At 60.3% G+C, this 115,343-nt stretch carries 79 protein-coding genes, 1 tRNA gene and 3 rRNA genes (1 of these 83 only partly in view); 58 read left to right on the forward strand and 25 right to left on the reverse strand.

Features of this window, described 5'->3' with window-relative positions:
- Nucleotides 1-231 precede the first annotated feature (231 nt).
- The 3 genes from HUW52_RS01685 (at nucleotide 232) to rrf (HUW52_RS01695) (ending at nucleotide 3,612) form a co-directional block, all read left to right on the forward strand.
- Nucleotides 232-3,125, forward strand: a 23S ribosomal RNA gene (locus HUW52_RS01685).
- 150 nt (nucleotides 3,126-3,275) lie between these two features.
- Nucleotides 3,276-3,391: ribosomal RNA gene (gene rrf, locus HUW52_RS01690) — 5S ribosomal RNA — on the forward strand.
- Between the two features lie 105 nt (nucleotides 3,392-3,496).
- Nucleotides 3,497-3,612, forward strand: a 5S ribosomal RNA gene (gene rrf / locus HUW52_RS01695).
- Nucleotides 3,613-3,683: 71 nt separating this feature from the next.
- Here the strand turns inward: rrf (HUW52_RS01695) and HUW52_RS01700 are convergent.
- The 4 genes from HUW52_RS01700 to HUW52_RS01715 form a co-directional block, all read right to left on the reverse strand.
- A complete protein-coding gene (locus HUW52_RS01700) occupies nucleotides 3,684-4,862 on the reverse strand; it encodes a PepSY domain-containing protein (RefSeq protein WP_175552804.1) in 1,179 nt (392 codons plus the stop codon).
- Nucleotides 4,863-4,939: 77 nt separating this feature from the next.
- Nucleotides 4,940-7,444: a TonB-dependent siderophore receptor gene (locus HUW52_RS01705; protein WP_175552805.1), complete on the reverse strand. Its 2,505-nt coding sequence runs from the start codon at nucleotides 7,442-7,444 to the stop codon at nucleotides 4,940-4,942.
- 87 nt (nucleotides 7,445-7,531) lie between these two features.
- The gene (locus HUW52_RS01710; RefSeq protein WP_175552806.1) at nucleotides 7,532-8,533 is read right to left on the reverse strand and encodes a FecR domain-containing protein; all 1,002 of its coding nucleotides are present in this window, start codon (nucleotides 8,531-8,533) and stop codon (nucleotides 7,532-7,534) included.
- The gene (locus HUW52_RS01715) at nucleotides 8,533-9,033 is read right to left on the reverse strand and encodes a sigma-70 family RNA polymerase sigma factor (RefSeq protein ID WP_026000801.1); all 501 of its coding nucleotides are present in this window, start codon (nucleotides 9,031-9,033) and stop codon (nucleotides 8,533-8,535) included. Before HUW52_RS01715 ends, HUW52_RS01710 begins: the two co-directional genes overlap by 1 nt.
- 303 nt (nucleotides 9,034-9,336) lie before the next feature.
- Between HUW52_RS01715 and HUW52_RS01720 the strand changes: the two genes are divergently transcribed.
- Nucleotides 9,337-11,217, forward strand: coding sequence for a methyl-accepting chemotaxis protein (locus HUW52_RS01720; RefSeq protein WP_175552807.1), 1,881 nt, complete (start codon nucleotides 9,337-9,339; stop codon nucleotides 11,215-11,217).
- Between the two features lie 143 nt (nucleotides 11,218-11,360).
- Here the strand turns inward: HUW52_RS01720 and HUW52_RS01725 are convergent, their stop codons facing one another.
- The 5 genes from HUW52_RS01725 to HUW52_RS01745 form a co-directional block, all read right to left on the reverse strand.
- Complete coding sequence (locus HUW52_RS01725) at nucleotides 11,361-11,828, reverse strand: SRPBCC family protein (protein WP_175552808.1); 468 nt, start codon at nucleotides 11,826-11,828, stop codon at nucleotides 11,361-11,363.
- Nucleotides 11,829-11,851: 23 nt separating this feature from the next.
- Entirely contained in the window at nucleotides 11,852-15,244 is a 3,393-nt protein-coding gene (locus HUW52_RS01730; protein ID WP_175552809.1) for an amino acid adenylation domain-containing protein, read from the reverse strand.
- 13 nt (nucleotides 15,245-15,257) lie between these two features.
- On the reverse strand, nucleotides 15,258-16,187 hold the full coding sequence (locus HUW52_RS01735; protein ID WP_175552810.1) for a diiron oxygenase: 930 nt from the start codon (nucleotides 16,185-16,187) through the stop codon (nucleotides 15,258-15,260).
- Nucleotides 16,184-16,957 (reverse strand): DUF3050 domain-containing protein, encoded by a 774-nt coding sequence (locus HUW52_RS01740; RefSeq protein WP_371929233.1) that lies wholly within the window; start codon nucleotides 16,955-16,957, stop codon nucleotides 16,184-16,186. Before HUW52_RS01740 ends, HUW52_RS01735 begins: the two co-directional genes overlap by 4 nt.
- A 741-nt stretch (nucleotides 16,958-17,698) precedes the next feature.
- Complete coding sequence (locus HUW52_RS01745; RefSeq protein ID WP_175552812.1) at nucleotides 17,699-18,409, reverse strand: GntR family transcriptional regulator; 711 nt, start codon at nucleotides 18,407-18,409, stop codon at nucleotides 17,699-17,701.
- Between the two features lie 197 nt (nucleotides 18,410-18,606).
- Here HUW52_RS01745 and lapG point away from each other — a divergent pair, with 197 nt between their 5' ends.
- Nucleotides 18,607-19,299, forward strand: coding sequence for a cysteine protease LapG (gene lapG, locus HUW52_RS01750; RefSeq protein WP_016987655.1), 693 nt, complete (start codon nucleotides 18,607-18,609; stop codon nucleotides 19,297-19,299).
- A gap of 14 nt (nucleotides 19,300-19,313) precedes the next feature.
- Nucleotides 19,314-21,260 carry a cyclic di-GMP receptor LapD gene (gene lapD, locus HUW52_RS01755; protein ID WP_175552813.1) on the forward strand — a complete coding sequence of 649 codons (1,947 nt, stop codon included), beginning with the start codon at nucleotides 19,314-19,316 and terminating at the stop codon, nucleotides 21,258-21,260.
- 317 nt (nucleotides 21,261-21,577) lie between these two features.
- Here the strand turns inward: lapD and HUW52_RS01760 are convergent, their stop codons facing one another.
- Together HUW52_RS01760 and HUW52_RS01765 are read right to left on the reverse strand one after the other, a co-directional pair.
- Nucleotides 21,578-21,916, reverse strand: a complete 339-nt coding sequence (locus HUW52_RS01760; RefSeq protein WP_007918987.1) for a hypothetical protein — start codon at nucleotides 21,914-21,916, stop codon at nucleotides 21,578-21,580.
- Nucleotides 21,917-22,065: 149 nt separating this feature from the next.
- On the reverse strand, nucleotides 22,066-38,337 hold the full coding sequence (locus tag HUW52_RS01765; RefSeq protein ID WP_371929252.1) for a LapA family giant adhesin: 16,272 nt from the start codon (nucleotides 38,335-38,337) through the stop codon (nucleotides 22,066-22,068).
- Nucleotides 38,338-38,962: 625 nt separating this feature from the next.
- On the opposite strand from HUW52_RS01765, the gene HUW52_RS01770 reads away from it, so the two are divergent.
- The 10 genes from HUW52_RS01770 (at nucleotide 38,963) to HUW52_RS01815 (ending at nucleotide 52,365) form a co-directional block, all read left to right on the forward strand.
- Complete coding sequence (locus tag HUW52_RS01770) at nucleotides 38,963-40,312, forward strand: TolC family outer membrane protein (protein ID WP_016985554.1); 1,350 nt, start codon at nucleotides 38,963-38,965, stop codon at nucleotides 40,310-40,312.
- A 34-nt stretch (nucleotides 40,313-40,346) separates the two neighbouring features.
- Entirely contained in the window at nucleotides 40,347-42,503 is a 2,157-nt protein-coding gene (locus HUW52_RS01775) for a type I secretion system permease/ATPase (RefSeq protein ID WP_034151793.1), read from the forward strand.
- The gene (locus tag HUW52_RS01780; protein WP_007918311.1) at nucleotides 42,493-43,860 is read left to right on the forward strand and encodes an HlyD family type I secretion periplasmic adaptor subunit; all 1,368 of its coding nucleotides are present in this window, start codon (nucleotides 42,493-42,495) and stop codon (nucleotides 43,858-43,860) included. Before HUW52_RS01775 ends, HUW52_RS01780 begins: the two co-directional genes overlap by 11 nt.
- 369 nt (nucleotides 43,861-44,229) lie before the next feature.
- Complete coding sequence (locus HUW52_RS01785; RefSeq protein ID WP_175552815.1) at nucleotides 44,230-45,126, forward strand: TauD/TfdA family dioxygenase; 897 nt, start codon at nucleotides 44,230-44,232, stop codon at nucleotides 45,124-45,126.
- Nucleotides 45,127-45,148: 22 nt separating this feature from the next.
- Nucleotides 45,149-46,009: an ABC transporter ATP-binding protein gene (locus HUW52_RS01790; protein ID WP_175552816.1), complete on the forward strand. Its 861-nt coding sequence runs from the start codon at nucleotides 45,149-45,151 to the stop codon at nucleotides 46,007-46,009.
- A 20-nt stretch (nucleotides 46,010-46,029) separates the two neighbouring features.
- The gene (locus HUW52_RS01795) at nucleotides 46,030-46,896 is read left to right on the forward strand and encodes an ABC transporter permease (protein ID WP_175552817.1); all 867 of its coding nucleotides are present in this window, start codon (nucleotides 46,030-46,032) and stop codon (nucleotides 46,894-46,896) included.
- 172 nt (nucleotides 46,897-47,068) lie between these two features.
- A complete protein-coding gene (locus tag HUW52_RS01800) occupies nucleotides 47,069-47,986 on the forward strand; it encodes a LysR family transcriptional regulator (protein ID WP_175552818.1) in 918 nt (305 codons plus the stop codon).
- 189 nt (nucleotides 47,987-48,175) lie between these two features.
- Complete coding sequence (locus HUW52_RS01805; protein ID WP_175552819.1) at nucleotides 48,176-49,714, forward strand: MFS transporter; 1,539 nt, start codon at nucleotides 48,176-48,178, stop codon at nucleotides 49,712-49,714.
- 27 nt (nucleotides 49,715-49,741) lie between these two features.
- Nucleotides 49,742-50,812, forward strand: coding sequence for an HlyD family secretion protein (locus HUW52_RS01810; RefSeq protein ID WP_175552820.1), 1,071 nt, complete (start codon nucleotides 49,742-49,744; stop codon nucleotides 50,810-50,812).
- Nucleotides 50,809-52,365 carry an efflux transporter outer membrane subunit gene (locus tag HUW52_RS01815; RefSeq protein WP_175552821.1) on the forward strand — a complete coding sequence of 519 codons (1,557 nt, stop codon included), beginning with the start codon at nucleotides 50,809-50,811 and terminating at the stop codon, nucleotides 52,363-52,365. The genes HUW52_RS01810 and HUW52_RS01815 overlap by 4 nt, the downstream gene beginning before the upstream one ends.
- A 58-nt stretch (nucleotides 52,366-52,423) precedes the next feature.
- Here HUW52_RS01815 and HUW52_RS01820 read toward each other — a convergent pair whose 3' ends face one another.
- A complete protein-coding gene (locus HUW52_RS01820; protein WP_008080340.1) occupies nucleotides 52,424-52,729 on the reverse strand; it encodes an XRE family transcriptional regulator in 306 nt (101 codons plus the stop codon).
- Nucleotides 52,722-53,087 (reverse strand): type II toxin-antitoxin system RelE/ParE family toxin, encoded by a 366-nt coding sequence (locus HUW52_RS01825; protein WP_175552822.1) that lies wholly within the window; start codon nucleotides 53,085-53,087, stop codon nucleotides 52,722-52,724. The genes HUW52_RS01820 and HUW52_RS01825 overlap by 8 nt, the downstream gene beginning before the upstream one ends.
- A gap of 170 nt (nucleotides 53,088-53,257) precedes the next feature.
- Here HUW52_RS01825 and HUW52_RS01830 point away from each other — a divergent pair, with 170 nt between their 5' ends.
- Genes HUW52_RS01830 through HUW52_RS01845 form a run of 4 tightly spaced genes read left to right on the forward strand, consistent with a single transcriptional unit; the run spans nucleotide 53,258 to nucleotide 57,956 of the window.
- Nucleotides 53,258-54,037, forward strand: coding sequence for an efflux RND transporter periplasmic adaptor subunit (locus HUW52_RS01830; protein ID WP_175552823.1), 780 nt, complete (start codon nucleotides 53,258-53,260; stop codon nucleotides 54,035-54,037).
- The gene (locus HUW52_RS01835; protein ID WP_175552824.1) at nucleotides 54,034-55,353 is read left to right on the forward strand and encodes an efflux RND transporter periplasmic adaptor subunit; all 1,320 of its coding nucleotides are present in this window, start codon (nucleotides 54,034-54,036) and stop codon (nucleotides 55,351-55,353) included. The genes HUW52_RS01830 and HUW52_RS01835 overlap by 4 nt, the downstream gene beginning before the upstream one ends.
- Complete coding sequence (locus tag HUW52_RS01840; RefSeq protein ID WP_175552825.1) at nucleotides 55,354-57,450, forward strand: biotin/lipoyl-binding protein; 2,097 nt, start codon at nucleotides 55,354-55,356, stop codon at nucleotides 57,448-57,450.
- A gap of 11 nt (nucleotides 57,451-57,461) precedes the next feature.
- On the forward strand, nucleotides 57,462-57,956 hold the full coding sequence (locus HUW52_RS01845; protein WP_175552826.1) for an N-acetyltransferase: 495 nt from the start codon (nucleotides 57,462-57,464) through the stop codon (nucleotides 57,954-57,956).
- 47 nt (nucleotides 57,957-58,003) lie between these two features.
- On the opposite strand, the gene HUW52_RS01850 is transcribed toward HUW52_RS01845, so the two are convergent.
- Together HUW52_RS01850 and HUW52_RS01855 are read right to left on the reverse strand one after the other, a co-directional pair.
- Nucleotides 58,004-58,315 carry a hypothetical protein gene (locus tag HUW52_RS01850; RefSeq protein ID WP_016985568.1) on the reverse strand — a complete coding sequence of 104 codons (312 nt, stop codon included), beginning with the start codon at nucleotides 58,313-58,315 and terminating at the stop codon, nucleotides 58,004-58,006.
- Nucleotides 58,316-58,369: 54 nt separating this feature from the next.
- Entirely contained in the window at nucleotides 58,370-58,957 is a 588-nt protein-coding gene (locus HUW52_RS01855) for a phage tail protein (RefSeq protein ID WP_016985569.1), read from the reverse strand.
- A gap of 238 nt (nucleotides 58,958-59,195) precedes the next feature.
- Between HUW52_RS01855 and HUW52_RS01860 the strand changes: the two genes are divergently transcribed.
- The 6 genes from HUW52_RS01860 (at nucleotide 59,196) to HUW52_RS01885 (ending at nucleotide 71,560) form a co-directional block, all read left to right on the forward strand.
- A complete protein-coding gene (locus HUW52_RS01860) occupies nucleotides 59,196-60,776 on the forward strand; it encodes a glycosyltransferase family 39 protein (RefSeq protein ID WP_175552827.1) in 1,581 nt (526 codons plus the stop codon).
- Nucleotides 60,777-60,926: 150 nt separating this feature from the next.
- Nucleotides 60,927-61,772, forward strand: coding sequence for a sulfotransferase (locus tag HUW52_RS01865; RefSeq protein ID WP_175552828.1), 846 nt, complete (start codon nucleotides 60,927-60,929; stop codon nucleotides 61,770-61,772).
- A gap of 56 nt (nucleotides 61,773-61,828) precedes the next feature.
- Nucleotides 61,829-68,245: an Ig-like domain-containing protein gene (locus HUW52_RS01870; protein ID WP_175552829.1), complete on the forward strand. Its 6,417-nt coding sequence runs from the start codon at nucleotides 61,829-61,831 to the stop codon at nucleotides 68,243-68,245.
- Between the two features lie 46 nt (nucleotides 68,246-68,291).
- Nucleotides 68,292-69,809, forward strand: a complete 1,518-nt coding sequence (locus HUW52_RS01875; protein WP_175552830.1) for a TolC family protein — start codon at nucleotides 68,292-68,294, stop codon at nucleotides 69,807-69,809.
- 15 nt (nucleotides 69,810-69,824) lie between these two features.
- Complete coding sequence (locus tag HUW52_RS01880) at nucleotides 69,825-70,610, forward strand: aspartyl/asparaginyl beta-hydroxylase domain-containing protein (protein WP_175552831.1); 786 nt, start codon at nucleotides 69,825-69,827, stop codon at nucleotides 70,608-70,610.
- Nucleotides 70,598-71,560 carry a sulfotransferase family protein gene (locus tag HUW52_RS01885; protein WP_175552832.1) on the forward strand — a complete coding sequence of 321 codons (963 nt, stop codon included), beginning with the start codon at nucleotides 70,598-70,600 and terminating at the stop codon, nucleotides 71,558-71,560. The genes HUW52_RS01880 and HUW52_RS01885 overlap by 13 nt, the downstream gene beginning before the upstream one ends.
- Here the strand turns inward: HUW52_RS01885 and HUW52_RS01890 are convergent.
- Together HUW52_RS01890 and HUW52_RS01895 are read right to left on the reverse strand one after the other, a co-directional pair.
- Nucleotides 71,555-72,313: a slipin family protein gene (locus tag HUW52_RS01890; protein ID WP_007917711.1), complete on the reverse strand. Its 759-nt coding sequence runs from the start codon at nucleotides 72,311-72,313 to the stop codon at nucleotides 71,555-71,557. The genes HUW52_RS01885 and HUW52_RS01890 overlap by 6 nt on opposite strands.
- 2 nt (nucleotides 72,314-72,315) lie before the next feature.
- Nucleotides 72,316-72,846 (reverse strand): NfeD family protein, encoded by a 531-nt coding sequence (locus HUW52_RS01895; protein WP_175552833.1) that lies wholly within the window; start codon nucleotides 72,844-72,846, stop codon nucleotides 72,316-72,318.
- Between the two features lie 174 nt (nucleotides 72,847-73,020).
- Here HUW52_RS01895 and HUW52_RS01900 point away from each other — a divergent pair, with 174 nt between their 5' ends.
- From HUW52_RS01900 to pgaD, 14 genes are all read left to right on the forward strand, one after another.
- The gene (locus tag HUW52_RS01900) at nucleotides 73,021-73,482 is read left to right on the forward strand and encodes an aminoacyl-tRNA deacylase (protein WP_016983937.1); all 462 of its coding nucleotides are present in this window, start codon (nucleotides 73,021-73,023) and stop codon (nucleotides 73,480-73,482) included.
- Nucleotides 73,483-73,610: 128 nt separating this feature from the next.
- Nucleotides 73,611-73,856: a DUF2789 domain-containing protein gene (locus HUW52_RS01905; protein ID WP_175552834.1), complete on the forward strand. Its 246-nt coding sequence runs from the start codon at nucleotides 73,611-73,613 to the stop codon at nucleotides 73,854-73,856.
- Between the two features lie 86 nt (nucleotides 73,857-73,942).
- Nucleotides 73,943-75,433, forward strand: a complete 1,491-nt coding sequence (locus HUW52_RS01910) for a Fic family protein (RefSeq protein WP_016983938.1) — start codon at nucleotides 73,943-73,945, stop codon at nucleotides 75,431-75,433.
- Nucleotides 75,434-75,551: 118 nt separating this feature from the next.
- Entirely contained in the window at nucleotides 75,552-75,980 is a 429-nt protein-coding gene (locus HUW52_RS01915) for a MarR family winged helix-turn-helix transcriptional regulator (RefSeq protein ID WP_175552835.1), read from the forward strand.
- Entirely contained in the window at nucleotides 75,977-78,040 is a 2,064-nt protein-coding gene (locus HUW52_RS01920; RefSeq protein ID WP_175552836.1) for an FUSC family protein, read from the forward strand. The genes HUW52_RS01915 and HUW52_RS01920 overlap by 4 nt, the downstream gene beginning before the upstream one ends.
- Nucleotides 78,037-78,246: a DUF1656 domain-containing protein gene (locus HUW52_RS01925; protein ID WP_007917703.1), complete on the forward strand. Its 210-nt coding sequence runs from the start codon at nucleotides 78,037-78,039 to the stop codon at nucleotides 78,244-78,246. The genes HUW52_RS01920 and HUW52_RS01925 overlap by 4 nt, the downstream gene beginning before the upstream one ends.
- Nucleotides 78,243-79,145 carry an HlyD family secretion protein gene (locus tag HUW52_RS01930; protein WP_175552837.1) on the forward strand — a complete coding sequence of 301 codons (903 nt, stop codon included), beginning with the start codon at nucleotides 78,243-78,245 and terminating at the stop codon, nucleotides 79,143-79,145. Before HUW52_RS01925 ends, HUW52_RS01930 begins: the two co-directional genes overlap by 4 nt.
- Nucleotides 79,142-80,584, forward strand: coding sequence for an efflux transporter outer membrane subunit (locus tag HUW52_RS01935; RefSeq protein ID WP_175552838.1), 1,443 nt, complete (start codon nucleotides 79,142-79,144; stop codon nucleotides 80,582-80,584). The genes HUW52_RS01930 and HUW52_RS01935 overlap by 4 nt, the downstream gene beginning before the upstream one ends.
- Before the next feature lie 93 nt (nucleotides 80,585-80,677).
- Nucleotides 80,678-81,313 (forward strand): hypothetical protein, encoded by a 636-nt coding sequence (locus HUW52_RS01940; RefSeq protein ID WP_016987623.1) that lies wholly within the window; start codon nucleotides 80,678-80,680, stop codon nucleotides 81,311-81,313.
- 292 nt (nucleotides 81,314-81,605) lie between these two features.
- Nucleotides 81,606-83,111, forward strand: coding sequence for a YdgA family protein (locus tag HUW52_RS01945; protein WP_175552839.1), 1,506 nt, complete (start codon nucleotides 81,606-81,608; stop codon nucleotides 83,109-83,111).
- Between the two features lie 258 nt (nucleotides 83,112-83,369).
- Nucleotides 83,370-85,850, forward strand: coding sequence for a poly-beta-1,6 N-acetyl-D-glucosamine export porin PgaA (gene pgaA / locus HUW52_RS01950; RefSeq protein WP_175552840.1), 2,481 nt, complete (start codon nucleotides 83,370-83,372; stop codon nucleotides 85,848-85,850).
- A gap of 12 nt (nucleotides 85,851-85,862) precedes the next feature.
- Nucleotides 85,863-87,860, forward strand: coding sequence for a poly-beta-1,6-N-acetyl-D-glucosamine N-deacetylase PgaB (gene pgaB, locus HUW52_RS01955; protein WP_175552841.1), 1,998 nt, complete (start codon nucleotides 85,863-85,865; stop codon nucleotides 87,858-87,860).
- Between the two features lies 1 nt (nucleotide 87,861).
- Nucleotides 87,862-89,217: a poly-beta-1,6-N-acetyl-D-glucosamine synthase gene (gene pgaC / locus HUW52_RS01960; RefSeq protein WP_016987619.1), complete on the forward strand. Its 1,356-nt coding sequence runs from the start codon at nucleotides 87,862-87,864 to the stop codon at nucleotides 89,215-89,217.
- Complete coding sequence (gene pgaD / locus HUW52_RS01965) at nucleotides 89,214-89,747, forward strand: poly-beta-1,6-N-acetyl-D-glucosamine biosynthesis protein PgaD (protein ID WP_175552842.1); 534 nt, start codon at nucleotides 89,214-89,216, stop codon at nucleotides 89,745-89,747. Before pgaC ends, pgaD begins: the two co-directional genes overlap by 4 nt.
- A gap of 94 nt (nucleotides 89,748-89,841) precedes the next feature.
- Here pgaD and HUW52_RS01970 read toward each other — a convergent pair whose 3' ends face one another.
- The gene (locus HUW52_RS01970) at nucleotides 89,842-91,365 is read right to left on the reverse strand and encodes an apoptosis inducing factor family protein (protein WP_016987617.1); all 1,524 of its coding nucleotides are present in this window, start codon (nucleotides 91,363-91,365) and stop codon (nucleotides 89,842-89,844) included.
- A 140-nt stretch (nucleotides 91,366-91,505) separates the two neighbouring features.
- Here HUW52_RS01970 and HUW52_RS01975 point away from each other — a divergent pair, with 140 nt between their 5' ends.
- From HUW52_RS01975 to HUW52_RS01995, 5 genes are all read left to right on the forward strand, one after another.
- Nucleotides 91,506-92,066, forward strand: a complete 561-nt coding sequence (locus HUW52_RS01975) for a YbhB/YbcL family Raf kinase inhibitor-like protein (RefSeq protein WP_095047045.1) — start codon at nucleotides 91,506-91,508, stop codon at nucleotides 92,064-92,066.
- Nucleotides 92,067-92,153: 87 nt separating this feature from the next.
- Nucleotides 92,154-93,833 carry a VWA domain-containing protein gene (locus HUW52_RS01980; RefSeq protein ID WP_175552843.1) on the forward strand — a complete coding sequence of 560 codons (1,680 nt, stop codon included), beginning with the start codon at nucleotides 92,154-92,156 and terminating at the stop codon, nucleotides 93,831-93,833.
- Nucleotides 93,834-93,863: 30 nt separating this feature from the next.
- Nucleotides 93,864-94,445: an RNA polymerase sigma factor gene (locus tag HUW52_RS01985; protein ID WP_026000794.1), complete on the forward strand. Its 582-nt coding sequence runs from the start codon at nucleotides 93,864-93,866 to the stop codon at nucleotides 94,443-94,445.
- The gene (locus HUW52_RS01990) at nucleotides 94,442-95,038 is read left to right on the forward strand and encodes a hypothetical protein (RefSeq protein WP_175552844.1); all 597 of its coding nucleotides are present in this window, start codon (nucleotides 94,442-94,444) and stop codon (nucleotides 95,036-95,038) included. The genes HUW52_RS01985 and HUW52_RS01990 overlap by 4 nt, the downstream gene beginning before the upstream one ends.
- A gap of 20 nt (nucleotides 95,039-95,058) precedes the next feature.
- Nucleotides 95,059-95,328: a hypothetical protein gene (locus tag HUW52_RS01995; RefSeq protein WP_256667896.1), complete on the forward strand. Its 270-nt coding sequence runs from the start codon at nucleotides 95,059-95,061 to the stop codon at nucleotides 95,326-95,328.
- A 77-nt stretch (nucleotides 95,329-95,405) separates the two neighbouring features.
- Here the strand turns inward: HUW52_RS01995 and HUW52_RS02000 are convergent.
- Nucleotides 95,406-95,482 (reverse strand) — tRNA-Arg (locus tag HUW52_RS02000).
- Between the two features lie 442 nt (nucleotides 95,483-95,924).
- On the opposite strand from HUW52_RS02000, the gene gabD reads away from it, so the two are divergent.
- From gabD to HUW52_RS02015, 3 genes are all read left to right on the forward strand, one after another.
- Complete coding sequence (gabD, locus tag HUW52_RS02005; RefSeq protein ID WP_016987609.1) at nucleotides 95,925-97,367, forward strand: NADP-dependent succinate-semialdehyde dehydrogenase; 1,443 nt, start codon at nucleotides 95,925-95,927, stop codon at nucleotides 97,365-97,367.
- 185 nt (nucleotides 97,368-97,552) lie between these two features.
- Complete coding sequence (gabT, locus tag HUW52_RS02010; RefSeq protein ID WP_016987608.1) at nucleotides 97,553-98,830, forward strand: 4-aminobutyrate--2-oxoglutarate transaminase; 1,278 nt, start codon at nucleotides 97,553-97,555, stop codon at nucleotides 98,828-98,830.
- A gap of 137 nt (nucleotides 98,831-98,967) precedes the next feature.
- Nucleotides 98,968-100,179, forward strand: a complete 1,212-nt coding sequence (locus HUW52_RS02015; RefSeq protein WP_175552845.1) for a response regulator — start codon at nucleotides 98,968-98,970, stop codon at nucleotides 100,177-100,179.
- A 138-nt stretch (nucleotides 100,180-100,317) separates the two neighbouring features.
- Here the strand turns inward: HUW52_RS02015 and HUW52_RS02020 are convergent, their stop codons facing one another.
- Both HUW52_RS02020 and desA read right to left on the reverse strand, forming a co-directional pair.
- Entirely contained in the window at nucleotides 100,318-101,307 is a 990-nt protein-coding gene (locus HUW52_RS02020) for a sensor domain-containing diguanylate cyclase (protein ID WP_016987606.1), read from the reverse strand.
- Between the two features lie 218 nt (nucleotides 101,308-101,525).
- On the reverse strand, nucleotides 101,526-102,710 hold the full coding sequence (desA, locus tag HUW52_RS02025) for a delta-9 fatty acid desaturase DesA (RefSeq protein ID WP_016987605.1): 1,185 nt from the start codon (nucleotides 102,708-102,710) through the stop codon (nucleotides 101,526-101,528).
- Between the two features lie 146 nt (nucleotides 102,711-102,856).
- Here desA and dibA point away from each other — a divergent pair, with 146 nt between their 5' ends.
- The 6 genes from dibA (at nucleotide 102,857) to HUW52_RS02055 (ending at nucleotide 109,215) form a co-directional block, all read left to right on the forward strand.
- Nucleotides 102,857-104,776, forward strand: a complete 1,920-nt coding sequence (gene dibA, locus HUW52_RS02030) for a phosphodiesterase DibA (protein ID WP_016987604.1) — start codon at nucleotides 102,857-102,859, stop codon at nucleotides 104,774-104,776.
- A gap of 238 nt (nucleotides 104,777-105,014) precedes the next feature.
- Nucleotides 105,015-105,197, forward strand: a complete 183-nt coding sequence (oscA, locus tag HUW52_RS02035) for a sulfur starvation response protein OscA (protein WP_007917682.1) — start codon at nucleotides 105,015-105,017, stop codon at nucleotides 105,195-105,197.
- A 133-nt stretch (nucleotides 105,198-105,330) separates the two neighbouring features.
- A complete protein-coding gene (locus HUW52_RS02040) occupies nucleotides 105,331-106,344 on the forward strand; it encodes a sulfate ABC transporter substrate-binding protein (protein WP_175552846.1) in 1,014 nt (337 codons plus the stop codon).
- 173 nt (nucleotides 106,345-106,517) lie between these two features.
- A complete protein-coding gene (gene cysT, locus HUW52_RS02045) occupies nucleotides 106,518-107,336 on the forward strand; it encodes a sulfate ABC transporter permease subunit CysT (RefSeq protein ID WP_008080019.1) in 819 nt (272 codons plus the stop codon).
- Between the two features lie 13 nt (nucleotides 107,337-107,349).
- Nucleotides 107,350-108,222, forward strand: a complete 873-nt coding sequence (gene cysW / locus HUW52_RS02050; RefSeq protein WP_108224225.1) for a sulfate ABC transporter permease subunit CysW — start codon at nucleotides 107,350-107,352, stop codon at nucleotides 108,220-108,222.
- A gap of 3 nt (nucleotides 108,223-108,225) precedes the next feature.
- Nucleotides 108,226-109,215 carry a sulfate/molybdate ABC transporter ATP-binding protein gene (locus HUW52_RS02055; RefSeq protein WP_016987602.1) on the forward strand — a complete coding sequence of 330 codons (990 nt, stop codon included), beginning with the start codon at nucleotides 108,226-108,228 and terminating at the stop codon, nucleotides 109,213-109,215.
- Nucleotides 109,216-109,323: 108 nt separating this feature from the next.
- Here HUW52_RS02055 and HUW52_RS02060 read toward each other — a convergent pair whose 3' ends face one another.
- On the reverse strand, nucleotides 109,324-109,848 hold the full coding sequence (locus tag HUW52_RS02060; protein ID WP_175552847.1) for a DUF962 domain-containing protein: 525 nt from the start codon (nucleotides 109,846-109,848) through the stop codon (nucleotides 109,324-109,326).
- 84 nt (nucleotides 109,849-109,932) lie between these two features.
- Between HUW52_RS02060 and HUW52_RS02065 the strand changes: the two genes are divergently transcribed.
- Nucleotides 109,933-110,610: a Crp/Fnr family transcriptional regulator gene (locus tag HUW52_RS02065; RefSeq protein ID WP_175552848.1), complete on the forward strand. Its 678-nt coding sequence runs from the start codon at nucleotides 109,933-109,935 to the stop codon at nucleotides 110,608-110,610.
- A 122-nt stretch (nucleotides 110,611-110,732) separates the two neighbouring features.
- On the opposite strand, the gene uraH is transcribed toward HUW52_RS02065, so the two are convergent.
- Both uraH and HUW52_RS02075 read right to left on the reverse strand, forming a co-directional pair.
- Nucleotides 110,733-111,143 carry a hydroxyisourate hydrolase gene (gene uraH, locus HUW52_RS02070; protein ID WP_016987599.1) on the reverse strand — a complete coding sequence of 137 codons (411 nt, stop codon included), beginning with the start codon at nucleotides 111,141-111,143 and terminating at the stop codon, nucleotides 110,733-110,735.
- A gap of 12 nt (nucleotides 111,144-111,155) precedes the next feature.
- Nucleotides 111,156-111,641, reverse strand: a complete 486-nt coding sequence (locus HUW52_RS02075) for a heme-binding protein (protein ID WP_016987598.1) — start codon at nucleotides 111,639-111,641, stop codon at nucleotides 111,156-111,158.
- Nucleotides 111,642-111,776: 135 nt separating this feature from the next.
- Here HUW52_RS02075 and HUW52_RS02080 point away from each other — a divergent pair, with 135 nt between their 5' ends.
- On the forward strand, nucleotides 111,777-112,457 hold the full coding sequence (locus tag HUW52_RS02080; RefSeq protein WP_016987597.1) for a heavy metal response regulator transcription factor: 681 nt from the start codon (nucleotides 111,777-111,779) through the stop codon (nucleotides 112,455-112,457).
- The gene (locus HUW52_RS02085; RefSeq protein WP_175552849.1) at nucleotides 112,447-113,832 is read left to right on the forward strand and encodes a heavy metal sensor histidine kinase; all 1,386 of its coding nucleotides are present in this window, start codon (nucleotides 112,447-112,449) and stop codon (nucleotides 113,830-113,832) included. The genes HUW52_RS02080 and HUW52_RS02085 overlap by 11 nt, the downstream gene beginning before the upstream one ends.
- Before the next feature lie 103 nt (nucleotides 113,833-113,935).
- Here HUW52_RS02085 and HUW52_RS02090 read toward each other — a convergent pair whose 3' ends face one another.
- Nucleotides 113,936-114,940 (reverse strand): AraC family transcriptional regulator, encoded by a 1,005-nt coding sequence (locus HUW52_RS02090; protein ID WP_016987596.1) that lies wholly within the window; start codon nucleotides 114,938-114,940, stop codon nucleotides 113,936-113,938.
- A 100-nt stretch (nucleotides 114,941-115,040) separates the two neighbouring features.
- Here HUW52_RS02090 and HUW52_RS02095 point away from each other — a divergent pair, with 100 nt between their 5' ends.
- Nucleotides 115,041-115,343, forward strand: the 5' end (the start) of a protein-coding gene (locus HUW52_RS02095) for a fatty acid desaturase (protein WP_175552850.1). It continues 768 nt past the right edge of the window; only the first 303 of its 1,071 coding nucleotides appear in the window; the start codon lies at nucleotides 115,041-115,043; the stop codon falls past the right edge of the window.

The following is a 115,343-nucleotide window of genomic DNA, read 5'->3' on the forward strand; positions in this document are numbered from 1 at the left end:
TCATGCGTTTGTAAAAGTGCAGAGCTAAATATTCGAATCGAATAGTTAGCTCTGATCTTTTTCAGAACCGTTCTTTAAAAATTTGGGTATGTGATAGAAAGATAGACTGAACGTTACTTTCACTGGTAACGGATCAGGCTAAGGTAAAATTTGTGAGTTCTCTTAGTTGAGAAATTCGAATTTTCGGCGAATGTCGTCTTCACAGTATAACCAGATTGCTTGGGGTTATATGGTCAAGTGAAGAAGCGCATACGGTGGATGCCTTGGCAGTCAGAGGCGATGAAAGACGTGGTAGCCTGCGAAAAGCTTCGGGGAGTCGGCAAACAGACTTTGATCCGGAGATGTCTGAATGGGGGAACCCAGCCATCATAAGATGGTTATCTTGTACTGAATACATAGGTGCAAGAGGCGAACCAGGGGAACTGAAACATCTAAGTACCCTGAGGAAAAGAAATCAACCGAGATTCCCTTAGTAGTGGCGAGCGAACGGGGACTAGCCCTTAAGTGGCTTTGAGATTAGCGGAACGCTCTGGAAAGTGCGGCCATAGTGGGTGATAGCCCTGTACGCGAAAATCTCTTGGTCATGAAATCGAGTAGGACGGAGCACGAGAAACTTTGTCTGAATATGGGGGGACCATCCTCCAAGGCTAAATACTACTGACTGACCGATAGTGAACTAGTACCGTGAGGGAAAGGCGAAAAGAACCCCGGAGAGGGGAGTGAAATAGATCCTGAAACCGTATGCGTACAAGCAGTGGGAGCAGACTTTGTTCTGTGACTGCGTACCTTTTGTATAATGGGTCAGCGACTTATTTTCAGTGGCGAGCTTAACCGAATAGGGGAGGCGTAGCGAAAGCGAGTCTTAATAGGGCGTCTAGTCGCTGGGAATAGACCCGAAACCGGGCGATCTATCCATGGGCAGGTTGAAGGTTGGGTAACACTAACTGGAGGACCGAACCGACTACCGTTGAAAAGTTAGCGGATGACCTGTGGATCGGAGTGAAAGGCTAATCAAGCTCGGAGATAGCTGGTTCTCCTCGAAAGCTATTTAGGTAGCGCCTCATGTATCACTGTAGGGGGTAGAGCACTGTTTCGGCTAGGGGGTCATCCCGACTTACCAAACCGATGCAAACTCCGAATACCTACAAGTGCCGAGCATGGGAGACACACGGCGGGTGCTAACGTCCGTCGTGAAAAGGGAAACAACCCAGACCGTCAGCTAAGGTCCCAAAGTTATGGTTAAGTGGGAAACGATGTGGGAAGGCTTAGACAGCTAGGAGGTTGGCTTAGAAGCAGCCACCCTTTAAAGAAAGCGTAATAGCTCACTAGTCGAGTCGGCCTGCGCGGAAGATGTAACGGGGCTCAAACCATACACCGAAGCTACGGGTATCATCTTCGGATGATGCGGTAGAGGAGCGTTCTGTAAGCCTGTGAAGGTGAGTTGAGAAGCTTGCTGGAGGTATCAGAAGTGCGAATGCTGACATGAGTAACGACAATGGGTGTGAAAAACACCCACGCCGAAAGACCAAGGTTTCCTGCGCAACGTTAATCGACGCAGGGTTAGTCGGTCCCTAAGGCGAGGCTGAAAAGCGTAGTCGATGGAAAACAGGTTAATATTCCTGTACTTCTGGTTATTGCGATGGAGGGACGGAGAAGGCTAGGCCAGCTTGGCGTTGGTTGTCCAAGTTTAAGGTGGTAGGCTGAGATCTTAGGTAAATCCGGGATCTTAAGGCCGAGAGCTGATGACGAGTTACCCTTTGGGTGACGAAGTGGTTGATGCCATGCTTCCAAGAAAAGCTTCTAAGCTTCAGGTAACCAGGAACCGTACCCCAAACCGACACAGGTGGTTGGGTAGAGAATACCAAGGCGCTTGAGAGAACTCGGGTGAAGGAACTAGGCAAAATGGCACCGTAACTTCGGGAGAAGGTGCGCCGGTGAGGGTGAAGGACTTGCTCCGTAAGCTCATGCCGGTCGAAGATACCAGGCCGCTGCGACTGTTTATTAAAAACACAGCACTCTGCAAACACGAAAGTGGACGTATAGGGTGTGACGCCTGCCCGGTGCCGGAAGGTTAATTGATGGGGTTAGCTAACGCGAAGCTCTTGATCGAAGCCCCGGTAAACGGCGGCCGTAACTATAACGGTCCTAAGGTAGCGAAATTCCTTGTCGGGTAAGTTCCGACCTGCACGAATGGCGTAACGATGGCGGCGCTGTCTCCACCCGAGACTCAGTGAAATTGAAATCGCTGTGAAGATGCAGTGTATCCGCGGCTAGACGGAAAGACCCCGTGAACCTTTACTATAGCTTTGCACTGGACTTTGAATTTGCTTGTGTAGGATAGGTGGGAGGCTTTGAAGCGTGGACGCCAGTTCGCGTGGAGCCATCCTTGAAATACCACCCTGGCAACTTTGAGGTTCTAACTCAGGTCCGTTATCCGGATCGAGGACAGTGTATGGTGGGTAGTTTGACTGGGGCGGTCTCCTCCTAAAGAGTAACGGAGGAGTACGAAGGTGCGCTCAGACCGGTCGGAAATCGGTCGTAGAGTATAAAGGCAAAAGCGCGCTTGACTGCGAGACAGACACGTCGAGCAGGTACGAAAGTAGGTCTTAGTGATCCGGTGGTTCTGTATGGAAGGGCCATCGCTCAACGGATAAAAGGTACTCCGGGGATAACAGGCTGATACCGCCCAAGAGTTCATATCGACGGCGGTGTTTGGCACCTCGATGTCGGCTCATCACATCCTGGGGCTGAAGCCGGTCCCAAGGGTATGGCTGTTCGCCATTTAAAGTGGTACGCGAGCTGGGTTTAGAACGTCGTGAGACAGTTCGGTCCCTATCTGCCGTGGACGTTTGAGATTTGAGAGGGGCTGCTCCTAGTACGAGAGGACCGGAGTGGACGAACCTCTGGTGTTCCGGTTGTCACGCCAGTGGCATTGCCGGGTAGCTATGTTCGGGAAAGATAACCGCTGAAAGCATCTAAGCGGGAAACTTGCCTCAAGATGAGATCTCACTGGAACCTTGAGTTCCCTGAAGGGCCGTCGAAGACTACGACGTTGATAGGTTGGGTGTGTAAGCGCTGTGAGGCGTTGAGCTAACCAATACTAATTGCCCGTGAGGCTTGACCATATAACACCCAAGCAATTTGCGCTTAAAAGCCAGATTGCGGTGTGTGAAGACGAAACGAACCGAAAGTTCGATGTTCACAAACACCGAAAGCTGTCACATACCCAATTTGCTGAAGCGAGGCCAACTGGCCACGATTCGGTACCCGAATTTCTTGACGACCATAGAGCGTTGGAACCACCTGATCCCATCCCGAACTCAGCAGTGAAACGATGCATCGCCGATGGTAGTGTGGGGTTTCCCCATGTGAGAGTAGGTCATCGTCAAGATTAAATTCCGAAACCCCAATTGCGAAAGCAGTTGGGGTTTTGTTTTAGTAGAAGTATCCGTTTTTGCTGGCTTGTTACCGTGTTGACAAGCCAGATACAGAATTTCTTGACGACCATAGAGCGTTGGAACCACCTGATCCCATCCCGAACTCAGCAGTGAAACGATGCATCGCCGATGGTAGTGTGGGGTTTCCCCATGTGAGAGTAGGTCATCGTCAAGATTGAATTCCGAAACCCCTGTCTGCTAACGCAGACAGGGGTTTTGTTATTTCAGGGCATGTAAAACCAATCATCAAACTGCTTTGCGTGCCTTGCTGATACGTCGAGCCTGCCATTTGCGCCACCAGATATAGACGCCAGTACCTGACAACCCCGCAATCAAAACACCTAACACCGCGATCATTACTTGCCCTGTAACCCCAATGATCCGTCCTCCGTGTATCGGTAACTGCAACCGGTAAAACTGTTCTCCTAACGTCCCCTGTCCTGCGATCTCCTGCCCTAACAAGCGCCCATCCGTACCATGAACGAACAACCAGGACTTGCCATGTGCTTCAGTGTCGTGCTGCCCGAATCCTGCGCCGTAGAAGTTGTACTCAAAGCTGTAATACAGCTCCCCGATCGCTGCAGTCAGTCCTAACCTTTTTCCCTCCTGTAGTGCCCTTTCGTACGCTTGCTGGTAACTCAACTGCGTCACCCCAAGATCACCAACAGGCATTCGCCCTCGAGCCTCATAGACGCTCGGCTCAATCGGCGAAAACAGCGACACCGCAGGCTTGAACAGCTGACTCGGTAAGTTCATCGCTACGCTGCTGATGGCGATCGGCAGCAACAACAGCCACAACCACAATCCCCCCGCACGATGCAGATCGAAGTTCAGCCGGTAGGCATGCCCACCCTTGACCTTCCAGGCCGTCGACCACTTCTTCCAGAATGGTTTTCCTCGCGGCAATGTCAGCCACAGCGCAACGAAGCAATCGATCACCCAGGCAACGGCCACCAACCCCATCAGCCACAATCCCCATTTCCCCGGCAATGTCAGGTTGTAGTGAAACTCCAGGATGAACGGGACAAAGTTCTTCCGTTCAAAACAACATTCTCCCCAATAACGCTGACCCATCTGCTCAGCGCTCACCGGATCCAGATAGAACACCTGACTACGCTCGGTAAATGGTTTGCCGGTCGCTGGATCATTACGTGGAACAGCCGCCAGTAGAGCGGTATGCCCCGCCTCATGCGGATACTCCATGTACCAGACCTGCAGCTTTGGATGCGCAGATTGCACTGCATCAACCAACTCGCCCGGTGGCAGGCGAGAACCCTGTGCAGACGCCGCATAAAACTGCGGATTCAACCATTCATCCAATTCATGATTGAACGCGAGAATGCTCCCGGTAACGCCGGCGAGTAGCAAAAACACTGCGGTGGCCAAGCCGATATAACGGTGCAACAACACCAGAAACGCACGCATGAGAATTTCCCCATAGAAACGACAAAGCCAGCTCCTGGAACATCAGGGGCTGGCTTTTTTATGCACAGGACAAAGGCTTAGAACTGGTAGCTGACCGTCGCCGCGACGTTGCGCTCTTCGCCCATGTAGCAGAAGTTCAGACTGGCGCAGGAGGCGACATAGGACTCATTGGTCAGATTGTTCGCGTTCAGACGCACATCGACGCCCTTCAAGCCGACCTTGCCCAAGTCATAGCCAAACGAGGCATCAAATAGCGTGTAGGAAGGCACCTTCAGGGTGTTTTCCGCATCAGCCCAGCTGTAACCGACATATCGCACACCGCCACCCAGGCGCAGGCCATCGAGCGCGGCGCTGTCGAATTTGTAGTCAGCCCACAATGACGCCATATGACGCGGCGCCTGCGTCGGCGAGTTGCCTTTGTTCTCGATCACATCGGTCGGCGTGCTCAACGTGCTGACCATCGACTTGGAGTATTCGATATCGGTGAAGGTATAGCTGCCGAGGACTTTGAGGTTGTCGGTCAGTTGCATGTGCGCTTCCAGCTCCAGACCTTGAGAGCGGACAGCGCCTACTGCGCGATAAAAGTTTTCCTGCGGCAGTTTGGTCGCCAGATTTTCCTGATCGATGCGGAACAGCGACGCAGTAAACAAGTTGTCAGTGCCCGGCGGCTGATACTTCAAACCGACTTCCCACTGCGTACCGTCGGTAGGTGCCAAAGGATTACCGGCGCTGTCGGCATAGGAGTTCGGGTTAAACGATTCGGAGTAGCTGATGTACGGCGCCAAACCGTTATCGTACAAGTACAACGCGCCAGCACGGCCGGTGAGTTTGGTGCGGCGATCATTGATCTCTGTGCCAAGCGGGCGCCCTGCTTCAGCGATACGATTTTCGTCCGAAGTCTCGACCCAGTCTTGACGCAGGCCCAGCGAGAAACGCCACTTGTCCATCTCGATCAGGTCTTGCAGGTAAACCCCGGTCTGCTCCAGACGGCGCAGGTAGCTGGTCTTGCCGTACATATCGATTGCCGAGTTGCCGTACAGCGGGTTGAACGCATTGATTGGTGCAAGACCGCCGCTGGTCCAGTCAACCACGGTTTTGCGCCGCTGGTAGTCGGCACCCATCAGCACAGTGTGTTTGGTCGCACCGGTGAAAAATTCAGCCTGAAGCATGTTATCGACGATAAACGCATGCAGGCGCTCATCACCGCCGGTGTAGTAGCGGTTCAGCTCGTTGCTGGTTGGCGAGGTCCAGCCATACGCGTAGACCTGATCCATGTTCACTTTGGAATCGAGATAACGAAAGTTCTGTCGCGCGGTGAAGACGTCGTTGAAGCGATGTTCAAATTGATAACCGAATGATTGCTGATCGCGCGAATAACCATCGATGCCTGGCTCACCTTCGAAAAAGTGTGGCGAGATGCGGTTGCCATTGCGCTGATGAATTGTGCCGTCGGCCGGTACGCCGCCGTGGTAGCCACCGTCCGGATCATGTTGCAGATAAGCCTGCAAGGTCAGCGAAGTGTCTTCACTGAAATCAATGCTGAGGGTCGGTGCGAGGGCGAAGCGCTTTTCCTTGTTGTGGTCGAACTGAGTGTCGGACTGATCCGTTAAGCCGGTCAGACGATAGGCAATACGCTTGTCGTCATCGACCGGGCCGCTGAAGTCAAAACCGACCCCGCGCTGACCCTGCGTGCCGACCGTGGCTTGCACTTGATGGTAAGCCTCGTACAACGGTTTCTTGCTGGTCAGTGCCACCAGACCGCCCGGCGAACTGCGGCCGTACAGCACCGATGACGGCCCCTTGAGAATATCCACGCGCTCAAGGAAATACGGATCGACCTGCATGGTGCTGTAAGTGCCGCTGTCGCCCATCGACTTGAGGCCGTCGAGGTAGATGTTGTCCACCGAGCCGTCGTTGAAGCCGCGCATTGCCACGTAGTCATAGCGATGCGTTGCGCCGTACGGATTGGTCAGCACGCCCGGGGAGTAGCGCATCGCTTGCGAGACAGTCTGCGACCCCTGATCGTCCATTTGCTCGCGAGTGACCACCGACACGCTTTGCGAAGTTTCCAGCAACGCGGTACTGGTCTTGGTGGCGATCTGGCTGTGAGTGGCGTTGTAACCATCCGTGCTGCCCAATGCGTTGCCGAGGGCAAAGCCTTTGATGTCCGTCGTCGGCAAGGCCAGCGCGGCGGATTCGGCGAGCGGACGCAGGATATAGCTGCTGCCATCCTGACTGACCGCGTCCAGACCCGAACCGCCGAGCAAATGGCTCAGCGCCTGATCGGTCGAGTACTCACCCTGTACACCCGGCGATTGCAGTCCCTGAGTTTGCTGCGGCGTCATCGACAACGTGATGCCAGCCTGACGGGCAAATTGATTCAGTGCGTCACCGAGAGGGCCAGCAGCAACGCTGTAGCGGTGGCTGACTGCACTGGCTGCGGGATTTGCCGCCATGCTCAAGGAAGGCATCACACCAACGCCCAGTGCCGTCGAAAACAGCGCAGCCCTGATGGCGTGGCGCAACAGTACCGATTCGGCAGTGAAATTCGGAGAGTTCTTACAGGTGGCGCGGACAGTCATTGTAGGTTTCCGTAGGAAGTCGCAAACGCTTGAGTTGAAGTGCTTACTGACTAAGCCGGACTGGCTGCAAAAACCCGCCAAAAAATTTTAAACCGCGCGTTCCAGGGTCACCCACCAACGCGTGCGATAGCGCAATTGCACCGGCAACGTCTGCGGCAGAATCGCCAGCAGTTTGTCGGTGTCTTCCAGACGGAATACGCCGGACAGGCGCAGTTCCGCCACTTGCGAAGCACAGTTCAGAAAGCCCTGACGATAACGCGCGACTTCGGCGAGAAAGTCACCCAAACGCATGTTGCGCGTGACGATCAAGCCATCGACCCACGCGCCAGCGTCCATATCCAGCGTCGGGGCCGGGCGTACCTGGTGGTGGTCGATCAGATAACTCTGCCCGGCGAGTGCGTCTACCGAAGTGCCGCCGGAGTGGATGGCCACCTGGCCATGGGTGACGCTGAGCCGCGTGCAATCATTGTCCTGGCGCAGGATGAATCGGGCGTGGACGGGCTCATAAGTGCCGTGACGGTTTTGTACACGCAGCGGCCGATCAGTCGGCGCGCCCTCGTCGGAGCCACCACACGTGACAATGATTTCCCCGCGAGTCAGTTTGATCAGGCGCTGTTGCGCCGTGTAATCCAGATCCACCGCGCTGGCAGTGTTCAACTCGATCCGCGTGCCATCCGGCAACTGGAAGCCGCGCCGCTCGCCAGTTGCCGTAGCGTAATCGGCACTCCATTGCTGCCACACGGCAGTGTCCTTGGCCAGCCAGGCGGCGGAGCCCATCAGCAATACGCCGGACAATAGCTTCAACGCCTGTCGCCGGCCCAGACCCTGGGCACTGTTTTCCAGTGTATTGAATGCCACATGCGCGCCGGGCACCGCGCGCAGGTTGTTGTTCAGTTCGGCTTGCAGCGACTGCACCCGCTGCCAGGCCAATTCATGTTCATGGTGTTCGGCGCGCCACTGTTCGCACTGGCGGTTCAACCGCGAATTGCCATGGTTATTGCGCAGGCGCAGCAGCCAATGAATGGCTTGTTTGACCACTTGTTGCTGAGGCTCGGCACGGCGACCGAGTGCGGCGCTATCCACAGGCATCAGCTTTCGTACCGCAGCACATAACAGTGATACAGCGCATCGGCGACATAACGTTCCACCGAACGCAACGACAGTCCCATCTGCTCGGCGATCTGCTTGTGTGTCAACCCTTCGCACTGCGCCAGCAGAAAGGCCTGACGCACTTTCGGCTTCAGTCCTTCAAGCATCCGCGCGATGCTCTCCAGCAATTCGATCACCAGCGCCCGGGCTTCGGCACTCGGTGTTTCTGCTTCAGGCAAATGGGCGATCGTTTCAAGATAGGCGCGTTCGATTTCCTCGCGACGCCAATGATCGATCACCAGCCCACGCGCAATCGTGCGCAGAAAGGCGCGAGGTGCTTTGAGTTCGAGGCGTTCGGTGCGTTGCAACAGGCGTACGAAAGTATCCTGGGCCAGATCTGCCGCATCTGCCGCGTTGCCCAGCCGCGCGCGCAGCCAAGCGTTGAGCCAGCCGTGATGACTACTGTAAAGCGCCTGTACTGCAAACTCAGGTGAGGACATGAACGCGAACGTCACAAATGATAATTACTCGCATTGTCATCAAGGGTTGCAGAATTTGCAACTGCCACTGATACAACGCTCATAAAAAACCGGCTGCCAGCCGCTCTAGTACGCCGTTCGGCGGGAATTCGCCAGAAATGCCATCCATTTCCCGCACAGCCCTAAGATTTCTCCGACACGTGCCGACAGACTGGTGAGACATGCGTGCACCAAAGTAGAGCGGCCAGAAGAACGCTGCCTGCGCTGTACATGGATGTTGCATCCGGAACGCATCCCCACTTTTGTCATAAGAAGTCCCATGAAATGAATCTCAAGTTCAGCCATAAAATCCTGTTGGCCGCCTCGGGCGTCGTGGTCCTGGCGTTCGCGCTGTTCACCCTCTACAACGATTATCTGCAGCGAAACACCATTCGCCAGAACCTCCAGTCCTCTGTGCAGCAGGCCGGTGATCTGACCGCCAGCAGCGTGCAGAACTGGATGAGCGGGCGGATTCTGGTGCTGGAAAACCTCGCGCAGAACGTTGCCCATCAGGGCAAGAACGCGGACTTCCCGGGGCTGGTCGATCAACCGGCCTTCACCTCGAACTTCCAGTTCACCTACGTCGGCCAGGCCAACGGTGTGTTCACCCAGCGCCCTGACGCGAAGATGCCGGACGGCTATGACCCGCGTCAGCGCCCTTGGTACAAGCAAGCCGTGGTGGCTGACAAAACCATGCTGACGCCGCCGTACATGGCTGCCGTTGGCGGGCTGGTGGTGACCATCGCCATGCCGGTGAAAAAGAACGGCGAGCTGCTCGGTGTGGTCGGTGGTGACCTGAGCCTGGAAACCTTGGTGAAGATCATCAACTCGGTGGACTTCGGTGGCCTCGGCCATGCGTTCCTGGTCAGCGCCGACGGTCAGGTGATCGTCAGCCCAGACAAAGATCAGGTCATGAAAAACCTGAAAGACATCTACCCGAACGCCAGCGTGCGCATCGAGAAGGGCAACCAGAACGTCGTGCTCAATGGCCAGGAACGCATTCTGTCGTTCACCCCGGTCAGTGACCTGCCGAATGCGCAGTGGTACATCGGTCTGTCGATTGATCGCGATAAAGCCTACGCCGCACTCAGCCAATTCCGCACATCGGCACTGATCGCGATGTTTGTCGCGGTGGCAGCGATTGCGCTGCTGCTGAGCCTGTTGATCAACGTCCTGATGCGTCCGCTGACCACCATGGGCCGCGCGATGCAGGACATTGCTCAGGGTGAAGGCGACCTGACTCGCCGTCTGGTAGTAGAAAGCAAAGACGAGTTCGGTGAATTGGGCAGCGCGTTCAACCAGTTCGTTGAACGGATTCACGCGTCGATTTCCGAGGTGTCCTCGGCGACCCGTCATGTGCATGACCTTTCGCAACGGGTGATGGCGTCGTCCAACGCTTCGATAATCGGTTCCGATGAGCAAAGCGCACGCACCAACAGCGTCGCTGCGGCGATCAACGAACTGGGCGCTGCTACTCAGGAAATCGCCCGCAACGCTGCCGATGCTTCGCAACACGCCAGCGGCGCCAGCGAGCAGGCCGATGACGGGCGTCAGGTGGTCGAGCAAACCATTCTGGCGATGACTGAGCTGTCGCAGAAGATCAGCCTGTCGTGCACGCAGATCGAAACCCTGAACGCCAGCACCGACAACATCGGCCACATCCTCGATGTGATCAAAGGCATTTCGCAACAGACCAACCTGCTGGCGCTCAACGCCGCGATCGAGGCGGCGCGTGCCGGTGAAGCCGGGCGTGGTTTTGCCGTGGTGGCGGACGAGGTGCGAAACCTCGCGCACCGCACCCAGGAATCGGCCGAAGAGATCCACAAAATGATCACCTCGCTGCAGATCGGTTCGCGTGAAGCGGTGACTACGATGAACGCCAGTCAGGCGTCCAGTGAACAGAGCGTGGAAGTGGCCAACCAGGCCGGTTTGCGTCTGGTCAGCGTGACCCAGCGTATCGGCGAAATCGACGGGATGAACCAGTCGGTGGCAGCGGCGACCGAAGAGCAGACCGCCGTGGTGGAAACCCTCAACGTCGACGTTAACCAGATCAACCTGCTGAACCAGCAGAGCGTGGCCAACCTCAATGAAACATTGAAGGATTGTGATGCGTTGTCGCAGCAGGCCAACCGCCTGAAGCAATTGGTCGACAGCTTCAAGATCTGACCTCAAGTCAGACCGCGTTATCGTTCATCGCGAGCAGGCTCACTCCTACAAATTAAACCGGGTTCCATCTGAAGGAACCCGATCAACTGTAGGAGTGAGCCTGCTCGCGATAGCGGTCTACAACTCACCGCCGAACTCAAGCTTTAAACAAACAGCTTCAGCACATTCCCCATCGCATCATCCGCAAACCCCTGCACAAAATCCTTGAACCCCGGCAACGCCTCTTCACCCCCCGAAGCCGGCTCGGCAATGATCGTCCACGTCGCCCGGGACTTGCCTGCGCCCAGCGCTTCCACATTCATCGCCGCCCACAGATTCGCCACCCCCAAGGTGTTGTAAATCGTCGTCCAGGTCATGCTCCGCGCCTGCTCATCGCGGGAGTTGAGTTGCTCGACCACCACGTTGCCATCCTTGAAGAACTTCTTGCGCAGTGAGGACACGCCCTCACCGGTCATTTCGATGTGCGACAGCGCCGGGATGAAACGGTCGAAAGCGCTGAAGTCGCCGACCACCGCCCAGACTTGCGCCGCGTCTGCGGGCACTTCCACCGACGATACAACGTGGCAGCCGTGCGGGTTTTTGATCAGGGTGTCGGGTTGCAGATTGCTCATGGTGTTGCTCCTTTCTTATGGCTTCAGATGAAGTTGATTTGCTTCAGGTAGTCGCAGCCGCGACGCAGCAGCGCCGGAGATTTCTGCGGGTAGTGCGCGCCCATTTGCTGCACGCCGGCTTCAGCGTTGGCGTGGCCGATCAGAGAGATGTCGCCGATGTCTTCTTCAAAGCCGTTGAGGTAGAAACCGAGTACGCCGAACAGCGCGTTATCGGCGTCGACCCGGTTCAGTTGCTGCTGCCAGTCGGCAACGCTGACCAGCGCGAACTCGCTGCCGGTTTCGCGGAACGAAGCGACGTAGGCGTCCCAGCTCAGCGGCTCGGGGTTGTGCAGGTTGAACACCGCCCGCTCGGGTGAATAACGGCTGGCGTGGAAGGCGATGAAACGGGCGAGAAAGTCCACCGGCATCAGGTCGAAATTCAGCGCGAAGGCTGGCACCTGACCGAGCTGGATCGAGCCCTTGAGCATCAACATCAAACGGTTTTTGTGCGGTTGGCATACGCCGCTCAAGCTGTTGAAGCTGATGTTGCCGGGGCGATAAAGATTGACCCGAACGCCGCGTTCGCGCGCCCGTTCAAGGATGCGTTCAGCGACCCATTTCGACAGGTTGTAGCCGTTGCGGATGTAGATCGGTGGCGTCAGCGCGGCAGGCAATTCCAGCACTCGCCCCGCATCATCGACCGTGCTTGAAGCCGACAGCGTCGAGACGAAGTTGAAGACCTTTTTGCTCCGCCCTTCGCACAAGCGCAGCAGGGCGAAAATTGGTTCGACGTTGTCCGCCGCCAGCGACTCGTAATCGAGGACGTGATTGACGTTGGCGGCGTTGTGCACCAGTGCGCCGAACTCGCAATCGAGGCGCTGATAGTCTTCATCATTCAGGCCCAACTGCGGACGCGTAATATCCGCCGCGTAAACCCGCACCCGGCTCAGATCCAGATGCTCCAGACGGTTTTCCCGCAGTGCCTCGGCAAAGCGTTGCACCGCCGTTTTGCCGCCGCCGTCGCGCACCAGACACGCCACTTCGCTGGCGCCCCAACCAAGCAGCGCCTCGACGATGTGCACACCGACAAAGCTGTTGGCACCAGTAACGATGACTTTATGCACATCGCCCATGCGGCTGATGGGGAGCGGTTCGATGTCCAGCGCACGTTCGGCGTCGGCCATGGCCTGAGCGCTGAGCACCGCGTTGTCATCGGTGCCGCGCACCAGCGTTGCGAGTTTGATGATGGTCGGCAGTTCGATGAAGCGATTGATCGAAATGCTGCGACCGAATTCCTCACGCAAACGCAGCAACATCCGCGACAGCAGAATCGAGTGGCCACCGAGATTGAAGAAGCTTTCGTCGGTGGAAATGTCGTTGGTCGGTAACTCCAGCAATTCCGTCCAGACCTCCAGCAGCAGTGCTTCATCAGCATTCGCCGGCAGGCATTTCGGCCCGCTGTCCTGCACATTTACCGGCAGTTGCAGCAGTGCTTTACGGTCGACCTTGCCGTTGCTGGCGAACGGCATGCTCGGCAGCTCAGTCCACGCCACGGGTTGCATGTAGTCGGGCAAAAACTGCCGGGCGTGAGCCTTCAATGCTTCGCGCGCGGTGTCTGATTGTGGCTGGGCGAGGAAAGCCAGAATGCGCCGCTGACTGTCGATCACCACCGCCACTTGCCGGTACAACTGGCTCTCGCGCAGGCAGCGTTCGATCTCTTCCGGCTCGACCCGGAAGCCGCGGATTTTTACCTGATTGTCGCGCCGCCCGCACAGCTCGATACCGTGCTCGCCCCACCTGGCCATGTCGCCGCTGCGGTAGGCGCGCAACGTCTGCCCGTCCGGCAGATTCAAGATCAGATAACGCTCGGCGGTCTGCTGTGGATTGTTCAGATAACCGAGGCAGACGCCGGGGCCGACGATGAACAATTCGCCGACGGTGTTCTGCGGCAGCGGTTGCAAATCGTCATCGAGAATCAGCACCTGGCTGTTGGCGATCGGCGCGCCGAGGCTGCGATTGCTGTCACCGGGTATCAGCTGACGCGCAGTGATCAGCACCGTGGCTTCGGTCGGTCCGTAAAGGTTGTGCAGCGTGCCCTGACGGGTCAGTTGCTCGATGACGAACGGCTCGCAGACATCGCCGCCGGTCATCACTTGCACACCCTCCAACTGCTCCAGCGGCAGGATGCTCAACAGCGCTGGCGGCAGGAAGGCGTGGGTCAGTTGCCGGCGGCGGATCAGCGCGACCAGTTGCAGCGGATCGCGCCGTTGGGTGTCGTCGGGCACCACCAGTTCGGCGCCTTCGAGCAGGGTCGGGAAGATGTCGATCAGTGATGAGTCGAAGCTCAGCGATGAGAACTGCAAGACTCGACTCTCGGCCTGCAACTGCACGTAATCGGCGTACCACGCGGTGAAGTGCGCGAGGTTGGTCTGGCTGAGCAATACGCCCTTTGGATGCCCGGTGGTGCCCGAGGTATAGAGCGCCATGCACGGGGCATCAAGGTCTGGGCGGCTGCGCATCAACGGCTGGCTGAGATCGGCCGCTGAGCTCTCGATGCGGGTGACATCCAGCCCAGCCATGGTGGCGCTGAGCGGATGCTCGCCATCATGCAACAACAGCGACGCGCCGGCGTTTTGCAGAATGTATTGCTGGCGCTGCAACGGATGGCTCGGCTCCAGCGGCAGGTACACCGCGCCGCTGCCGAGGATCGCCAGAATCGAAGCGAACAACGCCGGACTCTTCGGCAGGCAGATACCGACCACCCACGGCTGCGGATGTTGCTCGAGCAAGGGCAGCAAGCGCTGTTGGATCGCGCGACTGTGGGCGTGCAATTGCCGATAGCTGATCGACTGTTCGGCGAGGTGCAGTGCAGGTCGTTCGGCGTGATGGATCAGGCTCTGTTGCAGGCGTTCGATTGCCGGGATCTGCGCCTGTTCCAGCAGCGTCGGATTCGCCGTGTCGTTGAGGCGATGGATGTACGCCAGGCTGTCGAGGAACAGCAGGTCTTCCATCCGCTCGAAATCCGCCACCGGCACCGACGCAGCCTGCTGAAAATAGTCAGCATCACGAGAGAAGCGACTGACCAGCAACGTCACTTCGTCGACCACCTGCGTCAGTGCTCGCTGGCGCAGTGACTGACCATTGCCGGACGGCTCATCGGCAATCGGCACGCGGCTGATCAGTGACGAGCCGAGGAAGCACAGCAGATCGAGTGAAGGTAAACCGGCTTTGCTGTGCGCATTGATACCCAAGCGCAGATGCAGGTGCGGGATTGCGCAGCCATCGCCAGCGCCGATAAAGCCATCGTCGATGATCAAGTCCACCGTCGCTGCCGGAACGCCGCTGCGCTGCAATGTGTGGCCGTGTTGTTCAAGCTCCAGCGCCAGGTCGGTCATGGCCTGGCTGGCGCCAATCAGTAAAATGTCGAGACGTTTCATGTCGGCCTCCTTGTCAAACCAGGTAGTCACGCAGGGCGTGCTGCACGCAGGGCGTGTCGAGCAGCGAGCTGTTGTGGAAGAACTTGACGATGTTGCCCACCAGCGGATGGTGGCGATTGATCGGGAACGCCAGCCCGGTCATTTCATCCCGGAGCGAGCGGCGCGTGGCCTCGCTGACCGGCAGCGCATCGATCAAGCGCAGGTCGAAGGCTTTCTGGATGTCGTTGGTCAGGTAATGGCCGATGAACACCGGCAGGATTTGCGCGATGGTTTCGCGATCCGCCGCGCTGGCGGTGTGCCAATAGATGCGCACCATCCGCGCCCAGAAGCTCGAATGACGACCTTCATCGAGCAGGTGATCGGCCATCAGGCCTTTGATCGACGGCTTGACCGTGTCGTCGCGAGCGAACGCGGCGACATCACCGGTCACGGTGTTTTCGGCGATGGCCACGCAAACCAGTTCCACCGCGCTACGCAGGTGCTCGGGTGCCAGCGCAACAGCGGCGGGAATCGCCCGGCTCAGCTCGATTTCATCGGGCAACTGAATCGGTTCGATACCGGTCATCGCCACCGTTTGCTGCATGAAATCCATCGCCACCAGCGCGTGATAATCCTCGTCGACCACCACGGTCATCGCGTCGTAACGACAGGCAAACGGGAAGGCCACGGCGAAGCGATTCTTGGCGATGCTGCGCGCGGTTTTATCGACGATCTCGGTTTCGAAAATCACCACATCGTTGATGAATTTGTACAACGTCTGCACCAAGGCGAAATCACGTTGTTGCGGGCACTCGCGCAGGAAGGTTTCGCTGAGCACCAGCGGCTGGCGGCTGAGCGGATAGATCAGGCGCTCGTCGTCTTCGAGCACGCGCCGCGGGCGAGTGCGGATGGTCGCGCGGTTCTCCCAGGCGTCGGCAAAGGATTGATAGTCGGCGGCGTTCATTGGGCCACCTCCGCCAATGGTTCGCGCATGCTCAGGCGCAGGCCGTCCCACAAGGCGATTCGGCTTTCCACGGCGGCAATGGCGCTGGCGTAGACTTCGGCCTGGCGCTGCGGATCGCCGTCGACCAGGCGCGCGAGAAGGTGCTCCGCCGCCGGGCCGTGATCTTCGGAGTCGACTTCGATGTGGCGCTCCAGGTAATAGCGGAAGGTCGGCGCTTGCTCGATTCCGATGCCCCAATCGTCAAGAATGCGCTGGAACATGCTCGGGATCACGCTCTCGCGACCATGCAGAAACGCCGCCGCCACACTGTGTCCCGGTGCATGCAGGGCGGTACGCAAGGTGTCGCGGACAAACTGCGCGGCGGCCGGATCAACTTCGACGCTTTGCAGCGCGACGTCATAGCTCACACCTTCCTGTTGCAGCGCGACAAAGCGCTCCACGGCGGTGGTATTCGCGCCGATTTCGCGCATGGCATCCAGGTACAACTCGAAATGGCTGTAATGACCTTCCGTCAGACGATCATCCGACTCCTCGCCGAGAACGATCTCGTTGATCAACCGGGCGGCGTGAGGATCGCGCGGCGGTAACCACGGCAACCGCGTGCAGGTCAGCTCCTGCTGCAGGCGTTTGGTCAGCGACATGAAATCCCACACGGCAAATACGTGGGTTTCCATGAAACGTTGCAACACCGATAACGATGTGATCTCGGAAAAGATCGGGTGAATGCTAAGTTCGGCTTTCTTCAGGGCGAGTTGGTTCTTATTGGGCATCATGATGTCCTTTATCGTTGATGTTGAATGGAACTGTTCTGGCAACTGCGCAAACAATGAAACGACGACTTGCTTGTTTTCTTTCGGCGAACGACAACCTTCTTTCTGCAAGGTAAGTACGGAGCTGATATAGCGCTGACATGCCAGCCCCTAATGCGCTGCTGCTGTGCCGCAGGCATTGGGCCGCTGCCGAAGTGAACGGTGAAGTTCACACTTGGCGAAGAAAAACTAATACACCGACAAAGTGTTTAACAAGTACATTTTTAATTATTTTAAGTTGGCTGTTTTTTGAAGTTGAGTAATACCGATAAAACTTCTGGCGGAAGTTTTATTTAGGCGTAGAAGCTCCTTTCGGCGAATAACGGCCAAAATTGATCGACAAGAGTGAATGCCTCACTCGAAGCAACTTTTCAGTAATAAGAGTTGAATGATTTAAAAGGGCGGAAGTTGGCCGTGACCCCGCGCCATGACTTCCTTTTTCCCGTGGCAAGGCTCCTTCCGTAGGTTCCTGGTGCGGGGACTGCGCCGTCAGGGCGGCGCGTCGCCCGTTCTTTATGGGGTTGGCCGTCCAAGAGTGCGGGTAAATGAGCGCCACGGCTATTACCGATTCGTCACCGGCAAGGTGCAAATTTCGGACTCAGCGGCGCGGGGAGGTTAGAGCGGGCACGCGGATCCGCCCACCCGAGGGCTGGCAGATCGCTTGGGGATTTGTAAGAGGGTGATTCGCGGGCAGGTACGCGTTCAGCGCGCGGCTTGGCGGCTTTGTGCGGCGGGGGTGGCGAGATAGCGGGTAATAACCTCGACGCCCCGATTGAGGTGTTGCTCAAGGAGTTTGATCGACCGGTCAGTGTCGCGATCCTGCACCGCTTGCAGCATCGCCCGGTGATCGTCCTGGGACAATTTGCCCAGGCCCATGGCCTCAAGATTGAAACGCAGGAAGCGTTCCTCTTCGTTGAGTCCGTCTTCGACCAGGCGTAGCAAGCGTTGGTTGGGCGCCTTGCTGTACAGGGCCATGTGGAACAAACGGTTGAGCCGGCCGATTTCCGTGTAGTCGTGTTGCGCTTCCAGCTCTTCGATGTAAGCGGACGCGCGTGCATGATCCGCTGCCGTCAACAGCGGAATCGACTGCCGCATGGCTTCGGATTCGAGCAGGATGCGCAATTCGTAGGTTTCAGTGGCATCGCCCTGAATCAACGGTGCAACCACCGCACCTTTATGCGCGGTAACGCTGAGCAGTTCCTGGGCCTCGAGCTGGCGCAAAGCTTCGCGCACTGGCATGCGGCTGACGCCGAACAGGTCGGCCAGATCCTGCTGACGCAGCGCCGTGCCGCAGGGCAGACGCCCATCGAGGATCGCCGAGCGCAGGGTTTCTTCGATCACTGAACGGGCCAGATGCGCAGGAATCGGTCCGTCGACTTTAATGCTGTGCAGCGGTTTGGGCTTCTGTGTCACGACTACGCACCCTGTATGTCGGCCTGATTTGGATCCAAATGACACTAGTGATTGCTCTACAGGTTGTCAAACCTTGTAGAACATCGTGGTGCCCAGTGAAGTTTAGCGCGCCGAGGATGATCTCATGGTGCCATTGTTTTTTGCCGGGCTAAGCTTCACCATCAAACGCTTTCCTTCCTGCCCTCTGGAAACCTGCTGTGGCGGTACGTTTCGCGATCCCCCGGACGCTGCGCTGGCTAGGCTGCGCATTGTTGCTGGCCGGCATGATGCTGGGCGGTCTGCATGCCGATTGGGATTTTTCCACGATCAGCCGCAAAGCCACGGCACTCTACGGGCCGCTGGGTGCCGGCCAACAGCGTATCGATGCCTGGCAGAATCTCTTGGCCACGCAGAAACAGGTCAGCGAAATGGAAAAACTCAAAGTGGTGAACCTGTTCTTTAACAAACAGGTGCGCTACGTCGAAGACATCGACCTGTGGCACGAGGTCGATTATTGGGAAACCCCCATCGAAGCGCTGTGGAAGGGCGCCGGCGACTGCGAAGACTACGCGATCGCCAAGTATTTCAGCCTGCGCCACCTCGGGGTTTCCAGTGACAAACTGCGCATCACCTACGTCAAGGCGTTGCGTCAGAACCGCGCGCACATGGTCCTGACTTACTATGCCACCCCCGATGCCATGCCGCTGGTGCTCGACAGCCTGATCGACCCGATCCAGCCGGCGTCGCAGCGAACCGATTTGCTGCCGGTCTACTCTTTCAATGCTGAAGGGTTGTACCTGCCGGGGGCCAAGGGCAACAAGAAGGTCGGTGATACCAAACGCCTGTCACGCTGGCAGGATGTGTTGAAGAAAATGCAGGCCGAAGGTTTCCCGGTCGAGACGACTAACTAGGAGCACGCGCTCAGATGTCTTTGTTCAAACAGCTGTTGATCGCTATCTGTCTGTTCCTGGTGGTCGCCTTCACCGGCAGCTTCATGGTCAGTCTGGAAAGCTCGCGCACCCAGTACGTCAACCAGTTGCGCTCGCATGCCCAGGACGCCGCGACGGCGCTGGCCTTGTCGCTGACGCCGAATATCGACGACCCGGCGATGGTCGAGCTGCTGGTCAGCTCGATTTTCGACAGCGGTTATTACGCGAGCATCCGCGTGGTCGATCTGAAGACTGACCAGACGATTGTCGAGCGCAGTGGCATTCCGGCCGTCAGCAATGTGCCGGACTGGTTCGTCAAACTGATTGGTCTGGAGCCGGCCGGTGGCGATGCGCTGGTCAGCCGTGGCTGGGAGCAGGCGGCGCGGGTCGAGGTGGTCAGCCATCCGATGTTCGCTGTGGCCAAACTGTGGCAGAGCGCGTTGGGCAGCCTTGGCTGGCTGCTGATCTGCGGCGCAGTGAGTGCGGTGCTCGGCGCGCTGCTGCTGCGCCGGCAATTGAAGCCACTGGATTACATGGTCAAGCAATCCCACGCCATCGCCCGTCGCGAATTCCTCAGCCTGCCGGATCTGCCGCGCACGCCTGAGTTGCGTCGCGTGGTGCAGGCGATGAACCAGATGGTCGAAAAGCTCAAGGCGCTATTCCAGGAGCAGGCCGAGCGCAGTGAAAAGCTGCGCGCCGAGTCCTATCAGGACAACCTCACTGGGCTGGCCAACCGGCGTTATTTCGAGATGCAGTTGAACAACCGGGTGAGCAACCCGGAGCAGGCCAGTTCGGGTTACTTGCTGCTGTTGCGGGTCAAGGATCTGGCCGGGCTCAACCAGCGTCTCGGTGGCCAGCGCACCGATGAACTGCTGAAAGCAGTTGGCGAACAATTGTCGCGCGAATGCGCCAAGTACCCGGAAACGCAGAACCTCGTCACCCGTATTCGTGGCGGTGAATTCGCCGTACTGGCGCCGGGACTGGTCCGCGAGGAAGCGCTGCAACTGGCGCAGAATCTCGACAATGCCTTGAGCAGTTTGCACGCCACTGGCGCGACCGACGTTGCGGCCGTGGCGTCGATCGGTCTGGCGCCATTCACTCACGGCGATTCGCCGCAACAGGTGCTGACGCTCGGCGATCAGGCGCTGGCGCAAGCCGAAGGGCAGGGTGAGCAGAACTGGGCCTGTATCGATCAGAGCCTGACGGCGGATGTCGGCGACGATCACCACGCTTGGCATCGCTTGCTTGATCAGGCCTTGAGTCAGCAGCGTTTCGAGCTGTATTTCCAACCGGTGGTGGCGGCCGCCGACACGCAACTGGTGCTGCATTACAAAGTGCTGTCGCGCTTGCTCGATGATCAGGGCCAGACCATTCCAGCCGGACGTTTCCTGCCGTGGCTGGAACGTTTTGGCTGGACCGCACGCCTGGATCGCCTGATGCTCGAGCGGGTGCTGGAACAGATGAAAGAACATGAAGATTCGCTGGCGCTGAACCTGTCTTCGGCGACCCTGGCGGATCCGCAGGCGTTGAACAAAGTCTTCGAGATTCTGCGTGCGCATTCCAACCTCGGTGCGCGCTTGACCCTGGAAATCGGTGAGGAGCAATTGCCCGAGCAAGCGGTGCTGGAGCAGTTGACCCGGCGCCTGCGCGAACTCGGTTTCTCTCTGAGTCTGCAGCGGTTTGGGGGGCGCTTCAGCATGATCGGCAACCTGGCGCGGCTGGGGCTGGCGTACTTGAAGATCGATGGCAGTTACATTCGTGCGATTGATCAGGAGAGTGACAAGCGTCTGTTCATCGAGGCGATCCAGCGTGCGGCGCACAGCATTGATCTGCCGCTGATTGCCGAGCGCGTCGAGACGGAAGGGGAGTTGGCGGTGATTCGCGAGATGGGCTTGTATGGGGTGCAGGGGCAGTTGTTGGGTGAGCCGAAGCCTTGGCGGTGAATCATCGCAAAAGCAACCCTCACCCTAGCCCTCTCCCAGAGGGAGAGGGGACTGACCGTGGGATATTGACGTAATACGCCGACGTGAAAGAACTCAGCTGAATTCATAATCAACCCGATCTCTCAGGTCGATGTATAGCGCCACACACCTCGGTCGGCCGCCCTCCCTCGGGGGAGATACGCCTAAGTGAAAGAGCTCCGCTGAATCCATAATCGACTCGTTTTCTCAGGTCGATGTATAACGCCAGACAGCTCGGTCGGCCCCCTCTCCCGGAGGGAGAGGGCTGGGGTGAGGGCAGGCTTTTGATTCTGGGCGGATCAGATCAACCCGCCCTCATCCTCATCGATCAACTGACTCAACCCGCCCAACGCTTCACGCGCCTGGGTCCGGTCCATCAGTTTGGCCTGAGCCGCCGGTGGCAGGTCGGTGACGCGGATCACGCCTTTTTGGGTCAGCACCTGAATCAGGTCGTCGAGGACCCGAATCATTTCAAAGTCGCTCTGCTTGAGCTGTTTCAGGCTGGTTTCCACCACTTCGTTGGCGAACCATGCCTGGATTTCATGGCTGTCGGCCGGCAGGGTTTCCGTGGCCTCGGCGTAGGCCGCGGCTTCCACGCGAATCAACAGACCTTGCGCATCGCGTTGCACGTAAAACATTGAGCATCCCTCGGAAATGAACCAGCGTCATGCTGTCAGCAGCATAGCCAACTGCGCGCGAGTATGCGGTGCGGCGACGTAATCGTCACCGTCGCGGTAAGCGCAAACGTGACGGCCGCCCCAGAGGGGCGGCCGTTTTTGTTCATGTATCAGCTGTTGTTGTGGTCGACCTTGATGGTCGGGTCGCTGCCGGCAATCAGGTTATGAATGTTGGCGCTCGACCAGTTGTTGCCTTCCAGTTTGATCGTCACATCCGGGGTTGCCGCAGCAGCATCGCCCGAGTTGAACTTGCCCGCCGAGCTGACTTGCAGCGACGACGTGCCGTCGACCGTGGTGATCTTCAGGAAGTTGTCGATGGTGCTGCCGGTCTCGCCTTGCAACAGATCACGCAGATCGATGCGGTCACCTTCGCTGGCCTTGAAGTCCTTGATCACGTCGTTGCCGGTGTCGCCGGCCTTCCAGACAAAGGTATCGGCACCCGAGCCACCGATGAGGATGTCGTTGCCCTGACCGCCGATCAGCGTGTCGTTGCCGGTGCCGCCGAGCAGGATGTCATTGCCTTTGCCGCCGTCGAGCAAGTCGTTGCCGCCGGAGCCGAAGAGGATGTCATTGCCGGCGCCACCCAATAGCGTGTCATTGCCGTCATGCGCGCCGGAGACATCGAACGCCTGATAGTGCTCGGTGATGTACTGGTGCACGTTGCTGGTGGTGACTTTGCTGACGTCAACCCCGGTTTCCTTGGCAACGAACGCCTGCATCGCCTGATAACCCTCACCGGCAATGCCGTTGAAGCTCACCAGGTCGCCGAACAGGATGTCGTTGCCGTCGCCACCGCTGACGGTGTCGTTGCCCGGCATCGTCGCTTCGGTGTGGCCGATGATGGAGTTGGCCAGATCCTTCGGATCGATGTTGGTCTGTGGCGTTTTATCCGAATCGTAAGGTTTCAGATCGTTGAGGCTGACATCGTTGTTCAGGCCGATAGCCTCGACGTTCGACAGACCGCTGAGCAAGGCGAAACCACTGGTCGAGTTACTGGTCGTTGCCGAGTTGGTGCTGTTACCGGTACCCGCCAGACTCGACAACTCATAGGTGCCGTCGCCCTGCGCGTGGATGGTGCCCAGATTAGTGCTGCTCCAGCCCCACCACGAATTGTAGGTTTGCAGGGTTACGGTGCCGGCGCTGTTGATCGTCAACGCGTGGGTATTGTCGATGTAGGTGCTGAAGGTGTCGCCCGTCTTGTAGTTGCTGGTTTTCACCACATCGTCGAGCTTCACGTTGCCGTACAGCGTCGGGTTGGTCTGCTCGCCGCTCTGGTAGTAGGTCGGCTGGCCGTCGGTGATGAAGTACGTAAGGTTCTTCGCCCCGGTGTTGGCCACAGCGTCAGCGCTCTGGAACCAGTTGGCCGTGGTCTTGAACACGTCCTCGTAGTTGGTGCCGCCGCCGGAGGCCATCGAGTCCAGGACCGCTTTGAGTTGCGTCAGCGCATTCGGATCGTTGAGGTTCACCGACACCGACTTGTTGACCTGGGTATCGAAGTCGACGAGGAAAATATTCACCGTGCCCGAATTGCTGCCGCCCAGGCTCTGCTTGAGGCTGTTGAACACCGAAGTCAGCGAGTCTTTGGCGGCGTTGAGCGACGACGCGCTCATGCTGCCAGAGCTGTCGACCATGAACGCGATGTTGTAGTTGGTGCCCGGCACCACGGTCAGACCACCGATGTCGGCGACCATGATGTCGTTGCCATCGGTGCCGCTGAAGGTGTCATCGCCCGAAGTCGCGACGATGGCGTTGTACACCGCTGGCACCACAGTGACCGGAATGGTCGCGGTGCTGCTGGCCGAGCCGCCGACCATCTCGGTGGAGGTCGAGGTCACGGTCAGGTTGAACTGGCCGTTGTAGTACGGCGGCGGGGTCACGGTCAGGCTGCCGAGGTTCCAGCCGGTGACGTTGGCGTCGCCGCTGCTGGCGGTAACAGTAAAGGTATGACCCGCGCCATCGCTGAGCACCGAGCCGACCGGTGCACCGCTGATCTTCACGCTCAGGGTTTCCGAGCCGTCGGTGTCGGTCAGGGCGGTGGTGATCGCCGACAGTTTCACCGTGGTGCCTTCGGCGCCGGTGTTGAGTTTGTAGCCGTCGTAATAGCCTTCGCCGTTAGTGCCGTGCAGATCGGAGACGGTCACACCCGAATTGACCAGATCCTTCACGCCGGTGTAGATCGGTACGCCGGCGCTGCTCAGGTCGATCGGCGTACTGCCGTTGACCGACAGGTTGACGTCATAGCTGCCCGGGCCGCTCTGGTTGTGGTGGTAGATGTCCAGGGTGTAGTAGCCGCTGGTGGTCGGGGTGAACGAACCGTTGAGGTTGCCGCCCACGCCCCACGTGGTCGAGGCCACGTTCTTGCCACCAATGGTGACCAACAGGCTGTCATCGCCGATGCCGCTGAAGGTGTAGGTCTTGCCGGCTTCCAGATAGATCAGGCCGGAAGTCTTCGACGCCGTACCGGCGGTCACACTGCCGTCGGACTGCACGTTATTCACGTTCGTGCTGGTGTTCGGTGTGCCAGCGCCGTCGATCACATTTTTCAACGTGGTCGAATCTGCGCCGTTGCCGTTGGTGCCCAGGCCCGACAGGCCGGTCCAGACTTCCTTGACCAGTCCGGTGGACTTCACGCTGTTGTCGGCGACGCTCACGGTCGGTGCATCCGCCACCGGAGTAATGTCGATCTTCACGGTGCCGGTATTGCCCAGCAACTGGCCGTCGGTTGGCTGGAACTTGATTTGCGCGTAGTCAGCCTGGTTGTTGCCCAGACCTGTGCCACCGTAACCGTTGACGCCCGACTCGTTGGCATCCGGCAGGAAGCGCAGCTTGCCTGCGTCGATGTCAGCCTTGCTGAAGGTCTGGTTGTTGGCGACGTCTTTCCAGGTCGAACCGTCGAGGTACTGCAGTTTGCCTTCGCCCGGCAGCTGGGTGATTTTCACCCCGAGGCTGCTGGCCGGGCTGTCGACGTCGGTCACACCGAAAGTCGACCAGCCGAGCACCAGCGGGGTGTCTTCGGTGCCGGTGACATTGCTCGGTGCAGCAACCGGCGCGTCGTTGACCGCTACCACGTTGACCGTGGTGGTCGCGGTGTTGGAGTAGTTGCCGCCATCGGTCACGGTCACGGTGATGATCCGTGGCACGGTGCTCGGGTTTTCACTGCCGTTGGTGAAGCTGATGTTCTTGATGGCCTGCATGTAGTCGGCCAGCGTCGCGTTACCGGACAGCGTCAGCGTGACGGTGCCGTTGGTGCTGTTGGCATTGATGGTGATGCCGTTGACGCTGTTGCCCAGGTTCAGCGCATCGCCGTCCTGACGGTTGGTCAGGACCACAGTGGCGCCGGTCAGCATGGTGCTGTCCGGGTCAGTAATGCTGATATCGGTGTCGGCAATCGACACGCCCGCGCCCGGAGTATTTTCGGTGAAGGTCACCTTGTAGTCGGCACCGGTGGCACCGCTGGAGTTGTTGGCATCCAGGTCGATGACCGGCGGCGCATCATTGTCGATGATCGACGTGCTGACGCTGCCGTTGGTGGCGCTGACCGCGAGGTTCTCGAAGTTGCCGCCGGTGGCCGAATCGATCTTGACCACGAAGTTCTCGGTGCCTTCGGTGATCTTGTCATCGATGGTGGCGACGTTGAACTGCGCGCTGCTCGCACCTGCCGGAATCTTCACGGTGTACACGCCGGTAAAGTCCGAACCGTCGGCGGCGGTGCCGCTGTAGACGATTTTCAGGGTCACTTCGGTTTGCGCCGGGTGGTTCAGGCTGACCGTGTAGCTGGCGGTCTGGCCTTCGGTCACCGAGCTGCTGCCGGTGATGCTGACGGTGGTGGTGTCGATCGTATCGGTGACGCTCGTAACGGCTGGCGTATTGCTGGTCACCAGATTTTCGAAGCCGCCGCCGCTGGCGCCAGTGATGGTTGCCTGCACGGTGCCGGCGTCTTTGTAGACGTCGTCAGCCGGAGCCGGGACGGTCACGGTGCCGGTGGTTTTACCAGCGTCGATAGTGATCACCGAGCCGTTGCTCAGGGTCACCGTGACTGGCGAGCCAGCGGCGTTGGTCAGGGTCGCGGTGTAGGTGATCTGACCACCTTCGGCCACGGTGCCGGTCGCGGACAGCGTCAGGTTGGTGGTGTCGACGGTGTCGGTCACGGTGGTGCTGACCGGGGTTTTGTCGGCGACGAGATTTTCGTAGTTGCCGCCAGTGACGTTGGTGATCGAGTTGGTCAGCGGGGCGTGGCCGGTCAGCGCATCGTTCGGTGCGGTGGAGGTCACGGTGCCGGTGGTTTTGCCGATGTCGATGGTGATGGTCTGACCGTTGGCCAGGGTCACCACGACCGGCGAACCGGTTACAGCTGCGCCGACAGTGGCGGTGTAGACGACGTTGCCGCCTTCAGCTGCTGTGCCGGTCGCGGTCAGTTTCACCGTGGTGGTATCGATGGTGTCGGTGACGCTGGTTACGGCTGGCGTAGTGCTGGTGACCAGGTTTTCGAAGCTGCCACCCGTGGCGGTTTTGATCGTTGCCTGGACGTTGCCGGCGTCTTTGTAAACGTCATCGGCTGGCGCTGGAACGGTCACGGTGCCGCTGGTTTTACCGGCGTCGATGGTGATCACGGCGCCGTTGGACAGGGTCACGGTGACCGGTGAACCAGCGGCGTTGGTCAGGGTCGCGGTGTAAGTGATCTGGCCGCCTTCGGCCACGGTGCCGGTCGCGGACAGCGACAGGTTGGTGGTGTCGACGGTGTCAGTGACGTTGGTCGAAACCGGCGTCTTGTCGGCCACCAGATTCTCGTAGTTGCCGCCAGTCACGTTGGTGATCGAGTTGGTCAGCGGGGCGTGGCCGGTCAATGCGTCGTTAGGTGCAGTGGTGGTCGTGGTGCCAGTGGTCTGGCCAACGCCGATGGTGATGGTCTGACCGTTCGACAGGGTTACCACAACCGGCGAGCCAGTCACTGGAGCACCGACGGTCGCGGTGTAGACGACGTTGCCGCCCTCTGCCGCAGTGGCCGTTGCCGTCAGTTTCACGGTGGTGGTGTCGATGGTATCGGTGACGCTGGTGATAGCCGGAGTCGTGCTTGGCACCAGATTTTCGAAATTGCCACCGCTGGCGTTGCTGATTGTGGCCTGCACGGTGCCAGCGTCTTTGTAGACGTCGTCAGCCGGGGCCGGGACAGTCACGGTGCCGGTGGTTTTACCAGCATCGATGGTGATCACCGCGCCGTTGGACAGGGTGACGGTCACTGGCGAGCCAGCGGCGTTGGTCAATGTCGCGGTGTAAACAATCGAACCACCTTCGGCCACGGTGCCGGTCGCGGACAGCGACAGGTTGGTGGTGTCGACGGTGTCAGTGACGTTGGTCGAAACCGGCGTCTTGTCGGCGACGAGATTTTCGTAGTTGCCGCCAGTGACGTTGGTGATCGAGTTGGTCAGCGGTGCGTGACCAGTCAACGCATCGTTTGGTGCGGTAGTGGTCGCAGTCCCCGTAGTCTGGCCGACACCAATGGTGATGGTCTGACCGTTGGCCAGGGTCACGACAACCGGCGAGCCGGTGACTGGCGCGCCGACAGTCGCGGTGTAAACGACGTTGCCACCTTCGGCTGCGGTAGCGGTTGCCGTCAGTTTCACAGTCGTGGTGTCGACGGTATCGGTGACGCTGGTGATAGCTGGCGTCGTGCTCGGCACCAGATTTTCGAAGTTGCCACCGGTGGCGTTGCTGATCGTGGCCTGCACGGTGCCGGCGTCTTTGTAGACGTCATCGGCCGGGGCTGGAACGGTCACGGTGCCAGTGGTTTTGCCGGCATCAATGGTGATTACGGCGCCGTTCGAAAGAGTCACGGTGACTGGCGAACCAGCGGCGTTGGTCAGGGTCGCGGTGTAAACAATCGAACCGCCTTCAGCCACGGTGCCGGTCGCGCTGAGCGACAGATTGGTGGTGTCGACAGTATCGGTCACCGTCGTGCTGACCGGCGTTTTGTCAGCCACGAGGTTCTCGTAGTTACCGCCGCTGACGTTGGTGATCGCGTTGGTCAGCGGTGCATGGCCGGTCAAAACGTCGTTTGGCGCGGTAGTGGTCGCGGTGCCGGTGGTCTGGCCAACACCAATGGTGATGGTCTGACCGTTCGACAGGGTTACCACGACTGGCGAACCGGTTACTGGTGCACCGACCGTCGCGGTGTAGACGACGTTGCCGCCTTCAGCGGCAGACTCGGTGGCCGTCAGTTTCACCGTGGTGGTGTCGATGGTATCAGTGACGCTGGTCACAGCCGGAGTCGTGCTAGGCACCAGGTTTTCGAAGTTGCCACCGGTAGCCGTGCTGATGGTCGCCTGCACGGTACCAGCGTCTTTGTAGACGTCGTCGGCCGGGGCGGGAACGGTCACGGTGCCAGTGGTTTTACCGGCATCGATGGTAATCACCGCGCCGTTCGACAGGGTCACGGTGACTGGCGAGCCAGCAGCGTTGGTCAGGGTCGCGGTGTAGACGATCGAGCCACCTTCAGCCACAGAACCGGTCGCGCTCAACGACAGGTTGGTGGTGTCGACAGTGTCAGTGACGTTGGTGCTGACCGGCGTCTTGTCGGCCACCAGATTTTCGTAGTTGCCACCGGTCACGTTGGTGATCGCGTTGGTCAGCGGAGCGTGGCCGGTCAATGCGTCATTCGGCGCAGTGGCGGTCGCCGTGCCGGTGGTCTGGCCGACGCCGATGGTGATGGTTTGACCATTGGCCAAAGTCACGACAACTGGCGAGCCGGTAACTGGTGCGCCTACGGTAGCGGTGTAGACAACGTTGCCACCCTCAGCTGCCGACTCAGTGGCGGTCAGCTTCACGGTGGTAGTGTCGATGGTGTCGGTGACGCTGGTCACAGCCGGCGTTGTGCTCGGCACCAGGTTTTCGAAGTTACCACCGGTGGCGGTGCTGATCGTCGCCTGCACGGTACCGGCGTCTTTGTAGACGTCGTCGGCCGGCGCAGGAACAGTCACGGTGCCAGTGGTTTTACCGGCGTCGATGGTGATCACGGCGCCGTTCGACAGGGTGACGGTCACTGGCGAGCCAGCGGCGTTGGTCAGGGTCGCGGTGTAGACGATCGAGCCACCTTCAGCGACCGAATTGGTAGCGCTGAGTGACAGATTGGTCGTGTCGACGGTGTCGGTGACATTGGTCGATACCGGGGTCTTGTCCGCAACAAGGTTTTCGTAGTTACCGCCGGTCACGTTGGTGATCGCGTTGGTCAGTGGTGCGTGACCGGTCAACGCATCGTTCGGCGCCGTGGTGGTCGCGGTGCCGGTGGTCTGGCCGACGCCGATGGTGATCGTCTGACCGTTGGCCAAGGTTACGACAACCGGCGAGCCGGTGACTGGCGCGCCGACAGTCGCGGTGTAGGTGACGTTGCCACCCTCAGCTGTCGACTCGGTGGCGGTGAGTTTTACGGTTGTGGTGTCGATGGTGTCAGTGACGTTGGTCACTGCCGGCACAGTGCTCGGTACCAGGTTCTCGAAGTTGCCGCCGGTCGCGGTCGAAATGGTTGCTTCGACTTTGCCTGCATCTTTGTAAACGTCATCCGCCGGCGCTGCGACGGTCACGGTGCCGGTGGTTTTGCCCGCTTCGATGGTGATGACAGCGCCGTTGGACAGGGTCACGGTGACTGGCGAGCCAGCCGCGTTGGTCAGCGTTGCGGTGTAGACGATCGAACCACCTTCAGCGACCGAGCCAGTCGCGCTGAGCGACAGGTTGGTGGTGTCGACGGTATCGGTGACCGTGGTTGAAACCGGGGTCTTGTCGGCCACCAGATTTTCGTAGTTGCCGCCAGTGACACCCGTGATCGAGTTGGTCAGTGGCGCCTGACCGGTCAGCGCATCGTTCGGTGCGGTGGTGGTCACGGTGCCGGTGATTTTGCCAACTTCGATGGTGATGTTCTGGCCGTTGGCCAAGGTCACGGTGACCGGCGAACCGGTTACTGGTGCGCCAACAGTGGCGGTGTAGGTGACGGTGCCGCCTTCAGCCGCGGAGGTGTCAGCCGTCAGTTTGACGGTCGAGGTGTCAATGGTGTCAGTCACTTCGGTAACGGCCGGCACAGTGCTCGGCACCAGGTTTTCGAAGTTGCCACCGGTAGCGGTGGAGATCGTTGCTTCGACTTTGCCGGCGTCTTTGTAGACGTCATCTGCCGGAGCTGGAACGGTCACGGTGCCGGTGGTTTTGCCGGCGTCGATGGTGATCACTGCGCCGTTGCTCAGCGTCACGGTCACTGGCGAGCCAGCAGCGTTGGTCAATGTGGCGGTGTAGATGATCGAGCCGCCCTCAGCCACAGAACCGGTCGCGCTGAGCGACAGGTTGGTGGTGTCGACGGTGTCGGTCACGGTGGTGCTGACCGGCGTTTTGTCCGCCACCAGATTTTCGAAGTTGCCGCCGGTTACGTCGGTGATCGCGTTGGTGAGCGGCGCGTGGCCGGTCAGCGCATCGTTCGGTGCGGTGAAGGTCACGGTGCCGGTGGTTTTACCGACTTCGATGGTGATGTTCTGACCATTGGCCAGCGTCACCACGACAGGCGAGCCGGTCACTGGAGCGCCGACAGTGGCGGTGTAAGTGACGGTGCCGCCTTCAGCGACCGACGTATCAGCCGTCAGTTTGACGGTCGAGGTGTCGATGGTATCGGTGACTTCGGTCACGGCCGGTACAGTGCTCGGCACGAGGTTTTCGAAGTTGCCACCGGTAGCGGTGGAGATCGTCGCTTCAACCTTGCCGGCGTCTTTGTAGACGTCATCGGCTGGCGCTGGAACAGACACGGTGCCAGTGGTTTTGCCAGCTTCGATGGTAATCACCGCGCCGTTCGACAGGGTCACGGTGACTGGCGAGCCAGCAGCGTTGGTCAATGTCGCGGTGTAGATGATCGAGCCGCCCTCAGCCATAGAACCGGTCGCGCTGAGCGACAGGTTGGTGGTGTCGACGGTGTCGGTCACGTTGGTGCTGACCGGCGTTTTATCGGCCACGAGATTTTCGTAGTTGCCGCCAGTGACGCCCGTGATCGAGTTGGTGATCGGCGCGTGGCCGGTCAGCGCATCGTTCGGTGCGGTGAAGGTCACGGTGCCGGTTGTTTTGCCGACTTCGATGGTGATGTTCTGGCCGTTGGCCAGCGTCACGGTGACCGGCGAACCGGTTACTGGTGCGCCCACAGTGGCGGTGTAAGTGACGGTGCCACCTTCAGCCACGGAGGTATCGGCCGTCAGTTTCACGGTCGAGGTGTCGATGGTGTCGGTGACGTTGGTCACTGCCGGAACAGTGCTCGGCACCAGGTTCTCGAAGTTGCCACCGGTAGCGGTGGAGATTGTCGCTTCAACTTTGCCGGCGTCTTTGTAAACGTCATCTGCCGGGGCTGGAACGGTGACAGTGCCGGAAGTCTTGCCCGCGTCGATGGTAATCACGGCGCCGTTCGACAGGGTCACGGTGACTGGCGAGCCAGCAGCGTTGGTCAATGTCGCGGTGTAGATGATCGAACCACCTTCAGCCACGGTGCCGGTTGCCGTCAGCGACAGGTTAGTGGTGTCGACGGTGTCGGTGACATTGGTCGAAACCGGGGTCTTGTCGGCGACCAGATTCTCGTAATTGCCACCGCTGACCTCGGTGATTGCATTGGTGATCGGTGCGTGACCGGTCAATGCATCGTTCGGGGCGATGGTGGTTGCGGTGCCGGTGGTTTGGCCAACGCCGATGGTGATGGTCTGACCGTTAGCCAGGGTCACGACCACAGGCGAACCGGTAACCGGCGCACCCACCGTCGCGGTGTAAGTGACGGTGCCACCCTCAGCCGCCGATTCGGTCGCGGTGAGTTTGACGGTGGTGGTGTCGATGGTGTCGGTGACGTTGGTCACTGCCGGAACAGTGCTCGGCACCAGATTCTCGAAGTTGCCGCCCGTTGCATCCTTGATCGTCACTTCGACTTTGCCGGCGTCTTTGTAGACGTCGTCGGCTGGCGCTGCGACGGTCACGGTGCCGGTGGTTTTACCCGCCTCAATGGTGATTACCGAACCGTTCGACAGGGTCACGGTCACCGGGGTGCCGGCCGGGTTGGTCAGGGTCGCGGTGTAAACGATCGAACCGCCTTCTGCCACCGAGTCGGTTGCGGTCAGGTTCAGGTTGGTGGTGTCGGTAGTGTCCGACACTGCGGTGTCGGCAGACTTACCATCGACCGCGAGTTTTTCGTAGTTGCCACCGGTAGCGCCGTCGATGGTCACGCTCAGCGAGCTGCCGCCGGCCAACGGGCTGTTCGGTGCAACGAAGTTCACCGAGCCGGTGGTTTCACCGACAGCGATGGTGATGGTCTGGCCGTTGGACAGGGTCACGACAACCGGTGAGCCAGTCACTGGCGCGGTCACGGTCGCGGTGTAGACCACGGTTTCGCCTTCGGCGACGTTCGCCGTGGCAGTCAGCGACACGGTGGAGGTGTCGATGGTGTCGTTGACGGTGGTGACGGCCGGGGCAGTGCTGGTGACGAGGTTTTCGAAGTCGCCACCGGTCGCGCCTTTGATGGTCGCTTCAACGGTGCCGGCGTCTTTGTAGACGTCGTCTTTCGGAGCGTCGACGGTCACGGTGCCGGTGGTTTCACCAGCCTTGATGGTAATCACCGAGCCGTTGCTCAGGGTCACGGTGACCGGCGAGCCAGCGGCGTTGGTCAAGGTCGCGGTGTAAGTGATCTGGCCGCCTTCGTCCACGGTGCCAGTCGCGGTCAGCGACAGGTTGGTGGTGTCGACGGTGTCGGTCACGGTGGTGCTGACCGGGGTTTTGTCGGCCACGAGGTTTTCGTAATTGCCGCCGGAAACACCGGTGATCGAGTTGGTCAGCGGCGCATGACCGGTCAACGCATCGTTTGGTGCGGTGGTGGTCACGGTGCCGGTGGTTTTACCCACTTCGATGGTGATGTTCTGACCGTTGGCCAGGGTCACGACAACCGGCGAACCGGTGACTGGCGCGCCGACCGTGGCGGTGTAGGTGACGGTGCCACCTTCAGCCGTGGACTCGGTGGCGGTCAGTTTGACCGTCGAAGTGTCGATGGTATCAGTGACGTCGGTAACGGCTGGCGTGGTGCTCGGAACGAGGTTCTCGAAGTTGCCGCCGGTGGCGTCCTTGATGGTCACTTCGACCTTGCCGGCGTCTTTGTAAACGTCATCGGCTGGCGCAGGAACCGTCACGGTGCCGGTGGTTTTGCCCGCTTCGATGGTGATCACCGAACCGTTCGACAGGGTCACGGTGACCGGGGTACCGGCCGGGTTGGTCAGGGTGGCGGTGTAAACAATCGAGCCACCTTCAGCCACGGTGCCAGTCGCGGTCAGCGACAGATTGGTGGTGTCGACGGTGTCGGTGACGGTGGTGCTGACCGGAGTTTTATCGGCGACGAGGTTTTCGTAATTGCCGCCGGAAACGTCGGTGATCGCGTTGGTCAGCGGGGTGTGGCCGTTCAACGCGTCGTTCGGCGCGGTGGTGGTCACGGTGCCGGTAGTCTTGCCGACTTCGATGGTGATGTTCTGACCGTTGGCCAGCGTCACGATGACCGGCGAACCGGTCACTGGCGCGCCGACAGTGGCGGTGTAGGTGACGGTGCCACCTTCAGCAGCCGACTCGGTGGCGGTCAGTTTGACGGTGCTGGTGTCGATGGTGTCGGTGACTTCGGTTACGGCTGGAACGGTGCTTGGCACCAGATTCTCGAAGTCGCCGCCGGTGGCGTCCTTGATGGTGACTTCGACTTTGCCGGCGTCTTTGTAGACGTCATCGGCTGGCGCAGCGACAGTCACGGTGCCGGTGGTTTTACCGGCCTCGATGGTAATGACCGAGCCGTTCGACAGGTTCACAGTCACCGGCGAGCCAGCCGGGTTGGTCAGCGTCGCGGTGTAGATGATCGAGCCGCCCTCGGCGACCGAGTTGGTGGCGCTGAGCGACAGGTCAGTGGTGTCGATGGTGTCAGTGACCGTGGTCGAAACCGGGGTCTTGTCGGCCACCAGGTTTTCGTAGTTGCCGCCGCTTACACCCGTGATCGAATTACCCAGCGACGCCTGACCGGTCAGTGCATCGTTCGGCGCGGTGAAGGTCACGGTGCCGGTGGTCTTGCCGACTTCGATGGTGATGTTCTGGCCGTTGGCCAGGGTCACCACGACCGGCGAACCGGTGACCGGCGCGCCAACAGTGGCGGTGTAGGTGACGGTGCCACCTTCGGCCACAGTGGTGTCGGCCGTCAGTTTCACGGTCGAGGTGTCGATGGTGTCAGTGACGTCGGTCACGGCTGGCGTGGTGCTCGGGACCAGATTCTCGAAGTTGCCGCCAGTGGCGTCCTTGATGGTCACTTCGACTTTGCCGGCGTCCTTGTAGACGTCATCGGCAGGCGCTGCAACGGTCACGGTGCCGGTGGTTTTGCCCGCTTCGATGGTGATCACCGAACCGTTGCTCAGGGTCACGGTCACTGGCGTGCCGGCCGGATTGGTCAGGGTCGCGGTGTAAACAATTGAACCGCCTTCAGCCACGGTGCCCGTCGCGCTCAGCGTCAGGTCGGTGGTGTCAGTGGTGTCGGTGACGGTGGTGCTGACCGGGGTTTTGTCGGCCACGAGGTTTTCGTAATTGCCGCCGGAAACGTTGGTGATCGAGTTGGTCAGCGGAGCTTGGCCAGTCAGCGCATCGTTTGGCGCGGTGGTGGTCACGGTGCCGCTGGTTTTGCCGACCTCGATGGTGATGTTCTGGCCGTTGGCCAGAGTCACTACAACCGGAGAACCCGTCACTGGAGCACCGACAGTGGCGGTGTAGGTGACGGTGCCACCTTCAGCGGCAGTCTCGGTGGCGGTCAGTTTGACCGTAGAGGTATCAACGGTATCGGTCACGTCGGTGACGGCAGGAACGGTGCTTGGCACCAGGTTCTCGAAGTTGCCGCCAGTCGCATCCTTGATCGTGACTTCGACTTTGCCGGCGTCTTTGTAGACGTCATCGGCGGGCGCCGGAACGGTCACGGTGCCAGTGGTTTTGCCCGCTTCGATGGTGATCACCGAACCGTTGCTCAGGGTCACGGTCACTGGCGTGCCGGCCGGATTGGTCAGGGTCGCGGTGTAAACAATTGAACCGCCTTCAGCCACGGTGCCCGTCGCGCTCAGCGTCAGGTCGGTGGTGTCAGTGGTGTCGGTGACGGTGGTGCTGACCGGGGTTTTGTCGGCAACGAGGTCTTCGTAATTGCCGCCGCTCACGCCCGTGATCGCGTTGGTAATCGGCGCGTGGCCGGTCAACGCATCGTTCGGTGCAATGGTCGTCACGGTGCCGGTGGTTTTGCCGACTTCGATAGTGATGTTCTGACCATTGGCCAGAGTCACGACCACAGGCGAACCGGTCACTGGGGAGCCGACAGTGGCGGTATAGGTGACGGTGCCACCTTCAGCGGCCGTCTCGGTGGCGGTCAGTTTCACCGTCGAGGTATCAACGGTATCGGTCACGTCGGTGACGGCAGGAACGGTGCTCGGCACCAGGTTTTCGAAGTTGCCGCCGGTGGCGTCCTTGATGGTGACTTCGACTTTGCCGGCGTCTTTATAGACATCATCGGCTGGCGCAGGAACGGTCACGGTGCCGGTGGTTTTGCCCGCTTCGATGGTGATCACCGAACCGTTCGACAGGGTCACGGTAACAGGCGAACCTGCGGCATTGCTCAGGGTCGCGGTGTAAGTGATCTGGCCGCCTTCAGCCACGGTGCCCGTCGCGCTCAGCGTCAAGTCGGTAGTGTCAGTGGTGTCGGTGACCGTGGTGCTGACCGGGGTTTTGTCGGCAACGAGGTCTTCGTAATTGCCGCCGCTCACGCCCGTGATCGCATTGGTAATCGGCGCGTGGCCGGTCAACGCATCGTTCGGTGCAATGGTCGTCACGGTGCCGGTTGTTTTGCCGACTTCAATGGTGATGTTCTGACCATTGGCCAAGGTCACGACAACAGGCGAGCCGGTCACCGGCGCGCCGACAGTGGCGGTGTAAGTGACGGTGCCGCCTTCAGCGACCGAGGTGTCAGCCGTCAGCTTTACGGTCGACGTGTCGATGGTGTCAGTGACGTCGGTCACGGCTGGCGTGGTGCTCGGGACCAGGTTCTCGAAATTACCCCCAGACACATCCTTGATGGTGACTTCGACTTTGCCGGCGTCTTTGTAAACGTCATCAGCTGGCGCTGGAACGGTCACGGTGCCAGTGGTTTTACCCGCTTCGATGGTGATCACCGAGCCATTCGACAGGGTCACGGTGACTGGCGTGCCGGCCGGATTGGTCAGCGTCGCGGTGTAAACGATCGAACCACCCTCGGCCACGGAACCGGTGGCGCTCAGCGACAGATTGGTGGTGTCGGCAACATCGGTAACGGCGGTCGAAACCGGGGTCTTGTCGGCCACCAGATCTTCGTAATTGCCACCGGAAACGCCAGTAATCGAATTGGTCAGCGGCGCATTGCCGGTCAGCGCATCGTTCGGTGCAGTGGTGGTCACAGTGCCCGTGGTTTTGCCGACTTCGATGGTGATGCTCTGGCCGTTGGCCAAGGTCACAACGACAGGCGAACCGGTCACCGGCGCGCCAACGGTAGCGGTGTAAGTGACGGTGCCACCTTCGGCGACCGAGGTGTCGGCCGTCAGTTTCACGGTCGAGGTGTCGATGGTGTCGGTGACTTCGGTAACGGCTGGAACGGTGCTCGGCACCAGGTTCTCGAAGTTGCCGCCGGAAGCGTCCTTGATGGTCACTTCAACGTTGCCGGCGTCTTTGTAGACGTCATCGGCTGGCGCCGGAACGGTCACGGTGCCGGTGGTCTTGCCCGCCTCGATGGTGATCACCGACCCGTTGCTCAGGGTCACGGTCACCGGTGTACCGGCAGGATTGGTCAGGGTCGCTGTGTAAACGATCGAGCCGCCTTCGGCAACGGTGCCGGTCGCTGACAACGACAGATTGGTGGTGTCGATCGAATCGGTAATCGTGGTGGTCGCTGGCGTCGTGTTCGGCACCAGGTTTTCGAAATTGCCGCCGCTGGTGCCGGTAATCGTGGTGCTGACGGTGCTGCCATTGTTGTAAACGTCGTTGGCCGCGGTTGGCACGTTGACCGAGCCCGTGGTCTTGCCGGCTTCAATGGTGATGGTCGAACCGTTCGACAGAGTGATCGTCACCGGGGTTTGTGCAGCGTTGGTCAGCGTTGCGGTGTAGGTGATCTGGCCGCCTTCAACGACGGTACCGGTGGCGGTGAGGCTGACGTTGGTGGTGTCGATCGAATCGGTCACCGTGGTGGTCGCCGGCGTAGTGTTCGGCACCAGGCTTTCGAAGTTGCCACCGGTCGCGCCAGTAATGGTGGTGCTGACGGTGCCGCCATTGTTGTAGACGTCATTGGCCGCAGTCGGCACGTTGACGGTGCCCGTGGTCTGGCCGGCTTCAATGGTGATGGTCGAACCGTTCGACAGGGTGACGGTGACCGGGGTTTGCGCCGGGTTGGTCAGGGTCGCGGTGTAGGTGATCTGGCCACCTTCGACCACTGTGCCGGTGGCGGTCAGGGTCAGGTTGGTGGTGTCGATCGAATCGGTGATGGTGGTCACCGCAGGCGTCGGGTTCGGCACCAGGTTTTCAAAGTTGCCGCCGGTAGCACCGGTAATCGTCGTGGTGACGGTGCTGCCATTGTTATAGACGTCGTTGGCCGGGGTCGGCACGTTGACGGTGCCGGTGGTCTGGCCGGCGCCGATGGTGATGGTCGAGCCGTTCGACAGGGTGACGGTCACCGGGGTTTGCGCCGGGTTGGTCAGCGTTGCGGTGTAGGTGATCTGCCCGCCTTCGGTGACACTCGGCCCGGCCGTCAGGGTGACGGTGGTGGTGTCGATGGTGTCAGTGACCTGGGTCGTGGCCGGCGTGGTCGGCGGCGTCACGGTGATGCCATTGCCGCCGGTGGTGCCGGTGACGGTCACGTCGATCTGGGTCGGGTCGTTATAAACAGTGTCGTTCGGTGCCAGCGGCACATTGACGGTGCCGGTAGTGGAACCGGCTGTAATCACAATCACCGCGCCGTTGGACAGGGTGATGGTCAGGTCGGTCAGCGGCGCCTGGGTCAGGGTCGCGGTGTACACCAGCACGCCGCCGGCTTCGGTGATGGACGGCGTGGCGCTGAGGCTCAGGGTCGACTCACGCAGGGCGTTGGTGGTGGTGTCGGTGGTCTGGCCGCCGGTGATGTTCTGCGCGGCTTGACCGGCAGCATTGATGCCTGCGGTCGGGAATCCAATGGTCGGGTCCACGCGGCCAGCGGTGGCGTCGAGCATGACGAAACTGTGACCACCACCGGCGGCACCGCCAGTGCCTGCGGCGCTCGGGCCGGCAGCGGTAGCATCGAGGGCGGTGGTCGGGTCGACACCGGCGGCGATGGCTTGCTGCAGTTCTGCTACCGACGGCGCAGCCTGCGCGGTGGCCTCCGCCAGGTCCGTGCTGGAGTCGGGCGCGGTGGCGCTCCACTGGGTTTCGCGACCCAGATCGAGGGTGCGGCCATCAGCCAATTCAAGTGACACGGCGCCGGAGAGGCCGGTGTCGATCTGGTCGCCAACGAACAGGCGATCGCCTTCAACGAGTACGCGACGCACGCCCTCTGGGGACACCACGAATACCTGACCGACAATGCTTTTGACGATTGCAACAACACTGCTCATTGAAGACTCTCCGGGGTGTCACGTTCAGTTGACTTCCATGGACCTGATGGCATGGGCGCCGATTCAGTCTGGACGTACTTTAAAAATTTGCTAAACAAGTTTGACGCATTAAATCGTCAATAATTTGGCTATATTCTTTCGCTATTAACTTTATGCCAAACTATTGACCTTCTGGGTGCCATCCTAAACAATCGCCCCACTAATGTCACATTGATATTTCCGCGGCGACCTGTCCTTCAGCGTGTGATCCAGTTCCTGTTTTGAACTTTCCGACATACGGTCAATCTGGTTGCCATCATCCGACGCAGCGCCACGTTTTGCTGTGATTCAAGACAAGAAGTTCTGGGAAATTCCTATCATGCGTTCGCCCCTGCTTTTCGCCGTACCCTTCGCCCTCGCCGCCTCTTTTGTACAAGCACAATCCTTACCAGAAGCCATGCAGCAGGCACTGGATGTCCATCCGGAAATCCAGGCAGGGGTCAACAGTCGTTTGGCGGCGGATTATCAATTAAGAGCGGCAAAAGGTGGATACCTGCCGAAGGTCGATCTGCTCGGCGGTTATGGCCGTGAGGGTACCGACAGCGTCACCACCCGCGCCAATTCCGGTAACCACTACGAAACCCTGAACCGTAGCGAGTCAAGTTTACGTCTCTCGCAAATGGTCTTTGACGGGTTTGCGACGTCCAGCGAAGTCGGCCGTCAACAAGCCACCGTCAACTCCCGCGCTTACTCGCTGCTCGGTACTTCCGAGCGTACCGCACTGACCGTCGCCCAGGTTTACCTGGACGTGTTGACCCGTCGTGAGTTCGTGCGTCTGGCCGAGGACAACCTCAAGAGCCACCAGCGCATCTACGACCAGATCCAGCTGCGCACCCAGCGCGGCGTCGGCAGCGGTGCCGACCTCGATCAGGCCGAAGCGCGGATGGCCCAGGCCCGCAACAACCTGATCACCGAGCAGACCAATCTGGCCGACTCGGAAACCAACTTCCTCAGCGCCGTCGGCCAGATGCCCGATCAACTCGAGCGGCCGGCGCCGTTCATGGCAATGATGCCGGCCAACCTCAACGAAGCGCGCCAGCAGATGCTGGAAAACAGCCCGATCCTGCGTTCGGCCGAATCAGACATCGCCGCTGCCGAGAAGCAGTACGAAACCGCCAAATCGACCTTCTACCCGCGTTTCGACGCCGAACTGGGCCGCACCGCCGACAACGATCTCGACGGCCAGAACGGTCACAACAACGAGTGGCAAGCCATGCTGCGCATGCGCTTCAACCTGTATTCCGGTGGCAGCAACAAGGCCGATCTGGAGTCCAAGTCGTACCTGTCGAACCAGGCGCTGGACATCCGCAACAACGCTTTGCGCCAGTTGAACGAAGAACTCGGTCTGGCCTGGAACGCCCTGAACAACGCCAACGCGCAGGTGCCGATCGCGCAGCAATACGTCGATCACAGCACCTCGGTGCGCACCGCCTACCAGCGTCAGTTCAGCCTCGGCGAACGGACCCTGCTCGATTTGCTCGACAGCGAAAACGAGTTGTTCACCGCTTCGCGGCGTCTGGCGGAAATCAAAAACATTCAGTTATTTACTCAGTACCGAATCAAGGCGACCATGGGCGAGTTGCTCAGAAGCCAGGGAGTGGTCGCACCGTTGGCATCCGTTGTGCAGAACGACGTGAAGCCCAAGGTCCAGCTGCCTGGGATGAATTGAGTTATCCCTTTTCAACTGTCAAAGAGTGTCGAGCGTGGAATCAGAAGTCAGTCGAGTTCAACTCAGTCATGATCCACGCGCGTTGCACGACGATCCGTTACTGGATGGCCTGCTCGCCCTTTGCATGCTCCATCAGAAACCCGCCAGCGCGGCGATGCTGACCACCGGCCTGCCGCTGCCCAAACAACGCCTGAGTGTCGAGTTGCTGCCCCGCGCGGCGGCTCGCGCCGGCCTGCAAGGGCGGGTGTTGCAGCGCAAACTGGAAGAAATTCCGGCGATCGCCATGCCGGCCTTGCTGCTGCTCAAGGATGGCCGCAGCGCCGTCCTGCTCGGTTGGCAAGGTGACAATGAAGCACGAGTCCTGCTCAGCGAAACCGACGGCGGCGAGTCCATCGTCAGCCGCGAACTGCTCGCCGACGATTACACCGGTAAAGTCTTCTTCGCTCAGCCGCAACACAAATTCGACGTCAACCACGGCACGCTGATTCCGCGTGCGCGCTCGTGGTTCCGCGACACCCTCAAGCGTTCGCGTTGGCTGTATGCCGATGCAATCGCCGCGAGTTTCCTGATCAACATCATCGCCATGGCCGCGCCGCTGTTCGTGATGAACGTCTACGACCGCGTGGTGCCGAACCAGGCCGAAGCGACCCTGTGGGTGCTGGCGCTGGGCATCACCGGTGCCTACATCTTCGACCTGGTCCTCAAGAGTCTGCGCGCCCTGTGCCTGGATCTGGCCGGGAAGAAAACCGACCTGATCATCTCCGCGACGCTGTTCGAGCGCATCGTCGGCATGGCGATGAAGTACCGCCCGGCGCGGGTCGGCAGCTTTGCGCAGAACATCCACGAGTTTCAGAGCCTGCGCGACTTCCTCGCCTCGCTGACCCTGACCAGCCTGATCGACCTGCCGTTCACCATCCTCATCTTTATCGTTATCGCCATTCTCGGCGGGCACTTGGTGTGGATTCCGGTGTTGGCTTTCCCGATTGCCTTGCTGATCGGCTACGCCTTGCAGAAGCCGCTGGTGGCAACCATGGAACGCACCATGGCCCTCGGTGCCGAGCGCCAGTCGAGCCTGATCGAAACCCTCGCCGGCCTTGATGCGGTGAAGGTCAACAACGCCGAGAGCGAACGCCAGTACCAGTGGGAGCAGACCATCGGCACCCTCAGTCGCCTCGAACTGCGGGTGAAAATGCTCTCCGGTCTGGCGATGAACATCACCCTGCTGATCCAGCAACTGGCCGGGGTGATCATGATCGTCTTCGGCGTCTACCAGATCATCGCCGGCAACCTGAGCATGGGCGGTCTGATTGCCTGCTACATGCTCAGCGGCCGCGCACTGAGCCCGCTGGCGTCGCTGTCGGGTCTGCTGACTCGCTATCAGCAAGCGCGGGTGACCATGACTTCGGTCGACCAGATGATGGAGCTGCCGCAAGAGCGCAACTTCGAAGAGCGCCCGCTGAGCCGCAAGGTTTTGCAGGGGGCGATCGAGTGCCGCCAGCTCAACTTCACTTACCCGGAACAACAGAACCCGGCGCTGAAGAACATCAATCTGGTGATCCGTCCCGGCGAAAAAATCGGCATCATCGGCCGCAGCGGCTCGGGCAAAAGCTCCCTCGCCAAATTGTTGGTCGGCCTGTATCAGCCGGACGACGGCGCGTTGCTGGTCGACGGCGTGGATATCCGCCAGATCGACGTCAGCGAACTGCGCTACAACATCGGCTACGTGCCGCAAGACATCCAGCTGCTGGCCGGCACCCTGCGTGACAACCTGGTCTCCGGCGCGCGTTATGTAGAAGACGAGCTGGTGCTGCAAGCCGCCGAACTGGCTGGCGTCCACGAATTCGCCCGTCTGCACCCGCAAGGCTATGAGCTGCAAGTCGGCGAGCGCGGGCAGAACCTCTCCGGCGGTCAACGACAGAACGTCGCGCTGGCTCGGGCCTTGTTGCTCAACCCACCGATTTTGCTGATGGACGAGCCGACCAGTGCGATGGACAACACCGGTGAAGAGCGCCTCAAGCAACGCCTCGCGGCGGTGATTGAAAACAAGACCGTGGTGCTGGTCACGCACCGGGCTTCACTGTTGTCGCTGGTCGATCGTCTGCTGGTGATCGACCGTGGACAGATTCTCGCCGATGGCCCGAAAGCCGCCGTGATGGAAGCGTTGAAGAAGGGGCAGATCAGTGTTGCTTAAGTCGGGTTTCAAGGATTCGATCCGTCGCTACTTCAAAGGCTCGGCATCGCTGCAGGGCCAGCCCCTGCCGGAGGTCAACAAGGCGCTGATCGAAGACGCCCCGCGCGTCGTGCGTCTGACCATCTGGGCGATCATCGGCTTCTTCATCTTCCTGCTGCTGTGGGCCAACTTCGCCGTGATCGACGAAGTGACCAAGGGCGACGGCAAGGCGATTCCATCGTCGAAGATTCAGAAAATCCAGAACCTTGAGGGCGGCATCATCTCCGAACTGTTCGTCAAGGAAGGCCAGATCGTCGAAGCCGGCGCACCGCTGATTCGTCTCGACGACACGCGATTTGCCTCCAACGTCGGCGAAACCGAGGCCGATCGCCTGTCGATGCTGCTGCGCGTAGAACGCCTCAGCGCCGAAGTCGATGACCGTCCGCTGAATTTCCCCGAAGACGTGCTCAAAGCCGTGCCGGGACAGGCAAAAAGCGAAGAGTCGCTGTACATCAGCCGCCGTCAGCAACTGCACGACGAGATCGGTGGTTTGCAGGAGCAGTTGATTCAGCGTCAGCAAGAGCTGCGCGAATTCGCCTCCAAGCAAGCGCAGTATCGTCAGCAGCTCGGCTTGCAGCGGCAGGAAATCAATATGTCCGAGCCGCTGGTGGCGCAGGGCGCGGTGTCGCCGGTGGAAGTGCTACGTCTGAAGCGTGCCGAGGTGGAAACCCGCGGTCAGCTGGATGCAACGACGCTGGCGATTCCGCGTGCCGAATCGGCGATCAAGGAAGTGCAGCGCAAGATCGACGAGACGCGCGGCAAATTCCGCAGCGAAGCGCTGACCCAGCTCAATGAGGCGCGCACCGACCTGAACAAGGCCAGTGCCACCGGCAAAGCGCTAGAAGACCGCGTCAGCCGCACGCTGGTGACATCGCCGGTGCGCGGCATCGTCAACAAGCTGCTGGTCAACACCATCGGCGGCGTGATCCAGCCGGGCAGCGACATGGTCGAAATCGTACCGCTGGACGACACCTTGCTCGTCGAAGCGAAGATCCGTCCGCAAGACATCGCGTTCCTGCACCCGGGACAGGAAGCGATCGTCAAATTCACCGCGTACGACTACACCATTTACGGCGGGCTCAAAGCCAAGCTCGAGCAGATCGGTGCCGACACCATCACCGACGAAGACAAGAAGACCACTTACTACATCATCAAGGTGCGCACTGAGCGCAGCCACTTGGGTACCGATGAAAAGCCGTTGCTGATCATCCCGGGGATGGTTGCGTCGGTGGACATCATTACCGGCAAGAAGTCGGTCTTGAGCTACCTGCTCAAGCCGATCATTCGCGCGCGGGCAGAGGCGTTGCACGAGCGCTAGATCTTCAGCGCTGCCACCGGCCTCTTCGCGAGCAAGCTCGCTCCCACAGTGTTTTGTGTTGAACGCGTAATCGTGTTCCAGCCGAGATCTCTGTGGGAGCGAGCTTGCTCGCGAAGGCGTCAGTCTGATCGCTGCATCTGTCAGTAAGTGACAAAAACCGTCACTCACCATCCAGTCCATTCCTCACCAATCGCCATATCGTTATTCATTAACGGTATTTAATTTATGATTCTTATAGCTATAAAGTCATCCCCCTGCGTACCTGCCGACCAATCGGCGCGCCGCACGACCTGAACCAACACGCAATCCAGCGTGAGTGTCTGATCGACGAGCGCGCCCGTGAGCGTGCCGTGCGTGGGAGATGGAAAGATGTCCGCAGCTACTGCTTCCCCAAGCGCCGCGACCGCCGCGCCGCAATTCTTTGAAATCCGCCCGTTCAGCGGTGCCGTCGGCGCCGAGATCATTGGCCTCGACCTTACCCGGCCGATCAATGACCAGGACTTTGCGCGCGTCCATCGCGCGCACCTGGATCACCATGTCGTGGTGTTCCGCGACCAGCAAATCACCCCGCAACAGCAAATCGACTTCAGCCGCCGCTTCGGTGTATTGCAGATCCATGTGCTCAAGCAATTCCTGCTGGCCAACCACCCGGAAATCCTCATCGTTTCCAACATCATCGAAAACGGCCAGAACATCGGCCTCGGTGATGCCGGCAAGTTCTGGCACTCCGACCTCTCTTATAAAGAGCTGCCGAGCCTCGGTTCGATGCTCCACGCGCAGGAGTTGCCGTCCGAGGGTGGCGACACCCTGTTCGCCGATATGCACAAAGCCTGGGACAGCTTGCCCGAGGCCTTGCGCAAAGCTGTTGAAGGTCGTTCGGCCGCGCATTCCTACACCGCCCGCTACAGCGAAACCAAATTCGAAGGCAACTGGCGCCCGACCCTGACCCCGGAGCAGCTGGCTCAGGTCGCGGAAGTGGTGCACCCAGTGGTGCGCACGCACCCGGAGAACGGACGTAAAGCCCTGTTCGTCAGCGAAGGCTTCACCACGCGCATCGTCGGCCTCCCGGAAGACGAGAGCCAGCAGCTGCTGAGCGAGCTCTACGCCCACAGCGTGCTGCCGCAAAACATCTACCGCCATCAGTGGCAGCCCCACGATCTGGTGTTCTGGGACAACCGCTCGCTGATTCATCTCGCCGCCGGCTGCCCCGCACACCTGCGCCGCAAGCTGTATCGCACGACCATTCAGGGCGACGCGCCTTTCTGATTCGCCGGAGATTGATCAAATAATGAACGCTCCCTTGCCAGGCCACGCGGCCAGCAACCCGATCGCCCGCAGCGACGCGTTGCTGGCGGTCGATCATGTCAGCCTCGAATATCGCACGCCGCAACGCGTGGTGCGCGCCACTCACCAGGTCAGTTTCGAAATCGATCCGGCCGATCGCTACGTGCTGCTCGGGCCGTCCGGTTGCGGCAAATCCACCTTGCTCAAAGCGGTGGCCGGGTTCATTCAACCGTGCGAAGGCGAGGTCCGTCTGCAAGGCCAGCGCGTCGACGCGCCGGGTCCGGACCGCATCGTAGTGTTTCAGGAATTCGATCAACTGCCGCCGTGGAAAACCGTCAAACAGAACGTGATGTTTCCGCTGCTGGCCTCACGCACCCTGAAGAAAAAAGAAGCCGAAGAGCGTGCGCTGCACTATCTGGAAAAGGTCGGCCTCGCGGCGTTCGCCGATGCTTATCCGCACACTTTGTCCGGCGGCATGAAGGCGCGCGTGGCGATTGCCCGGGCGCTGGCGATGCAACCGAAAATCCTGCTGATGGACGAACCATTCGCCGCACTCGATGCGCTGACTAGACGCAAGATGCAGGAAGAATTGCTGCTGCTCTGGGATGAGGTGCGCTTCACTCTGCTGTTTGTCACTCACTCGATTGAAGAGGCGCTGGTGGTCGGCAATCGCATCCTTTTGCTGTCGCCACATCCGGGGCGGGTGCGCGCTGAAGTGCACAGCCATCAATACGATTTGCACAGCTTGGGTGGCGTGGCGTTCCAGGAATCGGCGCGGCGCATTCATCGTCTGCTGTTCGATGAAGGCCAGTCGCCGGAAACCGAGCGCGACCACAACTTCAACGACATTCGTATTGCCTATTGAGCGGCCAGGAGGACTACCCGATGAGCCATTCATCATCTGTGCGTGAAGAATTCGAAGTTGTGCTGGAGCCGCTGACTGAAGTGCCGGTCGAGCGTGAACTGACGCTCGGCACGCGGCTGTGGCAACAGGGCTGGCTGCGTAAGGGCCTGATCCTGATTGTGCTGGCGGTGCTGTGGGAAGTGGTCGCGCGGATCCAGAACAATGACCTGATGCTGCCGAGTTTCCTGCAGACCAGTCACGCGCTGTTCGAGGGTCTGCTCAGTGGTGAGCTGCTGGCCAAGGTGTGGATATCGTTGGTGGTGCTGATCAAGGGGTATCTGATCGGCATTGTGCTGGCGTTTGCCCTGACCACGTTGGCGGTGTCGACGCAGTTGGGTCGCGATCTGCTGAGCACGATGACCTCGATGTTCAACCCGTTGCCGGCGATTGCCCTGTTGCCGCTGGCTTTGCTGTGGTTTGGCTTAGGGCAGAACAGCCTGATTTTCGTGTTGGTGCATTCGGTGTTGTGGGCGCTGGCGTTGAATACTTATGCCGGGTTTCTCGGGGTTTCCGAGACGCTGCGCATGGCTGGGCGCAATTACGGTTTGAAGGGTTTGCGGCTGGTGCTGTTCATCCTGATCCCGGCGGCGCTGCCGTCGATTCTGGCCGGGTTGAAGATCGGCTGGGCGTTTGCCTGGCGCACGTTGATCGCGGCGGAACTGGTGTTTGGTGCAACCAGTGGCAAGGGCGGGTTGGGTTGGTACATCTTTCAGAACCGCAATGAGCTGTACACCGATAAGGTGTTTGCCGGGTTGGCGGTGGTGATTTTGATCGGCTTGCTGGTGGAGAATCTGGTGTTCGATACGCTGGAGCGGGTGACCGTTAAGCGGTGGGGGATGCAGCGGTAACTCTGTGGCGTTGCGTCTGGCCCCTTCGCGAGCAAGCTCGCCCACAGGAGAATGCATTCCAAATGTGGGAGCGAGCTTGCTCGCGAAGGTGTCAGTAAGATCAACGCCTACTCTGAAAGATGTTTGCTAGCATTGCGCCCAGATCAATCCTGATCAGCCATGAGTGCTCAGCATGCAACTCCCGGACATGAACCTTCTGGTCGCCCTCGACGCCTTGCTCGACGAGGGCAGTGTGGTCGGCGCTGCACGGCGGATGAACCTCAGTCCGGCCGCCATGAGCCGCACCCTGACGCGGATCCGCGAAGCCATTGGTGATCCGATTCTGGTGCGCGCCGGCCGAGGCCTGGTGCCAACGCCCAAGGCGCTGGAGTTGCGCGAGCAAGTTCGCGATGTGGTCGAGCAGGCCGCGCTGCTGTTCCGCTCCGCTGACACCGTGGTACTGGGCACACTGCGCCGGCGCTTCAGCATCCGCGCCAATGACTTCTTCATCGGTGTCTACGGCGGCAAGCTGTTCGACACCCTCGATCAACTGGCGCCGCACTGCGAATTGCGTTTCGTCCCGGAAGGCGATGGCGATGATGAAGCGCTGCGCGAGGGGCGCATCGATCTGAGTGTCAGCAACACTCGGCCGGTCACCCCTGAGGTCAAAGTGCAGAACCTGTTCTCAACGCACTTCGTGGGACTGGTGCGCGAAGATCATCCATTGCTCGACGGTGAAATCACCGCCGAGCGCTACGCCGGGTTTTCCCATATCAGCATGTCGCGACGCGGCATCGCGCGCGGCCCGATCGATATGGCGCTGAATGCGCTAGGCCTGGAGCGGCGCGTGGCGGTGATCGCGCCGAGTTTCCATGCGGCGATGTTTGCGCTGCCCGATTCCGACCTGATCCTGCCAGTGCCCAAGGAAGCGCTGCTCAGTGTGCGCCGACTGGGTCTGAAACTGCGCTCATTCGACCTGCCAATCCCGTTGCCGACGCTGATGCTGACCCAGGCCTGGCACCCGCGCTTCGACAAGGATCCGGCACATCGCTGGCTGCGTGAAACCCTCAAGGCCTGTTGCGACGAAACGTGGCTGGCTGCACAACCCTAAGATCAAAAGATCGCAGCCTTCGGCAGCTCCTACATTGGAATGCATATCCCTGTAGGAGCTGCCGAAGGCTGCGATCTTTTGCTTTAATGATTGCGTCTGGCGCACTTATAACCTGCCAATAAGTCAATTTTCGTCATTGCCAAGCCCGACTAAGATGCTCCGGTATTTTTCCCTCCGGAGTGAGTATTCATGACATCCCTGACGGCGGCAGCGCCCATCGCTGCGACCAGCCCGGCGAAGGCGATCACGCCACCGGTGTTCGGGGCGCGGATCATCATCGGTCTGGTCGGCGTGCTGTTGGCGGTGCTGGTGTCGGGCCTCAACGAGATGGTCACCAAGGTCGCCCTCGCCGATATTCGCGGTGCGCTGCACATCGGTTACGACGAAGGCACCTGGCTGGTCGCCAGCTACACCGCCACCTCGGTCGCGGCCATGGCCTTCGCGCCGTGGTGTTCGGTGACCTTCTCGCTGCGCCGCTTCACCCTTTGCGCAATCAGCCTGTTCACCTTGCTTGGCGTGCTGTGCCCGTTTGCACCGAACTACGAAAGTCTGCTGCTGATGCGCACTTTGCAGGGGCTGGCCGGCGGTGCGCTGCCACCGATGCTGATGACCGTCGCCCTGCGTTTTCTGCCCGCCAATATCAAACTCTATGGCTTGGCCGGCTACGCACTGACGGCGACATTCGGCCCCGGCCTCGGCACGCCGCTGGCCGGTTTGTGGACGGAATACGTCGGCTGGCAGTGGACGTTCTGGCAAATCATCGTGCCTTGTCTGATCGCCATGGCGATGGTCGCGTGGGGCGTTCCGCAGGATCCGCTGCGTCTGGAACGCCTCAAATCGTTCAACTGGAAAGGCCTGCTGCTGGGGTTTCCGGCGATCTGCATGCTGGTGATCGGCCTGTTGCAGGGCAATCGACTGGACTGGTTCGAGTCGAGCCTGATCTGTGGATTGCTCGGTGCCGGCTCGCTGCTGCTGGTGGCGTTTCTGATCAATGAATGGTCGCAGCCGATTCCGTTTTTCAAACTGCAGATGCTCGGTATCCGCAACCTGTCGTTCGCCTTGATGACCCTGGCCGGTGTGCTGATAGTTCTGCAGGCGGTGGTGTTGATTCCGTCGAGTTATCTGGCGCAGGTGCAGGGTTATCGGCCGGCGCAGACCGCACCGATCATGCTGATCGCCGCATTGCCTCAACTGATTGCGCTGCCATTGGTGGCAGCGTTGTGCAACCTGCGCTGGGTCGATTGCCGCTGGGTGCTTGGCATGGGTTTGAGCATGTTGACGCTGTCCTGCCTGGGCGGATCGCTGCTGACTTCAGAATGGATTCGCGACAATTTCTACGTCCTGCAATGGCTGCAGATCTTCGGTCAGCCGATGTCGGTGTTGCCGCTGTTGATGTTGTCCACGGGCAGCATCCAGCCGCAGGACGGGCCGTTCGCCTCCGCGTGGTTCAACACGGTGAAAGGCTTGGCGGCCGTGGTCGCTACCGGGGTGATCGAGGCGCTGACCACCGCGCGCCTGCATTTCCACTCAACCATGCTGGTCGACAGCCTCGGCAACTCGCCGCTGGCCGATCGCAGTGATCCAGGTCTTGCCCATCGTCTGCATGAACAGGCCGTGGTGCTGACCGCATCCGATCTTTATGTGTGCATGGCCGGCGTCGCGGTGGCGCTGATCCTGCTGATTTTCTGGCTGCCGACGCGGATCTTTCCGCCGCGCGCGCCGACCTGATTGCTGCACTGAACAATGAAGGTTTTTATGACGACTCAAGCAAAGCAAAAACTCGCGGTGGCCGTGGCGGCCGCGCTGGCTGTTGGCGTGCTGGTGTATCTGGCGCTGCCCGGCTTGTTTGGCAAGCGGACCCAGCAAAATACCAACGATGCATTCGTCTCCGCCGACTACACCCTGGTGGTGCCGCGCGTGGCCGGTTTCATCAAGGAGGTATTGGTAGAGGACAACCAGCAAGTGAAGGCCGGGCAGTTGCTGGCGCTGATCGATGATCGCGATCTGCGCGCCTCAGCCGAAGCGGCGGACGCGCAAACCCTGGTCGCGCGAGCGCAGTTGCAGAACGCCAAAGCGACGCTGGAACGCCAGACGTCGGTGATCGCCCAGGCGCAAGCTTCGGTGGTCTCAGCCAAGGCTGAAATGGCTTTCGCTCAGCAGGAATTGAATCGCTACAACCATTTGGCGGGCGTTGGCGCCGGCACCGTGCAAAACGCGCAACAGGCGCGCACTCGCATCGATCAGGCCACGGCTCATCTCGACACCGCCACCGCGAAGCTGGCGGCAGAGCGCAAACAAGTCGATATCCTCACCGCTCAACGTGACGCCGCCGAAGGCAGTCTGAAACACGCACAAGCGGCACTGGAAATCGCCAGTTTTGAACTCTCCTACACGCGTATCACCGCGCCGCAGGACGGCATGATCGGCGAACGCGCCGTGCGCGTCGGCGCCTATGTGACGCCGGGCAGCAAGTTGCTGGCGGTGGTGCCGCTGAAACAGGCTTACGTGGTGGCCAATTTTCAGGAAACACAGCTGACTGACGTGCAGCCGGGGCAGGAAGTGCAGGTGCGCGTCGACAGTCTTGGCGGCGAAGCGTTGAGCGGTCGCGTCGAGAGCATTGCCCCTGCCACCGGGGTGACCTTTGCGGCGGTGAAACCGGATAACGCCACCGGCAACTTCACTAAAGTGGTGCAGCGGATTCCGGTGAAGATCATGCTCGAGCCGGGCCAGCCGTTGGCTGAACGCTTGCGGGTGGGGATGTCGGTGGAAGCGAGTATTGATACCAAAAGCTCGGCGACACCCGTGCGTGAGGTGACTCAGCGATGATTGTTGTTGAATCGACTGACATCTTCGCGAGCAAGCTCGCTCCCACATTGGATCTCGGCAACACTACAAACCTCCTGTGGGAGCGAGCCTGCTCGCGAAGAGGCCTGTGGCAGCAAATCAGTTTGAGTACCTTGCTCGCAGTGAGCCTCACCGCTTGCACAGTAGGCCCTGATTTCCAGAAGCCCGAAGCCACACAAATCGCCGACTGGGCCAAACCCGCCAAATCCGCCCCCAGCAAAGCCGTCAGCGAGCCCCTGAACGAACGCTGGTGGGAAGTCTTCCACGACGCGCAACTGTCAGCGCTGACCCAGCGCGCTGTGCGCAGTAACCTCGACCTGCAACTGGCCAGCAGCCGTCTGCAACAAAGCCGCGCCGCCCGCCAGGTCATCACCGCTGACCGCTATCCGAACACGGCGGCCACCGGCAGTTACTCGCGCGAACGCAACAGCGGCACAGGCCTGAGCGATCCGTCCGGGCATAACGGCGATTCCGCTTTCAACCTGTGGGACGCCGGTTTCTCCGCCTCGTGGGAGCTGGATTTCTGGGGCCGCGTGCGCCGCGAAACCGAAGCTGCCGACGCCAACCTCGAAGTCGCCGAAAACGACCGTCGCGGTGTGTTGCTGGTGGTGCTGGCTGACACCGCACAAAACTACATTCAGCTGCGCGGTGTGCAGAACACCCGCGCCGTCACCGAGCAGAACCTCGACGTCGCCCGGCACAGCCTGAAACTTTCGCAACTACGACTGGCCGACGGGGTGGCGACTGATCTCGATGTCGCTGAAGCCGCTGCGCAAGTCGCGGCGATTGAGTCGCGCTTGCCGGCGCTGGAACAACGTCAATCGCAGTTGATCAACGCGATCAGCCTGTTGATGGGCGAACCACCACAAGCCTTGGCCAAGGAGTTATCCACCGACGCCGCCGTGCCGCAGTCCCCTCTGCAGGTTGCCATCGGCCTGCCGTCGCAACTGGCTGAACGCCGCCCGGACATCCGTCAGGCCGAAGCGCGTCTGCACGCCGCCACCGCCAACATCGGCGTGGCCAAGGGCGATTTCTATCCGCGCATCACCCTGTCCGGCAACCTCGGCTCACAAGCCATGCAACTCAGCGATTTCGGCTCGTGGGGCTCGCGGGCCTTCGGCATCGGCCCACAATTCAGCCTGCCGCTGTTCGACGGCGGACGCCTGCGCGGTGTGCTGCAACTGCGTGAAGCGCAGCAGCAGGAAGCGGCCGTCGCCTACCAGCAAACCGTACTGCGTGCCTGGCACGAAATCGACGATCAACTGACTGCCTACAACGCCAGCCAGCGCCGCCGCGATAGCCTCGCCGAAGCCGTCCGCCAGAACCAGATCGCACTGCGCACCGCCCAACAGCAATACGTCGAAGGTGTGGTCGATTTCGTCAACGTCCTCACCGTGCAAGGCGCGTTGCTGGCGACGCAGGAACAGTGGGTGGAGAGTTCGACCGGTGTTTCGTTGGCGATGGTCGGCTTGTACAAGGCGTTGGGCGGGGGATGGGAGTCGGTGTATCCGGCAGGAGGGATGGCGCAGCTTTGAGGTTTCCGCTAGAGGGTGAAGGCTAATAAAGCATTTCAACGGCTGAGTGGGCGGAACCTCAGCCTGCGAAATTTTCGATCTTGATTTGTCCGTCGGGAAACGTGGCGATGATTTCAAGTTCTCCGCCCATCGCCCGGATGTAGTTGCGCAGTGTGCTGATGTACATATCCGTGCGCCGCTCCATCTTCGAGATCGCTGCCTGATTGACATGCAACGTTTCGGCAAGCGTTGCCTGACTCAGCGCTTTGGCCTGTCGCAGCTCGTTCAGCGGCATTTCCTTGATATGTTGTTCGTAGATCGAATGGGCGCGCTCCCGGGCTTCGGGGGTCATGCGCGCCTCGAGTTCGGCAAATTTCTTAGCCATTTTTACAACCCTCTTTGCGCAATGTATTGAGATGCTCATCGTACAGTCGGTCGGCGAGCGGAACGTTAACTTCATACCAGCGATCCTGACCGGTTTTGTCTCCACCGATCAATAGCAGCGCACAGCGTCTTGGATCAAACGCATAGAGTATGCGGTAGGGTCGTCCAGCATGTTGAACTCGCAGTTCTCGTAAATGGCCATGCCGCGCGCCGTTGATCGCGCTGCTGTGCGGAAAGCGCAACCCTGGGCCAAATTGACCCAGCAGTTTCACGCTTGCAGCCACCGAGCTCTGCTCATTTTCAGTCAGGTCTTCCCACCAGTTGCCGAACTCGTCGGTGTATTCGATATCCCAATTCATGGGGATCGAATATGAGTGTTATGGAATATTCCATCAAGGTTATATTTTCGATAGGTTGACCATAGCTCTTCAATCGATCTACAGCAAGGATTGCGATGCAATGATGGCCTTTCGCTTGACGCTAACCCCCGCTGTCGTAGACTCCGCACATCCGTCAGGGAGTAGCGGTTATGCAGCGTTTTCGCGGTTGGGTTGTCGGATTGACCTTAGTAACGTGTGCAGTTCAGGCGCAAACGCCCGGGCCAGACGATCCGCTGCTGGATAATCCGGCGTCGGGAGCGGCCAATGCGAGCAGTGAGGCGCGGGGGGTGTTGCGGGCGCGCGATCAGGCGACGCTGGCCAGTGAGCTTTCCGGGCGGATTGTCGAGTTGCCGTTCAGCGAGGGCGAGTCGTTCAAGAAGGGTGATACGTTGGCCCGTTTCGATTGCTCGGCCTATCAAGCGCAACTGAATGCCGCGCAGGCGGCCAGCCGTGGTGCTGGTGAGGAGCTGGCGCACAACAAACAGTTGGCTGCACTCAACTCTGTCGGGCGTTTCGAAGTGGCGCGGGCCGAGGCCAAGGTCAGCGAAACCCAGGCGCAATCCCAGGTGTATCAAGTGCAGGTCAAGCGCTGCAGCGTGGTCGCGCCGTTCGACGGGCAAGTGGTCGAGCGCAAGGTGCAGCGCTATGAAAGCGTGTCGGCCGGCGCGCCGCTGCTCGATGTGGTGGATAACCGCACTCTGGAAATTCATTTGCTGGTGCCGTCGCGCTGGATGGCCAGACTCAAGCCCGGCCAGACGTTCAGCTTCGTTCCCGATGAAACCGGTCAGCCGATCGATGCTACGGTGAAACGCCTCGGCGCGCGCATTGATGAGGGCAGTCAGACCCTGTTGCTAGTAGCAACACTCCCTGAAGCCAAAGGCCTGCTCGCCGGCATGAGCGGCACCGCGCGTTTCCCGGAGCTTAAGTGAACGCCCCGGTGAGCGGCGCCGCCGAACAGGTGTTCGCGCGCTTTCTTGACCTGGAACGCCAGACCCGCGCGGCCCGTGACGCCGCGCAACTGGCCTACAGCCTGGTCAATGACGGCCAGTCGTTGTTTGGCTTTCGTCATGCCGCGTTGTTGATCGCCGGCAAGGTGCAAGCCGTGACCGGCGTCAGTGCGGTCGAGCCGAATGCGCCGTTCGTGGCGTTCGTCGAGCAGGCCGTGGCGCAGTTGTTCAAGCAGGATGTGCTGAAGCAGGCGCGAGTGATTGCGCCGGAGTTGCTCAGCGAATCAATTCAGGCCGACTGGCGTAGTCTGTCCGCCACGCAGGTGTTTTGGCTGCCGCTGGTTGATCGTGACGCGCAGGTGTTTGGCGGCTTGTGGCTTGCACGTGATGTGCCGTGGAATCCTTCCGAACAAGTTTTGCTGTCGCAATTGGGCGATACCTACAGCCACGCCTGGCTGGCGCTGCAACCACGCAAACCGTGGCGGCTGCGCTGGACCCGTAAACGTCAGGTGGCACTGGTCACGGTGCTATTACTGGGGCTGTTGATCCCGGTGCGTCAATCGGTGCTGGCCCCGGCCGAAGTGGTGCCACTGGGCGGGCGCGTGGTGGCGGCGCCGCTGGACGGGGTGATCGCCGAGTTTCTGGTCAAACCCAATCAAACGGTGAAAACCGGCGATGTACTGGTGCGTTTCGAAAGCACCACGCTCAAGGCGCAGGCCGACGTTGCCGAGCGTGCGTTGGGTGTGGCGGAAGCTGAGCTGAAATCCAACTCCCAGCGCTCGTTCGCCGATGCCGAATCGAGTGCAAAAGTCGATTTGCTCGCCGCCCGCGTTGAACAGAAACGCGCCGAACGTGACTACGCCCGCGAGCTGCTCAAGCGCAGCGAAGTGCGCGCCGAGCGCGACGGCATTGCGGTGTTCGCCGACGCCGAGCGTTTGACCGGCAAACCGGTACAGACCGGTGAGCGCCTGATGGACATCGCCGACCCGAACCAGGCCGAACTGCGTATCGAACTGGCGGTGGGCGATGCGATCTCCCTTGAGCCCGGCGCCGAAGTCGCGCTGTTTCTCGACAGCGACCCATTGAAGCGTCATCTCGCCACGTTGGAGCGCTCGGCGTACGAGGCGCAGCCCACCGCGGGTGGACAGCTGGCTTATCGGCTCGACGCCAACTTCGCTGACGCCCCCCCGCGCATCGGCCTGCGTGGCACAGCGAAAATCTTCGGCGATCGCGCGCCGCTGGCGTTGTACCTGCTGCGCCGGCCACTGGCCGGTTTGCGCCAGAGCGTGGGCCTCTAGATGAATCTGCCGAGCCTGCGTGCCGACCTGCAATTGTCGCCCGCGGCGCCGGCCCTGGACGGTTCGCCGCGCTGGACCCTGGCCGATCCGGTGCGCGGGCGTTATTTCAAACTCGGCAGTGCGGCGATGCGCCTGCTGCGCCACTGGTCGCTGGGCGACGCCGAACGAGTCTTGCATGCGGCCAATCGTGAGCCGGGCTTGCCGCTGGACGGTACGGAGCTTGAGCAGTTGCTGGAGTTCCTCCGTGGCCACGATTTGATCAGCGCGCTCGACGATCAACAGCGCGCCAGTTATCGACTCAAGGCCTTGGCGCAAAAGCAAAGTCTGTGGCAAATCCTCCTGCATCAATATCTGTTTTTCCGCATACCGCTGTGGCGCCCGGACGCGTTTCTCAATCGGGCCTGGCCGTGGCTTGCGCGCTTCGGCCCGCGTCTGCTGCGCTATGGATTACCGGCGACGCTGGCGCTGGGCGTGTTTCTGGTCTCGCGCGATTGGCAGCGCTTTGTCGGCACCTTTCCGCACCTGTTCAGCCTCGGCGGCGCGTTGGCGTTTGGCGTGGCGCTGTTCTTTGCCAAGCTCTGTCACGAGTTTGGCCACGCGTTCATGGCCAAGCGCGCGGGGTGTCGGGTGCAGAGCATGGGCGTGGCGTTCATGGTTTTGCTGCCGATGTTTTATACCGATGTCAGTGATGCCTGGCGGGTCAATGATCGCCGTGCGCGATTGCTGATCGGTGCCGGCGGTGTGCTCGCGGAATTGCTGTTGGCGTGTATTGCGCTACTCGCATGGTCGTTGCTGCCGGACGGCCCGGGACGCACGGCGGCGTTCATGCTCGCCAGCGCCACGTGGATCACCACGCTGGTGGTCAACCTCAATCCGTTCATGCGCTTTGATGGTTATTTTCTGATCAGCGATTTTTGGGAAGTCGACAACTTGCAGGGCCGCGCATTTGCTCTGTGTCGCTGGCGCCTGCGCGAGTTTTTGTTTGGCTATGGCGCACCGGCGCCGGAGCCGTGGTCGCCGAAGATGCAACGGCGTTTGCTGATCTGGGGGTATGGCTCATGGTTGTGGCGTGCGGCGTTGTTTTTCGGGATCGCGCTGGCGGTCTATCACCTGTTCTTCAAGGTGTTGGGGATCTTCCTGATGCTGGTGGAACTGGTCTGGTTCATTTTTCTGCCGATCATGCGTGAGTGGCGCCAGTGGTGGAGCCGCCGCGAACAGGCGCACGGCCCGCGCGTGTTGCTCAGTGGGTTGGCGCTGCTCGGGTTGTTGCTGGTGCTGATCGTGCCGTGGCGCAGTTCGGTGGAGTTGCCGACGATGCTCGAAGCCGGGCGCACCAGTGCTCTGCATGCACCGACGGCGGCGCGGGTCAAAGCGGTGAACGTGACGGACGGGCAGGAAGTCGCTCAGGGCGATGTGCTGATTGAACTGGAATCACCGGACCTCGAATCGCGACTGGCGATCGTGCGTCGGGAAATCCAGATTCAGCAGTTGTTGATGCGCCGCCAGGCCAGTCGCAGCGAAACCGCTGCCGACGCCGGCATTGTCGAGCAGCGGCTGGCAGAAGCGGTCGCCGAATACCGTGGGCTGTCGGCACAACGCGAGCGCCTTTTGCTGCGCGCACCGCAGGCCGGCAGCGTGCGTGATCTGCTGCCGAACATGACGGTCGGGCGCTGGCTGTCGACCCGCGATGCGCTGGCCCGAGTGGTCGAGGACGGCGCGCGCCTGCGCGGTTATCTCGCCGAAGCCGAATTGTGGCGAGTCAAACCCGGCGCCAGCGGCCGCTTCATCGCCGATGACCCGATGCACCCGGCGCTCGCCGTGCAGTTGAATGAAATCGACACCAACGGCGTGGCCTACGTCGATCAGGAGGCGCTGACCTCCGATCACCACGGGCCGATTGCCGTGCGCCGCGATCAACAGCAGCGGGCAGAGCCGGTGCAGGCGCAATACGGCGCACGACTCAGCGTGCTCGACACAGCGCCGACACCGGTACAACCGTTGCGCGGCGTGGTGGTGTTGCAGGGCAGCGGTGAGTCACTGATCGGCGTCGCCTGGCGCCGAATGGCGGCGCTGGGGGTCAGGGAAAGCGGTTTCTAACGGAGAGCACGATGGCGGACAACGCAGCAGTGGCGGCAGAAGGACTAGTGGTGCGGCCTTCGCGGGCAAGCGACGGGCCGTTTTTGCAGGGCTTGTATCAGACGGCGCGGCCGGACCTGCAATGGGTCGACGGCGAGCAGGAACAGGTGCAGCAACTGGTCGCCCAGCAGTTCCAGGTGCAGGAGCAGGGCATGGGCGACAACTACCCCAACGCCATGCACTACGTGGTGGAAAAACTCGGCACCGCGATCGGCGCGTTGAGCACCGATTTCGGCACCAACGAGATTCGCGTGTTGTATCTGGCGTTCATTCCGCAGGCACGCGGCCAGGGTTATGGCCGCGCCGTGCTGCAAGGGGTACAGAAAGCGGCGCAACAGATTCGTTGCCCGGTGGCGACGGTGGTCTGGACCAGCAATCCCCATGCGCGACGGCACTACCTCGCGCTCGGGTTTGCGGTTGAAGAACGCAACCCGGCGGCGGAGCGCCTGGTCTGGTATCCCGCTTGAATCCGCACCGAACCCTGTAGGCGAAGGCCTACAGGGAAAATGTCGTGTCAGTTAAAGGTGATGTGGAAGTAAGCCAACTTCGGGTTCCGGCCCATGGGGGGTACCCGTGATACGAAGATGTCGTCGACCCGCCCCAGTTCCGGCAATTCGAACGCACAGAGTCCATCGACGAATTCCGTCGGTTGCAGACTGCTCAGTTCGACGCTGAAGGGCATGCGCTCGCTGTAGCGCATTTGCGCCAGAGGCTTTTCCGCAAGTTCGTCGATGTGGATAGGTAACTCAGTGCCATCGGGCAAATGCAGGGTGCCGATCCGCCCCAGCAATGCCTGGAAGTGTTGGCTTTGAACCGATTGCAGCATGTTCTCGCTCCGCCAAGGTTGGAAACCGGGGGAGGTGGCTCCCCCGGCGGTCGGTCAGTTACGCGAAGGGAAAATGCCGTTCAGCGCGATGCTGAAGTTGAGCACCAGATACGGGTTCATCACCGGCATCGGCAGGCCGTTGCCGGTGGGGCTGATCGTCCCGCTGATGGTGGTGGCAGCGCCTTTGAGCGGCACGGGGGATGCGCCCTGCGCGTCGGAAAAGATATTCGCCAGACCCGGCCCGGTGCCCGACGCACCAATGTAGGCGTTGGCCGCCGTCGGCGCGCCGGCCGGATTGCTGGCCGGGTTGGCCAGTTGCACGGTGGTGGTGGCGGTGAGGCCGGCGAGGGTGTGGGTGTGGTTCGGCAGATTGTTGAGGGTGGCCGTGACTTGCTCGGCGCCGGAGATTTCTCCCATGACCCGCGGCGTCAGACCCGCGCCGTTGCCTTGGCAGATCGGCATGCGGCTCTGCAGGTTGGGCAGGCCGAAGTTGACGGTGCCGTTGCCGCCGTAAGTGGTGCCGAGCAATGCAAACAGCGCCTGGTTCTGACTGATTCCAATGATCTGACCATTGCACAAGGCCCAGCCGCTGGGCGCATAGTTGAAGGCAAACGTCAGAACAGTGCCCATGTAAACGTCCATATAGTCCTTATCCTTCTGATTGGTTGTCGGCGGGCCGCTAGTGGGTTCAGGCGGTTGCTATTGCCTTGGCACTCCGTGGCCAGGTCACGCCACGCCAGAGCGTAGACGCGGATTGGCAAGCTTGCCGGATGTCGTGAAGTCGCAAATCGGCATCGACGGTGCTCCTGCGCCTGACCTAGAGTGACTGGCAGGTTCGGGCTTATACAGGCGTGGTGTCGTGGCACGGCAAGAGGCAGCAATGGCGGTCAACAGAGTGACACCGGTGGGCGACACACAGGATCCGCACGCGCTGCCGGGTTCGTGGTTTGCCCGCTTGCGTTTGATCCGCTGGGCCAGGGAACACTGGCTGCTGCCGATTCTGTTGTTGGCTGGCGCCGTACGCTTTTACGACCTGACCGCTGCGGCGATCTGGGGCGATGAAGGTTCCAGCCTGCTGCTGGCGCGCTATTCGTTGGCCGATATCTGGCATCACGCGGCGTTCGATGTGCACCCGCCGCTGTACTTCATGCTGCTGCATGGCTGGATCGAACTGTTCGGCGACGGCATTTTTGCCATCCGTTGCCTCAGCGCTCTGGCCGGTGTCGCTGCGGTCGGCATGGGCATCTGGCTGGTGGATCGCTTGGCCACGCGCCGCGCGGCGATCCTCGCCGGGCTGCTGTTGGCGTTATTGCCGACAGCGGTGCGCTACAGCCAGGAAGTGCGCATGTATTCGCTGCTCGGCCTGCTGCTGATCGCCGCGACGCTGGCGCTGGTCTACTGGATCCGCCGACCGCAGCGTCATCGCTATCTGGTGATTTATGCGCTGTTGATGACGGCCGCGCTCTACACCCATTACTTCGCCGTGCTGGCGGCGCTGTGTCACTGGATTTATCTGGCTGTTATTCGGTTTCGGCGCGGCTATCGCTTGCGGCACATCCAGCGCCCGGGCTGGTGGCTGGCGAACCTGGCCATCGCGGCGTTGTACCTGCCGTGGTTGCCCAACCTGCTCGATCTGACGCAGCACATGGAACAACTCAAGGTCGGTGGCGATGTCGGCTGGGAAGACCCGGTGACGCTGGCGTCGTTGCCGTCGATGATCTGGACATGGTTGATCCAGGATGACGGCGAACACTTGCCGTTGCTGGTGTTCGGCGCATTGCCGCTGGCGTTGTTGCTGCTGACGGCGGTGGCGGTGCTGCGGGATCGCAGCGTGTCGCGCGGCAGTGTCCTGCTGGCGTTGTACACCGGCTTACCGCTGTCGCTGGTGTTTGCGGTGTCGTTCATCACGCCGATATTCATCGAGCGCTATCTGACCGCTTACGCCCTGGGTTTGCCGCTGCTGGCGGCGCTGGCCATCGACCGCTTGTACAGCCGCGTGCGGATCCTCGCGATGGCGGTGCTGGTGTCGTTGCTCGGGGTGGAAATGGTTGGCCTGAACAACAACGCCACGGTCGACAGCAACGATCAGTTCGATCGCGTGGTGAACTACGTCAATCAGCATTTCCAGCCCGGTGATCGCATCATCACCAGCGACATGCTCTGGTATTTGAGTTACGTCTACTACGATCGCACCGGCGCACAGGTGCGGCTGTACACGCCGCCCGCTGCGGACGGCCGCTCGCTGCGCCCGAATCAATATGGTTTCGGTACGCTGGTCAGCGCCGATGTCTACCTCGACAGCCTTGCCGACCTTTCCGGCAATGCCCGCATATGGCTGGTCGGCACCCAGGATGACCCGGCAGAGTTTGCACCGTTACCCGCCACTTGGCAGATCAGTGCGCAAGTCCATGCGGGTGGGGCGCAAGCACGGTTGATCACGCCGCAATCTGCAGCCAAATAGGTGCGGGTCAGACTAAAACGTTTCACCTTAAAATTCGCGATTAAAAATTAACTTATTAGTTCTTTTTGCTCTTGGTTGATATCAAAACACTACTAGTCGCAGGGTGGTTGTTGGACTACGCTTTGTCGGACAAAGGGACTTTAGATCAGGGTGAAGGGATTGCAGCAGTTCCACTTTATCTCCGGCTTGCCGCGTTCAGGCTCCACCCTGCTTTCTGCGATTCTTCTGCAGAACCCGCGCTTTCACGCCGGCATGACCAGCCCGGTCGGATCGCTGTTCTCCAGTGTCCTCGAACAATGCAGCGCCGGCAGCGAGTACGGTGCGGTGATCGACACCGACATGCGCCGTCGCCTGTTGCGTGGTCTGTTCGACGCCTACTATGCCGACAAGGCCGACAAACCGGTGGTGTTCGATACCAACCGGCAGTGGAGTTCGCGTCTGCCGGCACTCAACGACCTGTTTCCCCAGGCTAAAGTGATTGCCTGCGTGCGCAACGTCGCCTGGGTGATGGACAGCCTCGAGCGGCTGTACCGCGCCAATCCCTTTGAAAACACCAAACTGTTTGGCGATGCCGTTGAGCGCAACACGGTGTACAGCCGTTGCGAAACCCTGGCTCAGCGCAATCGCCTGGTGGGTTTTGCCTGGGCCGCGCTCAAGGAAGCCTATTACGGCGAGCAAGCCGACTCATTGCTGATCATCGATTACGACTTGCTGACCCAGGCGCCTGAGCGCGTGTTGCGGCTGGTCTACGAGTTCATTGGCGAGCCTTGGTTCGAGCACGATTTCGAGCATCTGGCCTATGACGCGCCGGAGTTCGACCAGGGCCTTGGCCTGGCTGGCCTGCACAAGGTCAAACCGAAAGTGGCCTTGCAGTCACGGCGCACCATTCTGCCGCCCGACCTGTTCAAGCAATACGCTGATTTGTCCTTTTGGCTCGATGGCTCAGCCAGCGCCGCCAATGTCATTCGTATGAAGTCCGACGCCGCGATCAGTTGATCGCGGCGTTTTTCATTGATGCCTTACGTACCTTCGTTCGAGTTCGGGTGAGCAACATGTGGTGGAGCATTTTTGGCGGTGCAAAGGTCAAGTCTCGGGCAACCGCAGGTCAGCGTTCGCTGGCCGCGCCGATGATCATGTCGCTGGAGCCGCGCATGCTGTTCGACGGCGCGGTGGCTGCCACCGTGGCCGATACCGCTGCGCAAGCCGACAGCCATGCGCCCACCGCGGCCGAGGCGGCCAAGGCGCCGGTGGCTGACCATCCCGTAGCGAGCAAGGACACCCACGGCCAGGCTGATGCCACGCCGGCGGCCAGCCCGGTCGCGGTGCCCGGTCAGAGTGTGGTGTTCGTCGATTCGCGGGTGAAGGATGCCGACAGTCTGCTGCAAGGCATTGCTCCCGGCACGCAAGTGGTGAAACTCGACGCCAGCAAGGATGGTTTGCAGCAGATCGCCGACTTCCTCGATCAACATCACGGCGTCAGCTCGGTGCAGATCATTGCCCACGGCAATGCCGGTGATTTGTGGCTGGGCAACAGTTATCTGTCGGCAGACCACGTCGCTCAACGCAGCGTGGTTCTCGCGGAAATCGGCAAGGACATGAACGCTGGCGGCGATATCCTGATTTACGGCTGCTACACCGCTGAAGGTGATCGCGGCTTGAGTTTCGTCGACTCGCTGGCGCAGTTGACCGGGCGTGATGTGGCCGCTTCGAACAACCGCACAGGCGTAGGTGGCGACTGGGATCTGGAGATCGCCACCGGCACCATCGAAAGCGCCAACGTGCTGTCGAGCAAAGCCATGAGCGAGTACCAGTGGGGCCTGGCCACCTGGACCGCGACCAACAACCTCAACTCGGGCGTCGGCTCGCTGCGCGCGGCGCTGGCCTCGGCGCAGAACGGCGATATCGTCACGTTCAGTTCCGGCATGACCGTGCAGCTCACTTCCGAGCTGCTGATCAACAAGAACATCACCGTCGATGGCGACCTGAACAACGACGGCGTGGCCGACGTGACCCTCGATGGTCAGTACAAAACCCGCGTGGTGGAAGTCACCTCCGGCAGCACCGTGACCCTCGACGGCCTGGTAATCACCAAAGGCCTGGTCGCCGGCAACGGAGGTAACGGCGGCTCGGCGGCGGCGGGCGCCATGGGCGGCGGCATTTTCAACGCCGGCATTCTTACCCTGAACAACGTCACTGTGACCGCGAACGCCGCTTCCGGCGGTGGTGGCGGCGGGGGTGTAACCGGCGGTTATGTCGGCGGTGGCGGTGGCGGCGGTGCGGGTATCGGTGGCCAGACCGGTGGCCATGGCGGTTCGTCCGGCCCGGGTACAGGCACTTATGCCGGGGGCGCAGGCAGTGCCAATGCCGGCGGTTATGGCGGCGGTTACAGCCCGACCGACATGGGCGGGCGCGGCGGCACCAGCACCGGTGGCGTGGGCGGCAATGGCGGCAGCGCCGGTGCCGGTTATAGTCATGGTGGCAATGGTGGTTCGGCGAGCAACGGCAGCCTGTCGATTGGCGGCGGCGGTGGCGGTTCCGGTTGGGACAAAGTCGGCGGTGTTGGCGGCAATGCGGCGGGCGGTATCTACAACGCTGCGAGCGGCACCCTGAAAGTCATCGGCACCTCGGTCATCAGCAACAACATTGCTGCCGGCGGCGGCGGTGGTGGTGGCGGTGGGGTCGGCAGCAACGGTGCCGATGGCGGTGCCGGCGGTCGCGGCGTCGGGGCGATCTGGAACAACGGCGGTGTGGTGCTGATCACCGCGAGCAACTTCGCCGCGATCAGCGGCAACGGCGCTGCCAGCGGTGCCGGTGGGCTTTCCAACGGTGGTTCGACCGGCACGACGCCGAGCGCACTGGTGGGGATCTACAACAACGGCGGCACCCTCAATACTGCTTACGTCGAACCGCCGACCGCCACCATCGTGGTCGCCGACACCGCGCTGAAAATCGGCGAAACCTCGCTGGTGACCATCACCTTCAGCCGCGCCGTAAACGGTTTTACCAACGCTGACCTGACCATTGCCAACGGCACGCTGACCAATGTGTCCAGCGCCGACGGCGGTATCACCTGGACGGCAACCTTTACGCCGACCAACAACATCACTGACACCACCAACCTCATCACCCTCGACAACACCGGGGTGACGGCAGTCTCCGACAGCGTGGCAGGCGTCGGCACTACCAACTCCAACAATTACGTCATCGATACTCAGCGACCGACCGCAACCATCGTGATGGCAGACACTGCCCTGAAAATCGGCGACACCTCGCTGGTGACCATCACGTTCAGCGAGGCAGTGAGCGGTTTCACCAACGCCGACCTGACCATTGCCAACGGTACGCTGACCAACGTCAGCAGCGCCGACGGCGGCATCACCTGGACGGCGACGTTCACCCCGAACGCGAGCATTACCGATGCCACCAACCTGATTACCCTGGACAACACCGGGGTAGCGGATCTGGCCGGCAACGCCGGCAGCGGCACCACCGATTCGGCCAATTATGTAGTCGACACCGTGCGACCGACAGCGACCATTGTCGTTGCCGACACCAATCTCGCGGCAGGCGAAACCTCTGTGGTGACCATCACCTTCAGCGAAGCGGTGAGCGGCTTCACCGCCGCCGACCTGACGGTGGCCAACGGCACCTTGACCGGACTGAGCAGCAGCGATGGCGGCATTACCTGGACCGCCACGCTGACGCCAACCACGAGCGTCACCGACACCACCAACCTGATCACTCTGGACAATACCGGGGTCAATGACCTGTCCGGCAACGCCGGCACTGGCAGCACCAACTCCAACAACTACGCGATCGACACCGCACGACCGACGGCAACCATCGTGGTCGCCGATACCGCGCTTAAAATCGGCGAAACCTCGCTGGTCACCATCACTTTCAGCGAGGCCGTCAGCGGCTTCACCAACGCCGATCTGAGCATTGCCAACGGTACGCTGAGCACAGTCAGCAGCGCTGATGGCGGCATCACCTGGACGGCGACTTTCACGCCGACCAGCAGCATCACCGACGCCACCAACCTGATCACCCTGAATAACAGCGGGGTCGCGGATCTGGCGGGCAACGCCGGCACTGGCACCACCGACTCGAACAATTACGCGATCGACACCGTGCGGCCGACCGCCACCGTAGTGTTTGCGCAAAACACCTTGAAGATCGGCGACACCTCGCTGGTGACCATCACCTTCAGCGAAGCGGTGAGCGGTTTCACCAACGCCGACCTGAGCATCGCCAACGGCACCCTGACAGCTGTCAGCAGCGCGGATGGCGGGATTACCTGGACGGCGACGTTTACGCCGAGCGCGAACATCACCGATGCCACCAATCTGGTGACACTGGACAACACCGGCGTCGCCGACCTGGCCGGCAACGCTGGCAGCGGCACCACCGATTCGAACAATTACAGCATCGACACCCAGCGTCCGACGGCGACCATTGTGATGGCCGATCCTGCCCTGAGCGCCGGCGAAACCTCGCTGGTGACCATCACCTTCAGCGAAGCGATCAGCGGTTTCACCAACGCCGACCTGACCGTCCCCAACGGCACGCTGACGGCGGTCAGTAGTGCGGACGGCGGCATCACCTGGACAGCGACGTTCACGCCGACCGTGGGGGTCAACGACACCAGCAATATCATCACCCTGGCCAACACCGGGATCGCTGACCTGGCCGGCAACGCCGGCACGGGCACGACCAACTCGGGCAACTTCACCATCAACACGGTGGCGCCAACCGCGACCATCGTCGTCGCTGACAACAGCCTGACGATTGGTGAGACGACGACGGTGACCATCACCTTCAGCGAAGCCGTCACCGGTTTCAACAATGCCGACCTGACCATCGCCAACGGGACACTCACTGCGGTGAGCAGCAGCGACGGCGGCATCACCTGGACGGCGACGTTCACGCCAACCAGCAACATCACCGACGCCTCCAACCTGATCACCCTCGACAACAGCGGCGTGCAAAACGCCTCCGGCAACGCGGGCAACGGCACCACCAACTCCAACAACTACGCCATCGACACCCAACGCCCAACGGCAACCATTGCACTTGCCGACTCGGCACTGGGCGTCGGTCAGACCACCACCGTGACCATCACCTTCAGCGAGGCCGTGAGCGGTTTGACTCTGGCCGATCTGACCGTGGCCAACGGCACGCTCTCCGGGCTGAGCACGTCGGACAACATCACCTACACGGCGACGTTTACGCCGTCGGCGGGCATCACCGACACCAGCAACATCATCACCCTGGACAACACCGGCATCACTGACATCGCGGGCAACACCGGCAGCGGTACCACCGACTCGGCCAACTACGTCATCGACAGCCAGCGTCCGACCGCCACCATCGTCATCAGTGACACCGATCTGCGCCCGGGTGAAACCGCGCTCGTCACGATCACCTTCAGTGAGGCGGTCAGCGGCTTCGATAACTCTGACCTGAGCGTCGCCAACGGCGCACTCAGCAACGTCTCGTCGAGCGACGGCGGCATCACCTGGACCGCAACGTTCACGCCGACCATCGGCGTCAGTGATGCCACCAACCTGATCGTGCTGAACAACGCTGGCATCAGCGATCTGGCCGGCAATGCCGGCACCGGCACCACCAACTCGGCGAACTATGCGGTACAGACCGAAGTGCCGACGGCGACCATCGTCGTTGCGGACACCTCGCTCAAGGCCGGTGAAACCTCGGCGGTGACCATTACCTTCAGCGAGGCGGTCAGCGGTTTCAGCAACGCCGACCTGACTATCGCCAACGGCACGTTGAGCAACGTGGCATCCAGCGACGGCGGCATCACCTGGACCGCGACGTTCACGCCGACCGCCAACATCACCGACACCAGCAACCTGATCACCCTCGACAACAGCGGCGTGACCAACGCCTCCGGCAACAGCGGCGTCGGCACCACCGATTCGAACAATTTCGCCATCGATACGGCGTTGCCGACCGCGACCATTGTGGTCGCCGACAATCGCCTGGGCATCGGTGAAACCACCACGGTCACTATCACTTTCAGTGAAGCGGTCAGCGGTTTCGATCTGTCGGACATCAGCGTCGCCAACGGCACACTGGCGAACCTGACCAGCAGCGATGGCGGCATCACCTGGACCGCCACGTTGACACCGACCGTCAACGTCAACGATGCAACCAACCTGATCATCGTCGACACCGCCGGTGTGCAGGATCTGGCCGGCAACCTTGGCGCCAGCATCGCCATCTCCAACAATTACGCGCTGGATGCGACCCGGCCAACCGTGGACATCGTAGTCGCCAATCCGCATCTGGGCATCGGCCAGACCACCACGGTGACCTTTACTTTCAGCGAGGCGGTGAGCAATTTCGACTTGTCCGACCTGAGCGTGACCAACGGTGATCTGAGCAACCTCAGCAGCAGTGATGGCGGCAAGACCTGGACCGCGACCTTCACGCCGACCGCCAACGTCAACGACCCGAGCAATTTCATCGCGCTGGACACCAGCAACGTCACTGACCTGGCCGGTAACGTCGGCAGCACGGTGGCGGTGTCGAACAACTATGCGCTCGACAGCGAACGGCCAACGGCGACGGTGGTGATTGCCAATCCGAACCTCGGCCTCGGCCAGACCTCGCCAGTGACCATCACCTTCAATGAGGCGGTCAGTGGTTTTGATCTGGCGGACATCAATGTCGGCAACGGCACTCTGTCCAATCTGAGCAGCAGCGACGGCGGCAAAACCTGGACCGCGACCCTGACGCCGAATGCCAACGTCAACAGCGCCAGCAATGCCATCAGCGTCAACAGTGCCGGGGTCAGCGATCTGTCAGGCAACAGCGGCAGCGGCGTCAGCAGTTCGAACAATTACGCGATCAACACGGTGCCGCTAGTCGTTCCACCGACGCCGCCCACTGCGCCAATCAGTGTGGTCATTCCCGATCCTTTGATTCGCAGCAGCGACCCGGTGGTGCCACCACCGCCACCGAGCTTGCCGCTGCAACCGATCATCTTCACCGCGCCGACCGGCGATCTCGGCTCCCCGCTGACCTTTGCTCCGCTGTTCGAGCAACGGGTGATCGGCAACGGCATTCGCCCGCTGGGCGATATTTTCATCAATCACGGCGCTTTGAGCCCGAGCTTTATTGCTCAGGTGTTCGCCAGCAGTGACAACGCGGGTGATGGTTCCGGTCATGGCTTCCTCGGTTTTGGCGGCGGCGATGGCGGCGTCTTCGGTAGCAGCACGCTGTCGAGCCTGTTCAACCAGAACAGCGGCGCCGAGCGCGATTCGCTGAACGCATTTGGCAGTCACTCACTTAAGACCGGCGACATTTCTCAAGGCCTGCGCGGCGTGTTTGGCGCACCGACGCTGGGCCAGCAATTGCAAGAACTCAAAGACAGCGAGCAACACCGGGTCGACAACCTGGCGGCGGCGTTGCAACAGGTCGGTATCAGCGAAATATCGGCCTGAAAAAACCATAACTCAACACTGTGCGGGACCTAGGGGCGATCCAGGGATGAAGAAAAGTCAGAAGTTGTTCGGCGCCAGCCTGCTGGCGCTGGCGATCAGCGGATGTGCAGTGACCAGTGAACCGATTGAGCGCAGCGTCAGTGAACAGCGTGCCAAAAGCGATCTGCAAGGCATGTACAAGGATCAGGAACCGCTGCGCGGTCCGTTGACCCTGCACCAGGCCATGGCCCGCGCCGTGAAGTACAACCTCGAAGGCCGCTTGAAGATCATGGAGGAAGCGCTGGCCAAGCGGCAGCTCGACCTCGCCAGTTTCGACATGCTGCCGCGCATGGCGCTGGACGCCGGTTACGTCGGGCGCAACAACGTCAACGCCTCCAGCAGCCAGAGCGTACGCACCGGCACCCAGTCTCTGGAACCGTCGACCTCGCAGGATCGTGACCGTGACGTCGCCGACCTGACCATGGTCTGGAACGTCCTCGACTTCGGCGTCAGCTACATCAGCGCCAAACAGCAGGGCGACCAACGCCTGATCGTTCAGGAACGGCGCCGCAAAGTGATCAACACCATCGTCCAGGACGTGCGCTCGGCCTACTGGCGAGCGATGGCCGCCGAACGTCTGCTCAAGCAGATCGACAGCCTGATGGCGCGGGTGCAGACCGCCCGCGACAACAGCCAGACCCTGAGCGATCAACGCATTGGCGATCCGGTGCAGTCGCTTGGTTACCAGCGCTCGCTGATCGAAGCGACCCGGCAACTGGAAGAGCAGCGTCGCGCCTTGTCGCTGGCGAAAACCGAACTGGCGACGCTGATCAACCTGCCACTGGGCACCCAACTGACGCTGGCAACCGATGACGGTTATCAGATTCCCGAGCTCAAGGTCGGTCTGGCCAAACTCGAACAAGAAGCGCTGACCAGCCGCCCGGAACTGCGCGAGCAGGATTACCAGACGCGCATCAGTGCCGCCGAAACCCGCAAGGCCATGCTGCGTTTGCTGCCGGGTCTGGAGTTCTCGGCTGGCGGGCATTACGACAGCAACTCGTTCCTCGTCGAACAGGGCTGGGCCGACTACGGCGTCAAAGTCACCTGGAACCTGTTCAACGTGATCTCCGCCCCGGCCGCCATCAACGTCGCCAAGGCCGGCGAAGAAGTTGCCACGGCGCGGCGTCAGGCGATGTCGATCGCGGTGCTGGCGCAGCTCTACGTGGCCAACGCCAATTACCAGGAGGCGCTGCGGCAGTTCAAGACTAACCAGCAACTGTCGGACATCGACGGGCAGATCGTCGGTCAGTTGCGCAACCGCCATCAGGCTGCCGGGATCGGTGAGCTGGACCTGATTCAGGGCGAGCTGAACAACCTGCAAGCAGACCTGCGCCGCGATCTGTCGTACGCCGATCTGCGCAATGCCTACGGCCAGATCTTCGCCAGTGCCGGCCTCGATCCGCTGCCGGATCAGGTGCAGTCGACCGAAGTGCAGTCGATCGCCACCGCGTTGGCCAATCGTGAGTCGGCGTGGGCGGCGGGGGATATCTCCGTGCCGGTGGTGGCGCATGCTCCGGCACCGTGAGGTCAGGGTGCAACCATGAACCGGCCGGCGTTTGCGCGCCTGCCGGTGACGGTGGATTTGCCGCTGCTGTTGCAAGCACTGGAGGCGATTGCCGACGACGCTTGGCGCAGTCACTTCAATGCTGAGTATTTCTCGGGTGACTGGAGCGGTGTCGCGCTGATTTCAGCGGCCGATGCGCTGACCGAGTTGTCGCCCGGTCGCGGCGTACCGCTGCAACGCGCGCCTTGGCTGCGGGATGAGCGCTGGCGACAGGGGCTGCGCAATCTGTCGCTGGATATCGTCAGCGCCCGGCTGCTGCGCCTGGGCCCGGGCGGGCAAATCCATGAGCATCGCGATTACGATCTGGAGGGCCTGCAGGCCGATGTGCGCCTGCATATTCCGTTGCTCAGTCCAGCGCACGTCGATTTCTGGCTCGACGGCCAACGCATGCCCATGCAGGCAGGCGAATGCTGGTTTCTCGATCTCGCTCGCCCGCACCGCGTGGATAACCGTGATACCTCGGCGCGGGTTCATCTGGTCATCGACTGCCGGCCCGGTACCTGGCTTGCGCAGATGATCACCGAAGGCTTGCCGAGCACACCTGCGCCGGTTTTGGCCGATACCGCGTTGCAATGCTTTCAGACACTGGTCGCGGAGGACGCTGCGCTGTCGCAGGCCTTGCAGACGTTGCACGACCCAGAAGCCTTCATCAGCCGGACGCTGGCACTCGCCGCTGAACGTGGCCTGGGGTTTTCCCGCGAGCAATTGCGCGCGGCAATGCGCAACGGGCGGCGACAGTGGAACGAACAATGGAGCGCTTGAACTTCGACGGCTGGTTGCCGATTCGGGTCTGGCCGGTCGCCGGGCAGTGGCAGGTGGATTGGTGCTGGTTCGGTGACACGCCGTTGCATCAACCATTTTTTCGCGAGGCGGTGGAGGATGCGCTGCGGCTGCCGTTCAATCAGGCTTTTCGACGGCAGACGCCGCTGTCGGCACTGAGCGATTGGCAGGCGCAAAGCCCCGGGCTCGCGCCGAGTGCATTCATTCTGCACGCCTCGCGCTGTGGTTCGACATTGATCAGTCAGATGCTCGCGCGGCTCGATGACCACATCGTGGTCTCCGAGCCGCCGCCACTCGATGCGCTATTACGCAGTGATTTACCCGAAAGCGCACGGCGTGCCGCCCTTCGCGGATTGCTTTCTGCGTACGGGCAGCGCCGTTGCGGCATTGAGCAACGGTTGGTGATCAAGCTCGATGCCTGGAACATTGGTGAGTGGCCGCTGCTACAGGAATGTTTCCCCGATACGCCGTGGCTGTTTCTTTATCGCGACCCTTTGGAAATTGCCGTTTCCCATCTGCGCCGGCCGGGCATGCACATGGTGCCGGGGATGCTCGGCGACTGTGTGCTGGAGGATGGCTTGCCGTTTGAGGGGCGCGAAGATTTCATTGCCCGGCGTCTGGGGCGGTTGCTTGAGGCGGGGTGGATGCATTGCCGGGATTCGGCGGGATTGCTGGTGAATTACAGCGAGCTGCCCGAGGCGATGGCCGGTCGTCTGGCGCGGTTTTTCCGCTTGAACGAAGCGCAGCGCCAGCAAGTATTTACAGCGACCGCACAGCATGCGAAACAGCCTTCACAAGTGTTCGTTGCCGATGCCGAAGACAAACGCCGCGAGGCTTCGGCGCTGTTGCAAACGCGCGTGCACAACTGCACCCGTGCGCCCTATGAAGCGCTGGAAAAACTTCGCCTGAGTGCCACTGCGTTTGCTTCATGACTTGCCGGACAAATCCGCCATGCCCTTGAGCAACTCGATCGGCAACGGGAAGACAATCGTCGAACTCTTGTCACCGGCAATCGAACTCAAGGTCTGCATATAACGCAACTGCATCGCGCCGGGCTGGCGACCGAGCATTTCCGCTGCCTGCATGAGTTTTTCCGACGCCTGCAACTCGCCTTCGGCGTGGATCACCTTGGCTCGCCGCTCGCGCTCGGCTTCGGCCTGTTTGGCGATGGCGCGAACCATCGATTCGTTGAGGTCGACATGCTTGATCTCGACGTTGGCGACCTTGATGCCCCAGGCATCGGTCTGCGCGTCGAGCACTTGCTGAATGTCGATGTTCAACTGCTCGCGTTCGGCCAACAGTTCATCCAGTTCGTGCTTGCCGAGCACGGCGCGCAGGGTGGTTTGCGCCAATTGGCTGGTGGCTGACAGATAATCTTCAACCTGAATAATCGCCTTCTGCGGGTCGAGCACGCGGAAGTACAGCACGGCGTTGACCTTCACCGACACGTTGTCGCGGGTGATCACGTCCTGCGGCGGCACATCGAGCACGACCGTGCGCAGGTCAACCCGGACCATTTGCTGCACCACCGGAATCAACAGAATCAAACCGGGGCCTTTGACCTGCCAGAAACGGCCGAGCTGGAACACCACGCCGCGCTCGTATTCGCGCAGGATGCGAAACGTCGAACCGGCCAAAGCGATGACCAGTAACAGCAGCGCAACAAAACCGATTTGCAGACCCATGATCACTCTCCGAGCGGCGCCGCGTCAGTCGCGGCCACTTGCAGCAACAATCCCTTGCGCCCGACCACGCGCACCGATTGCCCGGTTTGCAGCGGGGTGGCGCTGAGCACTTGCCAGCGTTCGCCTTGCAGTTGCACCCAGCCGTTGCGGGCATCGTCCGGTTGCACCGTGGTGATTGCGGTCACACTGCCGAGCAGGCCGGCGTCGCCACTGACGGCGTGGCGCGGTCGGGTTTTCAGGGCGCGGATCAGCAGCGCGATCAACAGAAGGGCGCTGATCAGACCGAGGCCGATCATCATCGGCACCGGCAGTTCGGCGTTGCTGAGGATCAGCGCGCCGATGACGAACATGATGATCCCGCCCAGGCCGATGACGCCGTAATTGGGCAGTGCGGCTTCGGCGATCAGGAACACGATACCCAGCGTGATCAGCCACAGACCTACCGGGCTCATGGCTGGCAATGAGGTGTCGGCGGCGAGTGCGGATGCGCTTGTCAGCAGGAGCAGGGCGAAGGCACAACATCGGCTGTTCACGTGACTCTCCATGAGCGTCAGTGGCGGGTTCTTTCAGTCTAGTTGAGGGTTGGGCTGGATGAATTTTGATCAATGTGCGGATGTGTCCGGTGAGCGGATTTCCCTTCGCCAGCGGCCCGCCGAACTAGACTCAAAAACACAGCAACAACCTTCCGCGCGACACCGAGGTGCATCATGCGAATGGCAAAAAAGGTGCAAAGCAGCCTGACCCGGGCGCACTGCGAATACGACATCGTCGCCCACCGGCATTCATCGAGCAGCCTGGAAACCGCACGAGTCGCCGGGGTGCCCGCCGAGCGCGTGGCCAAATCGATCATCCTCGACGACCACCACGGGCACTACCTGATGGCCGTGCTGCCGGCCAGTCGTCACCTTGACCTGAGCAAGGTGCGCCTCAGTGGCGAATGGCAACTGACCCGCGAAAGCAATCTGGCGCACATCTTTGACGACTGCGAACGCGGCGCGGTGCCGCCGCTGGGCGATTCCTACGGGCTCGACATGGTCATCGACCCGCTGCTGACCCGGCAGAAGGATATTTACCTGGAGGCGGGCAACCACAACTATCTGCTGCACATGAGCATGCCGGAGTTTCTGAAAATGGTGCCGCATGCCGAGGTGCGGGAGTTGAGTGATTAGGTTTTGTGGTGCCGGCACTGAGGCCTTCGCGAGCAGGCTCGCTCCCACAGGTTGATCGCATTCCCCTGTGGGAGCGAGCCTGCTCGCGAATAATCTTCCACACACCCCATTTTTGAAGGAGCTCAGCAATGGAGCAACCAACCCACAGTCTCCCATCCCTGTTCAAACAACTCGGCCTGGACAACGACCCGACCAGCATCGACCAATTCATTGCCACCCATTCCCCGCTCAAACCCGACCTGCATTTGGCTGATGCGTTTTTTTGGACGGAGAGCCAGTCGCAGTTTTTACGGGACGAGATTCTGGATGACGCCGACTGGGCGGAGGTGGTGGATCAGTTGGATGTGTTGTTGCGAAAGGGCAGAAGCATGTAAAAAAAATTGTAGGAAAAGGCTGAAATGTAAAAAAAACATGCGCGGTGTAAAAAAAACTGGGCTTTAATCGTCGCAGTGAATTTTTTATGTGGACGATGACGATGCCAACTGTTGGATATGCCCACCTGCGTGATGCGCTGAAGCTTAATGCATTTGTCCCCAAGCGCATTGCGATGATCAAACCGGTTACCCGGATTACCTTGATCGGTGAGTGTCTAGCGGTTCCAAACGGCGTCGCGCCGGCACAGGGTTCGACACTTGAGCACATCTTGTTTGCTCTGAAGCATGAGGGAATAAACCTGTGCATTCTTGCTCAGGCGCTTGAAACCGTTGAAGCGGACGAGTTGCTAGGTGAGTTGAGCCGATCACCTAACGGGGTATTTATCCGCAAGGCCTGTTTTCTTTGGGAAAGTTTCACGGGCAAACAGCTGGAATATTCCGTACCGGTTCGGGGCAACGTTGTCGCTTTGTTTGATCCCAAGCGTTATGTCACCGGGCCTGCAATTCGAAATAGTCGTTGGCGGGTAGATTTTAACGGGTTGGGGTCAATGCGTTACTGCGCCACAGTCGAGCGTACGACGGAGCTGCAGGCGCTGCTTGATCTGGACATCCTTGGTCGAGCCCAGGCTTTTATGGCGACGTTGCCGCCGGAAATGATGGATCGGGCAATCAATTGGGCCTATCTGCATGAGACCCGCGATTCTTTCGCCATTGAGAAAGAAGAGCCCAACGAAGAAAAGTCGCGACGTTTTGTTCGGCTTCTCCGCCAAGCCCATGAGCGAACAGAGTTGAGCGAAGACTATTTGGTCGAGTTGCAGAACAGTACGGTTTCCAATCCTTTCGATAAAGCTGTGCTTTTCCGTCATGAACAGAACCATTTACACAACGGCTTGAGAGGCGCAGCTGGCGTCAGCTATGTCCCGCCTCCACCGCAATTGTGCAGGGAGTTGATGGACGAGTTGATGAGTTTTGCCAATCACTCAGCCAAGCAGGTTGATCCGTTGACAGCTGCAGCGGTTGTGGCTTTCGGGTTTGTCTTTCTTCACCCGTTCATGGATGGCAATGGTCGACTTTCACGTTTCCTGATTCACCAGACGCTTTGCCACTCTGGCGCTCTAAAAAATGGTTTGTTGTTACCGGTTTCCGTAGCGATGAAACACGAAGAGTCTGGCTATCTCGAAGCGTTAAAGGAGTTCTCGAAACCAGCAAGAGAGTTCTGGAATGTCACTTGGCTGGACGCTGATCAGATGGCTTTCGATTTTATTGGGCACGACTCAATCTATCGATTCTGGGACGGGACTCAATGTGCAGAATTTACCTTGCAGATGGCCTTGCGAGCATTGGAAGTGGAGCTGCGCGAGGAGACCGAGTTTCTTGAAAAATACGACTACGTCATCAAAGAGGTGAATGGGCGTTTTGACGTACGGGGGAGCGACCTCTCGAAACTGGTAATGATGTGTCTGGACAACGGTGACAAAGTTTCAAAGCATCGACGTAAGCAGTTCCAGTTCAGCGTGCCGGAGGAGGTTTTCGATTTCATTGAGCAGATAGCGGGTGATTTCGATTCGGTAGGCTAACCCTGAACAGGCAATTTGTTTCAAAACTTGACTGAAATTCCCCTCCAATGCGATATTGATAGTTAGCAAACTAACAGTGTGCATTACCCCCGTGCCGAACGATCTCGACGCTCTCCAGATGAACATCAGCAGTGCCATGGTGGTGGCCGCCAGGCATTGGCGGAAGATCTGCCAGACCACGCTGGTCAACTACGGAATCTCCGAAGCCTGCGCCGTGCCGCTGTTGATGATCGGTCGCTTGGGCGAGGGCGTGCGCCAGGTGCAGGTGGCGCAGGCGGCCGGGATGGAGAGTCCGTCGCTGGTGCGTCTGCTCGATCAGTTGTGTCATTCCGGCTACGTCTGCCGCACCGAAGATGCCCAGGATCGCCGCGCCAAATGCCTTAGCCTGACCGATACCGGGCGTGAACTGGTGCAGGCGGTGGAGATCGAACTGGTGCGCTTGCGTCACGAGGTGCTCGAAGGCATCGAGCAAAGCGATCTGGAAGCTACGCTTCGGGTACTCAGAGCTTTTGAGGCGGCCAACCCGCCTGTGGTGATCAATTCTTGAACGGTTTTTTCTCTGGCATTCCGCCGGCCCGTGACTGGTTCTACGGGGTGCGGACTTTTGCAGCGTCGATGATCGCGCTGTACATCGCCTTGCTCATGCAAATGCCGCGTCCGTATTGGGCGATGGCCACGGTTTACATCGTTTCCAGCCCGTTTCTCGGGCCGACCAGTTCCAAGGCGTTGTACCGTGCCATCGGTACTTTTCTCGGTGCGGCAGCAGCGGTTTTTTTCGTGCCGATGTTCGTGCAGAGTCCGTATGTGCTGGTGGTGGTCATCGCATTGTGGACGGGGATTCTGTTGTTCATGTCCCTGCAACTGCGCACGGCCAACAACTACGCATTGATGCTCGCCGGTTACACCCTGCCGCTGATCGCCTTGCCGGTGGTGGATAACCCGCTGGCCGTGTGGGATGTGGCGGAAGCGCGCACCGAAGAGATTTTCCTCGGCATCGCCGTTGCCGCCGTGGTCGGCGCGATGTTCTGGCCACGCCGTCTGGCCCCGGTGTTCAACGATGCCGTGAGCAAGTGGTTCGCCGACGCAACGACCTATAGCCTGAAATTCCTCAGCCGCGACGTGCAGCCCGAAGAAGTCACTGCGCTGCGCATGGCCATGGTTGCCAACTTCAACAGTCTCGAATTGATGATCGGCCAGTTGCCCCACGAAGGCGCACTACCGCAAACCGTGCGCAACACCAAAGAACTGCGCGGGCGAATGATTCATCTATTACCGGTGATCGATGCGCTGGAAGATTCGCTCTATGCCCTCGAGCGGCGCACGCCGGAACTGGTGGAAAAGTTCGAGCCGCTGCTGGCCGCGACCCGCGAATGGCTCGCTCATCAGGACGCCGATCTCGACCGCTGGCAAGCGCTGAAAGATCAGCTCGAAGCCCTGCAACCGAGTGCCGAAGCACTGGAAGACCGCAAACAACTGCTGTTCTCCAACTCGATTTATCGCCTCGGCGAATTCATCGATTTATGGCAGGACTGCCGCAGTCTGCAGGACGCGATTCTCTGCGAGCGCCAGGACAGCTGGCGCGCGGTCTATCGCCACTGGCGCCTAGGTCGGCTGACACCGTTTATCGATCGAGGGCTGATGCTCTACTCGGCGGCCTCGACCGTTCTGGCGATCATTACCGCCTCGGTGCTGTGGATTCTGCTCGGCTGGCCGGACGGCGGCAGCGCGGTGATTCTCGCCGCGGTGGCCTGTAGCTTTTTTGCCTCGATGGACGACCCGGCACCGCAGATTTACCGGTTCTTTTTCTGGACCGGTATGTCGGTGTTGTTCGCCAGCCTTTATCTGTTTTTGATTCTGCCCAACCTGCATGATTTCCCGATGCTGGTGCTGGCCTTTTCCATCCCGTTCATCTGCGTCGGCACGTTGACGGTACAGCCGCGGTTCTTCCTCGGCATGCTGCTGACGCTGGTCAACACCTCCTCGTTCATCAGTATTCAGGGGGCTTATGACGCGGACTTTTTTGCCTTCGTGAACTCCAACCTGGCGGGTCCGTTAGGGCTGTTGTTCGCGTTTATCTGGACGCTGGTCGCACGCCCGTTCGGCGCCGAACTGGCGGCCAAACGCCTGACCCGCTTCAGCTGGAAAGACATCGTCCACATGACCGAACCGGCCAACCTTGCCGAACACCGCAAATTGGGCGTGCAGTTGCTCGATCGACTGATGCAGCACTTGCCGCGTCTGGCCCTCACCGGCCAGGACACCGGCATCGCGATGCGCGAAGTGCGCGTCGGCCTGAACCTGCTCGATTTACTCGCCTATACCCCACGGGTGACGGGTGCGCCGAACGCGCTGTTGCAGCAAGTGGTCAGTGAAGTCGGCGAGTATTTCCGCGCCTGCCTCAAGGCCGGCGAACGCTTGCCGGCGCCAGCGCCGTTGTTGATGACCCTCGACCGTACCCGTCGCGCACTCAATGGCCACGGCGACGATGAAACCCGTCTGAACCTGTTGCACGCCTTGAGCGGTTTGCGTCTGGCGTTGTTGCCCGGCGTCGAATTCGTCTCCAGTGCCGACTCCGAAGAACCGCTGCCCGATGGAGCGCCCCTATGATCGGTGATCTGGACATCAGCGGCATTTTCCTGCCGACCCTGCTGGTGTTGATGGGCATCACTTATGTGCTGTTTTTGCTGGTGCATGCCGTGCTTACGCGCGTGCACTTTTACCGTCTGGTCTGGCACCGGGCATTGTTCAACGTGGCGCTCTACGCGGTACTTCTGTACGGCGTGGACTCACTCAGTCGATACCTGATGACATGAAAAAACCGTTTTTGACCATCGGTCGCGTGGTACTGACCCTGCTGATCGTGACTTTTGCCGTTGTCCTCGTCTGGCGCATGGTGATGTATTACATGTTTGCGCCATGGACCCGCGACGGCCACATTCGCGCTGACATTATCCAGATCGCCCCGGATGTGTCCGGGTTGATCCAGCAGGTTGAAGTGAAAGACAACCAGTTGATCAAGCGCGGCCAGGTGCTGTTCAGCATCGACCAGGATCGCTTCAAACTGGCCTTGCGTCAGGCCAAAGCGGCTGTGGCTGATCGCGAAGAAACCCTCGCTCAGGCCCAGCGTGAAGCCAAGCGTAACCGTGGCCTCGGCAATCTGGTGCCGGCCGAGCAACTGGAAGAAAGCCAGTCGAAGGTCGCCCGCGCGCAATCGGCGCTGGCCGAAGCCATGGTCACGGTGGACAGCGCTCAGCTCAACCTCGACCGCTCAGTGATTCGCAGCCCGGTGGACGGCTATGTCAACGACCGCGCGCCGCGTCCGCAGGAATTCGTCACCGCCGGACGTCCGGTGTTGTCGGTGGTCGACAGCAACTCGTTCCATATCGACGGCTACTTCGAAGAGACCAAACTTGACGGCATTCATGTCGGCCAGTCGGTGGATATCCGCGTGATCGGTGACCGCGCCAAGCTGCGCGGGCATGTCGAAAGCATCGTTGCCGGTATCGAAGACCGCGACCGCAGCAGTGGCAGCAATTTGCTGCCGAATGTCAACCCGGCGTTCAGCTGGGTGCGGCTGGCACAGCGGATTCCGGTGCGGATTGCCTTTGATGATGTGCCGGAAGATTTCCGCATGATCGCCGGGCGCACTGCCACCGTTTCGATCATCGACGATCAGCCACGCGACGAGCGTAAACAGGAGCCCGCGCAATGAGCAGGGCGCTGATGATCGCCGGGTTGGGCGTGATGCTCTCGGCCTGTCAGATGGTCGGGCCGGACTATCAGGTGCCTGAGGATGCGGCGGTTCAGCGCAAGGATTTTCAGGGTGAGCTGGCGGTTGCCGGAAAACCGGTGGTCTCGGCGCCGGTGCCGGCGGATTGGTGGCGTCTTTATAAGGATGCGCGGCTGGATCAACTGGTGCAGCAGGCCATGGCCTCCAACACCGATCTGCGCGTGGCGGCGGCGAACCTGCAACGGGCGCGGGCTCAGGTCGATGAGGCCGAAGCAGCGGGTGGCTGGAGCGCAGGTGTGAAGATGGGCGCGCAGCGTTTGCAAGAGTCTGGTCAGGCATTCTTGCTGCCGGAAAAAGTCCCGGTCGATAACGTCGGCGACATCGGCATCAGCGCTTCTTATCAGTTCGATCTGTGGGGCACCTTGCAGCGTGGCATCGAGGGCGCGAAGGCCAATGCCGACGCGACCCAGGCCGCGGCAGACACGGCGCGGATCACCTTGGTGGCAGACGTCGTGCGTGCTTACACCCAAGTCTGCGCGGCCAACGAAGAACGGGAAATCGCCGAGCATTCCCTGGACCTGCAGTCGCAAAGCACCACGCTGATCCAGCGACTGCGTGACGCCGGTCGTGGTGACGAAACCCAGGTCACCCGTTCGCAAACCCAGTTCAAATCCCTGCGCGCCGACTTGCCGCGTTATGAAGCCGCGCGTCAGGCCGGGCTGTTCCGTTTGTCGATGTTGCTGGCGAAACCGGTTGATCAGTTGCCCGCCGGTACCGCGACCTGCGCCGAGTTGCCGAAAATCGCCCAATTGGTGCCAGTCGGTGATGGTGCTGCGCTGCTCAAACGTCGCCCGGACATTCGCCAGGCCGAACGTCGTCTGGCCGCTTCGACCGCCGGGATCGGCGTCGCCACTGGCGAGTTGTATCCGGACATCAGTATCGGCGCGACCATCGGCACTGTTGGTCTTATCGATGACTTGGGTGATCCGTCGACCAACCGCTGGGGCTTTGGCCCGTCGCTGAGCTGGAAGGTGCCGACCAACGGCGCTCGTGCGCGAATCCGCGAGGCAGAAGCGGCGACCCAAGGCGCACTGGCGCACTTCGACGGCGTGGTGCTCAACGCCATTCGCGAAACCCAGACCGGTCTGGCCCAATACAGCGCCCTGTTGCAGCGCCGCGATGCGCTGGCCGACGCCGAGCAGTCGGCGAAACTGGCAGCAGACCAGACCCACCGCTTCTTCCAGGCCGGCCGCGAGTCGTTTCTCGCCGACCTGCAAGCGACCCGGACCTACACCGATGTCACCGCGCAACTGGCCGCCGCCAACACCCAGGTTGCGATGAGCCAGATCGATTTGTTCCTTGCCTTGGGCGGCGGTTGGGAAAGCGGACGAACGAACGCTGCAAGCCCCAGCAAACCCTGAGGCCGTTGCTATGCTTTGAAGTGTTGGAAGGGCGGCCCGTGCAAAGCACCCTTCCAGCGCACATTGCTAGCGCTGGTCTAGGGGAAACCAATAATGAAAAACCCTTACGCTCTCGGCTTCTGGTGCGCCCTTGCAGCGCTGGTGCTGCTTTCGGCCACCTATTTCTACGGCATCATGCTGGCCCACCAGATCGACAAGGCCATGGTTTTCCTCGACAGCGCCGTCGCGCTGATTGCGGTCATGGCAATCGTCGTGGTCGCCTGGGCGTCGCTCCAGGTGCAGCGGGTGAAGAAACGTCAGCTTGAACAGGGCAAAACCCTCGTTCTGATCTGGGACACCAAGGTCGCCCTGCGCCGGGTCGAAACCGTGTTCGACCGGTATTTCTGGGGCAGTTACTGGCAACCGGGGCGAACCTTCGCCGAAGTCATGGGCGAACTCACCGGCACGCCGCTGGAAAAAAGCCTCGAAGCGCTGAAAAAACAGTGCCTGGAGCTCGACAAGCAGATTGATGGCGAGGGCTGGCACTGGCTCAACAATGCCCGTGAACTGTCCGATGTCGCCACGGCCATGGCCCGTGAGCGCTATCAACTGGATTTCTGCGATCCGCGCGCCGATGGGCCGGGCGGGGCGGTGATCGATCGGGACTTTGAAGTGCTGGTGTATACCTGGACCGCGCGGCTGAAAAGCTTTGATCATCAACTGGATGAGATTGAGGTTCAGTATTCCTGAATCTCGCTGAATCGACCGGCCTCATCGCGAGCAGGCTCACTCCTACATTTGGAATGCGTTTCCCTGTAGGAGTGAGCCTGCTCGCGATAGCGCCCTAAAAAACAGCGAAACTCTTCCAGCCTAGCGATTGTCCATTCCCCCCATAGACACTCTTTAACCTTTAAACATTGGGCCAGCTCACGCGCCCGGTGCTAATCTCCACCGCTGAATTCAGCGCAGTCGAGCCGCGACCCGGTCACGGGTTCAGGGAAGACGACCACACTCACAGCCACGGAAATCGATCAGGTCATTCATGAATAAATCAGCAGGCGTGCTCCTCGGAATTGTTGTTGCCATCGGCGCGATCAGCGCAGGCGGGGCCTGGTACACCGGGACCAAGATCGAAGGCGTGTTGAACAACGCCGTCAGCAATGCCAACCAAGAGCTGCAAACCGCGATGGCCGGCTCCAACGGCACCGCGTCGCTGGAGTTGGTGTCGCTGGAACGCCATACCTTCACCAGCACCGCGCACTATCGCCTCAAGGGTGAAGGCGAGATGTTTGGCGACAAGCCGGTCGAATTGCTGTTCGTCGACCACATCGAGCATGGTCCGTTGCCGTTCTCGCGTCTGGTGTCGCTGAAATGGCTGCCGGTCATGGCCACCAGCAACTATGAGCTGGAAAAGAATCCGGCCACCGAAAAATGGTTCGCCGCCACCAAGGGCGCTGCGCCGCTCAAAGGCGTGACCAGCATCGGCTATGACGAGTCCACTACCAGCACTCTCGACCTGCTGCCGTTCGAAACCGCGCTGGATGAGCAATCGAGTCTGAAATTTTCCGGCCTGACCATGAACATCTCCGCTAATGCCAAAGCGCAGAAGGTCAAGGCGGACGGCTACATGGACAACCTGAAACTGGTCACCGTGGCTGAAGACCAAGCGCCGGTGCAGGTCGAACTCAACGGTCTGACCCTGGCCAGCAACCTCGCCAAGAGCAGCTACGGCTACTACACCGGGGAAAACACCCTGGTGCTGACCAACAGCAAAACCACCTTCGGCACCAAGCAATCGGTGCTCGGCGTGAAGAACTTCGAAATGAAGAACCTCACCGAAGAAAATGGCAGCAATGCCTCGGGTCGTGCTGACTATAAGGTTGGCGAAGTCAGCCTCAACGACAAGAAAATCGGCTCGGCCAATATGGCCATGAGCCTGAAAAACCTCGACATCCCGTCGACCATGTCGCTGATGCAGATCTACCAGACCAAATTGCAGCCATACGAAAAAGCCGCCGCCGAGGCAGCAGCCCAAGGCCTGCCAGCGCCAGAGCTGAACCTGACCGAAGCGGAAAATGCGCAGGTCAAAGCCGATCTGCAAAAACTGCTGGCCGCCGGCCCACAGTTCGCGCTGGAAAACCTCTCGTTCAACACCGCCAACGGCGAGAGCAAGGCCAATCTGGTGATCGACCTGACCAAGCCGCAATCGTTGGACTTGCCGCCGGATCAACTGGGCAAACAACTGATTGCACTGCTTGACCTGAATATCCAGGTGTCCAAGCCGATGCTGGTTGATCTGCTCAGCGTGCAGGCGCAACTCGACGGTCAGACCGATGCCAAGGCTATTGTCGATCAGTCCAAGGAAGCCGCCGACATGTTCGCCGGCATGGCGGTCGGTTCGCAGTTGGCCGTCGTCGACGGCACCAACGTCGTGACCAAGCTGCATTACGCCGCTAATCAGGTCGAATTCAACGGCCAGAAGATGACCGTCGAGCAGTTCGTCGGCTTCCTGATGAGCAAGTTCGCAGGCGTCACGCAAGTGCAGTAATCCTGCGCTTTAAATAGCAACGCCCGGCCTCTGTATCGCACAGACGCCGGGCGTTTTGCTGTCTGGCGTTCGGGTTTTCGGTGTGCTGGCTGAGCCGCCAGCACGATTCTGAACAATTATTGTGTTCCGAAGATTGGTCCACGCTTGCGTGCAAGACTGCCTGACTAAGCTTGGCCGTTGAATGTGCATTGGCGGCCACCGTTACGAATGGGCAAGGAGGGCATTGCGACCCGGCTGGCCATGTAAGGATGCTGACGAATGCCGCGTATTGATGTTCCTGTATTACATCGTGGTTTACGCCCTTTGTTCCGAGTCGCGCTGTGCAGCCAGTTGCTCTGGCCGGCGATGGCGTTTGCCGACACACCCTACGATCAGATGGTGCGCGACGCCCGTGCCGGGCAAACCACGCCGGCGCTGACGGTTTTGCGTCAGGTGCCACCGGGTCAGTCGACGATCGGGCAGATCAGCGATCACCTGCAAATCGCCAGTTGGGCCGGCCTCGATGCCGAAGTGGTGCAGGTTTATGAAACCCAGGGCCGCGATCGCGTCCTGCCGGTTCAGGCGCTGACCGCCACCGCCCGCGCCTATCGCAACCTCAAACGCTGGGATCAAGCCACGCAGGTCTACAACAAGGCCCTGGCGCTGGAGCCGGATAACGCCGACCTGCAACTGGGCCTGGCCCTGACCCAGGCTGACGCCGGCAAACCCGACGAAGCGGTGACTCGTGCCAAAGCGCTGGTGGTGGCCAAGCCTGATGATCCTTCCCGCCGTCTGGCGCTGGGCTACGCGTTAACCCGCGCCGGCAAACAGTACGACGCCCTGTTCGAATACGATCAAGCCTTCAAACGTGCCAGCAGCAAACCGGAAGTCGCCCGTGAATACGTGGTCGCTCTGCAAAAGGCGCGTCTGCCGGAACCGGCGCTGCGTCTGGCCAATCAGCGTCCGGGCCTGATCGATCCGGTCACGTTGCGTCGCCTCGAAGGTGATCTGGCCGCCGAGCGTGTGCGTCTCGCCGAGCTCGCTACTCGCAGTGAAAAAGAGCGCTACGTCATCACCGATCGCGCGCTGGCCGATTACGACAAGCTGCTCGCCACCTGGACGCCCGACTCGACCGCCCACGACGACGTGATTCGCTGGCGCATTGACCGCATGGGGGCGCTCAAGGCCCGCGCACGCACCGCCGACGTCATCACCGAGTACCAGAAGCTGCAAGCCGAGGGCGTGAAGGTTCCAACCTACGCGTTGCGCTGGGTAGCGGCGTCGTATCTGGATCAGCGTGAACCGGAAATCGCCACGGACTTGTATCGCCAGGTGCTGTCGGCGCCGGACGCTGATGTCGGTGATCGTCTCGAAGACACTACCGCGCTGTATTACGCATTGCTGGAAAGCGACCGCGCCGATGAAGCGCGCAAAGTCGCCGAGGACGCCGCCAAGTCCCAGCGTCCGCGTGTCGAACTCAAAGGTTTGCCCATCGGCAACCCCAACCATGAATGGATGGACGCCCAGCAGTTGGCCGCGCAAGCCGGGACCTATGGTTCCGACCTGCCCCACGGCGAAGAACGCTTGCAAACGCTGGTCGATCAGGCGCCCGGCAATGTCGGCCTGCGTCTGGCTCAGGCCGACCTGTATCTGGCGCGGCAATGGCCGCGCCGCGCGGAAATCCAGCTCAAGGAAACCGAGAGCATGGTGCCGCGCGCCATGGGCCTGGAAATCGGCCAGGCCCACACGGCCATGGAATTGCAGGAATGGCGGCAAATGGATGCGCTGACCGACGATGTCGTCGCACGCTATCCGGATAACCGCCAGGTGCAGCGTCTGGCTCGCGAGCGCGAAGTCCATGACATGTCGGAACTGCGCGTCGAAGCCTATGGCGGCAAGGCCAATGGTGGCGGCAGTGGCGATGCCGGCGCCGTCAGCGGCAGCCGCGACTTTGGCATCCAGACCACCTTGTACAGCCCGCCGATCGATGAAGACTGGCGCGTGTTTGCCGGGGCCGGTTATGCCACCGGTGACTTTGCCGAAGGCACTGGCAATCATCGCTTCCAGCGTGTCGGTTTGGAACGCCGCACTCGTGACATGACGCTTGAAGCCGAAGTGTCCAATCACGATTACGGTTTTGGCGACAAACAGGGCGCGCGTCTGGCGATCGCCCGCGACATCAACGACCACTGGCAGTACGGCGGCAGCCTCGAATACCTCTCGGCCGAGACGCCGTTGCGCGCACTCAACAGCGACATCAAGGCCAACGGCGGCAGCGGTTTCCTCCGCTGGCGCGCCAACGAAAGCCGCGAGTGGAAACTGTCCGTCAGCCCGTCGCATTTCAGCGACGGCAACAACCGCGTCGAAGCCTTGCTCACCGGTCGCGAGGGCGTCTACAGCGCGCCGAACGTGCAGGTCGATGCGGGTCTGGAAGTCGGCACCAGCCACAACTCCAAGTCCGATGACGTGCCGTACTTCAACCCCAAATCCGACTTCAGCGTGATGCCGCTGGTCAACGTCAATCACGTGCTCTACCACCGCTACGAAACCTCCTGGAGCCAACAATTCCAGGCCGGCGCGGGCACGTACAGCCAGCGTGATCACGGCACTGGCGGCATGGCGTTGCTCGGTTACGGCCAGCGTTATGCCTGGAACGACGTGTTCGAGGTGGGCGGCTTGTTCAGTGTGATCAACCGGCCTTACGACGGTGATCGGGAAACCGATCTGCGTCTGCTCGTCGACCTCACTTTCCGCTTCTAGAAGAGTTTGAAGATGCCTTTGATTTCGCGTTTCATCCTTCTGCTGGGAGCGCTGCTGGTCAGCGCCTGCGCCCAGCAAGCTCCGGCCTTCGCGCCGCCGTCCGAGCGTCCGCTGGCGGCCAGTGAAAAACCGTGGCCGAAAAATCACGTGCTCGGTATCGCCTATCACGATGTTGAAGACCGCGATCCCGATCAGGCCGTGGTGGCGGTGCGCACCGAGCGCATGATCGAGCAGCTCGCCTGGTTGCGCGAGAACGGCTACAAACCGGTGACCGTCGACCAGATCATGGCCGCGCGCAAGGGCGGCCCGGAGCTGCCGGCGAAAGCGATCCTGCTCAGTTTCGACGACGGTTATGCGAGCTTCTATACTCGCGTGCTGCCTGTGCTGCGCGCCTACAACTGGCACGCCTTGCTGGCCCCGGTCGGCGTCTGGATCGACACGCCGCTCAATCAACCGGTGGATTTTGCCGGTGCGCCGCGTGCGCGTTCCGACTTCCTGACCTGGGATCAGGTGCGCGAAATCTCGCAATCCGGCCTGGTGGAAATTGCCGCGCACACCGACGCCAACCACAAAGGGATCCTGGCCAACCCGCAGGGCAACCTGCAGCCTGCTGCTGCGACCCGGCGCTATGACCCGGTGACCAAACGTTATGAGTCCGAGGCCGATTTCCAGGCACGGATTCGCACCGACGTGAACAACATCTCGGAAAAAATCCGCAAGGTCACCGGCAAGAAACCACGCGTCTGGGTCTGGCCGTATGGTGCGGCGGATGGCACATCGCTGACCGTGGTCGGTGAGGAGGGCTACGAAATGGCCCTGACGCTGGACGACGGTCTCGACGCCCTCGACAACCTGATGAGCAGCCCGCGCTTCCTGGTTGCCTCCGATCCCGACGGCGAGGTTTTCTCCAATAGCATCGTCGACGTGCAGTCGGATTTCGTCATGCGTGTGGTGCACGTTGATCTGGACAACGTCTACGACCCGGATCCGGCACAACAGGACATCAACCTCGGAAAACTGGTGCAGCGCATGGCCGACATGGGCGCCAACACGGTGTTCCTGCAAGCCTTTGCCGATCCGCAGGGCGATGGTCTGGTGCACTCGCTGTACTTTCCCAACCGTCACTTGCCGGTACGTGCGGATATTTTCGACCGCGTGGCCTGGCAACTGCGTACTCGCGCCAATGTGAAGGTGTTTGCGTGGATGCCGGTGCTGAGTTTCGGCCTTGATGCGAAGCTGCCGCGTGTCACGCGCTGGGATCCGAAAACCGGCACCACCGCAATCGATCCGGATCAGTACCAACGCCTGTCACCGTTCGATCCGGAGGTGCGGCGGATCATCGGCGAAATCTACGAGGACGTGGCGCGGCTGACCTCGGTCGACGGCATCCTCTATCACGATGATGCGGTGCTTTCAGACTTTGAAGACGCCAGCCCCGAAGCCTTGAAAGCCTACGCCGCCCACGGTTTGCCGGGTTCGATTGCCGCGCTGCGCGATGATCCTGCAGCGATGCAGCGCTGGACGCGCTTCAAGAGCAAATACCTCATCGACTTCACCAACGAGCTCACCGCCAAAGTCCGCGCGATTCGTGGCCCGCAGGTGCTGACCGCGCGCAACATCTTCGCCGAGCCGATGCTCAATCCCGAGAGCGAAGCATGGTACGCACAGAACCTCGACGACTTCCTCGTGACCTACGACTGGACGGCGCCGATGGCCATGCCGCTCATGGAAAAACAGACCCAGGCCGAGTCCGGCCCGTGGCTGGAAACCTTGGTGCAAACCGTCAGCAAGCGCCCCGGAGCCCTGAACCGCACGGTGTTCGAATTGCAGGCACGGGACTGGACGAAAAAGGATCAGGCCGACATCGACGGTGCGCATCTGGCGGACTGGATGGGCCGTCTCAAGCGTCAGGGCGCGACCAGTTTCGGTTACTACCCGGACAACTTCCTCGACAACCTGCCGGACCTGAAAACCGTAAGGCCTGCACTCTCCAACAAATGGAATCCATAACATGCTGGATAGACTGTTAGCCCTGCTTGTTCTGGCGCTCGTCCTCGGCGTGCCGCTGGGCCTGATCTTCCTGGTCACCGGGCAGTTCCTGATGGACTTCGTGTTCTTCTACCCGCTGTTCATGTCCGGGTTGTGGATTGCCGGTGGCCTGTATTTCTGGCTGCACTGGGAGCGCCACTGGCCGTGGCAGGACGACACCCTGCCGCCGCCACTGGAAGGCGAGCCGCTGATCTCGATCCTGATCCCTTGCTACAACGAAGGCGACAACGCCGCCGATACGATCCACGCGGCGCTGGCCCAGCATTACCCGAACATCGAAGTCATTGCGATCAACGACGGCTCCAAGGACAACACCGCCGAAGTGCTCGATGCGCTGGCCAAGGAAGATCCACGTCTGCGCGTGCTGCATCTCGCGGAGAACCAAGGCAAAGCTGTGGCCTTGCGAATGGGGGCGATCGCTGCGCGCAGTGAGTATCTGGTGTGCATTGACGGTGATGCGCTGCTGGCACCGAACACGGCGGCGTATCTGGTCGCACCGATGCTGGATAACGCACGCCTTGGCGCGGTGACCGGCAACCCTCGGATTCGCACGCGTTCGACGCTGGTCGGGCGGGTTCAGGTCGGTGAGTTCTCCTCGATCATCGGCCTGATCAAACGCACGCAACGGGTGTTCGGGCGGATCTTTACCGTCTCCGGCGTGATCGTCGCGTTCCGCCGTACCGCGCTGAACCGCGTCGGTTACTGGAGCCCGGACATGATCACCGAAGACATCGATATCAGCTGGAAGCTGCAACTCGACCACTGGAGCATCTTCTACGAGCCGCGCGCGCTGTGCTGGATCCTCATGCCGGAAACCCTCGGCGGTCTGTGGAAGCAACGACTGCGCTGGGCGCAGGGCGGTGCCGAAGTGCTGTTCAAGAACATCCGTGGCATCTGGCAGTACCGCCATCGTTACCTGTGGCCGCTACTGTTCGAATACTGCCTGTCGACCGGGTGGGCATTCACCTTCCTGTTGTCGGTGATTTTCTGGGGCGTCGGCAAGTTCGTGGTCATGCCGGAAGCCATCGCGGTAGATCACCTGATGCCGCCGGCGTTTACCGGGTTGCTGTTGGCCTTCGTCTGCCTGGTGCAGTTCGCCGTCAGCATCATCATCGACCGCCGCTACGAGCCTGGGTTGGGCAAGACCATGTTCTGGGTGGTCTGGTACCCGATTGCATTCTGGTTTGTCAGTTTGCTGACCACGCTGGTCAGCTTCCCGAAAGTGCTGTTCGGCCAACATCAGAAACGTGCGCGTTGGGTCAGTCCCGACCGGGGTATCAAACCGATTGGCGACGACGAAGAGGAGGTCATCAAATGAAAATCATCCGGACCCGCCAGCGGCCGTTCCTGGTCGTGGTCGATGTGATTCTTACCGTTGTGGCGTGGGTTGGCCTGCTGTTTCTGCTGATCCGTGGCTTGTGGCCGCTGATCGAAACTCACGCGGGCGGGCCGCTGATCGATAAATCGGCGTTCGACGCGCTGGGCACCCTGCAGATTTATCTGTGGATTGCCTTGGTCAACGCGGTGATTCTGATTTCCTGGGCGCGCTATCAACAGCGCAAAAGCCGCAGCTTCGCCCAGCGTCGGTTGCCGTCGCCGGTGATCGACGATGAAGGGCTGAGCAAGAGTTTCAAACTCTGCGATGAGCGCTTTCAGAAGCTGCGCACACCCGGGGTTATGACCATTCACAACGATCAGGAAGGTGACATCAGCCATGTGGTGACGCACTTCTGGCCGGTTCGGCAGCAGGAACTGCCACCGCCGCTGGCACCGCTGGAGAATCCCCGGGTGATCTTTCTGCATGCCGAGGATGACGATAATCGCGAACCGGTGAATCGTATTACCTGAATGGTGAACCCCGTGTAGGAGCTGCCAAAGGCTGCGATCTTTTGAACTTAAAGATCAACAGATCGCAGCCTTCGGCAGCTCCTGCACGGTTTTTTCAATCGCGGATCAATGTCCAGGCCTCTTCCATAGCCAGCGGTTGCTTCATGCGCTCGGCCAGCAGCGCCATCGCCCGTTCCTTCTCGCAGGCGACTGCAGCGACCAGAATGCCGTTTCTGCCAAACAGACCAATAAATGGCGGATGTTCAGGCTCGCCGCGAAACTCCACCTCATCCCAATGCTCGGCGTGGCCCAGGTAGTCGTAGTTCTTGCCGAAATGCCAGGTCCAGAAGAACGGCACGTCGAGGTAATGTTCGTCGCCACCGAGCATGTTGGCAGCGGCGATGCGTGCGTGTTGCTGAGCCAGGCGCCAGTGCTCGATACGTTGCGGCTGGCCGTGGAGCGGAAACGTAGCGATATCGCCGATGGCCCATAGGCTTTCGCTCAGGCGCATGCGGTCATCGACGCGCAATGACTGATCCTTTTCCCTCGGCAGTGAGGCGAAAGCCTCGGTGGCTGGTTGTACACCGATCCCGACCAATACCAGATCCGCAGAAAGCCGCAGACCATTGTCCAGCAGCACCGCTTCGACCTTGCCCTCACCGATAATCTCTGTGGCCTCGTGCTCGCTGATGAACTTCACGCCGTTTTCCTCGTGCAAAGCGCGGATGGCTTTGCCCACGGCCTCGCCGAATTGCGCGGCGAAGGGAATCGCGTGGCGAGCCAGCACCGTGACGTCGAGGCCATGCTGGCGCAGGGCCGAGGCGCATTCGAGGGCGATGAAGCTGTCACCGATGATCACGGCGCGTTGATCGGGGCTGGCCGCTTTCATGATCTGTTCGGCCTGGGCTTTTGAGCGCAGCACGAACACCTGCGGAAGATCGGCTCCGGGTAACTTCAGCGGGTTGGGCTCACCGCCAGTGGCCAGCACGGCCGCGTCGTAGCGCAAGATCTGGCCATCGCTGAGGTGCAAAACCCTGCTTGAGGCGTCGAGCGAGGTGATTTCGTTTTCCAGTCGCTCAATACGCTGCTCTTTATAAAAAGCTTCATCTCGCAGCGGAGGGGTTTCCTCGGGGGGCATTTCCCCTGCGAGAACAAATTTGCTCAGCACCGTGCGGTCGTAACCGGCATCTGCCTCGCGATCAATCATCACGATGCGGCCACCAAAACCTTTTTCCCGCAGCGCTGCCGCACACGCGGTACCGGCCGCACCCGCGCCGACGATCACGAACGTGCGCGAATCATCCGCCGGAGGGGTATGCGGATCCGCCAACGGCTGATCATCGACCCAGACCTCATCGCCACGCAGTTCCAGCGGATAACGTTTGAGGCTGTCGAGCGCCGGTGGCTCGCACAGTGCGCCGTCTTCTGCGCGAAACGCAGCCTTGTGCCACGGGCAGATCAGGCGCCCGTGACACAAGGCACCGTCAGCCAGCGGCGCCCCGGCATGTGGGCATTCGCCTTGAAATGCGCGTAATTGCCCAGCGGCGCGCAGCAGCACAATCTTGCATTCACCGATTTCAACTTGCAGGCCACGGTCTTCAGGGACATCGGCAATACGGGCGACGCGGTGCAGGGACATGGGCGGCTTCCTCGCGGGGCATTTCTCTTGTGAGTTTGCGTCGTAGTGCGAGGTTCAGCCATTTGCTACTGCCACGGCACGAACGGTACGGCTATAGTTTGCAGGCCGAACACGGCCCCACTGCACAAGGTGCTCCCGGAATGACCCGATTGACCTCTCTCAACCCCTGGCTGGCGGCACTCGCCGTCACCCTTTGCGTGCAGTTTCCGGCGCAGGCCCAAGAGCGTTTCACCCTGAGCATTCCGGGTGTTTCCGATAACCGCCTGTTCACCTCGGCAGCGGCGAGCGATGCGCCCGGTTGTGGCGGCAAGAACCAGTCACCGGCCCTGAGCTGGAACGCAGGGCCTGCCGGCACCCAGAGTTATGCGATCGTCATGCACGATCCGGACGGCCAGAAAGGCCTGGGCGTCGATCACTGGATTCATTACGGCATCAAGTCCACCACGCGCCAGATTGCGGCAGGTGTCGGGGCCAAATCCGCGTTCGAAGGCGTTGGCGGCACCAACAGCAAGGGCAACACGCATTACATGGGGCCTTGCCCGCCAGTGGGTGACAGTGCGCACCACTACATCATCCAGATCTACGCACTGGATCTGGCGCCGGACGCTTTGCCGGCCGGTCTGACCCGCGCCGAGCTGATGGAAAAAATCAAAGGTCATGTGCTGCGCAACAGCAGCGCAGTGCGGCGTTATCACCGCTGAAAATATTTTCAGCGGCGTTTAACCCGAACTGAAGGGGCTGCCCGTCTCAGTGGATGAATGATCAATTTCATCCCGAGGTCAGCCCCTATGTCCCTTCCTCTTTTGCGTCCTGTCGCGGTTGCTGTGCTGCTGGCGCTCGCCGGTTGCGGTGCTTCGTCCACGCCCGATTCCGCTGCTGTGCCCGCGCCTGCGCAGTCCGAAGTTCTCGTTCGCCAGGAAGCGGTCATGGCTGACACCTCAATGGCCAAACGCGCGCTGTACAGGATGCCCAATGCGGGCAGTGCGCCGATGCCGTTGAGTGAAAGTTATCCACAGGGCTATCGCGACGAGCAGCGCGAGCAGTATCAGGCGTTGGCCGATAACCCGATCCACAGCGTTGCCGAAACGCCGGTTTCAACGTTCAGTGCTGACGTCGACACGGGCGCTTATGCCAACGTCCGTCGCCTGCTCAATCAAGGCCGATTGCCGCCGGAAGGCGCGGTGCGTCTGGAGGAAATGATCAATTACTTCCCTTACGACTACGCGCTGCCCAGCGATGGCTCGCCCTTCGGCGTGACCACCGAACTGGCCGCTTCACCGTGGAACCCGCACACCCGCTTGCTGCGCATCGGCATCAAGGCTTCCGACCGCGCGGTGGCGGAACTGGCCCCGGCCAATCTGGTATTTCTGGTCGACGTGTCCGGCTCGATGGATCGTCGCGAAGGGCTGCCGATGGTCAAAAGCACGCTGAAATTGCTGGTCGATCAATTGCGCGATCAGGATCGCGTGTCACTGGTGGTGTATGCCGGCGAATCCAGAGTGGTGCTTGAACCGACTTCCGGGCGCGAGAAAGCGAAAATTCGTACAGCCATTGAGCAATTGACTGCCGGCGGTTCGACCGCCGGCGCTTCAGGCATCGAATTGGCCTACCAAATGGCGCAGCAGGCCTTCATTCCCAAAGGCATCAACCGCATCCTCCTGGCCACCGATGGCGACTTTAATGTCGGCGTCAGTGACTTCGACAGCCTCAAACAAATGGCTGTGGATAAACGCAAAACCGGGATTTCGCTGACGACCTTGGGTTTCGGTGTGGATAACTACAATGAACACTTGATGGAACAACTGGCCGACGCTGGCGATGGTAACTACGCCTACATCGACAACCTGCGCGAGGCGCGCAAAGTGCTGGTGGATCAGTTGAGTTCGACCCTCGCCGTGGTGGCGCAGAACGTCAAACTGCAGGTGGAGTTCAACCCGGCGCAGGTCAGCGAATATCGCCTGCTCGGCTACGAAAACCGTGCGTTGAAGCGTGAGGATTTCAGCAATGACAAAGTCGATGCCGGTGAAATCGGCGTAGGACATACGGTGACCGCGTTGTACGAAATTGTTCCGGCGGGTGAAAAGGGCTGGTTGGAGCCGCTGCGTTACGCCAAGTCGGAACCGGTTGTTTCCGCGAAGAGCGGAGAATTGGCGATGCTGCGTGTGCGTTATCAGCGTCCCGAAGGTGGGAAAAGTCTGCTGATCGAACGGCCGATCGCCAACCAAGTCGCAACCGCCAGCGAAGATCTGCGTTTTGCCGCCGCCGTGGCCGCATTCTCCCAGCAACTCAAGGACAGTCGCTACACCGGCGACTTCAGTCTGAAAGACACCGAGGCATTGGCCCGTGGCGCGCGCGGCGATGATCGCTTCGGCTTGCGCAATGAGTTCGTGCAACTGGTCGCGCTGGCGCAGAGCTTGCGCAACTCAACCGCTTCGAACGCGCTGGCTACTGAACGACGGATGGAATAAGTGAGTCGTCTGAAAGGCTTCATCAGTCAGCTGTTTGCTTCGGCAGACAGCTCAACCGCCAACAGCGATGAATCGCTGCTGGCGCGTTATCGCGAGGGCGACGGCGCGGCGTTCGAGATCTTGTACGCGCGCCATCGCCAAGGTCTGTACCGGTTTCTGCTCGGCTTGAGCGGCAAACCGGAACTGGCCGACGAAGTATTTCAGGAGACCTGGCTGAGCCTGATCCGCAGCAGCAGTCAGCCACAAGGCCGGGCGACATTTCGCACATGGCTGTTCCAGATTGCCCGTAATCGCCTGATCGATCACTGGCGCAAGCATGGCGCCCAGCAACCGCTGCACGACAGTTATGATGAACAAGCACATGCCGTCAGCGACGAGGCGAACGATCCCGAGCAACTGTTCAGCCTCAGCCGCGACAACCAGCGTCTGGAAAGCGCCCTGCAAACCCTGCCCGCCGACCAGCGCGAAGTGTTCCTGCTGCGCGCCCACGGTGACCTCGACCTGGGACAAATCGCCAGCCTCACCGAAACGCCGCTGGAAACCGTCAAAAGCCGCTTGCGCTACGCCCAGCAAAAACTGCGTCGGCTGCTGGCCGAGGAGGTACTGACATGACTGACGCCCGCCAGACACCTGAAGATCCGCTGATCAAACATGTGCGCGAACAGCACAACGCTGAACCGCCAGCGCATCTCGATGCGTTCATCCTCGACGCCGCGCAGCGTCAAACTCCTGCGCCGAAATCAACCCTTTGGCAACGCTGGCTGGATCTATGCCGCAAACCACGCTGGCAAGTCGTGTTCGCCAGCCTCGTCGGCGTGGCACTGATGTTGTCGCTGGTACAGCGCGCCCCTGGACCGCTGCGCCAGTACGACTACGCCCCAGCCCCCGAACTTGCCGTACCGATGACCGACACGGACTCAGCGCAACTGCACCGATTGTCCGCCCCGGCCGGCGCCATGCCGGCACCTGTGCCGATGATGGAAATGGCCGCGCCGATGCAAGATCAAGCGATCAGCGCCGATGAAACCAAACTCAGCAAACGCGCCACCGCCCCGGCCAATGGCCTCGACGCACAACTGCGCGAAGTCCTGCGCCTGCGCGAATCCGGCCAATCGCAAGCCGCCGACAGCCTGTTCTACAACCTGCACAAACGCTACCCGAACGCCGATCTCGATGCCCGACTTGAGCAGTTGCGGAAAAAATGACCACTTGATCCTCCAGCCATTTGGCATTGCCCCGCAAAAACGCGCACTATCGAGGCATTGCCGATGCGCTGGAGGACAACGTGGCAGCAAAAATTGACCGCATCGCCCAACTGCTCAACTGCCCGGAGAAGGGCGAAGAGATGCGGCGAGCGATTACCGAGACGCGTAAGGAATTTCTGCTTAACCAGTCGGAAGAGGATTTCGTTGATGAAGACGAGGTTTTTGAGGAGGTTGAGGAGGAAGAAGACGACGATGAGGATTACGATGAGTTTGACTGGACGACGGAGTGACGTCGTCCCAGTCTCTTTGCATCGTCCACAAAAAAGCCCCGGACCATCACAGTCCGGGGCTTTCTCGTTCAAATCAATGGTGCACCAGGCGGGATTCGAACCCACGACCCCTGCCTTCGGAGGGCAGTACTCTATCCAGCTGAGCTACTGGTGCAGCGGGCGACATCATACCTAGGTCGGCTCGGGGCGTCCATGCTGGGTTTGAGCGGGTATTGTCAGTGCGCGTGTCGGCGCAAATCGCTGCATTCCATAAAACGGTAACGTCCTGCAAAACCCTCGCTTGGCGCTTTGGCGGGGTTGATCTAAGGTTTTGCTGCGGCAAGGGCTTTTGGCTCGTTGATCTGAAAAATTCCACAAACACGGCGTTTTTGTTCTTTTTTTCGAACGACCTATTGTCCTTTAACCCCTTTGATCCTACGATCCGTTTGAGATTTCAAACGCTCGTTGACCGGGCGTTGAAGCGCCGGTGTTTCGAATCGTGCACTGTTGATGCGCCACACCCGGTCACTGATTTCCCTGACGGCAGCCTTGCGAGGCGCCTTTCTACAATCATAATTTGCTCCGCGCAGGCCGCGGTGCTGTTAAGGAAAGCCGACATGCAGCTTAAAGACACCCTGTTGTTCCGCCAGCAAGCCTTCATTGATGGCGCTTGGGTCGATGCGGACAACGGTCAGACGATCAAGGTCAACAACCCGGCCACCGGCGAAATCCTCGGTACCGTGCCGAAGATGGGCGCTGCCGAAACCCGCCGTGCCATCGAAGCCGCCGACAAGGCGCTGCCAGCCTGGCGTGCCCTGACCGCCAAAGAGCGTGCCGGCAAGCTGCGTCGCTGGTTCGAACTGATGATCGAGAACCAGGACGACCTCGCGCGCCTGATGACCCTCGAACAGGGCAAGCCGCTGGCCGAAGCCAAGGGCGAAATCGTTTACGCCGCGTCGTTCATCGAGTGGTTTGCCGAAGAAGCCAAGCGCATCTACGGTGACGTGATTCCGGGCCATCAGCCAGACAAGCGCCTGATCGTGATCAAGCAGCCAATCGGTGTGACCGCCGCAATCACCCCGTGGAACTTCCCGGCGGCGATGATCACCCGCAAGGCCGGTCCAGCACTGGCTGCCGGTTGCACCATGGTGCTCAAGCCTGCTTCGCAAACTCCATTCTCTGCATTCGCACTGGCCGAACTGGCTCAGCGCGCGGGCATTCCTGCGGGCGTGTTCAGCGTGGTGTCCGGCAGCGCCGGTGACATCGGCAGCGAGCTGACCAGCAACCCGATCGTGCGCAAACTGTCTTTCACCGGTTCGACCGAAATCGGTCGTCAACTGATGTCGGAATGCGCCAAGGACATCAAGAAAGTCTCGCTTGAGTTGGGCGGCAATGCGCCGTTCATCGTGTTCGACGACGCGGACCTGGATAAGGCCGTCGAAGGCGCGATCATTTCCAAGTACCGCAACAACGGCCAGACCTGCGTCTGCGCCAACCGTCTGTACATTCAGGATTCGGTCTACGACGCGTTCGCCGAGAAGCTGAAAGTGGCCGTGGCCAAACTGAAGATCGGCAACGGTCTGGAAGACGGCACCACCACTGGCCCGCTGATCGACGAAAAAGCCGTGGCCAAGGTCCAAGAGCACATCGCTGACGCCGTCTCCAAAGGCGCCACCGTACTGGCCGGTGGCAAGCCGATGGAAGGCAACTTCTTCGAGCCGACCATCCTGACCAACGTGCCGAAAAATGCTGCTGTGGCCAAGGAAGAAACCTTCGGTCCACTGGCGCCGCTGTTCCGCTTCAAAGACGAAGCCGAAGTGATCGCAATGTCCAACGACACCGAGTTCGGTCTGGCCTCCTACTTCTACGCTCGCGACCTCGGTCGTGTGTTCCGTGTCGCTGAAGCGCTGGAATACGGCATGGTTGGCGTCAACACCGGGCTGATCTCCAACGAAGTCGCGCCGTTCGGCGGCATCAAGGCCTCGGGCCTGGGCCGTGAAGGCTCCAAGTACGGCATCGAAGACTATCTGGAAATCAAATACCTCTGCCTGGGCATCTAAGCCGAGAAAGGGATCGCTGCAAACGCAAAGGGCACGAGAGCGCTGTCCCTTTGCGTCGTTTCAAACCGGAATTTTCTCTGCGGCCAGGAACGCCGTGGCAGTCGATCATCGCATGCTGCCACCGTCGATTCCTCCCGCTTAATCCTTGAACCACGCCGCCCGATGAGCGGCGAATGAGGACTGTAATGAGCAAGACTAACGCTGAACTGATGGCCCGTCGTACCGCAGCTGTTCCACGTGGTGTTGGCCAGATTCACCCGATCTTCGCTGAATCGGCCAAGAACGCTACCGTGACTGACGTTGAAGGTCGTGAGTTCATCGACTTCGCTGGCGGTATCGCGGTACTGAACACCGGCCACGTGCACCCGAAAATCATCGCTGCCGTGACCGAACAGCTGAACAAGCTGACTCACACCTGCTTCCAGGTACTGGCTTACGAGCCGTACGTTGAGCTGTGCGAAAAGATCAACGCCAAGGTGCCGGGTGATTTCACCAAGAAAACCCTGCTGGTCACCACCGGTTCCGAAGCTGTGGAAAACGCTGTGAAAATCGCCCGTGCCGCCACTGGCCGTGCTGGCGTGATCGCGTTCACCGGCGCTTACCACGGTCGCACCATGATGACCCTGGGCCTGACCGGTAAAGTCGTGCCGTATTCGGCCGGCATGGGCCTGATGCCAGGCGGCATCTTCCGCGCGCTTTACCCGAACGAACTGCACGGTGTGAGCATCGATGATTCGATCGCGTCCATCGAGCGCATCTTCAAGAATGACGCCGAGCCGAAAGACATCGCCGCGATCATCATCGAGCCTGTACAGGGTGAAGGTGGCTTCTACGTCGCGCCGAAGGAGTTCATGAAGCGTCTGCGTGCGCTGTGCGACCAGCACGGCATCCTGCTGATCGCTGACGAAGTACAGACTGGCGCTGGCCGTACCGGCACCTTCTTCGCCATGGAGCAGATGGGCGTTGCTGCCGACCTGACCACCTTCGCCAAATCCATCGCAGGCGGCTTCCCGCTGGCCGGTGTGTGCGGCAAGGCCGAATACATGGACGCCATCGCCCCGGGTGGCCTGGGCGGCACTTACGCCGGTAGCCCGATCGCTTGCGCCGCTGCACTGGCAGTGATGGAAGTGTTCGAAGAAGAGCAACTGCTGGACCGCTGCAAGGCTGTTGGCGAGCGTCTGGTCACTGGCCTGAAAGCTATCCAGGCCAAGTACCCGGTGATCGGCGAAGTCCGTGCCCTGGGCGCGATGATCGCGGTCGAGCTGTTCGAAAACGGCGACAGCCACAAGCCGAACGCTGCCGCTGTAGCGTCGGTTGTGGCCAAGGCGCGCGACAAGGGTCTGATCCTGCTGTCCTGCGGCACCTACGGCAACGTTCTGCGCGTCCTCGTACCGCTGACTTCGCCGGACGAGCAACTGGACAAAGGTCTGGCGATCATCGAAGAGTGCTTCTCCGAGCTCTGATCTGCCCGTGTGACCTGATCGACAAAAAACCCGCTTCGGCGGGTTTTTTTATGCCCTTTGAAACACATCGGGCGCTTTAGCGCTGTATCGAATGGCCAGCATTGGCTAAGGTTCAGGCATTGCAAGGGAGAGCGCGCATGACTGCCGTTGATTTACCCGCCGTACCGCGAGTGCTGATCGCCGAGGCTGATCCGTGGTCTCGCGACCTGCTCAAACAAGTGTTGCTGAACGTGCGTTGCGATGCCCGGCTGGACCTGTGTGCCGATGGCCAGCAAGCCCTGTCGATGCTCAGCGAAATTCCTTATGACCTGGCCATCGTCGATTGGGAGCTACCCGGCGTCGATGGCTTGAGCGTGTTGCGCAGCGTGCGGCAGCGCAAACGCAATCCGCCGCTGCCGTTCATTCTGATGAGCAGCCGCAACGACAGCGCCAGTGTGCGCGAAGCGATTCCGTTGGCGCCGACGGCGTATCTGACCAAACCGTTGAACATGGAAAGCCTGACCGAGCGCTTGCAGGGTTTGCTGCTCGATGCTGGTGAAGAGGTTTTCTGTGAAGTGCCGGCATTGGCGCCGGGCATGACCTTGTCGGTGTTTCTCGAGCGACGTCGTGAGCAGGCCGACGGCGCGCCGTTGATGACCGATGTGCAGGTCGCGGTGAAGCGCAGTCTCAATCCCAATGGCCTCGATCTGAAGCTGCTGGAAGATGAGATCAAAACCGATCCGCAGATCACGGCGGTGTTGATCGCTGCGGCCAACAGCGCGGCGCAGCACCATGGCGCACCGGTGCAAACACTGGCTCAAGCGCTGCATCGTCTGGGCACCGGGCAGAGCATGAACCTGATTCTGGGGCTGGCGCTCAAGCGCAGCGCCAGGCTCAGTGATCCGTGTTTGGCGGATTATGCGGAGCGTTATTGGGGCTTGTCGCTGCACACCGCTGAATATGCGCGCACCCTCGCGCGGCTGCTCGATCTCGATCAGGAGCGCTGCTATTGCGCGGGCATGCTGCATCGGCTGGGTGATCTGGCGTTGCTGCGTTGTCTGCAGGAGTGGCAGCAGGCCGGCGGGGCGCTGGATGAACTGGAGGAAGTCGGCGAGGCGTTGGCTGAGTTTGGCGCGGCTTATGGTTCGGCGTTGCGTACTCGCTGGCGATTGCCGCTGGAATTGCGGGAGCTGATTGCCTCGGTCTACCAGCTCGGCGGTGGCGTGTATTCCCGTGAGGCGCTGGTGATGAACATGGCGGCGCAGATGGCCCGCTTGACCGAGCATGAGGGCGTTGAGGAGTTGGCGAAGAGCCGCACGGCGCGGTTGCTCAAGATCGGCTTGCCGGAATTGATGCGGATGCGCAAATAACCTGCATCAGCACTGACTCTGTGGGAGCGAGCTTGCTCGCGAAAGCGGTGTGTCATTCAGCGACATGTTGACTGACAAGACGCCTTCGCGAGCAGGCTCGCTCCCACAGTTGGTTTGTGTTGGGGCGGGAGGACGGGCTCAGGCAGAAATAATCCGGTTCTTGCCCTGCCGTTTGGCCTCATACATCGCCGCATCCGCCCGGGCGAACAGGCTGTCGAGGTTTTCATCGCCATCGGTCAGATTGGTCAGACCCTGGCTGACGGTGATGCCAAACGTCTGCCCGTCATGGCTGAAACTCAAACGCTGAATTTCCTGCTGCAACCGCTCGGCCACTTGCTTGGCCATGTCCGGTGCGCACCCTGGAAATACCGCCGCAAACTCTTCCCCGCCAATCCGCCCGAACAGATCACCGCGACGTAACGAGCCGCGCCCGCACTCGGCGATCCGCTGCAACACGTTGTCGCCTTCGGGATGGCCGTAACTGTCGTTGATCACTTTAAAGTCATCGATATCCAGCAGCAAAAACGCCATAGGGGAACCCTGCGCACGCGCCTCTTCGAACTCACGGTTGGCGCACTCGAAGAAGTGGCGGCGATTGCTGCTTTGCGTCAGCACGTCGGTGGTCGCCAAGCGATGCAGCTCGGTTTCCATCTGTTTTTTGTCGGTGATGTCCTCGGCGATGCCGACGATGATCACCGGCTGACCGGGTTCGTCCTGACGGTTGATAAAGCATTTGTCGCTGAGCCAGCGCACCTGGCCGTCGGCGGCGATGATGCGGTATTCGCGATCCTCCACCGCGCCTTTGTGCAGGACTTCGGCGAGGCTGCGTTCGGCGTATTCCAGGTCATCGGGGTAGATGCTGTCGCGCCACTGGTTGTAGTCGGCCAGCAGCAGGCCGGCGGAGCGACCGAAAATCCGTTCATAGGCGGGGCTGACATACAGCACCTGCCGGGTTTCCCAGTTGAACGCCCAAAGCACGGCGTTGACGCTGACCAGCAAAGAGCTGAACAGCTGCTCGCGTTCGCTCAAACGGGCGACCTCGCCCTGGGCATGCATCAATGCCATGAGGGTTTGCGCGGCCTCGGGCCACTGCGGGAGGGATGAGTCTTTTTGGTTGTTATTGACCATCGGCACAGATCTCAAAGGACGTGCCGCAATTCGACAACGGCCACAGTACAGCCCGCCGGGATGGCGAAGTGTCTTTGAGATAAGCGATTTTTAGCGAAGTTCCCAGCGATGGCGGGGTTCCGCTGGGCGGTTAATGACGCCGCGTTTTGTTTGTCAAAACGCGGCGTCAGTTTTCGCGACTGCTGCGCAGCGGGCGGGAGCAAGCTCCCTCGCCACGATCAGACTGCTGCAGGACGCAGCGAGTAGGTTTTCAACTGGTCGGCAAATTCACGCAAGGACTGGATGCCACTGGCTTCTGCCTCGTGAATCCACTCTTTGATGGCGGCGAGCATGTCGTGGCCATTTGCGCTGGTCTTGACCCAGATCTGCTGCAGGGCCAAGCGTTTTTCGTAAATTACCTTCAATGCCTGGCTGTGCTCGAGCATGGTCTGGATGCGCAGGTGGTGACGATCTTCCAGCAGGCTGGTTTCCCGTGACAGCAGGCGTTTGGCGCGGTGGAACTGGTGGCGCACCGAATGATCGACCTTGGCCAGTTCTTGCTTGACCAGCGGACCGATCACCAACTTGCGGTACTGGGCCATGATCTGGAAGCGGTTGTTGAGGATCGCCATGGCAGTGTCCATGTCCAGACTGCCCTTGCCTTCAACGCGGTGGGCAATCGGCGCTACACGCTGAACCTTGGCCAGACGCAGGAAGCAGAAGACTTTGATCCACGCCCAACCGAGGTCGAACTCCCACTTTTTCACCGACAACTTGGCCGAGTTAGGGTAGGTGTGATGGTTGTTGTGCAGTTCTTCGCCGCCGATCAGGATGCCCCACGGCACCAGATTGGTCGCCGCGTCGCGGCATTCGAAGTTGCGGTAGCCGACGGCATGGCCCAGACCGTTGATCACGCCAGCGGCCCACACCGGGATCCACATCATCTGGATCGCCCAGATGGTGATGCCGATGGTGCCGAACAGCAGCAGGTCGATAACGCCCATGATCGCCACGCCCAGCAGCGGGTAACGGCTGTAGACGTTGCGTTCGATCCAGTCTTCGGGGCAGTTCTTGCCGTAGATGCGCAGGGTTTCCGGGTTCTGCGCTTCGGCGCGATACAGCTCGGCGCCGGTACGCAGCACGGTGGAAAGGCCTTTGATGACCGGGCTGTGCGGGTCGTCTTCGGTTTCGCATTTGGCGTGGTGTTTACGGTGGATGGCGGTCCACTCGCGGGTGTTCTGCGCCGTGGTCAGCCACAGCCAGAAACGGAAAAAGTGCTTCAGGCCGGCATTCAGTTCCAACGAGCGATGGGCCGAGTAGCGGTGCAGATAGACCGTGACGGCAACAATCGTCACGTGGGTCATCAGCAGGGTGACTGCGACCAGAGACCAGGCCGACAAGCCAAGAAAACCTTCGTACCACATAGGCTATAGGGCCCTCGATAAAGATAAAAACAGCCGTTGCATTATCACCAAGCACACAGATAAAACCAGTCGCCCTTTCAGATAAGAGTCGCTGGATGTTTCTTGACCTATAATTCCAACCTTTTTGTAGGGACATGGACAGCCGAATGCCTGCCACTTACCGCGATGCATTGCGTGCAGCGCTGCTCTATCTCGTGCTTGCCGCTGTCTGGCTGCAAGGCACTGATCATTTATTAAACAATTTCTTCGATAACTCCGTCGATCTTGCCCGATGGCAACTGATCAACGGTTACTTCTTTGCGGCACTCAGCGCCGGGCTGATTTTTCTTGCGCGAGCGCGTTTGTGCACGTTTCTCGGAATCGGTGCACGGTTGCGCGAGCGCCATGTCGATCGCGAACGCTTGCGTCAGGCCGCGGCGGTATTTGATTGCACCCGCGAAGGCGTGTTGGTGACCAACCATCATGGGCTGATCGTGCACGTCAATCGCGCGTTCATGGAGATCACCGGTTATCAGCGTGAAGAAGTCATTGGGCAGCAGCCGAGTCTGTTCAAATCCGGCCATCATCCGCCAGGTTTCTATCAGGCAATGTTTGCCACCCTTGAGTCGCAGGGCGAATGGAGCGGTGAAATCTGGAATCGCCGAAAAAGCGGCGAGATTTATCCACAGTGGCAGACCATTCGGATTATTCACGATGATCAGGGCCGGCTCAGCCACTATGTCGCGGTGTTCTCCGATATCAGTGCGATCAAGGATTCCGAGCATGAGCTCAAACACCTCGCGCACCACGACCCGCTGACGGATCTGCCCAATCGTCTGCTGTTCAGCGACCGCGCCGAACAGGCGCTGGCCTCGGCGCAAAATCACAAGCGCGGCTGTGCATTGCTGATGCTGGATCTCGATCACTTCAAAATGATCAACGACAGCCTCGGACATAACATCGGCGATCGCTTGCTCAAGGCAGTAGCGGCGCGCCTGCAAGAACTGTTTGGCCCCGGCATTACCCTGGCGCGGCTGGGTGGCGACGAGTTCGCGGTGTTGGCAGAGAGTTGTCCACAGCCGGTGCAGGCAGCAGCGCTGGCGCAACGTATTCTCGATGCGTTGAAGGAGCCGTTCAGCATTGATGGCAATCAGTTGTTCATCAACGCCAGCCTCGGCATCAGCCTGTTCCCCAGCGACGCGCTAAGCGCCGAGCAGCTGTTGCGCAATGCCGACGCGGCGCTGTTCAAGGCCAAGAGCAGCGGCCGTAACGGGTACGCCTTGTACACCGAAGAACTTACCGCCCACGCCCAGCAACGGGTGGAAATCGCTTTCGAGCTGCGTCGCGCGCTTGAGCAGCAGGAACTGCGGGTTTACTACCAGCCCGTGCATGACTTGAAAACCAGCCGCCTGATTGGCGTCGAAGCGTTGGTGCGCTGGCAGCATCCGGTGCGTGGTCTGGTCTCGCCGGCGGAGTTCATTCCGATCGCTGAACGCACCGGGTTGATCGCCGAAATCGACGCCTGGGTGATGCAGCAGGCGTGTCGACAAATGTGCCAGTGGCAGCAGGCCGGAATCGTGCTGTCGTTTGTCGCGGTGAATGTTTCGTCACGATTGTTCGCTCGTCGTGAGCTGTATCAACAAGTGGCGCAGGTGCTGCGCGATACTGGGCTGGATCCGGCTTACCTGGAGCTGGAAGTCACCGAGAGCGCGGTGATGGATGATCCGGAGGTGGCGCTGGAGCAGATGCACCGTTTGCGTGAGCTGGGGATTCGCCTGGCCATTGATGATTTCGGCACGGGTTATTCGTCGCTGTTGCGGCTCAAGCGTTTGCCGGTGCAGAAGCTGAAGATCGATCAGGGATTTGTTGCAGGTTTGCCGTGGGATGAGGACGACGCGGCGATTGTCCGGGTGATCATCGCGCTGGCCCGGAGCATGGGCATGCAGGTGCATGCCGAGGGTATTGAACAGGTTGAGCAGGCGGCGTTTCTGTTGGGACAGGAATGTGATCTGGGGCAGGGATATTGGTTTGGGCGGCCGGTTCAAGCGCAGGAGATTGATTGGGCAAGAACACCGGTGATTGGTTAAAAGATCAAAAGATCGCAGCCTTCGGCAGCTCCTACACCGATTCCTGTAGGAGCTGCCGAAGGCTGCGATCTTTTGCTCCACCAACGCGCAAACCCTTGCCCCGCCACATAATGTTTTTCAGTTATATAAACATTCTTAAATAGTCTTTTTAAGAATATCCGTGCCTCTCTTATATTGCTCCTACGCCGAACGCAGTGCCGCCCACTGCCAGGCAAATCCCATTCAAAGGAGCAGCACCATGAGCGCATCCCTTCGCAGCGTTGACGGTCAGGACGAAAGCACCATCTTGCGTGAAATCCAGAGCGCCCTGCGCGATCTGCGTTTCGGCGCGGTGGAAATCACTGTGCATAACGCGCAAGTCGTGCAGATCGAACGCAAAGAGAAATTCCGTTTGCAGCAACCGGGTAAACAACCGGGCTAAAAGATCGCAGCCTGCGGCAGCTCCTATGGGGGATTCATGTAGGAGCTGCCGAAGGCTGCGATCTTTGAACCGGCAACACGATTTCCGAAATACATAAGAAAAAGCCACCACCAGAATTCCAGGAGCTTTCACCATGTCGTCGATTCGCCGTTACGCTTTGGCCGCCTTGGCCAGCGCTGTGTTTGCCGGTTCCGCGGTTGCCAAGGATTACGAACTGCTCAACGTGTCGTATGACCCGACGCGCGAGCTGTATCAGGACTACAACGCTGAATTCATCAAGTTCTGGCAGAAAGATCACGCTGGCGACACCGTGAAAATCCAGCAATCCCATGGCGGTTCGGGCAAGCAGGGTCGTGCGGTGATCGACGGTCTGCGCGCTGACGTCGTGACTCTGGCGCTGGCTGGCGACATCGACGAAATCGCCAAACTCGGCAAGACCCTGCCCGCCGATTGGCAGAAGCGTCTGCCGGAAGCGAGCACGCCGTACACCTCGACCATCGTCTTCCTGGTACGCAAGGGCAACCCGAAAGGCATCAAGGACTGGGGCGATCTGGTCAAGAACGACGTCTCGGTGATTACCCCGAACCCGAAAACCTCCGGCGGTGCGCGCTGGAACTTCCTCGCCGCGTGGGCCTACGGCCTGAAAGCCAACGGCGGTGACGAAACCAAAGCCAAAGAATATGTGCAGACCCTGTTCAAGCACGTACCGATCCTCGATACCGGTGCACGCGGTTCTACCATTACCTTCGTCAACAACGGTCAGGGTGACGTGTTGCTGGCCTGGGAAAACGAGGCGTTCCAGGCGCTGAAGGAAGATGGCGGTGCCGACAAGTTCGACATCGTCGTGCCTTCGCTGTCGATCCTCGCCGAGCCGCCAGTGGCGGTGGTCGACAAGAACGCCGAGAAGAAGGGCAACGAGCAGATCGCCGAAGCCTACCTGAAGCACCTGTACAGCCCGGCCGGTCAGGAAATCGCCGCGAAGAACTTCTACCGTCCACGTGACAAGGACGTGGCCGCGAAGTACGCCCAGCAGTTCCCGAAACTCGATCTGGTGACCATCGACAAAGACTTCGGCGGCTGGAAAACCGCGCAACCGAAATTCTTCAACGACGGTGGCGTGTTCGACCAGATTTATCAGGCGCAGTAATCTGACTTCAGCCACACATCAAGCCTGAAGCCAGGCGCGGAAAATGTGGGAGCGAGCTTGCTCGCGAAAGCGGAGTGTCAGACGACGTAGAGTTGACTGATACTCCCTCTTCGCGAGCAAGCTCGCTCCCACATTGGTGCGTTCAGCGGAATGCTTTTTAACCAAGGACTTTTATGTCGCGTCGTATCTCCCCCGTCATACCCGGCTTCGGGCTGACGCTGGGCTACACCTTGGTGTACCTCAGCCTGATTGTGCTTATCCCGCTGGCGGCGATGTTCGTCCACGCCGCCCAACTCACCTGGGATCAGTTCTGGGCGATCATTTCCGCACCACGGGTGCTGGCCGCGTTGAAGCTGAGCTTCGGCACCGCGCTGTGTGCGGCGATCATCAACGGCATCATCGGCACATTGCTGGCGTGGGTGCTGGTGCGCTACACCTTCCCGGGGCGCAAGGTGATCGACGCGATGATCGATCTGCCGTTCGCCCTGCCGACAGCCGTGGCCGGTATCGCGTTGACCGCGCTGTACGCGCCGGCCGGTCTGGTTGGGCAATTCGCTGCCGACCTCGGTTTCAAAATCGCTTACACCCCACTGGGTATCACTTTGGCGCTGACCTTCGTCACGCTGCCGTTCGTGGTGCGCACGGTGCAACCGGTGCTGGCCGACATACCTCGTGAAGTCGAAGAAGCTGCCGCGTGCCTTGGTGCGAAGCCCTTGCAGGTGTTCCGCCACATCCTCGTGCCCGCGCTGCTGCCCGCCTGGCTCACTGGTTTTGCCTTGGCGTTCGCCCGTGGCGTCGGCGAGTACGGTTCGGTGATTTTCATTGCCGGCAACATGCCGATGAAAACCGAGATTCTGCCGCTGCTGATCATGGTCAAACTCGACCAATACGATTACACCGGCGCCACTGCCATCGGCGTGCTGATGCTGGTGGTTTCCTTCGTCCTGTTGCTGCTGATCAACTTGCTGCAGCGGCGCATCGAAACCCCATAAGGAGGCGCGAACCATGTCCCAATCGTCTATTGCGGCCGCCTCTTCGGCCAACGCTGCACGGCGTGGCAGTGCCACATCGCGCAGAGTCCTGATCGGTCTTGGCTGGCTGGTTTTTTTCCTGTTTCTGCTGCTGCCGTTGTTCATCGTCGTATCGCAGGGGTTGAAGAATGGCCTCGGCGCATTTTTCACCGCGATCTTTGAACCGGACGCACTGTCGGCACTGAAACTCACCGTGTTCGCCGTGCTGATTTCGGTGCCGCTGAACCTGGTGTTCGGCGTCAGCGCCGCGTGGTGCGTGAGCAAATACTCGTTCCGTGGCAAGAGCATGCTGGTGACGCTGATCGACCTGCCGTTCTCGGTGTCGCCGGTGATCGCCGGTCTGGTCTACGTGCTGATGTTTGGCGCGCAAGGCCTGTTCGGGCCGTGGTTGCAGGATCACGACATCCAGATCGTCTTCGCCCTGCCGGGCATCGTACTGGCGACGATTTTCGTCACCGTGCCGTTCGTGGCGCGTGAACTGATTCCGCTGATGCAGGAACAAGGCACGCAGGAAGAAGAAGCCGCGCGTCTGCTCGGCGCCAATGGCTGGCAGATGTTCTGGCATGTCACCGTGCCGAACATCAAGTGGGGCCTGATCTATGGCGTGGTGCTGTGTACCGCGCGAGCCATGGGTGAATTCGGTGCGGTGTCGGTGGTGTCCGGGCACATTCGCGGGGTGACCAACACCTTGCCGCTGCACGTCGAGATCCTCTACAACGAATACAACCACGTGGCCGCGTTCGCCGTGGCGAGCCTGTTGCTGATCCTGGCGCTCTTCATCCTGCTGCTCAAGCAGTGGAGCGAAAACCGTATCAACCGCCTGCGCGCCAGCGCCGCGGAGGAATAATTCATGTCGATCGAAGTGCGTAACGTCAGCAAGAATTTCAATGCCTTCAAGGCGCTGGACAACATCAGCCTGGATATCCACAGCGGTGAACTGGTCGCGTTGCTCGGCCCATCGGGCTGCGGCAAGACCACGCTGCTGCGGATCATCGCCGGTCTGGAAACCCCGGATAACGGCAATATCGTTTTCCACGGTGAAGACGTTTCCGGCCACGACGTGCGTGATCGCAACGTCGGTTTCGTGTTCCAGCATTACGCTTTGTTCCGCCACATGACCGTGTTCGACAACGTCGCGTTCGGCCTGCGCATGAAACCGAAAAACCAGCGCCCGAGCGAAAGCCAGATTGCGGTCAAGGTTCATGAGTTGCTGAACATGGTGCAGCTGGATTGGTTGTCGGATCGTTATCCGGAGCAGTTGTCTGGTGGTCAGCGTCAGCGGATTGCTTTGGCGCGTGCCTTGGCGGTCGAGCCGAAAGTGTTGCTGCTCGATGAGCCGTTCGGCGCCCTTGATGCCAAGGTACGTAAAGAGCTGCGCCGCTGGCTGGCGCGGTTGCACGAAGACATCAACCTGACGTCGGTGTTCGTGACCCACGACCAGGAAGAAGCGATGGAAGTTGCTGACCGGATCGTAGTGATGAACAAAGGTGTGATCGAGCAGATCGGCTCACCGGGCGACGTCTACGAAAACCCGGCCAGCGATTTCGTTTATCACTTCCTCGGCGATTCGAACCGCTTGCTGTTGAGCGACGACAATCACGTGCTGTTCCGTCCGCATGAGGTGTCGTTGTCCAAGCATGAGCTGGAAGATCATCACGCGGCTGAAGTGCGCGATATCCGGCCGCTGGGCGCGACTACGCGGGTGACGTTGAAAGTTGAAGGGCAGACTGATTTGATCGAGGCCGAAGTGGTGAAAGACCACGATAGCCTGATCGGCTTGGCCAAGGGGGAGACCCTGTTCTTCAAGCCGAAGGTCTGGCAGAAAGTCGCCAGCCTTTAAGATCAAAAGCTTCGCGAGCAAGCTCGCTCCCACAGGGAATTCGGTCAGACATGAAGTTTGTGTTCAGCACCAGTCCACTGTGGGAGCGAGCTTGCTCGCGAATGTGATTTAGACAGCCGCACGATTCGGATTGACCCGCACCACGCCCGCCCGCACCTCGATCTGCTCTTTCAACTCATGCCGCATCCCCAGCATGAACGCCAGTTCAGCCACGACAAACAACGGCCCGACAATCAGCCCCGAGACATCATCGACAAACGCCGGTTTGCGCCCTTCATAGTGATGCCCGACAAACTGGATAACCCAGCCAACGACAAACATCGCCAGCCCGCTGCTCAACCAGACCATCGTGCTCTGCTGCGCCAGCACGTGCCCGGCCCAGACGGATAAGCCCATCAGTACGGCCATCAGCACGCCCAACTTCACCTCAAGACGCAGATAAAACCACGCCGAGGCCAGCGCCACGATCACGGCTGGAGATATCCACAACCCGCCCAGCGACCATTCTGGCCGCGACAACAAAACCGCCACCGCCACCACAATCAGCGGAATGCCGATAAAGTGGCTGGCGATGTTGCGCGGATCGCGGTGGTAGGCAGCGTATTGACTGAGATGGTCGACGAGGCTTTTCATTGTTGTTCCTCCGGTAGGGTTGATCGCATCATCCCTCGGGATCAGGGTTCGCTCTGTCAGGCAGGCGACAATCCAGGAGTGTTTATGCAAATACGTTCACGGCTGATGAGCGGCCAGTGGTTCAGTCATCTGCCGGCGTCCTTTCAGGATAGCCTGCTGGCGGCGGCCCGGGAGCGGCGGCTGACGGCAGGGCAGCGCTTGTTTCAGCGTGGTGATGCGCCGTGCGGCTTGTACGCGGTGCTCGATGGCGCCGTGCGCATCGGCGCGGTAAGCGAGCAGGGCAAGGAGGCGTTGTTGAGTCTGGTGGAAGCGCCGCACTGGTTTGGTGAAATCTGCCTGTTCGATGGTCAGCCGCGTACGCATGACGCCTATGCGGTCGGGCCGTGCACGTTGCTGAATATCCCGCAGGCGGTGCTGCTGAAACTGCTCGATGAGCAGCCGGTGTACTGGCGATACCTGGCGCTGCTGATGAGCCACAAACTGCGACTGGCCTTCATCAACCTCGAACAACTGAGCCTGCTGCCAGCGCCGGCGCGTCTGGCTCATCGCTTGCTGATGATCGCCGAAGGCTACGGCGAACTCGATGCGCCACGCCGGGTACTGCAACTGCCGCAGGAGCAGTTGGCATCAATGCTGTCGCTGTCGCGGCAGACCACCAACCAGATTCTCAAGGATTTGCAGGGGCAGGGGATTATCGGGCTCGGGTATGGCGAAATCGAAATCCTTGATGCCATGCGATTGCGCGCCCTGGCCACGATCTGACAATTCACCCAGGCCCCTGTGGGAGCGAGCTTGCTCGCGAATGCGATTTAACATTCAACATGATTGCTGACTGACACACCGCCTTCGCGAGCAAGCTCGCTCCCACATGGGGCAGTATTGATTCAGGAACCGCGATAGGTCGAGAAGCCGTACGGGCTGAGCAGCAGCGGGATGTGGTAATGCTGATCGGTTTGCTTCACTTCGAAGATCACCGGAATCTCCGGGAAGAACGTGTCGTGCTTGACCTTCTTGAAGTACTCGCCGGTCTTGAACACCACGCGGTATTCACCTGCTTCAAAAGGCTGTTTGGCCGGGAACAGCTCGGCAATCCGCCCTTGTTCATTGGTCGTGCCCTGAGCCAGTGGCTGCCAGTCCTGGCCGACGTGTTTCTCCAGCGTCACGTTGATGCCCGGCGACGGCAGGCCGTTTTCCAGATTGAGCACGTGCACGCTCAGCGGGTTGCCAGCGGCCAGCGCCAGGCTTGAAAAAGCACTCAGGCCGAGCGCGGCGAAGGTCATGCGCAAAGTATTCATGGATGCATCTCCTTATTGGGAACGGGTGATGGCCAGACCGGTTTTCTCGGCAGCCTTGATTGCACAGTTTTCGTCTTGCTCACCGCCGCCGGAACCGGCCACGCCCATTGCGCCAACCAGCTCATCAGCGGCGAACAATGGAATCCCACCGCCGAGCAAGAGCAACTCGTCGAGGGTATTGAGATTGGCGGTTTCCGGATTGCTGCGAGCGCGTTCTGCAAACAGCCGGGTGGCGGTTTTGGTCGACAGCGCGGTATACGCCTTGCGCTGGCTGGCGGCGGTGTTGTGCGGGCCGACACCGTCGCCGCGCAGGATCACCAGCAGATTGCCGCCACGGTCGAGCACCGACACCGTGCCGGTGCAGTTGGCCATGGCGGTGTCGGCGAGCAGCCGTGCGGTTTTCAGATCGAGATCAGCGTGACGCGGCAGCTCAGGACTGGCGACAGCAACGCCACTGAGGCCGATCATCAGGCTTGCAACGAGGAATTTGACGGTCATGGACAGCCTCCAAAAGCGAAGGTCGCCACCTTAATCGCCGGTCTTCGTCAGAACCTCGTCAGTCTGATTACAAGTTTGTAATGGGCAACGCCGCCGAAGGCGCCTAGCCTGTGTGCCTATCAATCGAGGTGTGCCATGCGTTTGCTGGTCGTAGAAGATGAAGCCAAAACCGCGAACTTCCTCGCCAAAGGCCTGGGCGAGTCGGGTTTTGCCGTGGACGTGGCGCTCAACGGCCTCGATGGGCGCTATTTCATCGAGCAACAGGAATATGACCTGATCATCCTCGACGTGATGCTCCCCGGCCTCAATGGCTGGCAATTGCTGCAGCTGATCCGCCAGCGCGGCGCCACGCCGGTGCTGTTCCTGACTGCCAAGGACGCCATTGAAGACCGCGTGCGCGGCCTCGAACTGGGCGCCGACGATTACTTGCTCAAACCCTTCGCCTTTGCCGAACTGCTCGCGCGGGTGCGCACGTTGTTGCGACGCGGGCCAATGCGCGAAGCCGAGTCGTACACCATTGCCGACCTGGAAATCGACGTACTGCGGCGCCGCGTCAGTCGTGGTGGTCAGCGTATTGCCCTGACCAACAAGGAATTCGCCTTGCTGCAATTGCTCGCCAGCCGTCAGGGCGAAGTGCTGTCGCGCACGTTGATTGCCTCGCAGGTGTGGAACCTGAATTTCGACAGCGACACCAACATGGTCGAAGTCGCGGTGCGCCGTTTGCGCGCGAAAGTCGATGATCCGTACATGCCGAAACTGATTCACACCGTGCGCGGCGTCGGTTATCAGCTGGAAGCTCCTGACGATGCGCTCTAGGTCGATCGCCTGGCGTCTGGCGCTGGCGTTCGCATTGGTCTGCGCTTTGGTGTTGAGTGCTATCGGCGTATTTCTCTACCGTTCGCTGGCCTCGGAAATCGCCTACCGCGACGACCTCGCGTTGCTCGGTCGACTGGAGCAGGTGCGCGCCTTGCTCGCCGACAGCGACAGCCTCGATGCCTTGCAGGCGCGGCCGCGGCTGTATCAGAACATGCTCGGCAATCTCGACAGCCTGCTATTGGTGCGCCGCGCCGATGGCTCCAGTGTGATCGCTATCAACCCACGGCAACGCGAGTTGCCCGCGCTGAACGCGATCCCCCGCGAGCAAACGCCGCAGCGCCCCGATGTGCTCACGTGGCAAGCACCGGACGGTGCCGAATTGGCGCTGTTGTCCGGCGAAGCGCAAGGGCCGAATGGCGAGCCGCTGACGATCATCGCCGGTAAAGTGCTGAGTGAGCGCGAGCAGATGCTCGGCAGCTATCGCATACGCTTGTACCTGTCGGTTGGCCTCGGTGCGTTGCTCGCCTTTGCCTTGGGCTTGCTGTTGCTGCGCCGGGGCCTGCGACCGTTGCGCCAGTTGAGCGAAGCGGTACGGGGTATCGACCTGCGCAGCCTCGATCAACGCCTTCCCGCCAATGGCACGCCGGCAGAATTGCTGGAACCCGTGCAGGCGCTCAACGGCATGCTGGCCCGACTGGACGACAGCGTGCAGCGCCTCTCGCAGTTCTCCGCCGACCTCGCCCACGAGATTCGTACGCCGTTGCACACTTTGTTGGCGAGCAACGGTCAGGCGCTGAATCATCCGCGCAGTACGGCGGAATATCAGGAAGTGCTGGCCTCGAACATGGAAGAGTTCGAGAGGCTCAAGCGTATGGCGGAAAACCTGATGTTCCTCGCCCGGGCAGAACAGGCCGAACGCGCGCTTAATCTGCAAACGCTGGATCTGCACAGCGTTGGCAGTGAACTGTGCGATTACTTTGAAGCCTTGGCGGATGACCGCGACGTGCGGCTGGACAATCAACTGCATGGTGAACTGCTTGCCGATCAGCAATTGCTGCAACGTGCGCTGGGCAACTTGCTGGCCAATGCCGTGCGTCATGCTGATCCCGGAACCGTGATCAGCCTGCGTCGCCGCGATGAGGCGGGTTGGTGTTGGTTGCAGGTGCACAACCACGGGCCGACCATTGCGCCGGAGCATCTGGGCAAACTGTTTGACCGCTTTTACCGTGTCGATCCTTCGCGCGCCGAGCCGGGGGATTCGGGTGGCTTGGGGTTGGCGATCGTGCAGTCGATCATGCAATTGCATGGTGGGCAGGTGCAGGTGAACAGTGATGTTGGCGGCACTATTTTTGAGCTGGGCTTTGCGTTGAATTAAAGGGCGCTATTGCGAGCAGGCTCACTCCTACAATTGGAATGCGTTCCCCCTGTAGGAGTGAGCCTGCTCGCAATAGCGCCAGATCAGACAAACTGATTCTGGATCAGCGCAACCCATCGCGAAACTGCCCCGGCGTCATTCCCGTCCAGCGCTTGAACGCGCGGCTGAAGCTGCTGGTATCAGCAAACCCGAGCAGATAACTCACCTCACTCAACGAACACTGCGGATCGCGCAGATGCAGCAGCGCCAGATTCTCCCGGCTTTCGTTAAGCAACGTATCAAAGCGGCAACCCTCATCCGCCAGATGCCGCTGCAAACTGCGCAAGCTCAAATGCAACGCCTGGGCAATGCGCTCTGCACTTGGCTCACCTTCCGGCAATTGTTCTTCAATCGCATCGCGCACCTTGCGCTCCCAGGTCAGCGGCTGGAGCTGGGCCATCGTGCGTTTGAGCACGGCTTCGTTGTGTTCGGCGAGTTCCGGGTTGGCGTCGTCGAGGTGGCTGTCGAAGTCGGCGAGAGCGAACTCCAGGCGATCCTCGGCGCAGCCGAAATGCACCGGGGCGCGGAAGACTTTGTGCCATTGGTGCGCATCGCTCGGTTCCGGGCGGCGCAGGTAAACGGCTAGCGGTGCGTAATCGCGACCAAGGCGATTGCGGCAGGTACGCACGTAGATCGCGGTGAACGCGTCGATGGCTTCGAAGGCTGGTGCGGGATTGCCTGACGGAATTTTCAGACGGAATTGGTAGCGGTCGTCGCCACGACTCAGCTCCAGTTCCAGCGCATCGCTGACCACCGGGTGATAGCGCACGATACGTTCGAACACCTCACGCAGGCTGCCACTGGCGACCAGCGCATAACCGAGGGCATGGAACGTGGTCGGGCTGACAAAGCGTGACACGCGCAGCCCGATCGCCGGGTCGCCGCTGACCTGCACGGCGATTTCCCACAGGCGCGTGGTGCCGGACAGTGGATAGCGCGCGTTGGGGTCGTCCATCAAATTCGGGTCGAGCCCGGCCTGCTGGCACAGGGCAATGCTGTCCAGCCCCAGCGCATCGAGTTGTTTGCGCAAGGCACGGGTCCAGCTGGCGAGAGAGGTCGGTTCCTTCATGCAGATTGGCGCTTCCGGTCAACAGGTTGGCGTTCTCGGCTACCGCAATTGAAGCCTTGGCGAGGCACGATGCGAACATCATAAACCCGAGGATGGAAGCATGGACGGTACTTCTGCAAGTCCCCAGCGACACAATGCGGCCCAGCGATCAGCGCATATTCGCCAAGTGGTGCTGGCCAAAGGCGTCGAACTGCGCGAGCGCTACCCGATTCTCCAGCATCAGGATGCGCTTGGGGCGGGGATTCTGGCCTTTGCCCTGATCGGGATGATCGGCTCGGCGGCGCTGTATATCAGCGGCCACTTGGCGTGGTGGGTTTGCCTGCTGCTCAACGCGTTTTTTGCTTCGCTGACCCATGAGCTTGAGCACGACTTGATCCACAGCATGTATTTTCGCAAGCAACGT

This window comes from Pseudomonas sp. 43A (genome assembly GCF_013363935.1).
Taxonomy (GTDB): domain Bacteria; phylum Pseudomonadota; class Gammaproteobacteria; order Pseudomonadales; family Pseudomonadaceae; genus Aquipseudomonas; species Aquipseudomonas crudilactis.

Coding starts and splice junctions, on each gene's coding strand:
- HUW52_RS01700 (WP_175552804.1), bottom strand. CDS start 4,862: ATGCGTGCGTTTCTGGTGTTGTTGCACCGTTATATCGGCTTGGCCACC.
- HUW52_RS01705 (WP_175552805.1), bottom strand. CDS start 7,444: ATGACTGTCCGCGCCACCTGTAAGAACTCTCCGAATTTCACTGCCGAA.
- HUW52_RS01710 (WP_175552806.1), bottom strand. CDS start 8,533: ATGCCTGTGGATAGCGCCGCACTCGGTCGCCGTGCCGAGCCTCAGCAA.
- HUW52_RS01715 (WP_026000801.1), bottom strand. CDS start 9,033: ATGTCCTCACCTGAGTTTGCAGTACAGGCGCTTTACAGTAGTCATCAC.
- HUW52_RS01720 (WP_175552807.1), top strand. CDS start 9,337: ATGAATCTCAAGTTCAGCCATAAAATCCTGTTGGCCGCCTCGGGCGTC.
- HUW52_RS01725 (WP_175552808.1), bottom strand. CDS start 11,828: ATGAGCAATCTGCAACCCGACACCCTGATCAAAAACCCGCACGGCTGC.
- HUW52_RS01730 (WP_175552809.1), bottom strand. CDS start 15,244: ATGAAACGTCTCGACATTTTACTGATTGGCGCCAGCCAGGCCATGACC.
- HUW52_RS01735 (WP_175552810.1), bottom strand. CDS start 16,187: ATGAACGCCGCCGACTATCAATCCTTTGCCGACGCCTGGGAGAACCGC.
- HUW52_RS01740 (WP_371929233.1), bottom strand. CDS start 16,957: ATGCCCAATAAGAACCAACTCGCCCTGAAGAAAGCCGAACTTAGCATT.
- lapD (WP_175552813.1), top strand. CDS start 19,314: ATGTCTTTGTTCAAACAGCTGTTGATCGCTATCTGTCTGTTCCTGGTG.
- HUW52_RS01760 (WP_007918987.1), bottom strand. CDS start 21,916: ATGTTTTACGTGCAACGCGATGCGCAAGGTCTGTTGATTCGCGTGGAA.
- HUW52_RS01770 (WP_016985554.1), top strand. CDS start 38,963: ATGCGTTCGCCCCTGCTTTTCGCCGTACCCTTCGCCCTCGCCGCCTCT.
- HUW52_RS01785 (WP_175552815.1), top strand. CDS start 44,230: ATGTCCGCAGCTACTGCTTCCCCAAGCGCCGCGACCGCCGCGCCGCAA.
- HUW52_RS01790 (WP_175552816.1), top strand. CDS start 45,149: ATGAACGCTCCCTTGCCAGGCCACGCGGCCAGCAACCCGATCGCCCGC.
- HUW52_RS01795 (WP_175552817.1), top strand. CDS start 46,030: ATGAGCCATTCATCATCTGTGCGTGAAGAATTCGAAGTTGTGCTGGAG.
- HUW52_RS01800 (WP_175552818.1), top strand. CDS start 47,069: ATGCAACTCCCGGACATGAACCTTCTGGTCGCCCTCGACGCCTTGCTC.
- HUW52_RS01805 (WP_175552819.1), top strand. CDS start 48,176: ATGACATCCCTGACGGCGGCAGCGCCCATCGCTGCGACCAGCCCGGCG.
- HUW52_RS01810 (WP_175552820.1), top strand. CDS start 49,742: ATGACGACTCAAGCAAAGCAAAAACTCGCGGTGGCCGTGGCGGCCGCG.
- HUW52_RS01815 (WP_175552821.1), top strand. CDS start 50,809: ATGATTGTTGTTGAATCGACTGACATCTTCGCGAGCAAGCTCGCTCCC.
- HUW52_RS01820 (WP_008080340.1), bottom strand. CDS start 52,729: ATGGCTAAGAAATTTGCCGAACTCGAGGCGCGCATGACCCCCGAAGCC.
- HUW52_RS01825 (WP_175552822.1), bottom strand. CDS start 53,087: ATGAATTGGGATATCGAATACACCGACGAGTTCGGCAACTGGTGGGAA.
- HUW52_RS01830 (WP_175552823.1), top strand. CDS start 53,258: ATGCAGCGTTTTCGCGGTTGGGTTGTCGGATTGACCTTAGTAACGTGT.
- HUW52_RS01840 (WP_175552825.1), top strand. CDS start 55,354: ATGAATCTGCCGAGCCTGCGTGCCGACCTGCAATTGTCGCCCGCGGCG.
- HUW52_RS01845 (WP_175552826.1), top strand. CDS start 57,462: ATGGCGGACAACGCAGCAGTGGCGGCAGAAGGACTAGTGGTGCGGCCT.
- HUW52_RS01850 (WP_016985568.1), bottom strand. CDS start 58,315: ATGCTGCAATCGGTTCAAAGCCAACACTTCCAGGCATTGCTGGGGCGG.
- HUW52_RS01855 (WP_016985569.1), bottom strand. CDS start 58,957: ATGGACGTTTACATGGGCACTGTTCTGACGTTTGCCTTCAACTATGCG.
- HUW52_RS01860 (WP_175552827.1), top strand. CDS start 59,196: ATGGCGGTCAACAGAGTGACACCGGTGGGCGACACACAGGATCCGCAC.
- HUW52_RS01870 (WP_175552829.1), top strand. CDS start 61,829: ATGTGGTGGAGCATTTTTGGCGGTGCAAAGGTCAAGTCTCGGGCAACC.
- HUW52_RS01875 (WP_175552830.1), top strand. CDS start 68,292: ATGAAGAAAAGTCAGAAGTTGTTCGGCGCCAGCCTGCTGGCGCTGGCG.
- HUW52_RS01880 (WP_175552831.1), top strand. CDS start 69,825: ATGAACCGGCCGGCGTTTGCGCGCCTGCCGGTGACGGTGGATTTGCCG.
- HUW52_RS01885 (WP_175552832.1), top strand. CDS start 70,598: ATGGAGCGCTTGAACTTCGACGGCTGGTTGCCGATTCGGGTCTGGCCG.
- HUW52_RS01890 (WP_007917711.1), bottom strand. CDS start 72,313: ATGGGTCTGCAAATCGGTTTTGTTGCGCTGCTGTTACTGGTCATCGCT.
- HUW52_RS01900 (WP_016983937.1), top strand. CDS start 73,021: ATGCGAATGGCAAAAAAGGTGCAAAGCAGCCTGACCCGGGCGCACTGC.
- HUW52_RS01905 (WP_175552834.1), top strand. CDS start 73,611: ATGGAGCAACCAACCCACAGTCTCCCATCCCTGTTCAAACAACTCGGC.
- HUW52_RS01910 (WP_016983938.1), top strand. CDS start 73,943: ATGTGGACGATGACGATGCCAACTGTTGGATATGCCCACCTGCGTGAT.
- HUW52_RS01915 (WP_175552835.1), top strand. CDS start 75,552: ATGAACATCAGCAGTGCCATGGTGGTGGCCGCCAGGCATTGGCGGAAG.
- HUW52_RS01925 (WP_007917703.1), top strand. CDS start 78,037: ATGATCGGTGATCTGGACATCAGCGGCATTTTCCTGCCGACCCTGCTG.
- HUW52_RS01930 (WP_175552837.1), top strand. CDS start 78,243: ATGAAAAAACCGTTTTTGACCATCGGTCGCGTGGTACTGACCCTGCTG.
- HUW52_RS01935 (WP_175552838.1), top strand. CDS start 79,142: ATGAGCAGGGCGCTGATGATCGCCGGGTTGGGCGTGATGCTCTCGGCC.
- HUW52_RS01940 (WP_016987623.1), top strand. CDS start 80,678: ATGAAAAACCCTTACGCTCTCGGCTTCTGGTGCGCCCTTGCAGCGCTG.
- HUW52_RS01945 (WP_175552839.1), top strand. CDS start 81,606: ATGAATAAATCAGCAGGCGTGCTCCTCGGAATTGTTGTTGCCATCGGC.
- pgaA (WP_175552840.1), top strand. CDS start 83,370: ATGCCGCGTATTGATGTTCCTGTATTACATCGTGGTTTACGCCCTTTG.
- pgaB (WP_175552841.1), top strand. CDS start 85,863: ATGCCTTTGATTTCGCGTTTCATCCTTCTGCTGGGAGCGCTGCTGGTC.
- pgaC (WP_016987619.1), top strand. CDS start 87,862: ATGCTGGATAGACTGTTAGCCCTGCTTGTTCTGGCGCTCGTCCTCGGC.
- pgaD (WP_175552842.1), top strand. CDS start 89,214: ATGAAAATCATCCGGACCCGCCAGCGGCCGTTCCTGGTCGTGGTCGAT.
- HUW52_RS01970 (WP_016987617.1), bottom strand. CDS start 91,365: ATGTCCCTGCACCGCGTCGCCCGTATTGCCGATGTCCCTGAAGACCGT.
- HUW52_RS01975 (WP_095047045.1), top strand. CDS start 91,506: ATGACCCGATTGACCTCTCTCAACCCCTGGCTGGCGGCACTCGCCGTC.
- HUW52_RS01980 (WP_175552843.1), top strand. CDS start 92,154: ATGTCCCTTCCTCTTTTGCGTCCTGTCGCGGTTGCTGTGCTGCTGGCG.
- HUW52_RS01990 (WP_175552844.1), top strand. CDS start 94,442: ATGACTGACGCCCGCCAGACACCTGAAGATCCGCTGATCAAACATGTG.
- gabD (WP_016987609.1), top strand. CDS start 95,925: ATGCAGCTTAAAGACACCCTGTTGTTCCGCCAGCAAGCCTTCATTGAT.
- gabT (WP_016987608.1), top strand. CDS start 97,553: ATGAGCAAGACTAACGCTGAACTGATGGCCCGTCGTACCGCAGCTGTT.
- HUW52_RS02015 (WP_175552845.1), top strand. CDS start 98,968: ATGACTGCCGTTGATTTACCCGCCGTACCGCGAGTGCTGATCGCCGAG.
- HUW52_RS02020 (WP_016987606.1), bottom strand. CDS start 101,307: ATGGTCAATAACAACCAAAAAGACTCATCCCTCCCGCAGTGGCCCGAG.
- desA (WP_016987605.1), bottom strand. CDS start 102,710: ATGTGGTACGAAGGTTTTCTTGGCTTGTCGGCCTGGTCTCTGGTCGCA.
- dibA (WP_016987604.1), top strand. CDS start 102,857: ATGCCTGCCACTTACCGCGATGCATTGCGTGCAGCGCTGCTCTATCTC.
- oscA (WP_007917682.1), top strand. CDS start 105,015: ATGAGCGCATCCCTTCGCAGCGTTGACGGTCAGGACGAAAGCACCATC.
- HUW52_RS02040 (WP_175552846.1), top strand. CDS start 105,331: ATGTCGTCGATTCGCCGTTACGCTTTGGCCGCCTTGGCCAGCGCTGTG.
- cysT (WP_008080019.1), top strand. CDS start 106,518: ATGTCGCGTCGTATCTCCCCCGTCATACCCGGCTTCGGGCTGACGCTG.
- cysW (WP_108224225.1), top strand. CDS start 107,350: ATGTCCCAATCGTCTATTGCGGCCGCCTCTTCGGCCAACGCTGCACGG.
- HUW52_RS02055 (WP_016987602.1), top strand. CDS start 108,226: ATGTCGATCGAAGTGCGTAACGTCAGCAAGAATTTCAATGCCTTCAAG.
- HUW52_RS02060 (WP_175552847.1), bottom strand. CDS start 109,848: ATGAAAAGCCTCGTCGACCATCTCAGTCAATACGCTGCCTACCACCGC.
- HUW52_RS02065 (WP_175552848.1), top strand. CDS start 109,933: ATGCAAATACGTTCACGGCTGATGAGCGGCCAGTGGTTCAGTCATCTG.
- uraH (WP_016987599.1), bottom strand. CDS start 111,143: ATGAATACTTTGCGCATGACCTTCGCCGCGCTCGGCCTGAGTGCTTTT.
- HUW52_RS02075 (WP_016987598.1), bottom strand. CDS start 111,641: ATGACCGTCAAATTCCTCGTTGCAAGCCTGATGATCGGCCTCAGTGGC.
- HUW52_RS02080 (WP_016987597.1), top strand. CDS start 111,777: ATGCGTTTGCTGGTCGTAGAAGATGAAGCCAAAACCGCGAACTTCCTC.
- HUW52_RS02085 (WP_175552849.1), top strand. CDS start 112,447: ATGCGCTCTAGGTCGATCGCCTGGCGTCTGGCGCTGGCGTTCGCATTG.
- HUW52_RS02090 (WP_016987596.1), bottom strand. CDS start 114,940: ATGAAGGAACCGACCTCTCTCGCCAGCTGGACCCGTGCCTTGCGCAAA.